Here is a 115,343-nt window from a genome sequence, read left to right as displayed (position 1 = left end):
ATAGACCAGCATGGCGATTCGCAGCATAGGGCTGCTGACCTGTTTGAAAATACGGCTCACCTCCAGCTTGGGACGTACACGCGTGGGGGTGTCGGGTTTTATCCACAGCTGTGCGAGCAGCAAGGTGATCAATGCCAGCGGCAGGTTGGCATAGAAGATCCAGCGCCAGGAGAGGCTGTCGACAATCAAGCCGCCCAACGCCGGTGACAGTGCGGGAACCAACAGCGCCACCGACATCACCCTGGCCGTGAGTTGGCTGCGCTCTGCGGGAGGAAAATGCCGATAAGCCATCGCCTGTCCCACGGGAATCAACAGGCCGCCGCCCAACCCTTGCAATAAACGCCAACCGATCAGCGCTTCAATCGAACTCGCCTGCCCCACCATTACCGACGCCCCGGCAAACAGCAGCAAGCTGACGACCATCAAGCCGCGCTCACCCATCATGGCTGCCAGCCATACGCTGAACGGGATAATCACGGTGAGGCCGAGCATGTAGGCGTTGCCCACCCACGCCAATTGTGTGACCGAGGCGTGCAATTCGCGGGCGATATCCGGGTAGGCGACCGTGGCGACGAACATGTTCACCAGGTCGAGGGCAAAGCCCAGTAAAAAGATCCAGGTGACTTTCGAGGGGTAGGTCATGGGCGCGATCCTGCAAGAGAGGCCGGCAGGGTAGGCGTCACGGCGGGTTTGGGATACGCCGCTTTGGCTGCTACTTTGTCAAAAATATTTTGACAAAGGAGGGCCCGGCTGATGGTAAGCCTGGACCGATTCGATACGTTCAAGGCCGTGGTCGAGGCCGGCTCGCTCACGGCAGCGGCCGATCTACTGGGCCAGACCCGCGCCGTGGTCAGTTTCAACCTCAAGCGCCTGGAAGCTGAACTCGGCGTCACCTTGCTGACCCGCAACACCCGTCAGCTGGCGCTGACCGATGCCGGCGAACGCTTCTACCTGCGTTGCACACGCGTGCTCGAAGAAGCGCAATTGGCCGTGGAAGAAGCCCGCTCGGAGCATGCCCAGCTCAAGGGCACCCTGCGCATCACCACCACAGTGGAATATGCGCTGGCCGTGGTTGCCCCGGCGGTGGAAGCTTTCCGCAGCCAGCACCCGGACTTGAACATTCACTTATCCACATCCTCCACTCACGCGGATTTGATCTCCGAGCGTTTTGATGTGGCAATAAGATTGGGGCGGCTGCTGGATTCCAATCATCGCGCGGTGCAGTTGTCGACGTTCGAGGTGTTTGCGGTAGCGGCGCCAGCGCTTGCCGGGGCGCAAACGCTGGATGAGCTGGAACACATGCCCAAGCTGGGCCATGGCCGTTTGACGGAACTGAGCGTGACCGACCCTTCGGGTGGCGAGCATCAGTTCCGCACCGGGCCCGCTGCACTGGTGGCCGACAGCGCAGCAGTGCTCCAGGCGTTTGCCGTGCGCGGCCATGGAGTGGCAGTCCTGCCGCAATGGCTGGTACAGGATGACCTGGAGGCTGGGCGATTGATCCGCTTGCTGGCAGACCATCGTTTCGCCCCACAGGGGGTTTATGGGGTGTATCCGGACACGCGGCACTTGCCCCTGAAAGTGCGGGCGTTTATTGATTTTATGAAGGGTTAAAGCTTTCCGGCCAAGCCGAAGCGCTTTTTCAATACGGTCTCAAGCAACCCCTTGGGCAACAACGCCGCCATCAACGGCAACGCCCGGCTGCCGTTGCCCGAGCGCAACAGGCGCGGAGGCTGTGGTTGTTGCACCGCCTTGACCACATCCGCCGCAAACACGCTGGCTGGGGTGGGCTTGTCCTGAGAGGCCTGGCTGCGTGCACGGATACCTTCGCGCAACGGCCACCACGGCGATTTTTCGTTGATCAACAGCTCGGCCTGGGCGCCGGCGTTTTTTGCAAAGCTTGTATCGATGGCGCCGGGTTGCACTTCCATCACTCGGATGCCAAAGGGTGCCAGCTCCATGCGCAAAGCATCGCTCAAGGCATGCACTGCTGCCTTGGAGGCGCAGTAGGCGCCGGCAAACGGGGTGACCAATACGCCGGAAACGCTGCCGATATTTACCACCAGGCCTTTGCTGCGACGCAGTGCGGGAAAGAACGCCTGGGTCACGCCGACGATGGAAAACACATTGGTCTCGAATTGCCGCTGCATCGCTTCTGTGCCGCCATCGAGCAGCGGACCCATGGCGCCATAGCCGGCATTGTTAATCAACACGTCCAACTCCCCCCATTGCTCGGCCAGGTGTTGCAGGGCGGCGCTGTCGTTAACGTCCAGTTGCAGGGCGTTGAAACCGGCGGCGCTAAGGGCGTCGACGTCGTCCTGGCGGCGGGCGCTGGCCCATACGTCGAAGCCAGCAGCCTTGAAGGTATCGGCCAGGGCGCGACCGATGCCGCTGGAACATCCGGTGATGAGTACGTTGGGCATGGTTCAGTCCTTTGTCAGTCCGAGAAGCTGCCTTGCAGGTGCTCGGCACGAAATTCCAGGGTTTGCGGGCGGTAACCGGGGCGCAGCGGTGGGGTGGGAAGACAATCGTCCCACGTCGCGCCGGCCTGCAATTCGCCGGGGCCTCGATAGCGCGGGGCAGCATAGACGTTATCGGCCAGGTTGACCGTGTCGCCCGGCGCATAGGCGGCGACGCGCCAGCGCAGTTCGGTCAGCGGCACGTCGTTGCCGTTGTTCAGGGTCAATTTCAGCGGGCGGTCGGCGGGGCAGTCCTGCGGGGCGTAGGTGATGCGCAGTTCAAGGCGGGCCAGTTGCGAGGCTTCGCGGCTGTCCAGCCACACCACCCAGACGGCCACGAGACCCAAGCCTGCCAAGGCAGCAAGAGAAACCGGAAGGGCCTTGGCCGGGTAGCGCAGCAGCAGGATCAGCCAGGTGATGATCAGGAGAACGCCGAAGAACATGGAGACCACCTCGAATAGAGAACGAGCATCCTAACTTAAGCGTAGGTGGGATTGGCTACCTTGAGTGCTGTGGTGGGCGTGCCGGCCTCATCGGGGGCAAGCCCCCTCCCACATTTATCCGCGTACAGCACTTTGGAGTGCGGTCGAATGTAGGAGGGGCAAGCCCCCTCCCACATTTATCCGCGTACAGCCTTTGGAGTGCGGTCGAAGGTGGGAGGGGCAAGCCCCCGGCCACATTTATCCGCGTACAGCCTTTGGAGTGCGGTCGAAGGTGGGAGGGGCAAGCCCCCGGCCACATTTATCCGCGTACAGCCTTTGGAGTGCGGTCGAATGTAGGAGGTGCAAGCCCCCGGCCACATTTATCCGCGTACAGCCTTTGGAATGCGGTCGAAGGTGGGAGGGGGCTTGCCCCCGATGAGGCCCTCACAGCCAGCGCAAATCCCAAACAAAAAGCCCCCACCCAACCCACTGCGGATAGGGGACGCAATGGGCTGGGTGAGGGCTTCTTGTACGACTGTTTTACTGCGCGATAGTTTTCACCGACACGCCACGTTCAACCGGCGTCGAGCGTCCGTAGATATCTTCAAAACGCTCGATATCGTCTTCGCCCAGGTAGCTGCCCGATTGCACTTCGATGATCTCCAACGGGATCTTGCCCGGGTTGCGCAGGCGGTGCACCGAGGCGATCGGGATGTAGGTGGACTGGTTCTCGCAGAGCAGGAACACGTTCTCGTCACAGGTGACTTCGGCAGTGCCGCTCACCACGATCCAGTGTTCGGCGCGGTGGTGGTGCATCTGCAGCGACAGGCACGCGCCCGGCTTGACCGAGATGTGCTTGACCTGGAAGCGACCGCCCATGTCCACCGAGTCGTAGGAGCCCCACGGACGATAGACTTCGCAGTGGTTCTGGGTTTCGCTGCGGCCCTGTTCGTTGAGGGTGTTGACCATCTGCTTGACGCCCTGGACCTTGTCCTTGTGGGCAATCATCATCGCGTCCTTGGTTTCCACCACGACGATGTTTTCCAGGCCGATCACCGACACCAGTTTGCCGTTGCCGTGGATCATGCAGTTCTTGCTGTCCTGGATTACCACGTCGCCCTTGGTGACGTTACCGTTGGCGTCTTTATCGTTGACCGCCCACAGCGAAGCCCAGCAACCCACGTCGCTCCAACCGGCGCTCAGCGGTACGACGCAGGCGCGTTGGGTTTTTTCCATCACGGCGTAGTCGATGGAGTTGTCCGGGCAGCAGGCGAAGGTGGCTTCGTCGAAGGACACGGTGTCGGCGTCTTGCTGGCTGCGTTCCAGGGTCAGCACGCAGGTGTCGTAGATGTCCGGGTCGTGCTTTTTCAGCTCTTCCAGGAAGCGGCTGGCGCGGAACAGGAACATGCCGCTGTTCCAGAAATAACCGCCGCTTTTGACGAACTCGACGGCGCGTTTTTCATCGGGTTTTTCCACGAACTGCTGCACGCGGCTAACGCCTTCGGGCAGCAGCGAATCGTTGGTGGACTTGATGTAGCCGTAGCCGGTTTCCGGACGGGTCGCCGGTACACCGAAGAGCACCATCTCGCCACGTTCGGCAGCCACGGTGGCCAGGGCCAGGGCGCGTTGCAGGGCTTTCTGGTCGTCGATCACGTGGTCGGCAGGCAACACCAGCATCAGCTCGTCACGGCCTTCGTTGACCAGCATCATCGCGGTCAGGGCCACGGCCGGCGCGGTGTTGCGACCGAACGGTTCCATCAGGATGCGTTGGCATTCCAGTTTACGGTTGGCCAGTTGCTCGTTGACGATGAAGCGATGGTCCTTGTTGCAGACCACGATCGGGGAGTCCATGCCTTCGAACACCAGGCGTTCCAGGGTTTGCTGGAACAGCGTGTGCTCACCGGTCAGGGCCAGGAATTGTTTTGGGAACTGTTTGCGGGAAAGCGGCCAAAGACGTGAGCCGCTACCACCGGAAAGGATTACTGGGATCATGTGTTTCTCCTTGAATCAATTGGGTCAGAGCCTGTGGGAGGGGGCTTGCTCCCGATGGCGGTGATTCAGTCAGCACATCTGTTACTGAACCACCGTATTCGCTAGCAAGCCCGCTCCCACAAGGGGGAGCGTCAATTTCAAAAGCTAATCAGCGGGTCGACACCGGGCGCTTGACCCAAACTGGCGACAAGCTCGAACCCGAGCCGGTGACATACAGCACCGCCGCTTCACCACGTTCCAACGCAACCGGCTTCACATCGCCGACTTTCTTGTCACCGTCATACAACGCCAGGCTCACCTTCACCGGGTTGATTTCGCGCTCGCCACGGCCTTTGGCAGCCACCGACTTGACCACATCAGTCTTGCCATCGGCGGTCTTCAGGGTCAGGGCCTTGTCGCTGAGGTTCTGCACGCGCACCAGAGACTTTTGCTTGTTCTTGAACGGCGGTTCCTCGATCAGTTGAGGTTGGCCGCTGCCGCTGTTGACCAAGGTGTAGTAGTGATCGGCGGCGAGTTTGACCGGCAGGCTCTGGCTGCCAACCTTGGCGCTGTAGTCACCGCCCGGCATGAAGCTGAAGTCGCTGCTGGCCAGTGGCGCAACCTCGTTGAGATTGGTGTTGCCGACGGTGGCGCTGACTTCCTGGTTGCTGGCGTTATAGATACGTACGAAGCTCGAACCTTTTGGCGCGGTAGGGCCGTAGAGCGCGGCATCACCACCGGCGAAGGCGGACAGGGATACGAAGCTCAGACCGGCAGCAATAGCCAGGGTTTTAGCGAGACGACGAGGAGTTGTAGTGAAAGTCATGTGAGTTACCTCTCTTTCAGTTTTGCGCCCGGTCGGGCGTCTCGGATTTCTGATTTTTAATAGCTGGGGTGTTCAGTGCCATGTTCTGTTGGCGCGAACCGGCTTGTTTAAGTTGCGCAACCCACGCGGGGTCGGCATCACCGATTTCGTTGTTTACGGGCAGATAACGTTCAGGAAACTCCCAGATCAGCACCTGTGGCGGGCTGTTCTTGAAGTCATCACTTTTCAGGTAGCTGAGCATCGGCAGGATCGGGCCGTGGCCGTCTTCGGAGTAGTTGATGACGTCGCTGCCCAAGGCTTGCTTGAGCGCACCGACAAAGTTCCAGTTCGGGTTGGCGCTGTAGCTGGTGCCCACGAGTGCCACCGGGGTTTCGCTGTCGGCAAACAGCGCGTCGTCGCCTTTGGTTTCGGCCAGGTGCGTGACGCGTTTTTCCAGCGGTTCTTTGGGCGGCATCAGGTTTTCGAACAGCGGGTCCAGGGGCAGGAACAGACGCAGGTCGCCTTTGTGTGGCTCGGTCTTTTCAGCCTCGGTGACAAAGCGCTGTGGCTCGCCGTGGAGCGGTGTCTTGTCGGCAATCGTCTTGGCCAATTGCTTGGCGGCAACTTCGGCACCGTCCGGTGTCCAGTGGGTGTCGGTGCGCAGGAACACTTGCTTACCGCTCAACTTGGCCTGTTGCAACGGGCCGAGCAGGTCGGGAGCAGGGATGTTGTCTGCGGCAACACGGGCATGGAAGTCCTGGTACAGATTGGCGTGGATGCTCGCCGGTTTTACTTCACCCAGGTGTTCCGGGTACAGGCGCACCTTGGCCGGCACGATCGCCATCACCAGTTGGATGCCTTGGGCTTTAAGCTTCTGGCGTACGCCTTCGACCAGCGCGTAGTTGCCTTGCAGGTTCTGGTCTTCGTTGACGGCGGGGTTGAACTCCTCGTCGCTGTACAACCAGTGATCGCGGCCCAGCACCACGCCAGGGCGGCCTTCATTGAACAGCTTGTAATCCAGCGCCGCCCAGAGGTTGGTGCCGAGGCGCTTGATCGGGAACTCGTCGTCGTAGTGAGTCTCGACGGCCTTGGTCCAGCGGCCGTTGAGCACCGTGGCCTCGGCGTTGGTGCTGAAGCCAAAGAAGCTACGCAGCGACCAGGCGCCCAGGGCCAACAGCAGCACCATGAACAGGCTGATATAGAGGACGCGTAATGAACGGGTCATGGTCGGCTCCCTCAGAATTGGAAGTAAAGGAACGGCGAGAAACTCTGCGCCGACAGTTTGAGAATCGACGCCACGAACAGCAGCAGCACCGCAGCGCGCATGGCGTAGCGTGGCCAGTCAGCGGTCCAGTAGGCCGGTTGCACGGCGGCGTCCTGGCCAACGGTGAAACCTGGCTGGTGGATGCTGCCGGGGTTGTCGCCGGGTACCGCCTTGATCAGGCTTGGGTCGACAGGCTTGGCTTTTTCAGCAGGACGATTGGTGTAGAAATCGCGCAGGCCGAAGAACGCCAAGGTTGCGTACGCCACCACCAGGGTTGCCACTTGCAGGCCAGTGAGGTTGGCGCGGTTGAGTTCCGACAGCGACCACTCACCAAAGCTGAACATCGCACCGTACATACGGCCGGCGACGTGCAGGTTTTCGGAGCGGAAGATCACCCAGCCCATTACCACCAGCAGGAAAGTGAAGGCCCAGCGGAGGACGTTGAAACTGCGCGGCGCGGTATTGAGGCCAATGGCTTTTTCAATCGCCAGCCACATGCCGTGCCAGGCACCCCACACGATGTAAGTGATGTTTGCACCGTGCCACAGGCCACCGAGCAGCATGGTCAGGAACAGGTTGCGGTAGGTGGTCAGCGTGCCTTTACGGTTGCCGCCCAGAGTGATGTACAGGTAGTCACGCAGCCAGGTAGAGAGGCTGATGTGCCAGCGGCGCCAGAACTCGGTGATCGACTGGCTGATGTACGGCTGCTTGAAGTTTTCCATGAAGCGGAAACCCATCATCAAGCCCAGGCCGATGGCCATGTCGCTGTAGCCGGAGAAGTCGAAGTACAGCTGCGCGGTGTAGGCCAGCGCGCCGAGCCAGGCATCGCCCGTGGTCGGGTTTTGCAGGGCGAAGCAATGGTCGGCCACCACCGCGAGGGTGTCGGCGATAAAGACCTTCTTGATGAAACCCTGCATGAACCGCGTGCAGCCCTCGGAGAACTTGTCGAGGGTGTGGGTGCGGTTGTTGAACTGGTCAGCCAGGTCGCGAAAACGCAATACCGGGCCGGCGATCAAGTGCGGGAAGATCGCCACGAATGCCGCAAAGTCGATCAGGTTGCGCGTCGCCGGAGTGTCGCCACGGTACACGTCGATGATGTAGCTGATGGACTCGAAAATGTAGAACGAGATCCCGATCGGCAACAGCACGTGGGTCAGGATGAACGGCTCCAGGCCGGCTGACTTCATCATCACGTTGATGCTGTCGACGCCGAAGTTGGCGTACTTGAAGTAGCCGAGGATGCACAGGTCGACCACCACGCCCAGCAGCAGCCAGCGTTGGGCCGGCTTGGTGCGCACGCCGGCTGCACCGACCTTGAGGCCGATCCAGTAGTTCCACAGCGTCACCGCCGCGAACAGCGCCAGGAAGTCCACTCGCCACCAGGCGTAGAACACGTAGCTGGCAATCAGCAGCAGCAGGTTGCGATAGCGTTGCCCGCTCAAGTAGTACAAGCCGAGAAAGATCGGCAAGAACAGAAACAGGAACACATTGGACGAGAAAACCATCCCGATCTCTCCATGTTTAACCAACAGTCAAGGGCCGCAGCCCCCCCAAACCCCCCCACGAAAATACGGGGGGCGGTACAACAATTTCACTGGCAAGCGCGGTTCAAGTGTGGGAGGGGGCTTGCCCCCGATAGCGGTGTGTCATTCAACACAGAGGGCGACTGTTACACCGCCATCGGGAGCAAGCCCCCTCCCACATTTCTAACCGTGTTCCATCAGCTGCCTTTGTTGCCTTTTTCGTGCGACGGGTCGTAGACCTTGGTCAGGTCACCCCCGAGGCGGAAGGTCTTGAACGGCTGCATCCCGTGCTTGCGCTCCACCACATCCGGCGCGCAGGTGTAGAGGGTGCAGAAGGGTTCGAGCCAGGCGAATTTCATGTCCTGCTTCAAGTCCTTCATGTCCTGCTCTTTACCGTTTTTCTGTTCGAAGATCTCCGGATCCTTGACCCCGGCCAGCACTTTGTCGCCCAGGCGTTTGAGCGCGCTGTTGTTTTCCTGGCGCAGATCAACACCGTTGACCAAGGCAAAACTGGCGATCATCGACAGCGGCGGCAGGGCGTAGTTGTGGTACGACAGGGCGCGTTGCTGACGCTTCAATTCGTTGGGCAAGAAGCCTTGGTCGTCGACCTGATTCACGCCGACCTTGTATTCCTTGACCGCCCAATCAAACAGGTCGCGACGGTTGGTCGCGATGGACGTAGCCATCACCGACCAGGCGGCCCAGTAAGAGTGGTTGTTGGTTTTTTCCAGGGGCAGATTGTCCCAATCGCTTACCACTTGGTCGGCCAGTTTGTTGAACCAGGCTTCGATCAGCTGCGATTCCTGCTGGTGATTGGCCAGCGGGTGCGAGTCGGAGAACTTCAACCGCACATAGGCCGAAGCCATGCTGCCCAGTGCCCATTTGCGCATGGACTTGCCGGTGTGGTTGAAGTCCTTGGACATCAACGCATCGGCCTTGGCCCACGACACCAGCCAGTTCAAGGTGCATTCAAGCTGCTCTGGGCGACCGTCACGCATGAACTGCATCACGCGTTTGCTGGTGTCTTTTTCCAGCTTAGTGATGTCGGCCGTGCTGTCACGAAAGGCTTTTTCCGACTGCACGTTCAGCGTGGAGCGGGCCTTGTCGGAGCCTTCGTACTTGCTGCGAAACTGCAGAGGCCCGGTGTAGGGCGTCGGCATGGTGTCGCAGTTTTCCTTGAAGTCGCCCGTCTTGAACGCTTCGATTGGTGCGAAGTAGCCCTGGGGCGGACGCAGTGGGGCGGCGGCGTTGACCGAGCCGGCGAAGATCGCCAGGCCCAGCAACGATGGAATCCATAACTTCTGCATAAGTAACCTCATTGCCCGAGTGAGGCAGTCTTCTGACCGCCGCTTGGGAATACGTTGCGTGTGCAAATTTTCGCTTCGACCTTCTGCGCGGCAGCGCCCGCTTCGGGGCCCTGCACTTCCACGGCCAGCAAGTTCTGCGAGGCCCAGTCTTCATCGGTGCGCAGTTCAAAGGCGAAACGCCCGTCTGTATCGGATGTTTCGGGTTTCTCGATCTTGATGTCCTCGTGGCGCCCGTTCATGTACCAGAGGGTGGCTTGCAAGGTTTTCACCGATGGATCGGCGAAGCGGATATCAACCTGATGGTTGGCGTTGCGCAGGTCTTTGTTCGAACTGTTAACCATCAATTCGTTCTTGCCGGGTTTCAATGTAGTGCTCGCGGTCATCTGCGCGGTCTTGCCTTCGCAGCCGTTGTCGAGCAGCGACATCATCTGGCGGTAGATGGTCTCCTGGTCCAGGCGATACAGCGGCGAGAACTCCCAGATAAGGATTTTCGGCGGGGTCTTCTGGAATTCTTCGCTGCCCAGGTACTGGATCATCGAACCTTCCAGGCCACCGCCGGGGAAGGCCACGTTGAGAATGTCGGCACCGATTTCCTGCTCCAGGAAGCCGGCGAAGTTGTAGTTCTTGCCGCTGTGGCTGGTGCCCACGAGGGTGATCTGCGGGTTGCCCGAGTCGCCGAACAGGTCGCCGTCACCGGCTTCGCCCTTGGGCTCGGTGGTGAACTGGTCCATGTACTGGATCGCGTAGCTGGTGCCGCACAATTGCCCGGCCATGTTGTGCAGGGTGCCGGTCTTGCCCATGCGCCCGGAGCGCTTGGTCTCGAATTCACGCTTCGGAATATCGGCAAACTCAGGCATCGCACGCACTTTGGCGCCGACGATTTTCGCAGTGCGCTGGGCGCCGTATGGGGTCCAGTGCTGGTCGCCACGGAAGTAGAAATCGTGGGCCGGCAGTTCATCCGGCAGTTGCTCATTGGTGAGCGGCGACAGGTCCGGCACCACGTAGCCCATCTTGGCGAAACGGCCGAGCATGGTTTTGTAGTTGCCCAGGGCCTTGTCGAAGTCGAACTTGGCTTTCTCTTCAGGGTTGAGCTTGTTGCGGTTCACCAGGCCACGGGTCGGCTGGTAGACCACCACCAGTTCCACGCCCTTGGCCTTGAACGCATCGTGCAGTTGTTGCATGCGTTTGTAGCCGGCGGGGCTGGTGTCGAATTCGGTGCGCAAGTCTTCCTGGGTACGGAACAGCCAGTCGCCCTGGGCTTCTACCAGGGTGGTGAAGTTCTGCTGGTAGCGCGTTGTGTAGTTCTTCGCGTCATGGGCGGCCGGGCACAGGCTGCAGCACGGTTCGGCGGTGAAGGTCGGTGCCTTCAGTTCGTCGGCGCGTACGCCCTGGCTGGCCGCGAGCAGGCCGAGGGTCAGACCCGAGAGGCTCAGCAGTTTGATCATGTGTGGGTGCATAAGGGTCATCCTCAGTCCTGCATTTCGGTCTGGCGTTCGACAGGGTCGATCAGCACGGCTTTCTGCTGGCGTACCAGCAGGTCGAGAATTTCTTCCTGGCGTTCGCCTAGGACGCCGGAGAAGCTGATGCCACTGGATTTGGTCGGCGCCAGCATCGACACGCGATACAGCTCAATGCTCAGCGGCGAGTCGATGGACAGCGGCCCGCTGCCGTTCCCTGCCAGCTCACCGCCGACCACGATCAGCGAGACCTTGGCGTCGAAGGGGTCGAGGGCGATGTCGCGGTCGGTGTCGGTCAAATCCTTGATGTGGCCGTACACGCCGGTCAGGCCGTTGGCCATCGAGGTGTTTTCGTACAGCTTGATGTTCACGCTGTTACGCACCCGAATGCCGTGGCGACGGTTGCTGATCACCTTGTTGCCCCACAACAGGTTGTCGCCGCTCTCATAGAGGGTGATGCCGTCAGTGTGGTTGCGGTAGATCTCGTTGTCGGCGATCAGGTTGTTGACGCTATTACGGTCGATCACCAGGCCCGAAAGCTTGTTGTCGTAGCTGCGGTTGTTGAAGATGAAGCTGTCGTTCACTTCACGGGAAATGATGATGCCGTGCTTCTTCTTTGTGCCGTAGACGGTGTTGTCCGCGATGATCAGGCCGTGGGAACGGTCGTGGGGGTCAATGCCGTAGACGATGTTGTCTTTGTAGGTATTGCCCTTGATCACGAAGCCCGTGGTCTCATAGCAGTAGAAGCCGTACCACATGTCCGAGAACTCGGAGTCGATGATCCAGCCGGTCGGTTCAGGGCGCTTGAGCACCTTGGCCATGTTCGGCGTGTACTGGGAAATACTCACCCCGTACGACTTACTGTTGGCGTAGCCGAAACTGGCCATCTTGGTCTTGGAGATGTACGTCTCGGTGCCGCCCCAGGCCAGCAGGAACGGGCGGAATTCCTTCGGCGACTTGAACAGCGCCGGGCCGTTGGCCTTTTCGTCCCAACCGGTGATTTTGGTGTCACGCACAAACAACTGGCCGTCGTTGATCAGGAACGAACCGGCCTGTTGGGACAGGCGCAGCTCCTGGGTCTTGTTATCGATGTCCAGGATGCCTTTGCGCCCGACCACGATCGGCAACTTGGCCAGGAACACACCCGGCGAGGTTTCGCTGAAGTACTGCTTGGGCACTTTACCCAGCAAGTCCTTGAGGTTCATGTAGCCGTCGTCGACAAAGATCGCCTGTGGAATGCCGTGTTGGCGCACCACCCATTCGGCCATCTTGTTGTCGCCGCCGATAAAGTCCTTGAGGGCGTCTTCCTGCATCATGCGGCGGATGCTGATTTTGCCGGGCTTGCTGCGCACGATCTTCTTTTCCATCGCGGCGGCGGTGTAGCCCGACAGGTCCGGCAGGGTCGGCTTGGCCATTTCCAGCGGCGCCGTAGGCGGGCTGGAAATGGTGTAGGTCTTGGCCTGTTGCAGTTCCTTGGCGATGGTCGGCGCCTTGGCCGCCGTATCGGCGAACGCTGTGGCGCTGGCCATCAGCATTGCCGCGACGAGTAGGCTTTGAGCATTCATTGCGCAGGCTCCCATCAGAATTTCCAGACCACGTCGACAAAGGCGCGGTGCATGTAGGAGTCGACTTTGCTGCCATAAGCGTCGCCCGGTTTGAACACACCGGCACGGAAACGCACCAGGGCCGAGGGTTCGTCAACCGACTGGCTGAGCGCGGCCGGCAGAAGGCCTTTCTTGAAGTACTTGGTGACGACCAGGTCCATCTCCTGACCGAGGTCTTTCTTGCCGTCGGCCAGTGGCAAGGAGGTGCTGGCGACGATGTCACCGGCGGCGTCGGTGGTGTTATCCAGCGCGGCAATGCCGTTGCTGCTCACCGGCTTGTTGCCATCCACGCGCCAGAACTTGTGGTACACCAGGCTGGCGTCGTAGTCCTCGCGCAACTGCCAGGACCCGAACAGGCTCATGGACTGCATGTTGTTCATCTCGCCGCGAAACGCTTCGCCGAAGCGGTGCACGCGGGACTGAGTACCGGTCCAGTTCGAACGGTTGCTTTGCAGGCCGTTCTGCTCGTAATCGGCGCTGGCGCGGGAGTAAGCCGCACCCACTTGCCACTGCGGGTCGAGGCGCAGGCGCACGCCGATATCGGTGGCCCAGCCACTGAGATTGTCACTGCGCTTGGCCTGATCGGGGCTCGAACCGTCAGACTTCAACGCGTTGACCTTGTCGCGGTCGCCACGCATGCCTGTCACGCTTGCCCAGTAGTTGACGGTGTTGGTGTTGCGCCAGTTGTAGGCGTCGCTGTTGGCTTCGATGCCGAGCCAGGTCAGGTCGCCGTTTTCGCGCTTGTCCAACGAGTCGGTGGGTTGACCCGGTTCCGGGTAGTCGAGCTTGCCGTTGTCATGGGTGTGATGACCGCGCAAGCCGATCCACTGGCCTGGCGTCCACTGGTAAGCGGCGTCGGCGTAGAGGTGCTGGCGGTCCTTGTCGACAGGCGACAGTTCCTTGAGGTCGGTGCGGTATTCGCTGAAGCGTTCGGCGACGCCCACGTTGGCTTTGAGCAAGGTGGTGTCGAAGGTCCAGTTCAGCGCTTCGATGTTGGTGTCGCGCCATTGGCCGTCGTCATTGCGCAGGCGTTGGCGACCGAGCTTGAGGATCTCGCCAGGGTAGGGTGTGAAGCCGCTGTAGCCGACCCAGAATTCGCGCATCGCCAAGTAGTTCTTCTTGGTCTTGCGGTCGTTGTTGGTGGTTTGCTGGTTTTCGTCGTCGGCCGACTGTTGCAGGGTGTCGGTCTCGATGATGTCGCTCGATGCAACCGCCTGGCCCATGGCGTAGGCGCTCCAGTTGCCGCTTTCACCGTAGATCCAAGGGCGCAGGTCGATACCGACGCCGTTGACGTCGCCGCCTTTTTGCGTGCCCAGGTCGCGGTCATCTTCGGACTGGCCGGTGATTTTCACTTCCAGGCCGAAGTTCTTGGCTTCAGTCAGCGCGGCCAGGGTCGGGCACGACCACAGCAGGGCGAAGGTCAGGCCAATACCGGCCTTGACGAATGGGTTGAGCTTCATAGGGATTCCTCGCCGTCGTCTTCTTCATCCAGGGCGTGCAGTTGCAACGTGCTCTGGGCCAGGGTGCCGCGGGCGGCCAGTTCCTGTTGCACCAGGCGTTGGCCCTGGGCGCGTTGTTCCGGCGTCAGCGGTGCTTCGAGCTGGGTGGCCAGCTCAACGGCTTGCGGGGTGTCCTGGGCTTTGGCCAATTGGCTGAAGACATAGGCGTTCAATGGGTCGGGCTTGGTGCCCTTGCCTTGGGAAAACAGTTGGGCGATGGCGAAGTCGGCGCTGTTCTGGCCGTTTCGCGCCGCGGTCAGCAAGTGGTCCAGGGCCTTTTGCGGGTAGACCTTGCCGAGGTAGCCACGGCGGTAGATCTGGCCGAGGTAGTAATCGGCAGCGACTTCCTTGCCCACGGCTTTTTCGAAGTGCGCTTCGGCGGCCTTGGCATCGGCCGGTACCCACTTGCCTTCGTAGTAGAGCTTGCCCAGGAGCAGTTCGGCGCGAGGCTGGTCGGCCGCGCGGCCGTTGTCGAGGTACTTCATCATTTGGTCGACGTCGCCCAGTTCCGGGAAGTCGTAGAGCAGTTGCGCGAGGCTGACCCAGGACGCCGGGTAGCCAGGGGCGATTTTTTCCAGCAGGGCCTGGGCGGTTTTTTCGTCCGGCGTGCCAAGGGTGGCATCGCCGAGCACACGGGCGACGCTGTCGACGCGCTGGGCGGTGACGGTGCCACGGCTGTAACCGGCTTCCATCTGCTTGAGCAATTCGGCCTGTTTTTCCGGCGCGGCTTGTTTCTGATAGACCGTGGCCAGCTCGACGTAGCAGATATCGGTGGTGTTCAGCGCGGCTTTGCAGATGCGCTCCACATCATCCAGGTGCTGGTCGTAGGTGCCTTGGGTGCGATACAGCAGCACTTGGGCAAGGCCGGCTTCCGGGTAACCGTCGGCCTGCCATTTGCTGATTTGCTGCTGGGCGTTCACATTCGGGAAGCTGTGCGGGTATTGCAGGTACAGCATCGCCAGTGGAATCAGGGTGTTGCCTTCACCATTGGCAAAGGCTTTTTTCAGCAGGCCTTCAGCTTCATGGTGCTCGGCTTCGGTGGAGCCAGGCTTGGCCACCAGCAGGCGCCCCAGGCGAGCCTGGGCGCGCGGCGAAGTGTCTGCCGCTGCACGGTAAGTGGCTTCGGCCTGTTTGATTTGCGCCGGATCGCGGGTGCCTACCTGGATATCGGCCAGGCCCACTTGGGCCTCGCTGTAACCCAGGTCTGCCAGTTGCTGGTAATTCTGCTGCGCGGTGACGGTGTCGCCACGCTTAAGCGCTTCATTGGCCAGGCGTTGGTCGGGCAGGCCGGCGCAACCGGCGAGGCTCACCGCAATAGCCAGCAACGCCACCGAACCCATGTGGGAGGGGGCTTGCTCCCGATACAGGCGACCCGGTCCGTCAGGCAAACCGCGCTGATCCCATCGCGAGCAAGCCCGCTCCCACAGGGATTGCGGTGTTTTTAGGCGCGTCATCACAGGCATCTCCTCGCTTACAGTCCGGCAGCCATGGCTTTATCGATCAGCCAGTTCAGCGATGGGCCACGGTCGCTGGTGACTTCCACCGGGCGGCCGGCGAATGCGCTGTCCAGCGGTGCATCAGGCTTGATCTGTACGCGGATGTCGGAGGACAGGTCGGCGCTGTTCAGGCTGGTGCTGCTGACGATGGTGCCGGTACGCACTTGGTCTTCGTCGGCAACCTGGAAGCTCACTGGCGTACCTGGGCGCACGTCGCCGAACTGGCGATAGGTGAAACGCGCTTCCACATTGGCCGGAGCGCCGCGTGGCACCAGTTGGAAGATCACATCGCCTTTGCTGGCGTACTGACCGTCGGCGACCATTTGCTGGGCAACCACGCAATCACACGGCGAGGTCAGGGTGCCGGTCATTTGCTTGCCGAACAGTTCTTCAACCTTGGCCGGTTGTAGCTGGTCTTCGTCCAAATGGCCCTTGAGCACATCCAGCATGCTGGTGCTGAAGGTCGCCAGCGGCGCGCCTTTGGCGGCGATCGCGTCACCTTTGAGCAGGCTTTGCACGGTGCCGTCGCGCGGCATCGTCACGTTCATACCCGGCACGCTGACCAGACCGGCCTGGGCGTGGCTGACGAAGTACATGCCGTACACCGACTTGAAGACAAACCCGAACGCCGCCAGGCCCACGATGAAGATCCCCGCGCTGAACGTCACTGCACGCAGGCGACCGAGTGCGGTCATGCCGCTGCCGCTGTCCTTGACCTTGCGCGCCTTGGTGAAGTTGTCGCGTTGCAGGGTCGCCAGCACGTCACCCATGGACACGATGTCGCCGGACAAGTGCGAGGTGATCAGGTGGCGCAGGGTGGAAATATCCTGCTGTTCCAGGTTCTGGAACTGGCAACCGGTACGGCCGCTCTGGCGGTCGTAAGAGCGGATCTGCAATTCGACGTCCATCGCCAGACCGAGGTTATCGATCACGAACTGCAGGCGACCCTTGTGCACTTCGCCGACGTTGAGCGGTTGGGTTGCAGTGAATGCCAGGCCACCGGCGGACAGGTCCAGAACCCGCGCTTCGGTGGGTTTGCCGTCATTGCCGAAGAAGCGCAATTTGGCCGGGATTTTTACCCGTGCGTGTTGGCGTTGGGCTTCGGATTCGTGGACAACATTGACGTTTGCTTGGCTGTTCATAATTTTCGATTTCCTAGTTAATTCAGGCTTGGCAGGGTCAGACCATCATCAGCAACACGGCGACGAAAATGCTGCCGGCGGAGAAGGTCATGGTCCGAGACGACCAGGTGTTGAACCAACGTTGAAAGCTGGCCAAATCGCGGGTCAGTTTGGTGTCCTGGCGAGTCCAGGACTGTTGATCAAGGCGGAAGAACACGTAGATCTTCACCAGCGCGCCCATGATCTGGTTGTAATAGAGAATCGCCGGGTAAGCCGGGCCGATCTTGTGGCCGGAACACGACAGCAACAGCGTGAGGATCAGGCGGGTAATACCGATCCACAGCAGGTACGCGAGGATGAACGCGCCGCCGTATTTGAAGGTGGCGATAATCGCCACGGTCAGGCCGAGCAGGGAGGTCCACATCGACACGCGCTGGTCGAACAGCACCACGCTGGTGAACAGACCGAGGCGGCGTACGCCCAGGCCGAGGGCGCGGGAGTTCTGGCGCAGGTTGTTGCCGTACCAGCGGAACATCAGCTTGCGGCTGGCCTTGATAAAGCTCTTTTCCGGCGGGTGTTCCACGGTGTTGATCGCGGCGTCCGGCACGTAGAAGGTGTCGTAGCCCAAGCGCATCAGGCTGAACCAGCTGGACTTATCGTCGCCGGTGAGGAACTTGAAGCGGCCCAGGCGCCAGTGTTGCAGCGAGTCGCTTTCCACGTCGGCGATAAAGCCCGGGTCGGTGACCACGCTGGCGCGGAACACCGACATGCGACCGGTCATGGTCAGCACGCGCTTGGACAGGGCCATGGAGCACATGTTGATGTGGCGCTGGGCGAAGCGCAGTTTGTGCCACTCGCTCATGATGTAGCCGCCGCGTACTTCGCAGAACTCGTTGGTGGTCAGGCCGCCGACATTGCCGAACAGCTGGAACCACGGCACGGTTTTGCGCACTACGCCTTCGGCAAGCACGGTGTCGCCATCGATCACCGCCACCACGGCGCGGTCGTCCGGCAAGTGGCGGGAGATGGCGCGGAAACCGAAGGCCAGGCCGTCGCGCTTGCCGGTGCCGGCGATGCGCACGAAGTCGAGCTTCACGTGCTCTGGAGGGTTCATCTTCTCCCAGAGGCTCTTGACCAGCAGCTCATCGGACATTTCCACCAGCGAGCAGACCACGGTGGTGGGGAAGCCGCATTCGATGGCCTCGCGGATCACGGAGCTGTAGACCTGCGCGGTGGTCAGCGCATCGATCCTGAAGCTTGTAACCATCAGGAACACATGGGACGGGTCGGCGGCCTTGCCCAGCTTGCGCACTTTACGACGCAGGTGCGGGTAGACCACGTACAAGAACAGCATGCCGCGAAAGAAATGCGTAGCACCCATCGAATAGCGCCAGATACCGACGGCGCCAATCAGGAAAATAAAATTCTTCGACTCGGAGTCGAACGTACTCGCCGGCAACAGCAGGGCGAGACCCATCAGCAGGCTGAGGAAGAACAGCCAGCCGGCGGATTGCAGTAGTACGTGTTTTAACTTGGACATAAGCATCTTCCGAAGGTGAAGGAGGTTTCAGGCGGCGAGCGCTGGGGATGGAAACGCGCGCCGCCTGAAACTTGCCGTTGCTGTTACCAGCAGATGCCTTCGGTGCGACCGGTCGCGCAGGTGGCTTTGGACATGAAGCCCACCAGGTCGATCACTTGCTTGCCGTGCGGTGCGTTCTGCGCCAGGGCGCGGAATTTCTCGTCACGGTTACCGAGGATGATCACGTCGGAGTTGTTGATCACGTCGTCGAAGTCCGAGTTGAGCAGGGACGACACGTGCGGGATCTTGCCTTCGATGTAATCTTTGTTCGCACCGTGGACACGGGCGTACTCGACGTTGCTGTCGTAGATGCTCAGGTCGAAACCTTTGCCGATCAGCATTTCTGCCAGCTCTACCAGCGGGCTTTCACGCAGGTCGTCGGTACCGGCCTTGAAGCTCAGGCCCAGCAGGGCGACTTTGCGTTTGTCGTGGCCGGCAACGATGTCGAAGGCGTTCTGCACCTGGGACTCGTTGCTGCGCATCAGCGAGTTGAGCAGCGGCGCTTCCACGTCCAGGGTGCTGGCGCGGTAGGTCAGGGCGCGCACGTCTTTTGGCAGGCACGAGCCGCCGAACGCAAAGCCTGGGCGCATGTAGTACTGGGACAGGTTGAGGGTCTTGTCTTGGCAGACCACTTCCATCACTTCACGACCATCGACGCCGACGGCCTTGGCGATGTTGCCGATCTCGTTGGCGAAGGTCACCTTGGTGGCGTGCCACACGTTGCAGGTGTACTTGATCATCTCGGCAACGGCGATGTCCTTGCGGATGATCGGTGCGTCGAGTTCTTCGTACAGGGATTGCAGGACATCGCCGGAAGCTTTGTCGAACTCGCCGATGACGGTCATCGGTGGCAAGTCGTAGTCGGCGATGGCGGTGGATTCACGCAGGAATTCCGGGTTGACCGCGACACCGAAGTCGACGCCGGCTTTCTTGCCGGAGCAGTCTTCGAGGATCGGGATTACCACGTTGGCCACGGTGCCTGGCAGTACGGTGCTACGCACGACGACGGTGTGGCGGGTGGCTTTGTCACGCAGGACAAAACCGATCTCGCGGCACACGGCTTCGATGTAGTCGAGTTCCAGATCGCCGTTTTTCTTGCTCGGCGTACCGACGCAAATCATCGACAGGTCGGTATCACGGATGGCGTCGGCGAAGTTGGTGGTGCCGCGCAGTCGACCGGTTTCGATACCCTGGCTCAACAGCTCGCCCAGACCCGGTTCAACGATTGGCGATTTGCCAGCGTTGATCAGGTCGATCTTATCCTTGGAGATGTCTACGCCTACCACTTCGTGGCCACGGGCAGACAAGCAACCGGCACACACTGCGCCAACGTAACCTAGACCAAATATGCTGATGCGCATCGCATTTACCTCTGTGTTAATCATGCCAATTAATGGCCGGAGTTCATGTTTGCAAGCGTCACAAATGCCACGAAAGTTAGGCGAATAGACGCCGACTTACCGCGTACAGGCATGTTGAATAATGAGTGACTAACGATTGCACTCAAGTTGTGCGCAACTTGGCCTTATTGTTGGGACCTGCCCTCAAATGCAGCCGGCCTTCCTGGGAGAAGGGCCTGGCGCCAGTGCCGCAGGGCTTTGATAGAGGCGGCAAGCCTTTAAATATCAATGCCTTGGGTTGTGTCACTGACCATTAGGGGAGGCTTAGCCCTGGCCTTATAGGGAGAAGCAAATCATCCTTGTCGCCGCTCTTAATTAATCGGTTGGCAATATGACCAATGAGTCAAAGTTTAATATGACAACTTCGCTACTTCCGTTGGTCGCCATGTAAGTCATCTCCTACAGAGACAGAGAATTTCGTTACCGGTGGTATGAGCCGTGCTTTGGGACGAAGTTCCAGACCGCCTATCTAGAGCGCTGAAATTTCTTGAAATATTAGGAGGGATGGCACTAGTACTATATTGATAGCACTTGCTATTTGGGCCAGTAGTTATAGGGAGTTGGCTTGGAGAGATAGTTTTGTGCCACTAGTGTTTTAAAAAAGTGGTGCCACTACGAAAAAAATTTAGAAATGTCGAGTGAAAGAAACGTTAGGAATGCGACAGGGTATTTTTTGACGTCAAAACGTTGGCGTTTGTCGGATTCAACGCAGATAAAAATGTGGGAGGGGGCTTGCTCCCGATAGCGGTGTATCAGTCACCCAATCAGTGACTGACACTCTGTTATCGGGAGCAAGCCCCCTCCCACATTTGAAAATCGGAGCTGTTGAGAGCTTTATTCCGGTGCGTGATCGCGCAAAAACACCAGGTTGTCCGGTTTGGACTGCTCCGCATTGAAGCGATAACCCTGCACATCGAACTGCTTGAGCTTGGCGGGATCGTTGATGCGTTCTTCAATCACAAAGCGGCTCATCATGCCCCGGGCCTTTTTGGCGTAGAAGCTGATGATCTTGTATTGGCCGTTCTTCAGGTCTTTGAACTCGGTGTTGATGATCCGCGCGTTCAGGGCTGTGCGCTTGACCGCCGAGAAGTACTCGTTGGACGCCAGGTTGAGCAGCACGTCATCGCCTTGCTCGGCCAGGGCTTCGTTCAGCCATTCGCTGATGCGCGTGCCCCAGAAGGCGTACAGGTCCTTGCCACGTGCGTTGGCCAGTTTGGTGCCCATCTCCAGGCGATACGGCATCATCAGGTCCAGAGGGCGCAGCAGGCCGTAGAGGCCCGAGAGCATGCGCAGATGGTCCTGTGCGTAGCTGAAGTCGGCATCGGTGAAGGTGTCGGCGTTGAGGCCGGTGTACACGTCGCCCTTGAATGCCAGCAAGGCTTGTTTGGCGTTTTCGGGGGTGAAAGCCGGGGTCCAGCTGCCGAAACGTGCGGCGTTGAGGCCGCCGATTTTGTCGGAGACGTGCATGAGTGCGCTGATTTGCGCTGGGCTGAACTCACGCAGTTGCTCGATCAATTCCTGGGAATGGTCCAGGAACTGCGGCTGGGTGAAGCGTGGGGTCGCCGGTTTTGATTCGAAATCGAGGGTTTTGGCGGGGGAAATCACCGTCAGCATGAAGTCGTCTCCTGTAATCGTGGGGGGATTCTAGGGGCTCGGGCGTTTTGACTCCACCTATGATGGCGATAGGCGCGATCCGCTATGATGGCCGGTGACTCTGGAGAGGGAGACCCTGCGTGCGAATAGCGCTTTTGTTGTCGGCTTGCCTGCTGTGCCTGAATGCCCAGGCGGCACCGGTGGATGTAGCCAGCCTGGACCGTGGCACCTGGCCTGAAAAACTCAGCAGCCCTGCGCTGTTCGACGTAGCCTCGCGCGCGGAAATCCTGATGTTCGCCCGCAGCCTGCTGGCCAGTGAGTCCCTGGATGACGCGGCGCTCAAGCAGCGCCTGGGCCTGAGGATCATCAACCAGGCCGCCATCGACGACCTGCGCCGCCAGCTCTGGCAACGCCTGCTGGAAAACTACACCGTTGCCCAGCAGAGCTGCGAGGTGGATGCCTCGTTCTGCTACCTGGTGGAAAACATGGACGATCTGCGCGAACAGGCCGGCAAGTTCGAAGTCAGCCAAGACTCCTTCTATATAGGTTGGGCCGCCCCCAGCCATACCTTCCATGAACGTTACCTGGACGAACTGCTGAGAAAGGCCGCGCTTTTCCCGCAGATCAGCAGCGAAGTTGCCCGGTTTGGCGACCATGAGCGCAATGGCGACGAATTCAACGACCGCCTGTTCCTGCTGACGTTCGACGGCGGCCCTGCACCGGTCAGCGGCAATACCGACTGGCTCGCCGACTACCTGCGCAAGCAGAAGATGAACGCAACGTTCTTTGCCCTCGGCAGCAGCTTGCAAACCCGTGTCGAGCGCAGTTCCGCCGCGCAAGTGGAGGCGTTGTACCAAGGCCAATGCGTCGGCACCCAGGGTTGGCAGTACCGCTCCCACAGCCATTGGGTGGACTGGCAAAGCTCCGTCACCCGCAGTGCGTCGTTGGTACAGAACCTGATGCCGGAAAACTACGTGCCGCTGTTCCGCCCACCGTACGGCCAGCGCCGCGCGGACAGTCAGGGCTTCTTTCAATCCCAGGGTTTGCAGGTGGCGTTGTGGGACATCGATTCCCAGGATGATCCAGGCAAGCTCAAGGCCGAGGAGTCGATGCAGCGCGTGCTCACACTGATGTTGCTATGGCGCAAAGGGGTGATTGTGTTTCACGACACTCAAGACAAGGCGCGGGTGGCATTGCCGCTGTTGCTACAGGCAACGGCGCAGAGTGGCTTGGGTTGGCAGGACTGCCGGGAAGCATTTCGTTAAAAAGATGAAGTGCCCGGCCCTGTTGGGTATGAGGCGTTTTCGGGGTGATTTTTTGCGACATTTCGATGCAGGCGGACTTCCGACTTTAACGGGGTGCATGGCACTCGGCTAGTGCTATTCGTCATCCTGAAAAATAAACTTCAAAAAAGCGTCAAAGTGCTTTTTCCTGTCATGGGTTTTGCGGTATTACGAAGTCAGATCGCCGAAACCTGCAACACAGGTGGCGTCTTCCAAGACTCCTCATGTGGGCACTGCGCTTGACGTCACTCAGGTGCAGTCGGTGGTCGAATCAAGGCGCAGCACTGTCGTGGTATTGCGTCGACTGGCTCCCACAAAGGTGACCGAGTATGGATGATCATGGACGCACCCCTTCTTCCGACCAGCCAATCCTTTATGTGCTTGATACCAACGTATTGATCCACGATCCAAACGCACTGCTCAATTTCGAAGAGCACCACGTCGCCATCCCGATGATCGTGCTTGAGGAACTCGACAAACTCAAAAGTGGGCACCACAGCGTCGCCGCCGAATGCCGCCAGGCCATCCGCCTGATCGACAAGACCCTGGGCGAAGCGTCACCCGAGGACGTTGAAGTCGGCGTGCCGATCCAGCGTGGCAAGAGCGGGCCCAAGGGCTTGCTGTCGATTCTGATGAGCAAGCGCAGCGAGCCCAACAGCCTGCTGCCGGAAAACCTCAACGACAACAAAATCATTAACCAATTGATCGACCTGCACGCGCGTGACAAGGACTTGCGCCTGGTGTTGGTGACCAAAGACATCAATATGCGCCTCAAGGCCCGAGCGTGTGGGATCGCGGCCGAGGACTACAGCACCGACCAACTGGTCGATGACGTTTCAATGCTGTCCCGTGGTTATCACACGGTGACCGGTTCCTTCTGGGACCTCGTGAGCAAGGTCGAAACCCGTCAGGACCATGGCCGCACCTGGCACCAGGTACAACTGATCGACAACCTGCCGGCCGTGCACATCAATGAATTCATCATCGACGAACAGGGCTTCGTGGGCTGGATCAAAGAGATCCAGGTCGACAAGCTGCTGATCCTCGACCTGCATCAGGAACCCCTGTTGCACCAGGAAGCCTGGGGCCTGAAACCGCGCGACATCTACCAGAGCCTGGCGCTGTATGCGCTGCTCGATCCGGACATCCACCTGGTCAACCTGACCGGCGCTGCGGGTTCCGGTAAAACCATCCTCGCCCTGGCTGCCGCCATCGAGCAGACCATGGTGACCAAGCGCTATCGCCGCATCATCGCCACCCGCTCCGTGCAGGGTCTGGACCAGGAAATTGGCTTCCTGCCCGGCACCGAAGCGGAAAAAATGGAGCCGTGGCTGGGGGCGATCACCGACAACCTCGAAGCCTTGCACATGGATGACGAAAACACCCATGGCAGCGTCGACTACATCCTCAGCAAAGTGCCGTTGCAGTTCAAATCCCTCAACTACATCCGAGGTCGCAGCTTCCAGCAGAGCCTGATTTTGATCGATGAATGCCAGAACCTCACGCCGCACCAGATGAAAACCATCATCACCCGTGCCGGCGCCGGTTCCAAAGTGGTGTGCCTGGGCAACCTGGCACAGATCGACACCCCTTACCTGTCCGCGACCAGCTCCGGGCTGACCTACCTGACTGAACGCTTCAAAGACTTCCCGAACGGCGTGCACATTGCGCTGCAGGGTGTTCCACGTTCGATCCTGGCTGAATACGCAGAGTCTCATTTGTAAATGCGGTCAGTGTGGGAGGGGGCTTGCTCCCTCCCACATTTTGTTGTGTGTTGGGTTTACAATCGCGGCTCCTGATCAGGAGTATCGCTGTGCTGACTCATCTCGATTCCCAAGGTCGCGCCCATATGGTCGACGTCACCGACAAGTCCGTGACGTTCCGTGAGGCGGTGGCTGAAGCGCGGGTGCGCATGTTGCCAAGCACCCTGCAAATGATTGTCGACGGCGCCCATCCCAAGGGCGACGTGTTTGCCGTGGCCCGCATCGCCGGGATCCAGGCAGCAAAAAAAACCAGTGATCTGATCCCCCTGTGCCATCCGCTGATGCTCACCGGCGTCAAGGTCGAACTGAGTGCCGATGGCGAAGACGCGGTGCATATCGTGGCGCGCTGCAAGCTGTCCGGGAAGACCGGCGTGGAGATGGAAGCATTGACGGCAGCCAGCGTCGCTGCGCTGACCCTCTACGACATGTGCAAGGCCGTGGATCGCGGCATGACCATCGAAAGTATTCGCCTGCTGGAAAAGCTGGGCGGCAAGAGCGGGCATTTCAAGGCGGATCAAGTATGAGTATTAACGTCCTGTTTTTTGCGCGCTACGCCGAATCGGTGGGCTTCGATTCGCTGGAGATGGAAGGTGAGTTTGCCACCGTGGATGCCGTGCGCCTGGCGCTGGCCAGTGACCCGGAGTTTGCAGTCCTCAACGAGCCAAGTCTGATGTGCGCCCGCAATGAGGAGTTGTGCAGTCTCGACGAACCGGTACACGCCGGAGACGAAGTTGCCTTCTTCCCACCCGTGACCGGAGGCTGAACATGGCCATCCGTGTGCAGGTTGAGGCGTTTGATCCCGGTGCTGAAGTTAACGCAATGCACGCGGCCAACGTGGGCGTGGGCGCGGTGGTGAGTTTTGTCGGTTATGTACGCGACTTCAATGATGGTCGCGACGTATCGGGGATGTTCTTGGAGCATTACCCCGGTATGACCGAAAAGGCCCTGGCCAAGATCGCCGTGGAAGCAGAGCAGCGTTGGCCGTTGCTCAAGCTGGACGTACTGCACCGCGTCGGCGCGTTGGAGCCGGGTGAGCCGATTGTGTTTGTCGCGGCAGCCAGTGCCCATCGCCAGGCTGCGTTTGATGCCTGTGCGTTTGTGATGGACTACTTGAAGACGCGAGCGCCGTTCTGGAAGAAAGAGAACACCCCAGAAGGTTCGCGCTGGGTGGACGGGCGGGACAGCGACCACGCTGCAGCGGCTCGCTGGAAGTAGCCAGCCGAACACAGAACCAAATGTGGGAGGGGGCTTGCCCCCGATAGCGGTGTGTCAGTCAATTTATGTATCGACTGATCCACTGCTATCGGGGTGCAAGCCCCCTCCCACAGTTTTGACCGGGTTTCAGCTTACGGGCGTTTGCGTTCTACAGCCCGCAGCAAGTGCGTCGGCGGCGTCTCACAGCTGATCTTGCGCCCCAGCAACGTCTCGATCGACGGCAACTGATACGAGTCATCTTCCCCGGCAAAGCTGATCGACACACCCGCTGCGCCCGCACGGCCAGTACGGCCAATCCGGTGCACATAGTCGTCCGGCACTTCCGGCAGGGTGAAGTTGATCACGTGGCTGATGCCATCGATGTGAATCCCACGGCCCGCCACGTCAGTGGCCACCAGCACGCGGATCTTGCCTTCGCGGAAGCCTTCCAGTGTCTTGATGCGCTTGTGTTGCGGCACATCGCCGGACAGTTGCGCGGCGTTGACGCCATCACGTACCAGACGCTCTTCGATGCGGCGTACTTCGTCTTTGCGGTTGGCGAACACCATCACGCGCTCCCAACCGTTGTCGTTGATCAGGTTGTAGAGCAGTTTGTACTTGTCGGCACCGGCCACCGCGTAGATGTGCTGTTCGACGTTTTCGCTGGCGACGTTCAGCGCTTCAATCTCGACGATGGACGGGTCGGTGGTCCACTGCTTGGCGAGGTTCATCACGTCTTCGGTGAAGGTCGCGGAGAACAGCAGGGTCTGACGCTCGTTTTTCGGCGGGGTCTGACGAATGATCTGGCGCACTTGCGGGATGAAACCCATGTCGAGCATGCGGTCGGCTTCGTCCAGCACCATCACTTCGACCATGTCCAGGTGCACGTCGCCGCGCTGGTTGAAGTCCAGCAGGCGGCCAGGGGTCGCTACCAGAATGTCGCAGTGGCGGGCTTCGAGGTGTTTGAGCTGCTTGTCGAAGTCCATGCCACCGACGAAGGTCATCACGTTAAGGCCGGTGTATTTGGTCAGGTCGGCGGCGTCCTTGGCGATCTGCACCACCAGCTCCCGGGTCGGGGCGATGATCAGCGCGCGCGGTTCACCCATGTAGCGCTCTTTCGGCGGCGGCGTTTGCAGCAGCTGGGTGATGATCGAGATCAGGAACGCGGCGGTCTTGCCAGTGCCGGTCTGGGCACGGCCGATGGCGTCTTTGCCGGCAAGGGTGAAGCCCAATACCTGCGCCTGGATCGGCGTGCAGTACGGGAAGCCCAGGTCCTGGATGGCGTGCATCAGTTCCGGGGCCAGTTTGAAGTCGTGGAAACGGGTTTTACCTTCCTGGGGCTCGACGACAAAGTCTTCGAGTTTCCATGGGATCACCGGCGGTTTAGGGGCGCGTTCCCGGCGAGGCTTGGGGGCGGGCGCGGCTTCAGCCTGAGGGGTTGCCTGTTCGGGCGATGTCACCGGCGGCGTCTTCGGCTGCGCGATAGGAGCGGTCCGGTCGGGCTGTTGGCCGTCATTGCGGCTGCCGGAGGCGGGGACAGGAGCACTGGGGACAGGCGCGAGCGGCTCAGCCTCGCTTTTGCCGAACATCTTCTTAAGTGCTTTGAGCACGGTGATCTCATTAATTGGTTAAGGAATGTACGCCGGGCAGTGTAATGCAAGAATCGGGCGCGGCGTAGTGTGTCTGTCATACGGCTACATAAATGCGGAGTATCAGCCCAGGCGAGCGCTCAACCAGGCGCCAATATCGTGTATCTCCTGAGGTAACACTTCGTGGCCCATTGGGTATTCCTGCCATGTCACGGTGACACCACGGCTCTTCAGGTGTTCGTAAGCCGTACGGCCCATCGCGTTCTGCACCACCTCGTCGTGCTGGCCGTGCAGGCACAGAGCGGGAATGCGCTGCTGGCTGGCGGACAATTCCAGCTCATCGCTGAAGGTAGGCGCGTAGGTGGAGAGGGCGATGACGCCACCCAAGGCACCCTGCCATTTGGTAAACGCTGTGTGGAAAACCACCGCGCCACCTTGGGAAAAACCGGCGAGGAAAATTCGCGAGGCGTCTATTCCGCTGCTTTTTTCAGTTTTGATCAAATCGGTGACCATTCTGGAAGACTCATCCAGTTCTTCCAGGCTGATCGAACGGGCCGGGCTCATGGCCTTGATGTCGTACCAACTCGGCATTTCGTAGCCGCCATTAATAGTCACCGCGCGGGTGGGCGCTTGGGGTAATACAAAGCGCGTCGTCAGCAAGCTTTCCTGCAGCGCTTCGGCCACCGGCAAAAAGTCGTAGCGATCGGCACCCAGGCCATGCAACCAGATTACGCAGGCGTCTGCGGGCTTGGCGGGCTGAAGAATCAAGGGTTCGGTCATGTCTGCTCCATAAATGTGCGTGCGCTCCGATTAAGTGCGACGGAACGGTGCGTCATAGGTTGATCTGTTAAGAGAATGTCGCAAGGTTGAATCTTTTCCTATTGACCATGGGCTGAAACGACTCAGCCACCACTCTGGTACGGCGCTTGCTATGTGTAGGTCGATGTCAGAACTATCCCGGGACGGTAACACTATCAGTGACTGCCGTTTATGGGATAGCCGCTGGAATTACTGCGACAGCCTCATGCCGCTTGACCCTAAAAAAAACCAACACGGGTCAATATCGCCTCATAAGGGTGCGCTGAGGTTCGAGCTCCGACACAACAAGAGCGTATTTGGAGGTTTGAATGAAGGTATTGAAATCCACCCTGGCCATCGTTTCCGCGGCCGCTGTACTGGGTGTCAGTGGTTTCGCCCAAGCTGGCGCCACTCTGGACGCCGTGCAGAAGAAAGGCTTCGTGCAATGCGGCGTGAGTGACGGCTTGCCGGGTTTCTCGGTACCGGATGCCAGCGGCAAGATCCTCGGGATCGACGCTGACGTTTGCCGCGCTGTCGCTGCTGCTGTGTTCGGCGACGCGACCAAGGTCAAGTTCAGCCAGTTGAACGCCAAGGAGCGTTTCACCGCGCTTCAGTCTGGCGAAGTCGACATTCTGTCCCGTAACACCACCATGACCAGCTCTCGCGACGCCGGCATGGGCCTGAAATTCCCAGGCTTCATCACCTACTACGACGGCATCGGCTTCCTGGTTAACAATAAGCTGGGCGTAAAAAGCGCCAAGGAACTGGACGGTGCAACCATCTGCATCCAGGCCGGTACCACCACCGAGCTGAACGTTTCCGACTACTTCCGTGGCAACAACCTCAAATACACCCCGATCACCTTCGACACCTCCGACGAAAGCGCCAAGTCGCTGGAATCCGGTCGTTGCGACGTCCTGACTTCCGACAAGTCCCAACTGTTCGCCCAGCGCAGCAAGCTGGCCGCGCCGAAGGACTACGTGGTTCTGCCGGAAACCATCTCCAAAGAACCGCTGGGCCCAGTCGTGCGTAACGGCGACGACGAGTGGCTGGCCATCGTGCGCTGGGTTGGCTACGCCATGCTCAACGCTGAAGAAGCCGGCATTACTTCCAAAAACGTTGAAGCTGAAGCCAAATCCACCAAGAACCCGGACGTTGCACGTCTGCTCGGTGCTGACGGCGAATACGGCAAAGACCTGAAAGTGAAGAAAGACTGGGTCGTACAGATCGTCAAGCAAGTCGGTAACTACGGCGAAGTGTTCGAGCGCAACCTCGGCAAGAGCACCCCGCTGGAAATCGACCGTGGCCTGAACGCACTGTGGAACAACGGCGGCATTCAATACGCACCCCCTGTGCGCTGATCGCTGATGGTTCTGTCACCCGGTGGGCCAACCGCCGGGTGATGTTCTGTTCCATTCTTTCCGGGGCACTTCATGCAAAATCAAATCGGCGCACCAAAGCAGAAGCTCAGCTTCAGCGATCCCAAAGTGCGTGCGTGGCTCTTCCAGATCATCACGATTGTGGCGGTGATCTCGCTGGGCTGGTACCTCTTCGACAATACCCAGACCAACCTTCAGCACCGAGGCATTACCTCGGGTTTCGACTTTCTTGAGCGCAGTGCCGGGTTCGGCATCGCGCAGCATTTGATCGACTACACCGAATCGGACAGCTATGCCCGCGTCTTTGTAATCGGCTTGCTCAATACCTTGCTGGTGACCGTGATCGGCGTGGTCCTGGCGACCTTGCTCGGTTTCATCATTGGCGTGGCGCGTCTGTCGCCGAACTGGATGATCAACAAGCTGGCGACCGTGTATGTGGAAGTGTTCCGCAACATTCCGCCGCTGCTGCAAATCCTGTTCTGGTACTTCGCGGTGTTCCTGACCATGCCGGGGCCGCGTAACAGCCATAACTTCGGCGACACCTTCTTTGTCAGCAGCCGTGGCCTGAATATGCCGGCAGCGCTTGCCGCTGATGGGTTCTGGCCGTTTGTGGTCAGTGTGGTGGTGGCGATCGTGGCAATCGTGGCGATGGCGCGTTGGGCCAACAAACGCTTTGAAGCCACCGGCGTTCCGTTCCACAAATTCTGGGCGGGCCTGGCGCTGTTTTTCGTGATCCCGGCGTTGTGCGCCCTGATCTTCGGTGCACCGCTGCACTGGGAAATGCCCACGCTGCAAGGTTTCAACTTTGTCGGCGGCTGGGTGCTGATCCCTGAACTGCTGGCGCTGACCCTGGCGCTTACCGTGTACACGGCAGCGTTTATCGCCGAGATCGTGCGTTCGGGCATCAAGTCCGTCAGCCACGGCCAGACCGAAGCTGCGCGCTCCCTGGGCCTGCGCCCTGGGCCGACGCTGCGCAAGGTCATCATCCCGCAAGCCCTGCGAGTGATCATTCCGCCGCTGACCAGCCAATACCTGAACCTGGCGAAAAACTCGTCGTTGGCCGCCGGTATCGGTTACCCGGAAATGGTTTCGCTGTTTGCCGGCACGGTGCTCAACCAGACCGGCCAGGCCATCGAAGTCATTGCCATCACCATGAGCGTGTACCTGGCGATCAGCATCAGCATTTCCCTGCTGATGAACTGGTACAACAAGCGCATTGCGCTGATCGAGCGGTGAGGAAACGCCCATGAGTACGCATACTTTCAAACCTGATATGCCGCCGCCGAGCAAAGTCTTCGGGCCGGTGGCATGGATGCGCGCCAACTTGTTTTCCAGTTGGCTCAACACCCTGCTGACGCTGTTGGCGTTCTACCTGATCTACCTGGTGGTGCCGCCGATCCTGCACTGGGCCATCCTCGACGCCAACTGGGTTGGGACGACCCGCGCCGATTGCACGAAAGAAGGCGCCTGCTGGGTGTTCATCCAACAGCGCTTTGGGCAGTTCATGTACGGCTACTACCCCGGCGACCTGCGCTGGCGTGTAGACCTGACCGTGTGGCTGGCCATCGTTGGCGTGGCACCGTTGTTCATCTCGCGTTTCCAACGCAAGGCGATCTACGGCCTGAGCTTTCTGGTGCTGTACCCGATCATTGCGTTCTTCCTGTTGCACGGCGGGATCTTCGGCCTGACCAACGTGGCGACCAGCCAATGGGGCGGCCTGATGCTGACCCTGGTGATCGCCACCGTCGGTATCGCCGGCGCCTTGCCTCTGGGCATCGTGCTGGCGCTGGGACGGCGTTCGAACATGCCGGCAATTCGTGTGATCTGCGTGACGTTCATCGAGTTCTGGCGCGGCGTGCCGTTGATCACCGTGCTGTTCATGTCCTCGGTGATGCTGCCGCTGTTCCTGCCTGAAGGGATGGGCATCGACAAGCTGCTGCGGGCGTTGATCGGCGTGATCCTGTTCCAGTCGGCCTATGTGGCCGAAGTGGTGCGTGGTGGTTTGCAGGCGATTCCTAAAGGTCAGTACGAAGCGGCTGCCGCGATGGGCCTGGGTTACTGGCGCAGCATGGGCCTGGTGATTCTGCCGCAAGCCTTGAAGCTGGTGATCCCCGGTATCGTCAACACGTTTATCGCGTTGTTCAAGGACACCAGCCTTGTGATCATCATCGGCCTGTTCGACCTGCTCAACAGCGTCAAGCAAGCCGCCGCCGACCCGAAATGGTTGGGCATGGCCACTGAAGGCTACGTGTTCGCCGCCCTGGTGTTCTGGATTTTCTGTTTTGGTATGTCGCGCTATTCCATTCATTTGGAACACAAGCTCGACACAGGCCACAAGCGTTAGGAGTTGTTGTTATGAGCGAAGCAATCAAACAGCCTGTGAGCCCTGAAGGCATTATCCAGATGCAGGGCGTCAACAAGTGGTACGGCCAGTTCCACGTGTTGAAAGACATCAACCTCAACGTCAAGCAGGGCGAGCGTATCGTGCTGTGCGGCCCGTCGGGTTCGGGCAAGTCCACCACCATCCGCTGCCTCAACCGTCTGGAAGAGCACCAGCAAGGCCGCATCGTGGTCGATGGCGTGGAACTGACCAACGACCTCAAGCAGATCGAAGCGATCCGCCGTGAAGTCGGCATGGTGTTCCAGCACTTCAACCTGTTCCCGCACCTGACCATCCTGCAGAACTGCACGCTGGCGCCGATGTGGGTGCGCAAGATGCCTAAGCGCAAGGCCGAAGAAATCGCCATGCACTACTTGGAGCGCGTGCGCATTCCGGAGCAGGCCCACAAGTTTCCGGGGCAACTGTCCGGCGGCCAGCAACAGCGTGTGGCGATTGCCCGTGCGCTGTGCATGAAGCCGAAAATCATGCTGTTCGACGAACCGACCTCGGCCCTCGACCCTGAAATGGTGAAGGAAGTACTCGACACCATGATCGGCCTGGCTGAAGACGGCATGACCATGTTGTGCGTAACCCACGAAATGGGCTTCGCCCGCACCGTGGCCAATCGCGTGATCTTCATGGACAAAGGCGAAATCGTTGAGCAAGCGGCGCCGAATGACTTCTTCGACAACCCGCAGAACGATCGGACCAAGTTGTTCTTGAGCCAGATTCTGCATTGATCGACAGGTGACGCTTAACCATAAACCCGGCCTGGCGCCGGGTTTATTTTTGCCTGTTCAAAAAAACCGTTGCCTTGCCCTCGTAGGAAACTCCGAATAGCCTGTGGGCAAATTCATCCAATGATTGGACGAAGCGCGCAACCCCGCCTTGAGCGAGTTGTACCACTCCTTCTACGCCATCCTCGGCGCCCAGTTGATCCATGAACCTTGAAGCCAAACGCACGACTGAACTTGAAGAACTGTTGATCGACGCCGAAGCAGACGACGACATCGTGCAGCAGGCGCCCGCGCCGCTGAACCGCCCTTGGTTGTTGCTGCTAGGCCTGGTCCTGGTGGCGTTGAACCTGCGTCCGGCGCTGTCGAGCATGGCGCCGGTGCTCGGTGAAGTGTCCAGCAGCCTGGGCTTGTCAGCCGCCAGGGCCGGTCTGCTGACCACCTTGCCAGTGTTGTGCCTGGGGCTCTTCGCGCCCCTGGCGCCGATCCTGGCGCGGCGTTTTGGCGCCGAGCGCGTGGTGCTGGGAATTCTGTTGACCCTGGCGGCGGGCATCCTGCTACGCAGTTCGTTCGGTGAAGTGGGCCTGTTCGCCGGCAGCCTGATTGCCGGCGCAAGCATTGGGATTATCGGCGTGTTGTTGCCGGGCATCGTCAAGCGTGATTTCGCTCGACAGGCCGGCGCCATGACCGGCGTGTACACCATGGCGCTGTGCCTGGGCGCGGCGCTGGCGGCAGGCGCAACGGTGCCGTTGAGTCATTACTTCGGCGACAGTTGGCCGATAGGCCTGGGCTTCTGGATCTTGCCGGCGCTGATGGCGGCCGTGTTCTGGTTGCCCCAGGTCGGGCATAAACAGGGCGCGCATCAGGTGGCTTACCGGGTCAAGGGCTTGCTGCGTGACCCACTGGCCTGGCAGGTGACCTTGTACATGGGCCTGCAATCGTCCCTGGCGTACATCGTGTTTGGCTGGCTGCCGTCGATCCTGATCGGTCGTGGCCTGAGCGCCACCGAGGCCGGGTTGGCGCTGTCTGGCTCGATCATTGTGCAATTGGTCAGTTCGCTGGCCGCGCCGTGGCTGGCCACCCGGGGCAAGGACCAGCGCCTGGCGATTGTGGTGGTGATGCTGCTGACCCTCGGCGGGCTGTTCGGTTGCCTCTATGCACCGCTCGATGGCTTGTGGGGCTGGGCGATTTTGCTTGGGCTGGGGCAGGGCGGCACGTTCAGCCTGGCGTTGACCCTGATCGTGCTGCGTTCCCCTGATGCCCACGTGGCGGCCAACCTGTCGAGTATGGCCCAGGGCTTCGGTTACACCCTGGCCTCGCTCGGCCCATTGGCCGTGGGCCTGGTGCATGACTGGACCGGCGGCTGGTCGGCCATTGGCTGGATCTTCGCGGTGCTTGGTGTCGGTGCGATCGCCGCGGGCCTTGGCGCCGGGCGGGCGCGGTATGTGCAGGTGACCAGCGAGAAAATCTAGAGGTACACCACCTCCAGCGTGGCGAGGCCGTCGAGCGCGATGTCGCGGCTCAGGTCGAGGTTTTGCGTGGCGTTGATCACGGTCTCGACCTGCACCGTGCTGGTCAATTCTTGAATCGCCGAAGGGCCGGCCGTGCTGCCGGCGATGTCCGTGAACCCAAGGTAGCTCTTGGCGCCGATGTTGATCGGGTTGAGGTTGGCAGTGCGCCAGGCCAGGCCACCGGTGGTGGACTCGGTGCCATACACCAGCGTGCTGCCGTCGACGATGGTCTGGCGCGGGTCGAAGGCCATCGAGTACAGACCGATGCGGTTACCGCTATGGTCCAAGCCCAGGCCGTAGTAAATCTCGCTGTTGACCATCGCCGAACCGTCACGATTGTCCCGCATGCGCAAGGCGAAGCGGTTCGCGCCGTTGCAGGCAATCCTGACTTGCAACGGCTTGATGGGCAGACGCGTGCCCTTGTCCACGTTGAGGTCCTGATGGGAGATCTTGCCGTAGTCGATGACTGCACCGTTGGAAAGCAGCGGCGTACAGGCGGTGGGCGTGAGACGGCCTGTGACCGCCAGATCCACCTGCGAGGCCGCCTGAGCGGCGGTCCCTGCGGCCAGCAGCAGGGAAAGAAGGGCGATGTTGTGCGTTTTCATGAGGCTGATCCCTTGGGTTACAGGTAAATGATTTCGAGGGTGCCGGCGCCGTTGATGTGCACCATGTTTCGCAAGTCCAGCGACTCCATCGGCGCCAGGTAGGCCTTGATGCGCAGCGTGCCGGAGAGGTTCTGGATCGGCACCGGCCCCAACGTGCTGGCGGTGCGGTCGGTAAAGCCCATTAGGCTGTTGGCGGCGATGGGGATTTGGCGCGGGCTGGAGCTGCTCCACGCCGCCCCGCCACTGGTGGAGTCGGTGCGATACAGCGGGCCGAGGGCATCAGCGCTGAACTCGGCCGGGTCGATGTTCACGTAGTAGCGCCCGATCTTGTTGTGGCTGTAGTCCACGTCCAGGCCGTAGGCAGTTTCATCGGTGCCGCCGGTGGCGGAACCGTTGCGGTTGTCATGCATCTTCAGGGCGAAGGGCGTGGCGGCGTCGCAGCTCACGGAAAACTGCAAGGTCCGCGTGGGCAGCGGCGTTTCACTGGTGGCGCTCAAGTCCTTGGCCAGCAGCCTGCCATAATTCACCAGCCCGCCATTGGACAATAGCGGCACGCACGCCACAGGGGCGAAGTGCGCTTGCAGGGTCAGCTCTCGCTCGCTTTGCGGGTGGGAGACGCGGCCGGTCACTTCCCAAGTGGTCGCGTCCCGCACGCGTGTGGCGGCAGCATCGGCCCAGGCGCTCACGCTCAGTTGCAGCGTGAAATGCTTGCCGGTCAGCGGTGTGCCGTTGAGCATCGGGGCGATCCCGTGCCCCGGCCGCCAGCCGAGTGCGGCGCCGGTGGCCACGGGCGGCTGACCGTTGGCGGGCAGCAACCCTAGGTTGACCGCCTGGCCATCCAGCATTCCGTCGCTGACCTGTATGGCGTAGCTGCCGTGCTCGGTGAATTGCAGGCGCTCGGCACTTGCGGCGACAGCGCGATAGAACAGGCTCATGTCGCCGGGTTGCGCGCAGTTGAGTGTCAGGCTCAGACGGCGCTCGCCGAGTAGACGCTGGGGGGCGCTGTCGTGCTGCGCGGCGCGGTTCATCGAGCCGAAATCCAGGCGCGCCTCGCTGAGGTTTAACTGGCATTCATCCGCGGCCAAGGCGCAGTTGGACACTATCAGCAGCAGGCAGGCAACTCTCAGGATGGGCATCGGTCATTCTCCAGGGGTATGGCAGCGGGCGTCGGCGGTTTCGAAATACACCGTGGGGTCGGGCTTGGTCGGCAGGTCGAAGCGCAGTTCACAGCGCCCGATGTCGGCGTTGCTGACCCACAGCGTGGTGTGCTCCAGCACGTTGGGCAGGAACACCTGGCTTCCATCCTGGACCAGGGTGATGAACTCGCCCTCGGCCGTGCTTACCACCGCGCCGCGCGGCAGCGGTTGGCCCTGATCAGTGCGTGCGGTGAGCAGCAACCGACGGGTGAGCGCCACGCCGAACTCGACGCGATCCACCGCACCGCGCCCGGCCGAAATCATCGCCAGGCCGTTGTTGATGTCGGCATTGCGCGGTAGCGAACGGGTCTGCACTTCGACCGGACTGCGGCCATAGGCGTTGACCTGGGACACCACCGCTTGCCCCTGCCAGTCGGTCCAGACCGGGCCGCTGGGGGTGCTGAGTTTGATGCCGCTCATGTCGCCCACAGACACCAGTGCGAACGTGTCGCGCACGGGATACGGCGAGAAGGTCAGACCGCTGCCATGGGCCACCACGGCGCCGCGAGCGCCGCCTTGGTAGCTTGAACGTTCACTGTCGCTGCGGCTGTAGCTCAGGTCCAACTGGCTGTAGCGGGGCAGGGTGGACACGCCGACGGTGGTCTCGACCTGGCGGTCGCGGGTGTCGTATTCGGCGCTGACGCGGTAGCTGAGTTGATCGTCGATCTGCTCGTTGAGCCCGACTCCCGAGCGATGCTCGCCTCCCGAATTGCGCACCCACGCGCGGCCCCGGCGACGCTCGCCGAGGGGCAGGCTGAGGTTCAGGTACACCGCGTTGTCCTGCTGTTGGCGACCGCCCATCTGCCATTCGGCGCTGGCGGACAGCGATACGCCGCCCACACTGGTGCCCCACGAGGCCAGGGCACGGCTGCTGGTCTCGTCGTCAAAATTGCTGGAGCGCGACACCCCGGCGCTGAACGCCCCTAGCGATGGGTGCGACCAGCCGAGTGTGACGCTTTGCTGGTCGCGGTAACGTGAGCGGCGATAGTGGTCGGGTTGGGTGTCGTAAGTGGTTTCTTCCAGATCGCGATAGCCCGGCGTGCGCCAGGAGTTGGCCGCGCTGAATGACCATTGCTCACCCAGGCGCTGGGACCATGCGAGGTCGGTCTGCATGCCTTGGGCCTTGTCGTGGGACTGCGCATCGGAGAACTGGCTGGCCAGTTGCACTTGGCTGTCGAGCCCTGGCAGCCAGGCCAGGCTTGCGCCCACGCCGCGATATTCGCTGGCCGCGAGCAGGCCGCCGCCCACCGAGACTTGCGGGTGCACGGCGCCGTTCCAGCCGGCGCTGACAACCCAGGGGTCATCGCCTTTGGCGTCTCCTATATTGCGTACGCGACCTGCGCCCACCGAATAACCGGCTGCCGGCAGGCCCAGGCCAAGCATCGCTGCCGGCACGGTAAAACGGCGCTCCTCGCCGGTGCTTTCCCGAACAGTCACTTCGACGTCCGAGCGGGTGTTCAAGCGCCGCACATCGCGCAAGGCGAACGGGCCGGCGGGGACTACCGTTGAGTGGATTAACGCGCCGTTCTGCCGCACTTCGACCTGCGCCGGGCTGTTGGCGATGCCCTCGATGGTCGCACCTTGCTCCTGGTCCAGCAGTGCCTGCTCGGTGAACACCTGCACGCCATTGATCTGCGCCCCGGACAGCACCGGGTTGTAGAGGCTGATCTGCCCGGCTTGCAGCACCGCCTGATGCTGGGCGAAGGTGCGCTGGGCGTAGGCTTCCAGGTGGGTACTGCGCGACAGGCCGTCCTGCCAGGTCTGCACCTGGCGGCTGCGCACGATCCAGTCGCCGGCGTTGAAGCCAACTTCGGTATTGGCCGAGCCGAAGCGGTTGGTGTCATCGCCCAACTGATTGTAGAAACCGCTCAGGTCATAGTTGAGCAAGGCCGCGATGCCGCCGGCTTGATACCCCGAGACATCCTGTTTCAGCGGTCGCAGGGCCTCGGTCGGCACCACCAGCGACACCGTCAGGGTGGCCGGGTCGGGTTCGATCAGGCTCTGGGGAAATTGGGCGAGAAAGTCGTGGCATTTGCCGCTGTCGTCCGGGATCACCAGGTTGGCGGCGTCCAGTAACGTGCGGTCGAAACACAGGGCACCCTGTTGATCGAAACGGGCTTGCAGACGACCACGGTTTTGGCCGTTGACCCGCAGCGTCACCGCGTGTTTGCCAGCGGTAAAGCGCGGAGCTTCCAGCAGCAGGCTGGCCAGTTGCGGATCAATGCCGCGCTGGCTCAGGGTCTTGGAATCGAAACCGGAATCGGCATCGGCCCAGGTCACTTCAGGGAGCAGGGCGCAAGTTAACAGCCACGCCGGCAGGGCAAGGTGGGTGGGTGCGGCGGGCACGGCTTTGCCGTCACGATCATTCACGACTGTTTTCACCAAAGGCATTAAGTGTTGGACGTCTGTGCGTCGCGGTGACGGTCATTGCGCCGTCACTTCGTATTTACAGGCGCGAGCGTCTGTTTTTTTCGTTAGAGCACGGTGATAGGGGCTTCGTAGGCGGCCACCGCGAAGCCATAGAGGGTGGCCGGTTGCAGCCGGACAGTTTGGGCGCCGGTGCCGGTTACCGGTACACGCAATCGCTCGCCCGGCAACACGTAGGTGCGCGGCAGCATCGCCTTGCCGTTACCCGGAAGCAGGCTCAGTTCCTGGGCCAGTCGCACCACATACGGCGTGTCATTACTGACCTGCAATTGGTTGTTCTCAAGGGCCCAGGTCAAACCGGTCCAGGGCGTGCGATTGGGCGCCAGCCCTTCGGGATGAATGATCACCGGCAGGTTCTGACGCACGGTCACGCCGACGCGGGCATGCCCTGCTTTGGTGGCGGCTCGGCCGGTGGGCATGCCTTCGAAAATCACCCGTTTGAGCCGCTGCGTCATCAGCGGCTGCTGCGCCTGCAAAATGAAACGCACCAGTTGCGATTTGCCGGGGTCGACGCGCGCCAGCGGGGGAGTGACCACCAACAACGGCTCTGTGTCTTCCGGAATGTTTTCGAGGGTGACGTGCAGCAGGGCCAGTTGGCTGTCGGTGTTAGTCACCGAAACACTGGCCTCGCCCTCGCTTTCATGCACGATCACCACGGAGGTGTCGGGGACCATTCCGTCGGCCCGGGCATTCAGGCTGAACAGAAGTGTCAGGGCCGCGATGTTCAAAAGTAACGTCGTCATGACGGGGTTCCATTGGGCAAAAGAAGAATCAGAAGTAGCGCAGATCCAGGACGATCGACCCGTCCAAGGGCACCTCTTGATCCAGGGTCAGGTAGTTTGAAAAGTTGATGGACGTTTCTACGTGCAATTGGGCGTCCAGTTGGCGGATGAAGTCCGGCTGACGGTCACCCGATAGCGCGAAACCGGCATAGGCCTTTGGCTCGGCGTCGGGCCGCGCGGCCCAGGTTTCACCGCCATCGGTGGACACCAGCACCTGCATGGGCTGCCCATCGCCCACCGGGTTGCGATAGAAAAGCGCCACACTGCCCATGCGCTCATCGGGGGCATGAATATTTCGACCCAGGCCGAAAACATCCGGCGTCAGTGCTGATTCCGCGCGATTGTCGATGCCCGCCAGCGCAAACAGCATGGGCCGCGCGCATTGCACGGAGAGTTCCAGTAGCTGGCTTGGCAGCACGGTGAATTCATCGCTGTTGAGGGTATGCGTGGGAATCTTGCCGTGGTCGACAATGCCTTCTTCCGACAGCTCGACGTGGCAGGCGTCCGGGGTGAGCCTGCCGGTCACCGTGACGTCGACTATCGATGCTGCGCTTGTCGGTGCGGCGAAGGTCAGTGTGAGCAGGACGGCAAAAAGATTGGGCTGCAGGTTCATGGGGATCACTGGCTGGAGGACGGTGGCCGTACGTAAAGGCGACCATGCCTGAGCATGGTCGCCCTGGCGTTACAGGTACTTCACTTCCAGGGTGGCCGAACCATCCAGGGTGACCTCGTTGGTCAGGTCCAGGCCGTCGGTGCGGGCGATCGAGGTGTTCACCTGCAGGTCAGCCACCAATTCCGTAGCGGGTACTGGCGTCGAGGTGTCACTTGTGGCTGCCACCGACATGTAGAGGCCTGGGTCCCAGAACCTTTCTTCGTACCACGTCTTGCCGCCATCACCGGAGGCGATGGTTTTCACTGGGGCGCCGTCGGCGATGGCGTTCTGCAAAATCAGCGTGAACCACCCCAGTTTTTGCGTGCCGTTGATCAGGCCCAGGCCGAACAGCGTGCTCATCAGTGCCGATTCTTTCCGGTTATCGATTGAGTTCAGGGCAAACGTGGTCGGACCATCACAATTCACTTCAATAATCAGGGTGTGCGTGCCGATGAGCGTTGGGTTGTTCGGGCGCAGGTCCTTGGCGGAGATTTTGCCGTGATCGATGATGCCGCCGCCGGATAGGGTGGGCGTGCAGGCACTGGGAACGATCAGGCCCTTGACCGCCAGGTCGACGGTGGAGGCTGCGAAGGCGGTCGCGCCGGTCACCAGCATCACGCTGGCTGCGACGGTACTGAGCAGGGTTTTCATGGCGAACTGATTCCTTTCGATAATGGGTAATTACAGGTACTTGAGTTGGATGGTGGCGTGACCGTCGATGGGGACTTCGTCCAACAGGGTCAAGCGCTCCGAAGGGGCAACGTGGGTATACAGACGGATCTCGGCGTCAAACTCCTGGGCGGCGATGGGCGTCTCTTCACCGCTTTTCGCGATCGTGGTCAGCCACAGGTGATTCAACTCATTGGCGGGTCTCCAGGTGACGCCGCCATCCTCTGAATTAATCATGCGTACCGCGACGCCATCCGCAACGGGGGTGTAAAGGTGAAAGCTTGCCCCACCGATTTTTTCGTCATTGGGCGTCATCCCCAAGCCATGCCACCGATCATGGTTGGCCGACGTGCCGGCGCGGTTATCGATGGTGTTGAGGGTGAAAAAAGTGGGGCCTTCACAGCGCACACTTACATGCATGCTTTGGTTGGGCAGGGAGGTGTGCTGGTCGGCATTGAGCGACTTTGCCGACATTTTTCCGAAGTCGACCATGCCGCCATCGGAAATCAGCGGCGCGCAGGCGCTGGGCGTAATCGTGCCGCTCACGCTGAGGTCGGTATTGCTGGAGGCAAACACGACGGGAGTGAACAGCAATAGCAGCGCAGTGCGAGTGGCACATAGGTTCATAGGGCAATCACCATTGAGCGGGGTGGAAGGACGTTGGGTGGGCGTTACAGGTACTTCACTTCAAAGGTCGCCGAACCATCCAACTGCACCTCGTTGGTGAGTGTTAGAGATTTGGCTGGCGCGATGGCGGTGTTGAGCACCACTTCCACACTCATGTCTTGCAGTGGGTGCGGCAGCCAGCCGTTGGTAGCGTCGAAGCTACCCAGTGCGATCAAGGCGTTAGGCACGACCGCATCGTCGTCAAATAGCTCTCCCCAGCGACCTTCGCCGCGCGTACTCAGCAAGGTTGAGGCTACGTCAGCCACTGGGTTGCGCATGGTCAGGAAATACCTGCCCAGTTTCTCGGTGTCGTTGATCAGGCCCAGGCCAAAAGCACTGTTTTGGGTAGAGGAACCGGTGCGGTTGTCGAAGGGCGTGATGGCAAACAGTGTCGAACCCTCGCAACTGACCGACAGTTTTATGGTTTGGTCAGGAAGCCGGGTTTGGGCGTCGGCATTCAGGTCTTTGGCTGAGATCTTTCCGAAATCGACAGCTCCCGGCAGGCTGGGCGTACAGGCGCTGGGCGTGATTACGCCCGTTACTGTCATGTCCACGCTGCTGGCGGCAAACGTCGGCAGCGCATTGGCGAGCAGCAGGACAGAGCTCAACAGGGTCAGGGATTTGTTCATTTCAATACATTCCACTACAGGGCTGGCTGATAAAGGCGCGCACACCGCATCGTCCGATCTTTCAAGGAGGACGGTGATCAGGGCGGCTGGTTGTGTTTGATTGGGCTCGCCGGTGGCAGCAAGTCCATTCCCTCTTTGCGGGGTGACGGCAATTTAGCTGCCGGGTGGGGGCGGGGAAATACAACTTTTACGACAATCCTGGCCGGCGTTATTCCTACCTAAGTGCGTGGGAATTAATGATCAAATTTGTAGGAAAGTTAGTGTTTTTCGTAGTTGTTGTATCGCCAGGTTCATAGGTAAACCGTTATTTGTCGCTGCTTATTAATGGTCATGTGAGTGTCACGCAAGTGTCGCACGTTGTTCTCGGTTGGCTGTTAAAGCCTTTCACCCACTCACGATGTGTGCCGAGAACCCATGGGCTTGAAAATTAATGTAAGCGCATTGAGGTGAGTCTGGTGACAAGGGTATTTTTTAATCCAGTACCTGTCCTGAAGTTGACACCTTTACTCTCGCCACCGTTGATGGAAGGCCCCGCTGATGGTGCGCGCCATACCGCCTGGCCGACACGCAGCAGCCTGATCGAGATTTTCGGCAGTGATGAGGTGGTGAACCGCGTGCTGGTCAGCCTGATCAATGAAGCACGGGAAGATGACGCTTTGCTTGACCAGGCCCGGGCCAGCGCCGATGCGCCATTGGTGGTAGAGCGCCTGCACCGTCTGGTGGGGAGTCTGGCGTTCGTGGGGGGCGCTGACCTGGAATTGAGTGGCGAGCAACTGATCGCGCATGTCAAAGCCCGAGGCGTCTTGGCCAGTACCCCGCATTTGCAAGCGTTTCAGCGCAACTTGCATGTCTACATCCGTTATCTGAGTCGGTTATGAATAGTGCTGCCTGGAAGTTCGCAAGATGCTGTTCGGATGTGTACTAAGTTTTGGATGTAGGTAATTTCTTTTTATCTTGTAGGCATGAAGTTATTGGCTATCAATTGCTGGGCGCGGTCCGAAACGTGTCGCGTCAGGTAGTTGTTGAGCCGCTTGGACAGGGGTATTTTTGCGCGAATTCATTTTGCCATCATTCGTGGGTATTTATGCTTCGTGTAATTGTTGCCGACGATCATCCCATTGTGCGTATCGGCCAACGGGTGGTGATTGAGGCGGGCGGTAAATGCAAAGTGGTTGGCGAGGCCGATGGGCCCGATGAATTGCTCCGGTTATTGGAGACCGTCGCCTGTGATGTGCTGGTGACCGACTTCGCCATGCCGGGCGGTCAGCAGGCGGACGGTTACGGACTGCTGGGCCTGTTGCGCCGCCAGTATCCGGATTTGCCGGTGATCCTGGTCACGATGTTTGCCAATGTCGCGACGCTGCGTGCGTCGTTCGCCCATGGCGCGCGGGCGATCGTCGCCAAGAGCGCGTCGGCCCGGGAGCTGCCGATTGCGATCAGCACCGTGATCAAGGGCCAGACCTTCGCCAGTGAATGCCTGCGCGCGCAGATGGAGGAGGCAGGCACGGGGGATCAGTCGCAACAGCCGCAATTGTCGAGCAAGGAACGCGAAGTGGTGCGCATGCTCGCCAGCGGCATGACCGTCAGCCAGATCGCCGCGCGGGTCAATCGCAGTATTTCCACGATCAGTAAACAGAAAAGCACGGCCATGAGCCGGCTGTGCATTTCCACCGACGTCGACCTGTTCGCCTACGCCCGCAGTTGCGGCATGGTGCCCTAAGGTTTGGGCCGTCATCACCTGTGCAAATGCCGATAGAGTTTTGCCGGTGCGCAGACTATCTTGAGCGGCCTACAACCCCAGGTTTGGAAGCTGCCCATGAGTGATGCCCACAACGCCTTGATTACTGAGTTTTACAGCGCCTTCCAGCGCCTGGACGCCGAGGCCATGGCCGCCTGCTACACCGACGACGTTGTGTTCAGCGACCCGGCCTTCGGCGAATTGCGCGGCCGTGATGCGGGCGACATGTGGCGCATGCTGACCACGCGGGCCAAGGATTTCTCCCTGACGTTCGACCATGTACGCAGCGATGACACCACCGGCAGTGCGCATTGGGTGGCGACTTACCTGTTCAGTGCCACCGGCAACACCGTGGTCAACGATATCGGCGCGCGGTTCGTGTTCCGCGACGGCAAGATCTGTGAGCACCACGACCACTTCGACCTGTGGCGCTGGTCGCGCCAGGCGTTGGGCATCAAGGGCCTGTTGCTGGGCTGGTCGCCGGCCTTGAAAAATGCCGTCCGCGCCCAGGCACGCAAAGGCCTCAAGGCATTTCAGGCCGGGCGTTGATAAGATTGGCGCTCCTCTGGCTTGCCGACATGACCTGTGACTGATCTTCCTCCACCCAAGCCCTGGTTCGTCTACCTGGTGCGCGCCGCCAATGGCTCGCTGTATTGCGGCATCAGCAATGATCCGCTGCGCCGCTTCGCCACGCACCAGAGCGGCAAGGGCGCGCGGTTCTTCCTGTCCAGCCCGGCCGTGGCGCTGGTATACACCGAGCAATGCGCAAGCAAGGGCGAGGCGCTGCGCCAGGAGCGGTTGATCAAGAAGCTGAAGAAGAGTGCCAAGGAGTGTTTGGCGGCGCAGGGCTCATTGATCTGACTGATGGGTTCCCATCACGCCGCCATAGCCCGTTGCGCGCTAAGCTGCGGGTTCATTTTTCCAAGTGGACCCCGGCATGTCTGAACTCATCCTGCACCACTACCCAACCTCCCCATTCGCGGAAAAAGCTCGGCTGCTGCTGGGTTTCAAAGGTTTGTCCTGGCATTCGGTGCATATCTCGCCGGTGATGCCCAAGCCGGACCTGACGGCCCTCACCGGCGGCTATCGCAAAACCCCAGTGCTGCAAGTGGGCGCCGATATCTATTGCGACACCGCCTTGATTGCCCGTCGCCTTGAGCAGGAAAAAGCCGCGCCGGCGCTGTTCCCGCTGGGCCAGGAAATGATCACCCAAACCTTCGCCACTTGGGCCGACAGCGTGGTGTTTGCCCACGCGGTGAGCCTGGTGTTCCAGCCAGAATCGGTGGCGGTGCGTTTTGGCAAGCTGCCACCGGAAGCGATCAAGGCGTTTCTTGCCGACCGCGCCGCGCTGTTCAGTGGCGGCACCGCGAGCAAGCTGCCGACTGAGCTGGCCAAGCACCAATGGCCGGCGATCATGGCGCGGCTGGAGCAGCAACTGCAGCGTGAGTCGGGGGACTTCCTGTTTGGCGAGCCGTCGATTGCCGACTTTGCTATGGCCCATCCGTTGTGGTTCCTCAAGGCCACGCCGGTAACCGCGCCGTTGGTGGACGCGTATCCGGCCGTATCTGCGTGGCTGGGGCGTGTGCTTGGTTTTGGTCACGGCACGTCCAGCCAAATGACTGCCGAGCAGGCGTTGGAGATTGCGCGCGACGCCACACCGGCGCCGCTGCCGGACGAGGTGTTCGAGGACTTGAATGGCTTCAAGGCCGGCCAGCAGGTGACCATCGGCGCCATCGACTACGGCGTCGACCCGGTCGCCGGCGAATTGCTCTTTGCCGGGCGCGAAGAGCTGATCCTGCGCCGCACCGACCCGCGTGGCGGCACCGTGCACGTGCACTTCCCGCGCTTTGGCTTTCGCATTCAGGCGCAATAAGAAAAATATTTGCAAATAAACGTGAGGTAAACCGGTGGCCCATCCGTGTAGTGCTTGAAACTGCGATCTATTCGCATTAACAGCGTTTTCTACACGGGTTCTCACAGCATGAAGTCGACGGCGGGCGGTTTGGTTAAACAGTGGCTGGGAGCCTCGGTATTGGCGGTATCGGGGTTGGCCTTGCTGCCCCTGTGCGTGGCTCAGGCGCAGGAGCAGCAAAGCGCTCAGTTCACGTTTGCCCTGGCTGCCAAACCGCTGCCCCAGGCTCTGAGTGATTTCAGCCGGGTCACCGGAATCAGCGTGATCTACACCGATGAAGCGCCCTACGGCCTCAGCGCCCCGGCCGTGAGCGGACAGATGAGCGCGACCCAGGCCCTGCAACGCTTGCTGGGCAACTCCGGCTTCACCTTCCGCCAGATCGACGCCCGCACGCTGGCGCTTGAGCCGGTGCCGACCGATGGCGCAGTCAACCTTGGCGCTACCACCATCAGTGGCGTCGGCCAAACCCAGGACAGCACCAGCTACCAGCCGCCACCCACCAGTTCGGTGATGCGCTCCCGTGCCCTGCTGCTGGAAACCCCGCAAACCGTCAACGTGGTGCCGGCCCAAGTGCTGCGCGACCAGACCCCACGCAACCTGGATGACGCCCTGGGCAATATCAGCGGCATCACCCAGGCCAACACCTTGGCCAGCACCCAGGACGCCGTGATGCTGCGCGGCTTTGGCGACAACCGTAACGGCTCGATCATGCGTGACGGCATGCCGGTGGTGCAGGGCCGCGCCTTGAATGCCACGGCGGAGCGTGTCGAAGTGCTCAAGGGCCCGTCGTCGCTGCTGTATGGCATCCAGGATCCGGGCGGCGTGGTGAACATCGTCAGCAAAAAGCCCGAACTGACCCAATCCACTGCCCTGACCGTGCGCGGCTCGACCTTCGGCAACGGCAAGAACGGCAGCGGTGGTGGCCTCGACACCACCGGCCCCATCGGTGACTCGGGCCTGGCCTATCGGCTGATCGTCGATCATGAAGACGAAGACTACTGGCGCAATTTCGGCACCCACCGCGAGACCTTGGTCGCGCCGTCCCTGGCCTGGTACGGCGACAGCACCCAGCTCTTGTTCGCCTACGAACACCGCGAGTTTCTCTCGCCGTTCGACCGTGGCACCGCCATCGACAAGTCCAATCATCCGCTGGACATTCCATCCACCCGGCGCCTGGATGAACCGTTCAACAACATGGAAGGCCGCTCCGACCTTTACCGCTTCGAAGCCGACCACGACCTGAACGACGACTGGAAAGCCCACTTCGGCTACAGCTGGAATCGCGAAACCTACGACGCCAGCCAAGTGCGCGTCAGCGCGGTAAACACGGATGGAACCCTGACCCGCAAGATGGACGGCACTCAGGGCGCGATCACCACCGACCGCTTCACCACCGTCAGCCTGGAAGGCAAGGTCAATGTGTTTGGCCTGCAGAATGATCTGGTATTCGGCATGGACGATGAGTACCGCAAGATCTACCGCGCCGACCTGATTCGCCAGGCCTCGCGCACGACGTTCAACTACAACAACCCGGTGTACGGCAACGAAGTCGCGGGCACCACGGTCAGCGCCGCCGACAGCGCCCAGACCGACCTGTTGCGCAGCGACTCGCTGTTCTTCCAGGACGCGATTCATCTCACCGACCAGTGGATTTTTGTCGCGGGCGCGCGCTACCAGATGTACGACCAATACGCCGGCAAAGGCGTGCCGTTCAAGGCCAACACCAATGGCAACGGCCAGGCCTGGGTGCCGCGTGCGGGGCTGGTGTATCGCTACACCGATGAGTTGTCGTTCTACGGCAGCTACACCGAGTCGTTTAAACCCAACTCCACCATCGCCGCCCTGGCCGATGGCAGCACGCTGACCGGTGACCTTACGCCAGAAGAATCCAAGTCGTGGGAGTTGGGCGCCAAGCTCGATATTCCAGGACGCATCACCGCCAGCGCGGCACTGTTCAACATCGACAAGCGCAACGTGCTGGTGTCGGTGGGATCACTCGCGAACACCATCTACAGCATCGCTGGCCAGGTGCGGTCCCGTGGTCTGGAACTGGATGCCAGCGGCCAGTTGACCGACAAGTGGAGCGTGATCGGCAGCTACGCCTACACCGACGCCGAAGACATCAAGGACAAAGACCCGACCCTGCAAGGCAACCGCCTGCAAAACGTGGCCAAGCACACCGGCTCGCTGTCGGTGGCCTATGACTTCGGCAGCATTTTTGGTGGCGATCAACTGCGCGTGGGCACGGGTGCACGCTACGTCGGCGAACGCGCCGGCGACGCCGCCAACGATTTCGATCTGCCGGGTTACACCGTGGCCGACGCGTTTGCCACCTACGACACCAAGATCGAAGGGCAGAAGGTCAAGTTCCAGCTCAACGTGAAGAACATGTTCGACCGCACCTACTACACCTCCGCGGCCAGCCGGTTGTTTGTGTCCATTAGTGATGCGCGGCAGGTGTCGGTGTCCAGTACCCTGGAGTTCTAAAACCTGACGGGCTCCCTATGGCAAGTGTGCTCCTTGTGGTGGGCAGGCTTCCTGTGGTGAGCGGGCTTGCCCCGCGTTGGGCTGCGAAGCAGTCCCAAAACAGACTCTGCGGTGTTCCTGAAAGAACGCGGCGGCATCAGTAAGGGCGGCTTTGCCACCCAGCGCGGGGCAAGCCCGCTCGCCACAAAGGTACGGAGCTGTTAGCGTTGCGGCCATTAATGGCTTTGCGGAACACGGTACTGATGCACTTTGGAAGATGGCTACACCTGCTGTGCCTGAGCGTTTTACTGGGCGGCTGTGCGAGTGTTTCGCCGCCGTCCACGCCTTCAACACTGGATCACCTGCTGGCCGATCCTGTCCTCAACGGCGCCACGGTTTCCGTCATGGTGCGCGACGCCCGCAGTGGCAGCACCCTGTATCAGCACAACCCGCGCACACGCCTGGTTCCCGCGTCCAACCTCAAATTGCTGACCACGGCGGCGGCAATGGATGTGCTGGGGCCCCAGTATCGGTTCTCCACGCAACTGTTGAGCGACGGCCCGCAACAAGGCGAGCGCCTGACCGGTAACCTCTACCTGCGTGGCCTTGGCGACCCGACCACACAGTTTTCCGACTACCAGGCATTGGCCGCCCAACTGGCGAGCCAGGGCGTGCGCCAGGTGCAGGGTGACTTGGTGTTCGACGACACCTGGTTCGACGCCGAGCGCTTGGGCGTTGATTGGGCCCAGGATGACGAAAGCACCTACTACGGTGCGCAGATTTCCGCGCTGACGGTATCGCCCAATACGGATTTTGACGCGGGCACCTTGATCGTCACGGCCAAGGCGTCGGTCATTTCCGGCCAGCCGGTGAATGTTTCTATAAGCCCGCCTACTGATTACGTACAACTCAGTAACCGCGCCATCAGCGGCCCCGGCAACAGCTATGGCATCACTCGTCAGCACGGCACCAACGTGCTGCAACTCACTGGCGCGCTGGCGCCGGGCAAACAAAGCCGGCAGTGGGTCAGTGTGTGGGAGCCGACGCAACTGGTAGCCAATCTGTTCGAGCAGGCATTGGCGCAGCAGGGCATCCAGGTGATGGGGCGCAGGGTGATTGGCGGTGCAAGCCCGGCGACGGCCAGGGTGCTGGCGGAGCATCAGTCGGCACCGTTGCAGGCACTGATCACGCCACTACTCAAACTCTCGAACAACAACATGTCCGAGGCGTTGCTCAAAGCCATGGGGCGCAAGACCGCCAACGCGGGCACAGCGCAGGCGGGTGTGGCAGCGGTAGCGGCGTTTATGAAACGCCAGGGAATGCACCCGTCGACGCTGGTCCAGGTGGACGGCTCGGGCTTGTCGCGGCGTAACCTGGTGTCGTCGCAGAACCTCACGGACCTGCTGCTCGCGACCGCGAAACAACCGTGGTTCGAGGCCTGGTACAACGCCTTGCCGATTGCCGGCAACGCCGACCGTATGACCGGCGGCAGCCTGCGCTATCGCTTGCGCGGCACCGCAGCTGAAAACAACCTGCACGCCAAGACCGGCTCCATGGCCGGCGTGTCATCGTTGAGCGGCTATATCACCGATGCCGAGGGGCGGCGCCTAGTGTTCTCGATGATCAGCAATAACTACGTGAGTGACGCCGCGCCCATTCGCGCGTTGGAGAACCGTGTCGTGCAGGCCCTGACCCAATGGCACGACTAGCTCAGGGTTGATAGCCCATCCGCCAACTCACGGCCTGGGTCGCCGCCAGCAGACGCTGCGCCGCCGGGCCATTTTCGTCGGCGTGGAACAGCGAGGTGGGGCCGACCACGGTCATCACCGCCGCCACGTTCCCGACCGCGTTGAACACCGGCGCTGACAGCGCGTCCACCCCCGGCATCAGCAGGCCATGCACAAAGTGCAGGCCACGGCTGCGGATCTGCTCGCAGGTGGTGGCGTAGGTTTGGTCGTCCGCCAGGGCATGGGCGATACCGGCCTGGATCTCACGCTCGCGCAATTCCACGGTTTCCCGCGTTGGCAGGAACGCGCTGAACACCAGTCCGGTGGACGAACTGAGCAGCGGCAATACCGAGCCCAACTGCGTCACCACCGTAACCGCACGCACCGCCGGTTCGATGTGCACCACGGTCGCGCCCTGGTTGCCCCACACCGCTAAAAAGCAGGTTTCATTCAAGTCGTCGCGCAACTCGGCCAGGGGCATCGCGCCGACTTTCAGCACGTCCATGCTGCCCAGCGCCGCCAAGCCCACCCGCAGCGCTTCGCGGCCCAGGCCATAGTGGTTAGTGGCGGTGTTCTGTTCGGCAAAACCCGACGCGATCAACGCCTGCAGGTAGCGGTGAACTTTGCTTGCCGGCATTTGCACATGTTCGGCCAGGCGCGACAGCGACGTGGCGGGCGACAACTCGGCCAGGGCCTTGAGGATATCGGTGCCCACTTCGGCCGAGCGGACTTTTTGTTTACCGGTGTCGCGAGGCTTTTCCATGGAAGGGCGAGGATCCGAGAGATGAATGGGCGTCTTTATAGCTTGACGGTCGATAGTGATCAAATTACGTTATGCGTAACTCGATTACGATAAAAACAACTTCCGTACAGAGGATGCTCCATGAACCTCGAATACCTTTCGGGCTTCGGCAATGAATTCGCCAGCGAAGCACTTCCCGGCGCATTGCCGGTCGGCCAGAACGCCCCGCAAAAAGCGCCCTACGGGCTGTATACCGAACTGTTCTCCGGCACTGCCTTCACCATGGTGCGCAGCGAAGCCCGCCGCACTTGGCTGTACCGCATCCAGCCGTCGGCCAATCACCCGGCGTTCGTCAAATTGGAACGGCAACTGGCCGGTGGCCCATTGGGCGCGGTCACGCCCAATCGTCTGCGCTGGAACCCGCTGGATATTCCGAGTGAGTCGACGGACTTCATCGACGGCCTTGTTGGGATGGTGGCTAACTCCGGGTCAGAAAAGCCTTCAGGCATCAGCATCTACACCTACCGTGCCAATCGCTCGATGGAACGCGTGTTCTTCAATGCTGATGGCGAACTGTTGATCGTCCCCGAGCAGGGCCGCTTGCGTGTCGCCACCGAACTCGGTGTGCTGGATGTTGAGCCGCTGGAAATCGTGGTGTTGCCGCGCGGTCTTAAATTCCGCGTCGAACTGCTGGATGCGCACGCACGCGGTTATGTGGCGGAAAACCACGGCGCGCCGCTGCGTCTGCCGGACCTTGGCCCAATTGGCAGCAACGGTCTGGCCAACCCACGCGACTTCCTCACTCCGGTTGCCCACTACGAAGACCTGAAGCAGCCTACAACCCTGGTTCAGAAATTCCTCGGTGAACTCTGGGCCTGTGAACTCAACCATTCACCGCTGAACGTGGTCGCCTGGCACGGCAACAACGTGCCGTACAAATACGACCTGCGCCGCTTTAATACCATCGGCACCGTGAGTTTCGATCACCCGGACCCGTCGATCTTTACCGTGTTGACCTCGCCTACCAGCGTGCACGGCCTGGCCAACCTCGACTTCGTGATCTTCCCGCCACGCTGGATGGTGGCCGAAAACACCTTCCGTCCGCCGTGGTTCCACCGCAACCTGATGAACGAATACATGGGCCTGATCCAGGGCGCCTACGACGCCAAGGCCGAAGGCTTCCTGCCGGGCGGGGCGTCACTGCACAGTTGCATGAGCGCTCACGGTCCGGACGGCGAGACCTGCACCAAGGCCATCAACGTCGAGTTGGCGCCGCACAAGATCGATAACACCATGGCCTTCATGTTCGAGACCAGCCAAGTGCTGCGTCCCACTCAGTTCGCCCTGGACTGCCCGCAACTACAACCTGCTTACGACGCGTGCTGGGCCTCGCTGCCCAACACCTTCAACCCGAACCGGAGATAACCCATGACTCAGCCCACTTCTACCCGCAGCTGGGTGGCCTGCGCCAACGGTCACCGCGACTTTCCACTGCAGAACCTGCCACTGGGCGTGTTCAGCATCAACGGTTCGGCCCCCCGCAGTGGCGTGGCGATTGGCAACTATATTTTCGACCTGCAGGCCGCTTTGGATGCATTTGAAGGTGAAGCACGCCGAGCGGTTGAAGCGACAGCGGGCGGGCAGTTGAACGCGTTTTTCGAACTGGGCCGTGGCCCGCGTGTTGCCCTGCGGGAACGCCTGTTGGAGTTGCTCGGTGAAGGCAGCCCGCTGCAAGCGCGTGAGGCGCAGGTGCTGCACCGTGCCGCCGATTGCCAGATGCATGTGCCGGCCCGGATCAACGACTACACCGACTTTTATGTAGGCATCGAGCACGCGCAGAACGTCGGCAAGCTGTTCCGCCCCGACAACCCTTTGCTGCCCAACTACAAGTACGTGCCGATCGGTTATCACGGCCGCGCTTCGACCATTCGCGCTTCCGGCGCCGATGTGCGCCGTCCCAAGGGCCAGACCCTGCCCGCTGGCCAGACCGAGCCGACCTTCGGCCCTTGTGCACGGTTGGACTACGAGCTGGAGCTGGGCATCTGGATCGGCCAGGGCAACGCCATGGGCGACTCGATTGCCATCGGCGATGCCGCCGAGCACATCGCCGGCTTCTGCCTGCTCAACGACTGGTCCGCGCGGGACATTCAGGCCTGGGAATACCAGCCGCTGGGGCCGTTCCTGTCGAAAAGCTTCATCACCACGATTTCGCCCTGGGTCGTCACGGCCGAAGCGCTGGAGCCGTTCCGCAAGGCGCAACCCGCTCGTCCCGAGGGCGACCCTCAACCACTGCCGTACTTGCTGGATAAACGTGATCAGGCCGCCGGTGCGCTGGATATCGAACTGGAAGTGCTGCTGACCACCGCTGCCATGCGCGAACAGAAATTGCCGGCCCATCGCCTGGCCCTGAGCAACAGCCTGCATATGTACTGGACCGTCGCGCAGTTGGTGGCACACCACAGCGTCAACGGCTGTCAGTTGCAGGCGGGTGATCTGTTCGGTTCCGGCACTTTGTCCGGCCCTGAGGCCGGGCAGTTCGGCAGCCTCCTGGAGATGACCGAAGGCGGCAAGAAGGTCATCGAATTGCCGTCGGGCGAAGTGCGCAGGTTCCTGGAGGATGGTGATGAAGTCATCCTGCGTGCCCGTTGCACCCGCGAAGGGTTCGCCTCCATCGGCTTCGGCGAATGCCGTGGCACTGTGGTCGCCGCACGTTAAGAGGGCAGGGTGATGGAACTCTATACCTACTATCGTTCCACTTCGTCGTACCGGGTGCGTATCGCTTTGGCCCTCAAGGGCCTGGATTTCACGGCGATACCGGTGAACCTGTTGGCCCCGGCAGGCGGTGCCAATCGTCAGCCGGAGTACCTGGCTATCAACCCGCAAGGCCGTGTGCCGGCCTTGCGCACCGATGACGGCGAGCTGTTGATTCAGTCGCCGGCGATCATCGAGTACCTGGACGAACGTTATCCACAGGCGCCGCTGCTCTCCAAAGACCTGGCCACCCGCGCACACGAGCGCGCGGTGGCGTCGATCATCGGCTGTGATATCCACCCGCTGCACAACTCCAGCACCCAGAACCTACTGCGCCAATGGGGGCACGATGAGGCCAAGGTGTTGGAGTGGATCGGCCACTGGATCAGCCAGGGGCTGGGCGCGGTGGAACAGTTGATTGGCGATACCGGGTTTTGCTTTGGCGAACAGCCTGGGATGGCGGATGCGTTTCTGATTCCCCAGCTCTATGCGGCGGAGCGCTTCAAGGTGCCGTTGGCGGCTTATCCGCGCATTGGGCGGGTGGCCGGGTTGGCGGCGCAGCATCCGGCGTTTATTCAGGCCCATCCCGCGAATCAACCTGATACCCCGTGATGTTCAGGTTTGCACAGAACCCAATGTGAGAGGGAGCAAGCCCCCTTCCACATTGGATTTGTGTCACTTCAAATAAAAATAAACAGGTACCTTGCGATGCACAATCAGATTGCCAGCTTTCGCGCGGCACTCGACGCCCGTCCGGTGTCGCGCTATCAGTGGTTGATCCTCCTGTTGCTGGCTCTGCTACTGGTCACCGATGGCTACGATGCCCAGGTGCTAGGTTACGTGGTGCCGGCCCTGGCGTCGGATTGGGGATTGGAAAAAGCCGCGTTCGGCCCCGTGTTCAGCGCCAACCTGTTGGGGCTCACATTGGGCTCGCTGCTGGTAACGCCTCTGGCTGACCGATTTGGCGTGCGGCGCATCCTGCTGGGCTGCGTGTTGATCTATGCCTGCCTGACCCTGCTGATGGTGTTCGCCAACTCACTGACCTCCCTCATGGCTGCGCGGTTTATCTGCGGTATCGGCATGGGCGGTGCGATGCCCAGCGCCATGGCGTTGATGTCGGAGTATTCCCCGCCGCGCCTGCGCACCTTGATGGTGACCTTGGCGGCGTGCGGTTTCTCGTTCGGCGGTGCGGCCGGTGGGTTCGTGGCGGCGGGGTTTATCGACAACTTCGGCTGGCAGGCGGTGTTCCTGGCCGGTGGCGTCACACCGTTGCTGCTGTTTCCGTTTCTGGTGTGGCTGTTGCCTGAGTCCTTGCCGCGCTTGCTGCGGGATGCTCCACCGTACGTGCGATTGCGCAAAGTGACCGGGCGTATGCTGCCCGACTGGCAGCCGCCGCTGGCGAGCGCGGCAGAAAACCTGCAAGAACAGGGAAGCAAACTGACGGTGGTGGAGCTGTTTCGCAACGGCTATGCGCGTCCGACCGTGCTGATTTGGTCGACCTTTTTTGTCAGCCTGATCCTGCTGTATTTCATGATCAGTTGGTTACCGTCGCTGCTGTTGGAGAGCGGCCTGGCGTTGAAGGAAGCCAATCTGGTGACGTCGATGTTTCTGTTCGCCGGCACCTTGGGCGCTATCGGCATGGCCTGGTTTGCCGACCGGCTCAAAAGCAAGGTGCGCCTGCTGTCTGGCGTATTGGCGGCAGCGGCGGTGTGTACCATTCTGCTGGGGCTGAACCACGACAACCCGCGCTACCTGGTGGCCTGCGTGTTTGCGGCCGGGTTCTGCATCATCGGTGGGCAACTGACCCTCAATGCCTTCGCTAGCAATTTCTACCCCGCACACGTGCGCGCCACCGGTACGGGCTGGGCGTTGGGCGTGGGGCGTTTCGGCTCGATCCTGGGGCCGCTGTTTGGCAGCATGTTGCTGGCGATGCATATTCCGGTGCAGCAGATTTTCTTCTTTTGCGCGATTCCGGCTGTGATGGCGGCATTGTTGATTATTCAGGTGCGTTCGCCAGGGCGCGATGCGCCTGTAAGCCCCCTGCCTGGCGATATTCTGAAAGCGCCGGCGAATCACTGAGGATTCTCCCGATGGTCACGCTATTCAATGCACCACTGAGTTGGGCGGCAGGTGCCCCAGGCGCTCGGTCAGGCGCAGGCGTTGGATCGGGTCTTCGCTGAGCATCAGGGCGTGTTCCAAGTCAAAGCGCTCGGCGTTGGGGCAGTCCAGGCGTTGATACAGACTGGCCCTCGCAAGGTAGTCGGCAGCGTTGGCGCTGCCCAGTTCCAGCACGCGCTCGGCGTCTACCAGGGCGGCCAGCGGGTTGTCGTTGGAGAGATGCAATTGGCGCAGGTTGCGCGAAAGCCTTTGCAGGATCGAACGCGGATCGGCGGTGTGCAGGTGGTCGGCCTGCAACGTGAGGTTGGGGCCATATTGGCGTTGCAGCAGCTCTCGGCAATCGTTGGGGTACAGGCGTCGGCCGCCGCACGGGTCCAGCAGGTGATCGGCACCGGGCACTCGCAGCAGGAAGTGCCCAGGGAAATTGACGCCAACCATCGGAATATCCAGGCGTCGTGCCAACTCCATGGCAATCAACCCCATGGCCAAGGGCTGCCCGCGTTTGCGCTGTAGCACCTTGTCCAGCAGGGCGGCGGCGGGGCGCAGCGGTGTGAAGTCATCCTGGGCGAACCCCAGGTCATTCATGCACCGCAGCAGCGGTTGACCCAGTTCATCCGCTGGCAACATGGGCATGCTCAGGCTGATCTGTTGTTGCAGTGAGGTCAGGTTCTGCAGGATCTCCAGCGGCTTCACCAAAGGATCGTGCTCGGCGGCGATCCATAACGCCGCTTCGAACAGCGCCGGCGGCGAACGTTGCAGGCAGGCGAAAAAGGCTTGGCGGGGCTTCATTGCTTTCTCCGGCGGATGCCCTCGTTTTAGCCTTGCTGGGAATATTCGTCCAGTGCCTTAAGAAATTTCCCGCGCGCTTATGTCGCAAGCCCTGCAAAACCGGGCGGCTTATTCCAGTGCACTTCGGCAGTTTTCTACCGCAAGCCTATACTTGGCGACACCAGAAGTGATTCGGGAGCTTGACGATGTTTGCTCTCATGCACAGCACCCGCCTTGAATCGCTGCACCTGAGCGTCGACCCGGTTACGGGGCTCAAGGCGGTCATCGCCATTCACAACAGCCGCCTGGGGCCTGCCTTGGGCGGCTGTCGCTATATCGCCTACCCCGACGACGAAAGCGCCGTGGCCGATGCTGCGCGGCTGGCCCAGGGCATGAGCTACAAGGCCGCCCTGGCCGGGTTGCCGGTGGGTGGCGGCACCGCGGTCATCCTGCGCCCCGCCCATGTGGAAAACCGTGCGGCGCTGTTTGAAGCCTTTGGGCGTTGCGTGGAACAACTCGACGGCCGCTACATCACCGCTGTCGACAGTGGCACCTCGGTGGCCGACATGGATTGCATCGCCCAGCACACTCGCTTCGTTACCAGCACCACCGCCGCAGGCGATCCATCGCCCCATGCGGCCATGGGCGTGTTCGCCGGTATTCGCACCACAGCCATGGCCCGCTTGGGCAGCGACAACCTTGAAGGCCTGCGCGTGGCAATCCAGGGCCTGGGCAACGTCGGTTACGCACTGGCTGAACAACTTCACGCCGCCGGCGCTGAATTGCTGGTCAGCGACATCGACCACGGCAAAGTGCAACTGGCCATGGAACAACTGGGCGCGCACCCCATCGCCAACGACGCCTTGCTCAGCACGCCCTGTGACATCCTCGCACCCTGTGGCCTTGGGGCAGTGTTCAACCGCACCAGCGTCGGGCAACTGCGCTGCGCCGCCGTGGCCGGGTCCGCCAGCGCGCAACTGACCAACCTGCAAGTGGCCGACCAACTGGAAGGGCGCGGCATCCTCTACGCCCCGGATTACGTGATCAACTCAGGCGGCTTGATCTACGTCGCCCTCAAGCACAGCGGGGCCGAACTGCCGACCATCACCGCGCACCTGTCCAACATCGGCAAACGCCTGACCGAAATCTACGCCCACGCCCAGGCGGAAAAACGCTCCCCAGCACGTGTGGCTGATGAACTCGCCGAGCGCCTGCTTTACGGATGATCAGGCATTAAAAAGGCCCTGAATCATTGATTCAGGGCCTGTTCAATTCGGACTTTATTCCGCCGCTGCGTTGAGCAACTCGGACAACGCATCCGGTTGGCTCTTGAACGCCTTGGCAAATACATCGCGATTCTTAGCCATGTAGATCCCGGCTTCTTCCACCTGCTGCTCGCTCAGGGACGGCACGGCTTTTTGCAACACTTCTGCCAGCAACTCAGCGAGTTCAAGCATTTTGTCATGACGGTCAGCTTCGGCTTTATCCATGATTTACCTTAATGCCGCGTGCCTAGATACGTGTAGTCTGAGGAACGTCCAGCGCCGTCGTCGCTAAGCTGTGATGCAGGGGTTGATTATTACGATAGGCAGGTCTACTTTGAAAAACAGTGCCAATGCAGCACCTCGGGTTTTTGGATAGCAGGTAGGCGTCGGAATTATCCGCGGCCCGGCATCTGTACCCCCATGACAGAGCTTTCGTCGGGGTATGAGCTATGCGTCTAACTATTTCCATCCCTATTCCTTCTTTTTGTGAGGCATCAACATTTAGCGCCTCACAGCCACGTCTTCGATCGCGTGAAAATTTCCTCTGTCAAGAAAAGTCAAAAGCTGCGAATGATTATTCTTTCGGTAAATTTATTTTACGGGAAGTAGACGTTTATCAGGCTGTTGAACTTGTGAACTTAGCTGGCGTGGGCGAGAGGAGCGCTCATGATTAACTTAGCGAATCGTAGTGCCTCTACGAAACGGGTATATCTAGAGTACAAAGTTATAAAGTTTGCTCGTGGTCAACTAGCAAGGTATATGTTGGTTGCTGAAAAAACATTCATACCTGTCGTGAGTGCAAGTGTGTACGAAGTGTCGTATTCATTAGGTAGTCGTAGATTTAAATCCAGCATAAGAACAATATTTTATCATTTGGCATTCCTTTTTACATGGGCGGGAAAGAATGGTGTTGATATAGAGGTAATGCTGCTAGAAGGGCGTGGTATTGATTTCAAGAATGTCAGGAGCTTCGCGCGCTGGCTCGAAACCGTAATATTGCCATCCCAAGGTGGTGATCAAATAAGCCGATATGTTACCAAGGTGCTTCACAGCTGTAGTGCATTCGCGCTGTGGTTTGTGGAGAACTTCACTCCGTTAGTAAGTTATCAAGTGGACAGCAATGTTAATTACGTTAAGCTTATTGAGAGCCATAAACAGGTTTGGTCCGAAGTCATGGCTGGCGGTAACGCTGACGCTATCGCGCAGGATTTAACTGATGACGAACTGCAATTGATCGAGAAATTATTGAAAGCTAGGTTGGACAACGCCACACGAAAGCGTGGTCTGCAGTTGCGTAATTATATTTTATGGCGATTGATGCTGAGGTTTGGTCTTAGAATTGGTGAAGCGCTCGCCCTTCGATTGGAAGATATAAATCTTACAGGTGATTATCCTTCGCTTGAAATCGTTCGTATAGAAGAGAGAGGAGCAAACTACGTAGATCCACGGACGCCAAATAATCCTCTTGTTAAAACCTATGGACGATTGCTTTACTTTGGTCCGGGAGACGAAGATGTTATCGGGTACATTGAAGAGTATGTATCCACGTATAGAGTAAAGGCAAATGGAAAAAGACTTGGCTTCACAGTATTCTTGGATCATGACTTCCTGTTTGTGTCGCATGGATCGTCTAATATGGGTCGTCCCCTATCTTGCTCTTCAGCTAACAAGATTTCAAAAGATATACGTTTGGAATGTGTTGATAAGTTTCATTGGCACGTGGTTAGGCATGCGGTCTTTAATCGACTCTATGAGGCAGCAAGCTCGCTAGAGAATAATGCCACAGAAATTGATCACATAGTTTACATGGGTGGGTGGCGCAGCCCCAACTCACTGCGGTGTTATGCCAAACGAGCGATCAGGGATTTGACTAGGAATAGGCTAATTCAGATGAACAAGGAAGGAATCATAGATGAATATTGAATTAAATCATCTCGAAGAGTTTCGTGATGAACAGGGTAGGCTTTATGTTGAATGTCGGGCTGATGCACTGAACCCTTTCTTTATCGATATTACAACTTGCAGGATTGAAACTGAGTGGCAGAGGCGGCGGTATTCAATATGTTTGGATGAATACAAGCTTCCTAAAATAGTCATTAATGCTGCGCATGAGTATTTGAAATTTAAGCTTAAAAAGGTTTGTCCTCGTATTCTGCCTAGCTTTCGTTCAGCATTATTGTGTCTTGAGTCAAAATGGAATACTTCGTGGACTGATTTTTCCGATCTTTCGTTGGGGGATCTGTTTGATATCACATTGGCTGAGTCACAGGCAGGCGGGCAATTTCGAATGTTTTATAGATATTCAGCGCAGAACTGTTTGGCCGGCGCCGATGAAGTTTATGCGTTAGAGCTGGATGCAATAAAGTTTAAACCAGGTGAGTCAAAGAATATAATACTCCAATGGCATGAAACCAGAGGGGCATTGACCAGTTCGGAAATAGAAGTTGTAAGAAGAGCTATGGTGGCCAAGGCACCCGATGAATCAACCTGGGACACGTCTGTCCGGTTATTCGCATGGATTGCGTTTGAAACGCTAAAACGCCCCATTCAGCTACATGAAATGTTAGACAGCGCACTATGGATGCCCGACCCCACAGCATCTGACCAGCAGTTTTTTTTGAGGATTCCTAAGGCGAAGAAACAAAGAGGTCAGGAGGCAGAGCTATGGCCCATAACCGGAGAGCTGGCGGTTGCTATACGAGATTATTCCGCACTACCCCATGTGAGAGTTTTGCAGAAATCGCGAAAAACCTTATTAGTTAGTATGTCGGGTGGGAAAAGACCAGACTTTGGTCGTGGATTAACACTTTGGAGCCAAAAAATAGGCCTCGTCAGCCCGAGGACGAAAGAGCTATTGGTGTTAACTCCGTATCGAATACGCCATAGTGGGGCTACACAAATGGCTGTTCAAGGGGCGTCAAGAGATGAAATTCAATATGTATTAGAACATAGTTCCATCACCGCAGCAGATTGGTACATAGATTGTTTGGCATCGGAGTTTTGCCCGCTGCTAGAACGAGCCAACAAGAGGCTTGGAGGTTTGTTTTCAGATCTTAATGGTCTCTTTTTTAACGGACGTGTTGGTCCTCGGGGTGCTGGTTCGCCGATACTGATTCCCGTCGTAAAAACGCCCGCTCTTGTGGGAGAGTGCGGCAAAGAAGGAGTGTGCGGGCAGCACCCTTTCTTTAGTTGTTATAATGGGTGTAGGTATTTTATTGCTTGGCGCGATGCAGATCATAAAAAGTCTTTGCAGTACTTGGAGACCGAACTTTCGAGGTGGGATAAGGCTGAAGGTGGCAAAGAACGTAGTAAGGTTCTTAAGGATCTAGAAAGGGTCTACCAATCCGTTAAAGATGTTGTAACGAGAATAGAAAATGGTGAGTAACTTCCTATGAGCGAGAGTTTATTAATGTTGGAAGTGCCTATCGCACTACACGAGCTTACGACTTCCGTCTCGAAAGTATTGAGCCCCGAAATTAATGTTTTTAGCGATGATTGGGATATTTTGGATTGGGTTAAAAGGCCCGGAAATTTAACTGTTTTAACTCTTCGTTTTGGCCGCCTTAAAAACAATGCTTTGAGGATGGTGGCGAAAATTTACATTGCAGCTAAGCGAGTTCAAGTGGGAATTGCTGATGGCGGAGCTTTCGCGATTATCGAGGCATTGGTAAGGCTTGATTCGGTGATTGGTGATAAAACGATTGCCCAGATTAACCTTCTCGATTTTATCGCAGTTGAGAATACTTATATCGAGCGCGGAATAGTAGGAAAAGTATCAAGCCTATCCAATCTCCAAGCCTTCTCTAAATGGCTACAAATGAGGCTTGGATTAAGGATTTTATATACAGCACCAAAGAGCCGTCTTGAGTATGGAAGGCATGGGTCTGAAAGTGGAAGGCAGAAAAAATTGCTGCCGACGGAGGTTCTTCGAGATATTGTCGCATTGGTTAATCACCCGGAATTGGAGCTTCGTGACAAGTTTTTCATTAATGCATTATTGATAAATATTGCATTGGGATGCAGAATTAATGAATTAGCGTGCCTTCCGTTGGAATGCTTGATAAAACTTCAAGGGAGATGGGCTTTTAAAGTTTTTCCTGAGAAGGGTGGTACGCTTTTGTATAGACCTTTCCCTCAGGAAATGTATCCTGCGGTCAAAGCAGCAGTGACTTTCATCGCTAAGACGACAATGGAAGGGCGACATATAGTTAAACAGCTACGATCGGCTCCGCGCCTAGATTGGAAGAAAATACTGAGTTCGGACCAATCGCTAAGGTACTTTTCGAAAAAATTTGCATCCGAATGGACAAAAGAACATAGGCTGTTCACGCCAAAAGGAAGCTATTATTTTTCAACCGGACAGTTCGTTGACGCTATAGGATTACTAGAGCGATTCAAGAAGCCATCGAAGGCAGCGGCGTACCTCTGCACTACAACTCGCGTTTTTAACCGTTTGTTAAATAACCAGATAGCGATGTCACAAAAGGTTTATCTGTATGAGAAAAGTTGGGATGAACTTGCTCCAGTGACCTGTGAAGTTGAAAACTGGCAGAGGAAACTGCGGATGCACCCTCATTCGATAACCGCGAAGTGTATGGAAAAAAATTGCGGGGTGACTGTCTCTGCGAGAAGTTGGATGCGGGAAGTAGTGAGAGGGGTATTTGATGATGCATTATTATGTCAGCTCCAAGATAAAGTATACCCGTTTGAACGCGACTTTAAATATGAGGAGGAGTTCTATTGCTCGATCTCGCCGACAATTCGTGCGAACTCGAAAACGTTATTAGAGCCTGAGGACTCGTTGTTCGTTATTTCGCGTAATCTTTTGACCTATTCAAAATCCGTAAGGTCGAACGAGTTTAGAAAAGTTAGTGACGGGATGTTCATAAGTTGGTTGGGCGGTACGTCAGCACAGGGTGGCTCACTATTTAGAAAATTTGATATCCTTGATCCGCGAACAGGCACTGTTGCAGAGTTTACTTGGCATGATATCCGTCATTGGCTCAATACTGTATATAAGCAGGGCGGGCTTTCGGACGCTCAGGTGAATATTATTTTAGGACGAGCGGATTATGCTCAAGCTCAAATATACGACCACACCTCGGCATTAAGTAGATCACTTATACTTCAAGATATGATGCAGCGCGTTAGGGAGGACAAGGCGGTGGGATTGATACAGACTACGTTCAATAATCTTAAGATAGCAGATCGTAAGGCGGCCGAAGATTATCTTACGGCTGCTATTCGTGTTATCAACCCAATGCCTCATGGCGGGTGCGCTCATAATCTTGCACTCAAGCCTTGTCAAAATCATCTTTCCTGTTTGGCAAAGGGAGGTGATGGCAAGCCCTGCGAGGTGCTTATTGTAGACTCGCAAAATGAAAAGCAAAGGTCTGAAATTCAGCGAATAGCTCATGATGCGAGTTTGATCAGAGTTCATATAGTCAACGCCGGCGGTGAGTCAAGTCCCCAATATAAGCATTTTGAAAGCGTGGAGCAGTCAGCTAACTTTCTGCTGACAGAGATTTTTAAAAAGAGTAATCATTGAGGAGGTTGTATGAATTACAGGGGGGAAAGGCTCAAGGAGTATCTAAGAAGTAAGCTGTTGGAGTTAATTGTTTTTTATCGCGATCGCTCTGTGCAGTATACATACAGCCAAAAAGAATTCTCCATTTACGCAGGAGTATCAAGGGAGACAATCAGGAAATATCAATTTGAGATTGATGTCGTATTGCAATCTTCACTTATCTCTAAATGGGCATTTGATAAAGATGCCAAGTGTAGGAATTTGCAGGAGAAGATTTCAATACTTCAATGTGAGTTAAATAAGGTTGATAAAATGTATGTGGCGATGCGAACTCAGTATATCGGTATTTTAGAAGCGTTGTTAATGCACTCTATAGATATTCGTGCTTTAGTCGTCCGGTCTCCTGATACGCTGAAGGTGGAACACGCGTATAACGAATGCGTTCTATGTAACTCCGTTGTCTGTGATGAATTGCCGCTCGGTTAGGACCGTATCCGAAACTTCACGACACTGACGTGTTGTGATTCAAAGTACTGATTCTTCTGAATCCTATGTTGCCATCAATAGTATTCGCATGCAATTGAGTGTCGAAAACTTGTGGGTTTATTCAAAGATATAATTCGCTTCCGTATTGCTAAAAATATATTCGCGCCATGATTGCCACAATATTCATCATCCTGGGTATTTTGGCTGAGCGTATTGGGCGTCAGTCAAGAGGCGGACTTAGCTAGTAGGAAAATCTGAGAAATCATGTCAGCAACCGAATGAAAAAATTTCTATGCCCAGTGACCCCATTGCTCCACAAATCACCACCGCAAGACCAGTGCATCGGATGGCGTAACAAATGTGCCCAGCACCCAGACTGACGTCCGGTCTCGGCGCACCGCCTATTTAATCTGAGCGGTGGTGATTACACGAACTGCCTCCAAGTAGTCCAAGATTTCTTCCGCATCCACCGGGTCAGTTTTTAATCAGCGCCAACAGTGCAGTTGTACAGCCGTTCCTGCCATGTGGTACATAATAAGTACGCGCGAGCTGCAATCGGCTTGGAGTCGCGGAAACATATCGTGTGTCCGCGTTTTGGCTGATCACCATGAGGGCCTCAATAGCTTGGGCCACTTGCGCTTCTACTGGTTCAAAATTTGAGAACGGTACGGGGTGAGCTTCAGTTACCCTGCAGCTTCATACGCTGAAATAGAATGTCTGTGGACGACTTACTTGATATCGGTGCAAAATTGCCAAGGAAATGTTGTGGTCGGTGCCCATTCTGAACTGGACTCGACTCAAAAATGACAATGCTATTTGTTCTTCTTCGGCGGACCCCGCTTAGTTTTGCCTCACCACTACCGTCCCTAATTACTTTACGAGCGCAGGAACCGCATGCAAGCGGTCCAGTTTAAACCTGAAAACCAAATTGTGGATGGGAGCTTGTCTTGTGATGACGCTCTCCTGAAGGAGCGCGCTGAATTGCCTTGACGCTACCGCAGCACTCGTTATGTTTTGGTTGACCATCGGATGCTGTCAGTTCCCGTCATAGGGTTTGACTGTCAGTGCACATCTACAAGTGAGATTAAAACATGATTTGGTTTCTCGAAGGGCAGTCTAGCCAGCGCGACATTATTCAAGGCGCTCGTGATGCGTTGCCGCCTGACGTGAAGATATTTGCCTCGCATCGAGACGATCGTCCTGAAATCACGGCCGGTGCCGATATCAGCTTCACCGAGCCTCGTGGTGATGAAGAGCGGATATCGTGGGTGATTTCAACTGCACGCACCTATGGCATCAAAGTAATCCTGGCAGGTCGACTGGGTGGCGTCTTTGAGCAGGCCCGAACACGCTTCGAGCAAGCTGGGTTGGTTCTGGTAACCGGCGGGATGTCGATGCGAACTTTCGATCTTGTCGACGACAAGAGCAAATTCACCGTTGAAGCTGAGCGCGCGGGTTTGGCCTGCGTGCCAGCGATTACTGCTACGAATGCTGATGAAATGTTTGCTGCATACAAAACCCTCGCCGCGTCGGGTGAGGTATGCGTGAAACCCGCAGTCGGCATTTATGGCCAAGGCTTTTGGCGTTTCAAGGAAGGCGCCGATCCCTTCCGTTGTTTTGCAGATCCCGATGCGCGAGTTGCGAATTTCGAAACCTACATGCATGCGTACTGTGATGGAGGGTCGCCGCCGGCGATGCTTGTCATGCCTTACATGGCTGGGAGCGAGTGTTCGGTCGACATGGTCTGCGAGGCTGGACGAGCGGTGTCGTTCGTAGCCAGAAGAAAGACTGGTGTTCATCAGATCTTTGAGAAGGAAGGTCGGGCGGTCGAGCTCGCACTCAAAGCGGCCGAGCATTTCCAATGTGACGGCATCGTGAATGTTCAGACGAAGGATGATGTGCACGGTCATCCCCACTTGTTGGAAATCAACCCGCGCTACTCTGGTGGCGTTGGTTATACCCGGGAGGCTGGCGTCAATTTGGCGGGTATATTTGCTACGCGCCGCCTGAATCTCCCTGAGCCAGCTACCGTTTGGCGGCCAGACGTACGTGTGAAAGGGGTCACCGTTGCAGCTGTAGTGCCAAAATGACATCCTGAGGCATTGAGAAACCTGAAGTTTGGTACCATTGCAGCGCGGTGGTTTTAGCACTTAAGGAGTAATCAAGGAATGATGGTGCTAGCGCCAGGCGCAAACACTGCGGTATCAAGTGCACGGAGTGAATGGACTCTGGAATGCGGGAACTCCTCGGCTTTCGGGGAGTACGCTGCGATTGCCATACTGCCGGTAAATGACAAACGCCAACCCACTGGTGAGGCTGCCCTATTTCAGACGTCACAGTCTTGGATGGAGTGGAGCGGCGACCAAGCAAAGGTTGGTTGTAAATTGAACTTGTCAGCCCTCCCGTCCGGTAGCGATCGGCTACTTCTCATCGCATACACTTTTTCTGCAGCAGGACCGGTAAGCGATCTTCGTTCGTTGCACCTACTTGTTGACGAACAGATTGAATATAGGTTGGACCTTCGCGATAACGGTGAAGCGGCGATCATTATCGGCGAATTCTACATCCGCAATCAGCAATGGAAGTTTCGCGCACTGGCTGAGGGTTCGGCTTATGGTTTAGCCGCTCTAGGCCGCCGCATCGGGATCGATATTAATGACGCTCATCCAAAAGGGCGCAGTAGCTCTGCGGAGGCTGACCGCGCACGAACGGGCGCAACCGGCACTGGTTTCGCCGTTTCCCAGCACCATGTGCTCACCTGTGCTCATGTAATCGAGGGCATGAGTGACATATTCATTTCCTCCTTTGAAGGTCGTTATCGTGCAGAGCCGGTCGTCGTTGATCAGCGTAATGACATCGCTCTCCTCAGGGTGATGGAGTCCCCTGTCCTCAGATCTGTCTCTTTTAAGGACGGCTCCGGCTGCGACTTGGGCGAATCTGTAGTCGCGCTGGGTTTCCCTATGTCGGGTTTCGCCGGCGGTGGTGTCCACGTGACCCAGGGCGGTGTGTCGGCGTTGTTTGGCCTGCATAACGATTCTAGCCTTCTACAATTTACTGCGGCTATTCAACCTGGCTCTAGCGGATCTCCCTTATTTGATTCGACAGGCGCTGTTATCGGTTTGGTAACTTCTACAATGCCTGATGCTCAAAATATGAACTTTGCCGTTAAAGCGTCTTTGCTCCTCTCCTTTCTGGATGCGTGCCGCATTGATGCAGTTCAAGCATCCAGCAGCAGGACGTTCACAACTGCTGAATTAGCACGTTCGGCCCAAGCATCTATGTGGCGCGTCGAAGCCAAGAATTTTTAGCCCCTATTTTGACTTTAAAGCTGCGGAAGAGACGTTAGGTTATCGACCTCACGCTACCCTAGGAATTTGTTTCATGGAATGTAACGCAGTTAAACAAGCTCTAAGCGCACAACTGATGCGCGGGCGTCTCGATGTCACTGTCGATGCCACACATATCGACCCGGACTCCTTGTTCGGTTTTGCCGAGCGCCGTAATCCAAAGCGTGCGTTTCTTTTCGTGTCCAAAGTACTCGGTCGCCACATACCTGTGCGGCCTTCGATCATGAATTCAAGCTTCAATAGCCTCGCTTCACAAATTCCTGACGACCTGCCTGGGCCCGTACTCGTTATCGGCATGGCTGAAACAGCAGTTGGCCTGGGTGCTGGTGTGCATCGCGCATACAGCGCGACGCGCCCGGACACGGTTTACATGGTCAGCACACGCCACCCTACTGGCAATGACCTGTTCGCCCGTTTTGAAGAAGAACATAGTCACGCCAGTGCGCACCTCATTCATTTGCCGATCGATGCCGACGTTCGGGAAATGATGTTAAATGCCCGTTCGCTAGTGCTGGTCGACGACGAAGCCTCGACGGGCAAAACCTTCATCAATCTTCACCGTGCGCTGGTCGATGCCGGCCTGACTCAGGTAGAGCGCGTGGTGACGTGCGTACTGACGGATTGGTCTGGCGATGCGGTGCGCAAAACCATCGGTGACTCTGCTCATCAGGTTTCGCTGTTGCAGGGGTCGTATACCTTCCACGAGGACGCTGATGCGCCGCTGCCGGAAATGCCGGCCGTGGGCAGCATCGAGCCCGGAGTGTGGCCGTTGTCGACGGAAAGCGATTGGGGGCGCCATGGTATTCGCTGTGTAGAAGACACTTTGGCTCTCGATCTGAAAGTCAAAGCGGGTGAGCGCGTACTCGTGGTTGGTACCAGCGAATTTGTCTGGCGTCCGTTTTTGCTCGCCGAGCGCTTGGAGCGTGCTGGTGCTGATGTGCATTTCAGTTCGACCAGTCGCTCACCAATCGCACTGGGCCATGCCATCGGTCACGCTTTGTCGTTCGCGGACAACTACGGTCTCGGTATCCCCAACTTCCTCTACAATGTCAGCCCAGGGCAATTTGATCGTGTCCTTATTTGCTCGGAAACACCTGAGCAGGCTGTGTCCGCCGCCCTGATAGAATCCCTGAGCGCGGAGGTGATTGTCGATGGTCAATAAGCGCCCCCTCACCCTGGTCGATCTCGACGACACCCTGTTCCAGACTGCTCGCAAAATGCCAGAAGGTTCTCAGCGGATTACTGCGACTCTCGATATCGAGGGACAGCCCAATGGCTACATGAGTACGGTCCAACACTCCCTCGCCCAGTGGCTCCTGTCCACGACCGACGTGGTCCCAGTTACAGCGCGCAGCGTTGAAGCATTCAGTCGTGTGAAACTGCCTTTTATGCACGGTGCCGTCTGCTCGCATGGCGGCGTGATCCTTGGTGCTGATGGAAAGCTTGACGAGGAATGGCAAGCTCGCATGAGCGATGTTCTTGCTGACTATCAGAATCGCTTGCCATGCCTCAGTGAAGCAACCCTTGCCATTGGCAAGGAGCTTGGTATTTCCTTGCGCGGATGGGTTGTCGAGGAAGAAGGCCTACGCCACTACGTGGTGACCAAGCACAACGAATCCAATGATGAAGTCCTGCAAACGGTTCTCGCTGAAGTACAGGCCCGCGGTTTATTGGACGGCATGCACATCCACGGCAATTCCAACAACCTCGCGTTCTTGCCGCAGGGCCTGTCGAAGGAAGTGGCTGTTCAAGAATTGTTGCGCCGTGATCGTAAGGCCCATGGTGAGCGTCCGGTGCTGGGCTTTGGGGACAGCATCACTGACCTCGGTTTCATGCGGGAGTGCCATATGTGGGCGACCCCAGCGCGTAGCCAATTAGCCAAGCTGGTTGGAGGGAAAGTCCATGACTAAGGCTATTGCAGGTCTGGTTACCGTTGGGAGCGGCAGCTATGCAGCAGATGATGTTCAGTTCCTGCTGCAGGCCGTTCAGATGGAGACCACTGATGTCTTGGAGAAGGAGCGGCTGATTCAGTCGAAGCAGAAGCACTACTCCGAAATGATCAGCCTTGAGAGTGCGCCGACTGACGTGCACAAAGCCCTCTACGAGCGCGCACTCGAACAAAACGGTACCCGCATGGCCATGGACGTTCAGTCCCTGGCGCTGGCGCTGAGCGAGGCATGCACGGGCCTTTCTATTGTGCTTGTGTCGTTCGTTCGTGCTGGCTTGCCGCTCGGCGTGTTGTTGCGTCGGGCCCTGCTCGACATGGGTCGAGATGCGCACCACTACGGAATCAGCATTGTCCGAGATCGGGGGATCGACAAAGTCGCCCTCGAGGCCATCATTCAGGCACATGGTTCCGAGAACATCGTCTTCGTCGATGGCTGGACAGGGAAGGGCGCAATCTCTGGCGAGATTCAGCGCAGCCTCAATCGCGACTCGCGCTTCCCTGAGGAACCCCGGCTTGTAGTGCTGGCAGATCCCTGCGGCCGGGCGTGGTTGTCCGCGTCGGCTGATGACTGGGTTATGCCCTCCGGCATCCTTGGTGCGACGGTTTCTGGTCTGGTTTCGCGCTCCATATGGCCCGCAGATGGAGGCCTGCATGGTTGTGTGGTTTATGACCATCTGCGTGAGCACGATGTAACCCGCGAGTTCATCGAGCAGATCGAGGAGAAGCGAAAGGCACTGGGGACGGTTCCTCAAGCCTCTCCATGGGCCGATACCCAGCGTTTTGAACTGCAGGGTGCAGCTTCGCACGTAGTCAAGTCTCTGGCCTCCCAGTTCGGCATTACCAATCTCAATCGAGTAAAGCCTGGTATTGCCGAAGCAACACGCGCGGTACTGCGTCGCGTACCTGATCACGTCTTGGTGCGCAGCCGTAGCGACAGTGATGTTCAGCTGCTCATGCACCTGACTGAGGGCGCTGGGGTCGCTGTGGAAGAGGTGGGTGCTGCATTAGGCCCTTACCGGGCGGTAACCATCATTCGGAGTGTGAGCTGATGAAAGTCCTTTCTCCTTACGCCCTGGGGGCAACGCTTTACATGCCGGCCACACGTGCGGATCTGCTTGATGTGGTTTTCCGCACAAAACTTCCAGAACTACGTTCTTTGGTCGTGTGTCTGGAGGATGCGATCGCGGAAATTGACGTCGACACGGCGTTGAGAAACCTGAATGGCCTGCTGACCGCGATCAACGAGCGCGGTGGGCGTCCGTCCGATGGTCCGCTGCTGTTTGTTCGTCCCCGAGACTCGGTGATGGCTGCTGTGCTTAATGATTGGCCTTTGATGGCCCACATTGATGGGTTCGTAGTGCCGAAATTGACCCTGCGCAACCTAGGGGAATGGGAGCAGGCCGTTACGAACCCGGCGTTGTACCTCATGCCGACGCTGGAAACTACAGACGTGTTCAACCCTGTGGCAATGGTCGAGTTGGGCCAGGCGCTGAAGGCGAGCCTGAATAAGCGGATTATCGCCCTACGTATCGGTGGGAACGACCTGATGGGAAGTCTTGGACTTCGAAGGAATCCTGCAACAACGCTCTATAGCACCCCTATGGGCTACGTGATCCCAATGTTGGCAGGCGTCATGGGATCCCAAGGTTTCGCACTCACGGCACCGGTGTTCGAGCAACTCGCGACACCGCATTTGCTGATGGAGGAGCTGGAACTCGACATCGCCCATGGCTTGGTAGGCAAGACGGCGATTCATCCATCGCAGATCAGCACGATCCAGGACACGTTGCGCGTAAGCCTCGAAGACCTCAACTGCGCGAAGATGATTGTCAGTGACGTTGCTCCTGCAGTGTTCAAGCACAACGATGCCATGTGCGAGCCTGCGACCCATTACAAGTGGGCGGTCAACATCCTTGAGCGAGCGGAATGGCACGGAGTTCGTCAGCCGGATGTAGGTCCTGTCGAGGCGCCTATCCGCTTGGCTGAGGCCCTGCGATGACATTGAAAGCTGACAAAGCAGCCACGCAGCGAACACAGGTGGTGCCGGTCTTAGACTTCGACGGCACACTGACTCGGCGCGATAGCTTCGTTCCTTTCCTGAAGTTCGCTTTCGGAAGCATCGGATTTAAACGAGGCATTTTGCGGCTTGCGCTGCCAAGCGTCCGATTCCTGACTCGGGATTTGAAACGTGAAGAGTTGAAGGCACAGCTGATCAGTACGTTTCTTACTGGCGAGGATGTGAAGTGCTTTCAAAAGCGAACCGTGAAATTCTGAGGGTTGTATTGGGTACAGCTCATGCGGCCTTCAGGTTTAGAATCTGTCGCAGTTGAGCTAGAGGCTGGTGCTGTCGTTGCTCTCTGCATCCCCAGCGTTGATTGTCCAGCCTTTTGCAGATCGCCTTGGCATCAAGGTGATCGGTACCGGGCTTGAAGTGGAAGACGGTCTGTTGAACGGGCGTATGACTGGCAACAACTGTAGATGCGAGAACAAAGTGCTCAGACTTGACGCTGTGTATGGGTCACTTGGCAATTACCGGTTTAAAGCATGGGGCGACACCCGCGGCGATTTCGAGTTGTTGGCTGCGGCGCAAGAAGCATACTGGCGAAACTTTCATCCCGCATGGTGTCGACTTCGACTGCGGGCAGATAGCAGCGGGAATGGGGCGTGAGCAATGTCGCGCACGCCAACCTGCAAGTGACGGTCAACGCTGACCGGCACATGAACACAGACGACCAACAAGGAGCGTAACCATGGCACTCACCCTGCAAAAAAAACAATCCATCTCCCTGGCTAAAACGGCCGGCAGTTCGCTTACTAGCATTAGCCTAGGTTTGGGTTGGGACCCGGTAAAGCCGGCAGGCTTCCTTGGCAAGATGTTTGGTGGCAGTACAGAGATCGACCTCGACGCTTCCTGCATTCTGCTCAACAGCGACTTTCAGAAAATCGACCTGGTCTGGTTCCGCCAATTGAAGTCCCTGGACGGATCGATCCAGCACTCCGGTGACAACCGTACAGGCGATGGCGATGGGGATGATGAGACGATCCATGTTGACCTGCAACGTCTGCCTTCAACCGTTAAGTACCTTATCTTTACTGTGAATTCCTTCACCGGCCAGTCATTTGAGAAGGTCGAAAAGGCCTACTGCCGTATCGTGAATGGCAGCAACAACAATGAGCTAGCACGCTTCAACCTATCGGAAAAAGGTGGGCACACCGGAATCGTCATGGCGAGCCTGACCCGCGAGAATGGTGACTGGGAATTCAAGGCAATCGGTACGACCACGAATGGTCGAACTGCCGACGACCTGATCACTCTGGCCGTTCAGGCGCTGCGCTAATGGCGAATCTCGTACCTGGTGGTAATGCGCCGGTTGCCAGCGGCCAGCTTCGCGTTGATATCAATTACTCGCCAATCCCAGGGGCCGACATTGACGTCTCGGCCTTCGCACTGGGCGCCTCGGCCAAAGTCCGAGGCGATGGCGACATGTGTTTCTATGGCCAGCCTCAAATTCTGGGTGGCGCCGTTCAGCTGACCGAGTCCTCGGCCGGGCGCGCAGTGTTCTCCCTCGATACGAGTCGTCTTGAGTCTGCAGTTGAGAAAGTGGCCCTTACCGCCACTATCTACGAGAACAAGGCGAGCTTTGAGCGCGTGTCACAACTTTCGGTTGTGGTGACGGGTGGCATTGAAGCCCAAATCCCTACTGGCGGCATGAAGGAAACAGCACTCATCCTCGGCGAATTTTATCGCCGAAATGGTGACTGGAAATTCCGCTGTGTGGCCCAGGGCTTCAATGGCGGCCTTGAGCCGTTGGCCAAGCACTTTGGTGTAGAGGTCGCCGCACCAGCGCCGGCCCCAGCACCTGCCCCCGCTCCTGTGGTACAAACGCCACCGCCTGCTCCGGCCGCTGCACCTAAATCTACGATCAGTCTGAGCAAGGTCACCCTCGATAAAACACGATCGTCTATCAGTCTTGAAAAGACTGCAGCCGGTTTCGGCGAAATCAAGGTGAACTTGAACTGGAACAAAGGCAGCTCGGGCGGGTTCTTCAAGCGAAGCCAATCCGTCGACCTGGACGTTGGTTGCCTGTACGAACTGCAGGACGGCGAGAAGGGAGTTGTTCAAGCCCTCGGAAAATCGTTCGGTAGTCTTACACGTGAGCCTTTCATTCAGTTGATGGGTGACGACCGTACTGGCTCTGTCGCTGATGGTGAGTGGATGCACATCAACGGGACCAAGTGGAGTGAAATCCGCCGGATCTTGGTCTTCGCCTTCATCTACGAGGGTGCTCCGAACTGGAGAGAAACCGATGGTGTTGTGACCATTTTCATCCCAGGCCAACCTGAAATTGAGGTGCGTCTCAATGAAGAAGGCGGCCGTGAACCAATGTGTGCCATTGCGATGCTTGAAAATGTGAACGGCGCCGTTAAGGTCTCTCGGCGTGTGGACTTCCATCGAGGTCACGCAGTTATGGACAAAGCTTACGGCTGGGGCATGAACTGGCGCGCAGGCTCCAAATAGAAAATCTGGCAGGGTCTGTCGACCCCGCCCTTGGAGGAAAACAACATGTTTGCATGGCTTAAACAAAACGTAGTTGCAGCGCGTGAAGCACTGACTACTGAAGTTTCGAAGTTCAAGAACCAGAAATTTCTTGATGCGATGACTGCGAATTGCGCGCTCATCTCGGCGGCGTCAGGTGGTATATCTTCTGAAGAAAAACAGAAGATGACCGGCTTCATTCAAAACTCGCCTGAGTTGAAAGTGTTCGACATGGGCGATGTGATCAAGGCGTTCAACGCACACTGCGAAAAGTTCGAGTTCGATTTTCAGCTTGGCCAGGCCGAAGCACTGAAGGTTATCGGCAAGATCAAGAACGATGCTGGCGCTGCACGCCTCTTGGTTCGCGTCGGCTGCGCCATTGGTGCGTCTGACGGCGACTTCGATGACAAAGAAAAAGCAGCGTGCCGCTTGGTCTGCCTTGAGCTGGGCCTTAACCCAGCTGATTTTGAACTTTAAGGAGCGGTACTTTGGACACTCACATCGGTTTCCCTCCGCTTACCATGGCGGTATTCGTCGGGATCGCACTCAGCGCGCTTCTCCTCGACATGGTCACTCACCGCGGTGACAAGCCAATTTCCCTGGCTAAGGCTTCGATTTGGTCGATCTTCTGGATCGCTATCTCGTTAGCGTTCGCCGGCTTCCTATACGTACAGCACGGCCCGGAAGTCGCCAGCCTGTTTGTAACTGGCTACGCATTGGAAAAGGTTCTGAGCGTCGACAACCTGTTCGTGTTCATGGCGATTTTCGCCTGGTTCAAAGTGCCGGACGGCATGCGTCACCGAGTCCTGTATTGGGGCATCATCGGCGCCATCGTGTTCCGCGGCATCTTCGTAGCCATTGGTACCGGACTGTTGGCTTTCGGTCCGTGGGTCGAAATCGTCTTCGCAGTAATCGTGGCATGGACCGCAGTTATGATGCTGCGCGCCGGCGGTGATGATGACGAGGAAGAGGACTACTCCAAGCACATGGCTTACCGCTTCGCACAGAAGCTGTTCCCTGTGTGGCCGAAACTCTATGGCCATAACTTCTTCGTCAGCCGTAAACAGCTTCAGGTTGAGTTGAAGAAGCCTGAAAACAAAGGCATGACCCTGGCAGCAAAAGGAACAATTTTTGCTACCCCGCTATTCCTTTGCCTTGTTGTGGCTGAAGTGTCTGACGTCCTGTTCGCATTCGACTCTGTGCCGGCGGTAATCGCGGTTAGTCGTGAACCGCTGATCGTCTACTCAGCCATGCTGTTTGCGATCCTGGGTCTGCGTACCATGTACTTCGTGCTCGAAGCGCTGAAACGCTACCTGGTCCACCTGGAAAAATCTGTAGTCGCGCTGCTGTTCTTCATCGCCATTAAACTCGGCCTGAACGCAACCGACCACATGTTCCACCATGGCTACACAATCGATGCAAACACCAGCCTGCTGATCGTTATGGTTGTACTGGCGATCGGTGTGGTTGCAAGCCTTGTCTTCCCAGGCAAGGAAGAAGCTCAACCTGAAACCGCTGAAAAATAGCCCATACCACAAGGAGTAATACCCATGGCGTTGACCCTACAGAAAGGTGGCAATCTCTCGTTGACCAAAACTGACCCGAGCCTGACCAAAATATTGGTAGGCCTGGGCTGGGACCCGCGTGCTACTGATGGTGCTGAGTTCGATCTGGACGCCAGTGCGCTACTGCTGGGCGCAAATGGCAAAGTACGCGGGGAAGCCGACTTCATTTTCTACAACCAGCTGAAAAGCGTTGACGGTTCGGTTGAGCACACAGGCGACAACCGCACTGGTGCGGGCGACGGCGACGACGAAGTAATCAAGGTAGACCTGAGCCGCATCCCGGCCGACGTGGACAAAGTGGTCTTCATCGTTACCATCCACGATGCAGAAGTACGCAAGCAAAGCTTCGGTCAGGTCGGCGGCTCCTTCATTCGCATCGTTAACGATACGACCAATGCGGAAGTCGTTCGTTACGACCTGGCAGAAGACGCATCGACTGAAACTGCGATGGTGTTCGCTGAGTTGTACCGCAACGGCGGCGAGTGGAAATTCCGGGCTGTTGGCCAGGGTTATGCCGGCGGCCTGAAAGCTCTGGCCAATAACTATGGCATGAATTTTTAACGCCTAAGCCGTTAATCTAATTATCTTTTTTTACCTGGCCTTGATCTAAAGGCCTTGTCTACCTTACTAAAAGGAATCGAAAATGGCCGTATCTCTGCAGAAAGGCGGGAACGTTAGTTTGTCTAAAGAGGCTCCAGGCCTGACCGAAGTCACTGTAGGTCTGGGTTGGGACGCACGAGTTACCGATGGTTCGAAATTCGACCTCGACGCGTCGATCTTCATCCTGGGTGAAAGCGGCCAAGTCCTCGACGACGCCAGCTTCATTTTCTACAACAACAAGAAATCGGTTGATGGTTCTGTTGAACACATGGGCGACAACCAGTCCGGCGAAGGCGAAGGTGATGACGAGCAAGCCACCGTCAAGTTGAACGGTCTGGCTGCCGCTGTGAAGAAGCTGGTTTTCGCAGTGACCATTCACGACGCTGAAGCGCGCAAGCAGAGCTTCGGCCAGGTTGCCAATGCTTACATCCGTGTAGTGAACAAGGCTGACGGCAAAGAACTGGCGCGCTACGACCTGAGTGAAGACGCTTCGACCGAAACCGCCATGATCTTCGGCGAGCTGTATCGCAATGGCGACGAATTCAAGTTCAAGGCGATCGGCCAAGGGTTTGCTGGTGGCCTGGCGCCTCTGGCTAAATCGATGGGCGTGAACATCGGCTAACCCGCAAGGGTTGAGAAAGCCCCCGCGAAACGGGGGCTTTTTCTTGCCTACAGAAAGACCACGGAATTGGTCCTGTAGGCGGTTTCGACTACTTCATCACTAGGAGCGACTGCTGGCGATCGCCACGGTAGTCTACCGGTTCTCGGGTTTAAAAGGATATTTGGATGGGCATGTTTCGTGAGGTTGTAGCTGCAGGTGTTTTGGTGTCTATGTCAGGCTGCGGAGCCTACAACGATTTCCAGGCAAACAATGCAGTTCAAGAATACAGGCAGGCATGCCTTGGAAATTATACGAACGAGTGCGAAAGCAAACTGGTCGACACGAACATTGTCATGCTCGAGCTCGCGCGAAGCAACATCGAGCGGGAGAAGGATTCGATCGTGCAAGTCGTCGGCAAAGATGGATTTGATCGTTTCTCAAAAACTGCCAATGAGCTAATTGACCACTTGGTCGATCAACAGGAAAACAAGCGTCCAGGTTTTTTTGCACGATGGTTCCTGGGTGAAGGTCAACCGTTCGGCAACACACGCAACCAACTTTTTGACATTGCAGACATGCAAGAATTACGTGCTGCAGTGCTTCAAAAGATCAGCTCCGGTGTTCACGCGAGCAAAGCACCTGCTAAGCCTAATGAACCAATGACTGAGACTGAGGCAATCTTGTTAGGCAAGGTACCTCAGGCACCGATTCAGGCTCAGGTCACCCTGACTGCCCGGCCGGCGGAACCAGCAGCACAGGCCGTCGAATCGACTGTTCAGGCATTAGTGCCATCCGACCTTGCTGCATCTGCAGATCGGATGATCGCGAGTGAAATCGCCCGGGATGGCGGGGATGAATACAAAGAGGGCCGTCAGGTTAAGTTTGCTGACCTAAATAACGACGGCATCAAGGATGCCGTGGTGCTTTACACGATCGAAGGTCAAGGTGGCGGCAATGGCTACTTCCAAACCCTTGCCGCGTTCATTGGCGACTCGGCAGGATGGGAATTCCGTGGAAAAGCTGTAGTCGGCAATGGTGTCCAGGACATTCAGGTAGTTGATCCCCAAACCGTCAGACTGACTGTTCTCTCCGTCGGTCCTGAAGATGCGGATTGTTGCCCGAGTGTTCAGAGCATCGAAAACTACAAGTGGGACGGTACAACATTTCTTCAAGCCCCAACGCCGTAAGTAAGAGCCAGGCTTCAGGCACCTAGCCGTGTGCATACGAGCGCGGTTAGGTAGGGCTCTGGCGAAACGCTGGAGTAAACAAAATGAAGGAAAAATCGAATATGTCGCGATTCAACATCGGCTCTGGCCTTTTCGTCATGTTGCTCACCCTGGTATCAGCCCACTCCAATGCCACCAGCTTTGATTGCACCGAAGCTGCAAGCTTTGCTGAGAAATCGATTTGCACAGATTCTGCACTCAGTCGTCTGGATGAGCAGATGAACTCCGAATATGTCCGCGCTCTAGACGCAGCGCCGAACAAGGCCCAGGTCCGTCAAGATCAACGAGACTGGTTGCGTCTGCGCGACAACTGCAAGACCGCCAGTTGCTTAACCGCTTCGATGACTGATCGGCTCAGTGTTCTATTACGCACCAAGGTGGATCAGCCATCTAAAGCGCCAACCTCCGTTGCCGCTACCCGGGTTGATCAATCTGAAACGAATATGATTTCAAAGGCCGCTACTTCTCCAATGGTCCCCGCCGTGGTGAAGCCGGCAGCCCCGCGAAATGCAACGGATGATCATCAAGCGATCCTGAACTTGAAGATTGGCTTGTTCGTGATGGCAATGTTGCTGCTGGTCTGCATCTACCTGCATCGTCGGGGGACCATTACGATCTATCAGGACTACACCGACGCGCTTTGGACAACCTTGACTCCGATCTTGGGGATTAGTGCGTATTTCGTCGCGAGCTCCTGGCTCGAGGTGCCACGCAACTACTCCATCATTGCTGGTTGTGTCCTTGGTGGTCTTATGTCATTGCAGGTGCTTATCCAAACGTACAGAAGTAACAGCATCTGGTTTTTCCTTTTATCCCTCTTCGCAAAGGTCATTCTGCTGACTCTCTACCTCCTGATGATGGCCCTCCTGCTGTGCGGCGGTTCGCGAACCAAAAGTGAGGCCCGGCGGCGGCGCGGCTGGGCAGTGCTTGCCACGACTGTATTCGTATTCCTCTCAGGCTGGATGTGCCGGCATCGGCAATTCAGTTCGATCGACGATTACATAGCCGGACGGGCATAAGTGACATATCTGAGGTCGCGCTATTGCCACGTGCGCGGCCACCGATGCAAATTGACGTCGGGCCAGTCTAAACGGCTCGACCGCAGCCGGCATTTCAAACAACAAAGAATCCAAGAAGAAGGATCAAGGAGTAGTCATGGGATTTCGTTTCAGCAAGCGAATCACGATTGTGCCTGGCGTACGCCTTAACATTAGCGGCAAAGGGGTAAGTACTTCGATAGGGCCTCGTGGTCTGAGTATGACGATGGGTCGCAATGGCACCTATCTCAATGCGGGATTACCTGGTACTGGTCTTTCATATCGTGAAAGGATCGACCGGCCCAGTAGATCGAGCAGCTCCCAACTAGGACCTGCCGGAAGCGAATACTCTGGCCAGGTAAAGGTGAAAGTAAACGACGATGGCACGTTGTTGATTACGGATATGGATGACATCGAGTTGCCGGCTGCTGTCATCAAACGCGTCAAATCCGAGATGGCCGATTCCATTCAGGACTTGCTGACGAAAGCAGCTGATAAGGTCAATCAGGATCTCGAATCCTGCCTTGGTGTGCACCTACTGACGCCGCGGCCGGGGGCCATGCCGTTGATCCCAGCTCCATTCGCCATTGAAGAACCCACGAGGCCCACTCAGCAGACGCCAGGTTTGATGGATCGAATGCTGCTGCGCAGCGCTAAGAGTGAGCGTGAGGCTGAGTCGGCGGAAGAGCAGTATCGACAAGACCTCGCGAACTGGCATGCAACCCGGGACGCCCATGAATTTGAACGCACCGAAATCGAGAAAGCATTCCGGCTGGCGGCAAAGGGCTTCAGTGCTCAGATGGAACGTGCCCTGGACTATGTGTTGAGCGGCATTGCCTGGCCAAAAGAAACCCAGGTGGACTATGAGTTCTCACAAGACGTTACCGGCGTCGCGCTCGATGTTGATTTACCTGATGAGGGCGATATCCCGCAGCGCAGCGCTGAAGCCCGTGGCAACGGCAAACTAACCTTCAAAAACCGTTCGGATGCCCAGGTACGTAGAGACTTTGTCGCGCTGTGCTATGGATCTCTGTTTCGAGTTGTAGGGGAGGTGTTCGCTCTACTGCCGGCAATCCAGAAGATTCTGGTATCGGGTTATATCCAGCGTGACAACCCCGCTACCGGGACAGTGGATGATCAATACGTGCTCTCGGTCTTGGTAGCTCGAGATCAGTGGGATGCGATTGATTTTAATCGTCTGGATGCGATCGATCCTGCAGCGACCCTGAACGCGTGTGGCGCAGTGGTAAAGCTGGACCGCTCTGCGCGTTTTGTTGAGGTGACACCGATGGATATGTCGGTGATGAACTGAAGACAACCGCGGCGGCTTGAGCCGCCGCGGTGTTGGGCAGGGCAGGGCACGAGAGGATTAGCGAATGATTCCTTCGCGCTTTGCCTCCAAGATCCACATCGGGAATTCCTGCATCAACCGGTCGTACAACTGCTCTTCCGTCATGTCGTGCAGGTCATCCAGGGCAAAGAACCCGCAGTTGTCCACGACTCTCCCGGGCATTGTGTCCAGTTTCTCCAGAATGCCGTAATTCCGGCCTGCTAAACCTACGTATTGCCAGAAAATTCCCAGCTTCGCTGCATCCACCATTAGTTGCGTGATCTTGCGGTTTTCAGACACGCCACCGTCGCTAATGAAAACGACAAACATTGGGGTTTTGTCATTAGACGCTTCGAAGGACTCGATCACTTTTTGGATCGCTCTCGGCTCATCATTGTAGCGTCGACCCACGTCCCACTTGGTCCAGCCATTGTTGTCGGCCGCGACAAAGTTCTGGTAGTTGTTCAGTGTCACTGGTGAGAGTCGCAATGGCCGTTCGGCAAATGTCCAACACTCAAGTTCGGCGTCTGTATCTAGGGCGACGGCGATTGGCACAAGTCGATTGAGTACTTCCTGCACCCGGCCGGTTTTGTATTGATTTCTCATCGAGTCGGTGACGTCGAGCACGAGCAAAACGCGAGCTTTCATTCCAACCAGGCAGGCTTTCTCGAGGCTAACCTGTGCCTTCTTGGCCAGACTGACCAGTTCCGGCGCGACAGCAGCTACACGCTTCTCCAGAGAGATTGTGGAGGGAGATGGAGCCGGTGCAGCCTCTTCAGCAACTTCGCCGCCAAAATGCCTCACGAGAGCGTCCAAGCCCTCTGCAAACCCCTGAAGGTTTGAGGCCAACCGCCACTCCCCATTCTTACGGTAAAGCTCAACGATCATTACCGCTTTCTCGGTTGTGAATATGAGCCCTGAGAATGCGCAGGTCGCTCCTATCTCACCAGATGGGCCGATTACTTTGAAGTTGCCATTCTGGATGTCACTCATCGCCCCGGCACCATCGATGGAGGCTGTAAAGACCAAGCGATCGATAGAGGCGGGCAGGGTGGCTAGATTAATTTCAAACTGGCCACCGGGGGCGATAACCAAACTGCGGCAAGGCGTGAAAGGCTGATTGAAGAAGATCATGTAGCGATCATCAGAAAGTTTGCCATGTTCGTCGACACCGAAACAGACGAAGTCGATTGCGCTGGGGCTTTCGATGTTGACCGAGAGAGTGAGTGAGAGACCGGGAAGAATATTTGCCAGAGGCATACGCTGGCCTTGGGTGATCTGCATGCATAGTTCCTTGTGACGATTAGAGCGCCTGATTAAGAAACGGCAAAGGTGATACAGCCGTTTTCATAGGAGTGGCTGGTATATCCGTAGGATTAAACCTAACAGCGCTCGATGTTTCTGCAAGTCTTATAAGGCCAATGAGGTCGCCGCGGGAAATTCCTATGGGAAGAACTGTTCATTCTCTCGAGGACACGGGGCAATTCATAATGGGTTGACGAGGCCGATCATGCTTGCATACAACCAAAATAGAAATCCCACGGCGGCCGTGTGCCGTCGCGGGAGTACTTGTCAAGCATGAGTCTGCTGAAAGCGACTGCTAGCACGAAAGCTTAGACATACTGTTTTTTGCCGCTCCTTTCGATTGGGTGGCCTTTGAATACGTGTGGGCCGTCCATGGTCAGCTCAATTTTGTCTCCCTTTCGAGTCAGCCACGGGGTGGCTTCGCTGCCGGCTTTGGAGGTGACTCCAGACGGGCTAAGCAGGACAAAGTCCTGGGAAATTTCGATCTGCCCGATTACATAGGTGTACACCATTGAGCTAAAAAAACCGGACTTGAACTCAAATGCGCATTCCACGACCTGATCGCCATACTCCATCCGCATCTTAGGTTTCAGCGATGCCACCGAAACCGCACCGTTATCTACTGCTGAATAAACGCTGCAGACAAGCGCTACTTTGCCGCCCATGAGCTGCGAGATTGCTGGGTTAATTTCGACGGTTTCTATACCAGGAGCGGAGGCGCTGGCACTGACTACGTCACCGGTATGGAAAACGAAGGGATCGATGTCAAAAGCCCCACGCTTGTCAGGTGCCTGGATGATGGACATTCGTCCATCAGGACGAAGGATGCCGATTCGCAGATCGAGGTCGTCGTTGTCAGATCCGTCGCCGTTATCAACCCACGTAGCGCTGACGCGAATTACCTTTGGAGCTGACGGCCCTTTTTCGAGGGACACCTTGTGGCTGCTGCCAGGTTTGTCCAGTTTTACCACGGTCTTAGCGATGTTGACGGGCTTCGGAGGCGGTTCAGGTGTTACCGCCCGCCCGGAGGATGCATCGCCTTCAACTTCGATGCCATAAAACCCGCAAAGTCCGGCAAGACCTGAGGCGAAACCTTGCCATACAGAGCGCGCTTTGAGCTGGCCGTTCCGGACGTACAACTCAAGCACGATGATGCCCGTCTCTTGTGAGAAGGGCTCAGGTGCCAGTTCCAGGGTTTGGTCCCCGGCAATGACGATAGCGCGTAGGTCTTTGACTGCTTCGAAGCCGCCGGCGCTGCCGTCTTGCGTCAAAGTAATAGCGATCTTCGTTATGTTGGTTGGGAGTCGAGACGAGTTGAAACTGATGCTGTGACTCACCGTGTCGCCACGAGCGACCGGGGGCGCGAATGTCGCCGCGCCTGAAGAGTGCTCGGGTGCATTGAAGAAAACCATGCCGCTGTCATCCACTACCTTGCCAGTGTCGGTGACCAAAAACGCAGTAAGGTTTACGTCCAGGTTGTTACCTGCCGCATGGGTAACTTCCACCCGCCCTTGGGAGGAAGAGATCGTTGTGTTCTCGCCGGGTTTGAGTGACTGATTCAATTCATGCCGCCTATTCCATGGGGTTTCGTGACGCATTGTTCATGCGCTGCGCTTTTGTTGTTTGAGCGCGAAGGCCGGCCAATGGGAAAAATCCCCTCATTGGTACTGATCGCATTGATGCAGTTTAACGGCTTGGCCGCCGGCGACCGCCGAGACATCCATTCACCATTTACACACCGTCTGAAACCCAAGATTGGAACGTACGAGAGGGAATGTTGTGCGCGACATTGAAAGTCCTCTCAGTCCCGTTAAGTTCTGATCGTAGGAAACAAAAACATCTGCCCGGCGTGCTGCACCGGAATTCGACAAGGCATTTTGAGTGGTGCGGTCTCCTGCTAGATGGCAATATGCTACATCTATTTGCGCTCCCCCTCATCATCCAGGGTCTGGCGTTTAATTTCTGACAAGGACACGTTGGATGCTAATCGCACTTGTGGTTTTGAACACCCTTTATTTGATCTGCAGTCTGCTGTTCAACGCCGAGCTGCTCAACATGGCTGGCGCTGATATCCCCCTCCGAAAACTCGAAGTCCTTGAGACCTATAGCCAGATCCTGGCGGCGACGAGTATGTGCTTGCTGGTATGGCGAATCTGTTATCGACGATACCAAGGCAAGGGGAGGGTGCTGTGGGTTTGGCTCGGAGCATCGACACTTGTCGTTACGCCGTTGACGTGGTGGTTTCAGGGTGCGGCACCGGATTGGGTCGCAGAGCAGTTCCCCGGCTCGCTACGGGTCAGTAGCCTCTACGCATACGTCACCAAAAAGGGATTGCTCTATGACTCCCTGACTATTCCGCAGATCCCCTATAAGGCTTACAAGGATCAGGGAGAGGGGAAGGCTTTTATAGCAAACCTCGGCGTTCTGATGAGTGTTCAAGGCTCCTACGTCGAGCGCATCGACAGGAACTTCCAAGGCTTTTCAGCTGCAGTTTTTCGTGGCTACACCGTCCGTAATGGAGACGCGTTATACGAGCGCTTGCAAGAAACTGTCGTGCCCTCCATCAGTGACATCAGCAGGGCGTATGCACAGATTGAAGGTTTTCGTGCGGGAGGCATCTCGGGGAGTGAGTGGCGACCGATCAAATGGCCGAATGCAGGGGACGATCTGGGATACCAGCCGACCATTGACGAGTACGCCCGGTCAATCAATCCCGGTGTGCGGACACGGGATGCTCTGGCCAACACCACCGAGGTTCGCCACATGGCGAAGACCAAGCTCGGTCCTCTCTATGTGAAGGGCATGAACCTTCTAGCTACGCGAGAGCAGTACCAGGCTTATCTGCCTGGCATTGCCGACAACATGGCCTATGACGTCGCTCACACCGACATCCACGGCGCTGAAGGTTTGAACGTTCTCAAGAATATGTGGTTTATCCCCTTCTCCCTTCTTAGCGGGTTGTTCTTCGGCGGCATCAGTCTTGTGGTCTTGATCATCTCGGGTGTTGAGGCGCTTCGAAGCCTCCCCGGGCGAATTCGCTTCGTTCGACCGGTCGCCGTGATTTCGATCGTTATGCTGCCTCTCGTTGTTGGCAACGCAATTGTCGATAGCCCCGGTTATAGAGATGCGTTCAGGAGCTTGGGCAAACAGCCAGTTGTGCTTGCCACCGTTTTCCATTGGGCCATGTCCTCAGAAGCAATGCTTTACAACATTACAAGGCCTCTGCTGAAAGCAGAGTGACTTACACAAAGGGAGAGTCACCGTGCGTAAAAATTTTCTCGTTTCAGTACTGGCATTGACCATCGCAGCATCAACCTCTGGCTGCGCTGAGTTGGGTATCAACAAGCAACAGGCTGGTACCGCAGTGGGTGTCGTCGCTGGCGCTGTCATCGGGCAGTTCATCGGGAAAGGCAACGGACGGATCGTGGCAACCCTGGTCGGCGGTGCACTGGGCGGTTACATCGGTAACAAAATCGGTGCAAAACTCGATGAGCAGGATCAGCAGGCCCTAGCACAACGCACGCAAGATGCATTGAACGCCTCGCCGAGCGGGTCCAGTCTGCCCGTGTCCTGGACATCGGCCCATTCTGGCGCGTCGGCGGAGATCGTTCAGGGCAAAGAGTTCACCCAAACCAAAACGGTTGAAGTGAAACGTGCTCCGAAGATCGTCGCCGTCCCTTCGATGAAGCTCATCAACGAACAGTACGTCACCAAAAGTAGTTCGAATGTGCGCGCCGCGCCTGAAAAAGGCGCAGACAAAGTGGGTGGTTTGAAACCTGGCACCGAGTTCACTGCCGTTGGTTCGACAGGCGACTGGATTCTTGTCGGCCGCAAGGGTGTAACTGTCGGCTACGTCCACAAAGATTTGGTTGAACCAAAATCAGTAGCCGTTGCGAAGCGTGTGAAGTCCGCGGCCAACCTGGACGAGATGAACGTCGCTGCCGACAAGGAAACAAGGGCCTTCGATCTGGATTCGATCCCGACGTTGCCAACTCAGCAGGTCGCTGCTGAAACGTCTTGCCGGCCGGTGACCGTGAGCCTCAAAGCGGCCGACGGAAACACTGTGCAGGAGAAGAACACCTTCTGCAAACAAGCCAATGGCACCTGGGAACTCATCTAAGGGATCTTCATGAAAAACCGCGCACTCGCTCTCGTTGTAGTGGGTGCTTGCGGCATCGCGCCGCAAGCCTGGGCTCACCAGCTCGCCTACTCGAAGACAGAACAGATCCAAGTGAACGTTGATGGTGAGGCGACCACCTGGTGCAAACCTGAAGTGGCCATCACCATGCAGCGCCCAACGTGGGATGACCAGAAGCCGCTGAACACGCTTCTATCGAAGCTCCCGTATATTCTCGGCCAGGAATGCCCGACGGCCAAGGTCACCTGGAAAGCAGTCGACGCAAAGGGGGCGGTTTACGCCACCGGCGCGGGGTATGCGACCAATCTGGGCCTGGCCACGCTGACTTCACCGCCTGCCGCTCCGGCCGCTGCCGCGCCCGCTGTTTCGGTAGCCCCCGTGGCTTCTCCTCCTACGCCACCAGCAGCTGTGGCGGCTGCATCTGTACTACCAGCCGCCGCTGCGCCTACTGAGCCTGCCGCCGCAGCGCCTGTGGTTGCTGCACCGGCCCCAGCGCCTGTAACGGCACCTGTGATACCACAACCAGCACCAGAGGCTTCACCCGCGCCAGTGCAACCGATGCCGGTGGCTCAAGTACCTGTGACGGTTGCCCCTGTTGCACCTGTAGCTGCCGTGGCCACAGTACCTGTGGAGGCAGCTCCAGCCGCCACCCCTAACCCTGCCGCTCCAGCTGAAGCGCCGGCCGCTGTTGCCGCAGTTCCTACCGGTGACTTCGGCCGCTCATTGGTGCTGGCCAACCAGAATCTGATGGGGATTACCGACGGAAGCGGATGCAAATGGGTTATCAGTAAGTCGGTAACTGATGAGTCCGATCCAAGTCTGTCCTTTCAGTCGACACCCGCCATGCCTTGCTCTGCATCAGGCTATGCCGAGGGGTACTATGACAAATTGCGCTGGGCGGTACCGAACACCTATCGCGGTGATACCTGGTCAAAAACAACCGTGCACCCGAGCGGTCTGATGTTCAACCAGGCACTGGTCCCAGCGGTGAAAGGCAAGGCGCTTTCTTTCCTGAATAGCCGGGCAGACCAAGCACTCTTTCAGGTGGGTGAACTGCCTGCGCGTAACATGAAGGTGTATTTGGCCTTTGAGCGCCCCAACTACCGTGTCCTGTCGCCGTTCTCCAGTGATCCGTATTATGTAGTGATCACTGCAGATGAGGCATTTGCGCTTGATGCGGTTGAGTTGAAGCGCGCTGTGGTTGAGGTCTACCAATTGGTGAAGGCAACGTCGCCAACGACCGTCGGCCTGTCGAACCTCTTCTTCGCCAAGAACTTCGAAGCCCTTTACCCCGAGGGATACGCGTCGGAAACCAAAGACAGCATTCTCAAAACGCGTATGGGCGAGAACCGTGGTGAGTTTTACTTCGATGCTCGCCAAGGCAATAACTTCGCCCTGCGTCGCGAGGAGATCCGCCTGAGAGAAGTACGTCGTCTGCAGCAGCAAATGGCTGAGCTGCACACACGCGTCTTGGCGCGTTACGAACAACTCAAATCCGGGATGAAGGAATTCGAAGGTCGGGAGGCTGAGGCGCTGGCGCAGATGGCCGGCATCAAAGTCACCTTCCCATCGCCGATCGCAATGCAGGACCCGAACTCTTCAAAGTCCGCTGTGCCGATGATGATTCACGTCACTGGAAAGAGAGGCGACTACTACGAGGTCGATTTCCCACGTAAGGGGCGTGTACAGACTGATGCTGAACTGGAGAGCCAGTGGTACGTGCTGCCGGCGGCAAACATGACACCCTTCCTGCCGCTCGAAGACGGTCGCGCCGTTCCTACGTATCGCGTGTATACCGCTGGCGCGGCTGAGGCCTGCAAGCAAGACCACTGTGCTGACAGAGTGTCATTTGGTGCCGTACTGGCCAAGGAGTTTCCTGGCGCCGGGATCGACTTCAACTGGACGCCTGCAGTCTCTCAGCAGCACGTGATTGATTGGCAGCAAGCATCCGCTCAAATTCAGTAAGGCAACCGACTATGAAAACGATGAACAAGAAGCACATCCTCATCGCCGCTGCGGTCGCCGGTATTGCGATTCTTGCAGCTGGTGTGGGGTTATCGAATTCCGGCAAGAAGCAAGCGCTGCGTCAGTACGATGAGATGAAGGAACAGTACTTCCTAGAAAACGTCCTGAGCGAGGGAGATATTTCCTATTCCTTCTGGTCGGGAAACGTCACCGTTGAAACACCAGAAATCCGCCTGGTTGCAGCAGAGACCAACGGCGCAGATAAATTCCTGAAAGGGATTATGGGGCTGCTCGGTGGAATGGACTCCGGGGCAAAAGAGTCTGCCCTGGTCGAATGGTCACGGTATCTGCTTTCGTCCAGTACTGGTGGCGGTCGTGCCGGTGGCGTTTACTTGAAGGCCGACGCCCTCAAGGTTAGCCGCGAAGGTGATAACAAGAAGGGCGAGATTCATCTCCAATTGTTGGGCATGGACATGAGTTCTCCTTACCTGTCGCACAAAGGCGCGGATGTGGTCCTGCCCTCGGAAGTAGCGGATGAGATCCAGCCGCGCGCGGAGATGGATCAGTACGGAGGCGTGGTCAAGTCGCCCTACTCGTGGGGTAGCAATATCGTCCAACGTCTGCCGTTCATTGGTGCATTTATCACCGGCGCTACAGGGGAGTTCGGCACCAAAGTTGACTTGGACTTCAAGCTCACGCGCTCTAGCGACGGCGAAGGCTCGGTCGAGTTTGTAGTGGTGCATCGTAATGACGGCAGTGAAGTTGGCCGGATTGTGCGCGAGGCTAAATTTGCGTCCATCCCAGAGCTTGACGATGTCCAGGCGCAACTCAAGAGCGCGCTAAGTGGCTTCATCATGGGGGCTTACAGTACATCCATGGGCCAGGCCGTAATTGCCGAAGCCGCAGGTGACTTTGCTCGTAAGAGCAAGGTGTCCAGCTACTCTCTGACCTACAAAGGCTTCGACCAGTTAAAGGAGTCGTTCGACGAATTCAAGGCCGCTACCAAGCGTGAGGAGTTCACCGGCTTTTGCAATGAAACAGGCCTATCAGGTTATCAGAGTGACTTTGGAGTCAGGGCCAAGGATCACAGCGATTCGGAGTGCGCGATCGCTCAAAAGCTGGCCACCGATGCTAAGTTTCAAGAGTCCTACATTTTCAAGGAGGACAAGTCGTTATTTTCCGGCCTTTTCGTGAGCAAAAGCTTCACGCTTGAGACGAACTGATCATCACTTTTCCTAGAAGCTGGAGTGCGGTCCGCCGTACTCCACGGTCACCAAAGAAGTCTCAAGACAAAGGCAGGCATTTCATGACGAACGTTTCCAAATGGGCAATAACTGCGTTCTGCTCCGTGCTGCTGGCCGGTTGTGGTTCAAGCCAGGACAAAGCTGAAGAACTGGTCAAGTTGATGGGCATGGACGTCCAATACAAGATGGTAGTGCAAGTCGCAACGTCGGGTTATGCATCCAAATATCGCGAAGTCGCGCCAGAAAAAATCAAGGCCGTGATCGAGGACAACATTTCCCAGGACCTCTTGAAAGATACCTTGGTCCAGGTATACGCAGATCACTTTGATGCCGACGAGCTCGAACTGATGATCGAGGCCAACAAGCATCCTGATCAGGCGATGAAAATTATTATGGGCTCTAAGGACGGCATGAAGCTGGCAAAAAAATCCATGGACGCCCAGGTGGATCTGCAGCGTGACATGGCCAAGGCGTTCGAGGAGCGCGATGAGGACATTGTCGACGAACTGGACGACCTCCGAAAGGGTGCCCGCGGCTGATCCTTCATTTGCTCCGAACTACGGTAATCGACGCGGCTACTACGAACAGTTCGAGGTAGCGTTTGGCAATTCATGGAGGGTGGGATGAGGTTTATTTTGGTAATGCTGCTGGTGCTCAGCGGCTTCGCTCACGCCGGTTGCGGCAGCATCAACAACGACGATCAACGCGCCTACTGCTACGTCAAAGAGGGGAATGGGAGCTGCGCGAGCATTAAGGACGACGATCTGCGCGCTACCTGCTATGTGGAGGCCGGCAATGGCAGTTGTGCGAGTATCCGTGATGATGACAAACGCAAATACTGCTACGTGAAAGTGGGCAACGGAAGCTGTGCAAGCATCAACAATGACGACTTGCGTAACGCCTGCTACGTCGAAACAGGCAACGGGAGTTGCGCGAGTATCCGTGACGACGATCAGCGATACTTGTGCTACGCCAAGACTGGCAATGGCAGTTGCGGGAGCATCAAAAACGATGACTTGCGACGTCAGTGTGAAATGGTAAAGCGCTGAGAGCCTTGCTTGAGCCGGGCCGGATTATCGATAGCGCGACTGTATTTGTGAAGCAACCTGAGCTTTGCCATAACCTCCAAATTCCTGTACAGGATGGCCACTGTCGAGTTGTGGGCCGAGTGGAGGGAAATATAGATGGGACCTGGACTGTTACACCAAAACCAGAGTTGCCAGTGACCTTCGAGCTACCTGCAGGTGAATGACCCCTGATGTATAAATCGGATGATTGGCACATGGTTGGAGGAACCCCTGCAGTAGCAGGATTAGCCGCGGTGACAATTTTCTTGGCCGGTATTGGTGTCTGGGGGAGCTTTTGGGTGAAGCGGTGGCAGGTTCGGCGGAGTAATATTGGTGGGCTGCAGGAAGGGGTATAGGGGGGCCTATATTCGTCTGGAAGATAACTGATCTCAAATCGTAAAATTATCTGGTCGTTTACTTAGCCTCACGGACCTGAGAATGACCACAAATCAAGGAATTAAAAATGACGACGTCACCGGATCCTTCTGATCAAAAAAAACTGCCGGATGCTAAACAGCTATTCGTATGGTTTGCTGCGTTTATTGTTTTCATCATCGTGTCAGTGTTGGCGTTTTTTATCGGAGTACAGTGGAACTGGACGTTCGCCGCGGTACTGGCGTGCACCTGCGGAGGGCTACTGGTTATTGCACTCCCGATAGAAGATTGGAAAAAATCGGCTATCGGCGTTGTTCTTGCAACTGCAGGCTATCTAGTCGGTCTTCCTGGAATGCTAAACCCAGTGGATGATGTGCAGATCACACCCTTTGCGGTTGGCGTTGGTGGTAAGGAAATTACTGTCACGGTTGGAAAGGGTGACTGCAGATTTCAAGCGAAGGGAAACATCCTCACTTGTAACGCTCAGGTCCGTCCTGCCGAGTAAACGCCAGCCTTCACCTGGTGCAACTCGCCAAAAGGAAATCATGCCTCTCAAAGCGTTGCTGGCTGTGTAGCCAATTGCATGGACTTGACCACCCATTTGCATCGGATTTGACCGGCGCACTGGGTGGCCTTGACCGGCAAAAAACGGCTAAAAGTGTACCGTCATCTAGAATCGGGGATTGGCTTTAAACGGAACGGCTGGTCAGTTGAGCAGACCACTTCACACTGTGTGATCATTGACGCGACACGGGGTATTTTCAACGTCGCTTTCATGTACCTCTCTGGATACGCGACACTGTCGGTAAATCCCGCCTGTATTTAAGGCCGTACGATGAACGATATTGAGTTTGCGCACAGCGTCAGCCCTCAGTTGGCTAACCTGTACGAACAGGCAAAGAACCTAGGTGCTTCGACGCCGGGTTATGCAGTTACTTTCTTGAGAAGCTTCGCCGAAGCGTTCTGCGAAACGCTAGTTCCGACTATGGATCGGGATCTGAATCTTGATCGCAAGATCGCGTACCTACGAGATAGGCGTTTGGTAGACCACAGGGTGCTGAACCCGTTACGTATCCTACAAAAAAATGGGAATGTTGCGGCTCACCCGAAGGCGTTTAGCTATACGTCCCACGACTCAACTGAAATGCTTAGCCAGGCGCTGCCCGCCGCCCTCGGATTGCTTGAGTATCTGCATTCCCTGAACCCTGTGCTCGGAGAGTGCCCTGAATACACGGTCACACCATTCACACAGCACAACCTTCGAGAATTGAGCTACATCGCTATTTTTGAGGAAGACGCTGAGGCGCGCTACACGCTCGGAGTCCATTTCAAAGAAAAAGCTAATGTCCTAAAAACCTCGGAGGTAATGTTCAGAGCTGATGACGGTTACGGCCTTGAATCCCGAAAGTCTATTGATCAAGCCAATATTTGGTTCAAACTCGCCGCAGACGGTTCACATGTCGAAGCGATGTATGAATACGGCGTCTACCATGCGCGCCTCCAAGGCGATGAATTTCAAGAACAACGCCAAAAAGGTGAACACTGGGTTTGGCGGGCTAGTGATAAAGGCTGTGCTAGTGCGTTAGCTTTTATCGGCGATTGCCACTTTTGGGGATCGGCTCGATACGAGCAAGATTTCGAGTACGCAAGAGAGCTGTATCAACAGGCTGCCGCCCAGTCTCATCCAGGAGCACTTGCTCAATTGGGGGAAATGCATGAACGTGGAATCGGCGGCCCGAGAGACCTCAACGCTTCATTCGAATGCTCTTTACAGTCTGCCGAGGCTGGATTTCCGCAGGCACAATTTCACTTGTACACGCTGCATCAGCAAGGCCACGCTTTCGCCGATGACCGCCTGAAAGCTATCGCCTGGCTAATCGAAGCAGCGGAACAAAAGTATCCAGAAGCGATGCTTGAGCTCGGCAGACTTATCAGTCAGAAGCTCATTCCGGGCCGACGCGAAATTGATGCTCAAGCTCTTTATGAACAATGCATCAACAGCGAAAAAACTCGAATAAAAGCCAGGTATGCACTGGCTCACAGCTTGGTAAAGCAACTGGACAATCTAGACGCATTGCAATCAGCGCTGACGCACATTACTAACTGCCAGGATGAAATCACTGCTACGTCACACCATAAGGATCTGCTTCCTGCGTGCCGAAGGCTTGCCGCATATATCTGGGAGAAGATACAGAAAGCTATGGCTAGCGCACACCCTCACCTTACGTTTCAAATAACTGCCCCGCCCCTCATCGCAGACGAACCGCCCCAACGGGTCTACGTTGGCTCGCCGGTAGGCCGGAACGATAAATGTCCCTGCGGCTCAGAGAAAAAGTACAAGCACTGCTGCCGTTGACGGCAACATGGGGCTCGTTCACTCTGCACCTGGCTCGACCCTGAAAACACTGTCCATACCTGCGTATCCTTCTATTCATTGGTCTGAAAGCTTCGTATCTGACGATTATCAGTCAATGACATCATCTTGGAGGCAGGCCGTGAAACCCGCAGAACTGATAAGCGGAGCGGAGAGAGTGATTGAAGCTATTGTGTTGGGGCTGATTGAAAACTGACCCAGCCTCTAGTGGGTCAGTTTTCGGTCAGCGGCAACAGATTGCTGCCCTTCGTGAACTTCGGCTTCAGATCGTTAGCTGTCTTCCGCGAAGGGCCGCTATGGGTTGAAACCGTCCTTCACGACTGGCTACTTCCAACCCTGGCAGATGCTCCCATCTGACCTATGCAAAACTGGGCTGCTTGGATACCTCAATCAATGATCTCAAGATCTGTGGCTTCCCGGGGTATTTATCTGGGTGCTGGGTCAGTTATTTGAAGTGCTGTTGAAACGGCTAGCTCTTTTGAATCGCGGAGAGTTGAGAATGTATCGCCTTGCCTGGTCTTGCTGGTTTTCGTGGGAAAATACGCAGAAAATAAATACCTGTCGACTCAGACAGGAATTACGAATTGCGTATCACCCTTGATACAGTTTCCGACGAGTGGTGACTTGACCCCCTTATTCCCTCTCTCTACTCTCCCGCCACTTTATGGATACTGCTGAATTTCGAGGGATCGAAAATGTCATTACTCGTCTTCCGGGCGAGGTTGTGTATTGCGTTGCTATGCCTTTCTCCGCTGAATGCCGCTTTCGCTGCCCCCACCCCAGGTGACACGGACCTTATCCGTGACCGACAAGACCGCCTGCTTGAAGAGCAGCGCCGTCGCCTCGACGAACTCAAAGAGTTGCCCGGTAAAGTCGCCGCTCCGGCAGCGCCAGTGGCACCAGCGGACAGTCGCTGTTTTCCAATCAAGACCATCGAGCTGCAGGGTGCCAATGCCTTGTCCGATGGCGAGCGCGCCAAGCTGCTTAAACCCTATACCGAGCAGTGCCTCGGCGTCAGTCAGCTCAATGCCTTGCTCAAGGCCATTACCGATTACTACCTGGAAAAAGGCCTGGTCACCAGTCGGGCCTATCTGCCGCAGCAGGATCTATCCAACGGCAATCTTAAGGTGCTGGTGGTCGAGGGCCGGTTGGAAAGCCTGAAAGGCGCCGAAGGCAGCGGACTGTCAGACCGTGAACTGACGATGAGCTTCCCCGGCAAACCGGGTGATTTGCTCAACCTGCGGGAGATCGAGCAGATGGTTGACCAGCTCAACCGCCTGCCTTCAAACCGCGCGCAGATGGAACTGGCCCCCGGCCAAGCCGTTGGCAGCAGCCAGGTACTGGTGAAGAACACCCCACAGAAACCCTGGCGCGTTGGCCTGTCACGGCATAACGACGGCCAAAAGAGTACCGGCGAACAGCAGTGGGGCAGCTCCTTTGATTGGGACAGCCCACTAGGGTTGGGTGACCAGCTTGCTCTGCGTGGTGGCCATGACGCGGTCAGCGATCACCAGAAAACCTCGCGCAACGCCATGCTCTATTACAACCTGCCATTCGGTTGGTGGAACCTCAGCTACACCTATAGCCAGACTGAGTACCGTACGCAGGTCGAGGCCTTGGGCTTCAATTACAAATACAGCGGCGACAGTCAGAACCACCAACTGCGTCTTGAGCGTGTCATTCACCGTGATGCCCTGAGCAAGACGTCGATCAGCGCCGGGCTGGCGCACGTGCGCACCAATAATTACATTGAAGACGCCAAACTTTCCGGTAGTAGCAATCGCATCAGCGAAGCTCAGTTTGGCATCAACCACGGTCGACGAATTGGCAGCGCCTTCGTCAACGTGGACCTTGGCATGCAGAACGGCATCGGCGCCCTCGATGCACAGAGCAATCGCACCATTACGGGCGACAAGCCCAGCCCCAGCGACCCGAATTCCCGCTACCGCAAATACACCGCCACCCTCAGCTACTTGCAGCCGTTCACCCTTTGGGGCGAGTCGTTCAGCTTCAGCAGCCTGATGACCGGCCAACGCAGCGAAGACGTGCTCTACAGCTCTCAGCGCACTAGCCTGGGCGGGCAGTCTTCGATTCGCGGTTACAAGGACCAGACCCTGTCCGGTGACAGCGGCGGTTACTGGCGCAACGATCTGCGCTGGAGCCGTCCGGTGACCTTCGACTGGCTGCGCCCGGTGTTTGCCGAATATGGCACCAGCCTCGGTTACGACCAGGGCGTGATCAGCCATGGCCGCTACAACAGCGAGACCCACGGGCGCATGTCCAGCAACTCGCTGGAACTCTTTGCGCGCGGCCAGCATGTGGCCGCGACCGTGACCTTTGCCCATTCGCTGGAGCGACCGGCAGTCATCACAGAGCGCGAAGCGCCGATCTACTTCCGCATGGATGTGTTCTTTTAATTTTTTGCTGCACCTGCCTTGAGAGATTGACATGGACGTTCGCCACCTGGCCTTTCTGGCCCGCCAGCCTTCTGCTGCCTTGAAAACTCGTGCGCGTTTCCTCGGCATGCCCAAACGCGGCCTGGCCATCATCCTGGCCAACGCTATGTTTTGGCAGACTTCCCTAGTGCAGGCCGACGGCATCGTAGTCAATGGTCCGGGCACTACGGTTGGCCAGGCTGGCAATGGCGTGCCGGTGATCAATATCGCCGCGCCCAACGGCAGTGGTCTCTCCCACAACCAGTTCCATGATTACAACGTCGGCAGCCAGGGCGTCATCCTCAACAACTCGACGCAGAACCTGCAAAGCACCCAGTTGGGCGGCTATATCGTCGGCAACAGCGGCCTCAACGGCCAGGCCGCGAAGATCATTCTCAACGAGGTCAACGGCGGCAGCCCCAGCCAACTGCGGGGCTACACCGAAGTGGCCGGACAATCGGCCCATGTCATCGTTGCCAACCCATACGGCATCAGTTGTAACGGCTGCGGCTTTATCAACACGCCGCAAGCGACCCTAACCACCGGTAAACCGGTGATCGAAAACGGCCAACTGACCCGCTACCAAGTGGACGGTGGCAGCGTCGCCATCGAGGGTGCGGGCCTTAACGCCACTAATATCGACCGCTTCGAAATCATCACCCGTTCAGCAAAGATCAATGCCGAGATTCAGGCGAAAAACCTGACCATCGTTGCCGGTGCCAACGACGTTGATGCAACAACCCTCAAGGCCACCGCTCGCGCTGCCAACCCGGCCGATGCACCACAGCTGGCCATCGACTCCTCTGCCTTGGGCGGCATGTACGTCGGGACCATCAAGCTGGTGGGAACCGAAGCCGGTGTCGGGGTAAAACTCGATGGCGAGATGATAGCCAGCGGCGGTGATATTCAACTCGATGCCAATGGTCAACTGACTCTAGCCGCTGTTTCTACCACGGGTGATGTGAACCTCAAGGCGCAAAATATCGCACTGACCGACACCACCTACGCGGGCAAAGACGTCAAGGTCGCAGCCGCCAACACCCTGGATATTCAAAAGAGCCTGACCGCGGCGGGCAACCTAGAGGTCGAGGGTCAGCAGATCACCAACACCGGCAACCTCAATGCCGGGCTCAGGGATGATGGCAGCGCCAACCAGGCCAGCCACCTGAAGATCAACGGCGGAAAACTGAGCAACAGCGGTAATATCGTAGCCCAGGGCAGCTTGGGTACCGACCTGCAACAACTTGATAACCGTGGGGCAGTCATCGCCAGCCAAGGCGCCGCAACACTCAAGGTCAGTGACACCCTGGACAACAGCAATCAGGGCTTGATCCTCAGCAAGACCGGCGGCCTGACCGTCACCGTCAAGCAAATGGATAACCGCAAGGGCACGCTGCAAGCCACCACCGGTGCGCTCAACGCCACTGGCAGCGATTTGCTGGACAACCGCGAAGGCAAGATTCTCACTGGCGCGGGCGCCATGACCCTGAGCGCCGACACCCTACGCAACAATCAGGGCAACCTAAATGCCGTCGGCGGCAAGTTCACCGCGACCACGGCAACGTTCGACAACAGCCAGGGCGATACCCGCGCCGAAAGCGTCGAACTTACCAGCACTGCAAAACTCACTAACGACCGTGGCCGTATCGTTGCTTCTGCTGGCCAGCTGCAACTCAACGGTGGCGAGTTGCGCAACGATAACGGTGAGCTGACAGCGCTGCAGCAGCTGAGTGTCGACGCATCAAGCCTCAAAAATGCTAAGGGCATTCTGAGCGCCAACAACATCAATCTTAGACTGGCGAACACTCTCAACAACGATCAAGGCTTGATTGAAACCGGTCAAACCTTGGGAGTTCTTGCCGGGAGCGTCAGCAACAGCAGCGGTAAACTGCGAGCCTTGGGGACCCTGGGCAAAAGCCAGTTCCAGGTAGGCGGTCTGTTCAGTAACGATAACGGCCTGATCGAAATCGGCAACGAACAGTTTGCCTTGAGCAGCACTGGCTTGAGTAACCAGGCCGGTACAGTGCGCCACCTCGGGCAGACCTTCGACTTGGCCCTGACCGACGCAGGCAGCGCAGGCGGCAGTTTCATCACCAACGGCGCCCTTAACCTCGATCTGGCCGACTGGACCAACACCAGCCTGATTCAGGCGCAGAAAATTGGCATCAAGGTCGGCACCTTCAGCCAGTCCGCCAGCGGCAAGCTGATCTCGGTCGAAAACCTGGTGGCCAGTGGCGACAACTGGCAAAACGACGGTAGCCTGGAAACCGAAGGTAGCCTGACTCTGGACCTGACCGGCAGCTATAAAGGCGCTGGTGCCCTCAAAAGCCTGGGCAAACTGTCGTTCAATGCGCTGAGCGCCGAGCTTGGTCAGGGCGCGCAAGTGCGCAGTGGCGGGGGCGTGGACTTCAGCGTGGGCAGCCATCTGCTCAATACCGGTGTTCTTACAGCTACGGGTGACTTGCTGCTCAAGGTCGCCAGCCTGACCAACCAAGGCACGCTGGGTGCTGCCAGGGCACTCACCATTGAGTCGCCAACCGTGCTCAACGAAGGTGGCCTGATCTTCAGCGGCGCCGACATTGTCGTGCGCGCTGGCTCCTTTACCAACAACAAAGGTGACGTTTACAGCCTAGGTAAATTGGATATCACGGCAGCCAACGGCGCGTCTGCCAACCTGATCGAAAACATCTCCGGCACCATTGAGAGTGCAGGTGACATGAACCTGCTCGCCACGCGCTTGATCAACCGCAAGGACGTCTTTGCCTTTGCGCCATCCTTGACCAGCGGCTACATCACCCTCTACGGCACCGACAACTGCAAGGGCAAACACTGCGAAGCCTATTACGGAGTCACCGAAAATTACGGCGCTAAGATCACCCAGGATTCTGCTCGCGGCGCCCTTATGGCTGGCGGCAAGCTGAACTTCAAGGGCGACCGGGTCGACAACGAATTCAGCACCATCGCCTCCGGTGGGCCGATGTTGCTCGACACCCAGGTGCTGAAAAACACCGGCGCCGGTGGAGGTGAACAGCACAACTCTTCTTACACCATCTACACCAAGAGCGAGAGCGCCTACTACACCTTCATCAATAACATGGGCGCTTACAACGCCTATAACAACCCGGACTCCGCCAGTTACAACCCTGCGGCGATGCCCTTTGGCGCAATCGCATTGGGCGAGCGCACCGGTTACAGCGTGATCCAGACCAGCGGTGCGCCGATTGAGAGTGCCACCGCCATTATCCAGAGCGCCGGGACGGTGGACATCACTGGTAGTCAGCAAATAGAGAACGGCTTTATTCGCCCAGGAACTGTCTATGCGGGCGGCGCTGATCGTGTCGACTCCACGGCAGTGACCAGCAACACCCAGGCGTTACCGCAGTTCAATGCCCAGTCGGCGCCTGACCTCACCCAGAAAGCCGTTGACCCCTTGGCGCTGCCAGGTTTTAGCCTACCCACGGGTCAGAACGGCCTTTTCCACCTAAGCACCAACCCGCAACACAAGTACCTGGTGGAAACCAACCCGGCGTTTGCCAACCTGTCGAACTTTGTCAGCTCCGATTACTTGCTGAGCCGCCTGGGGTTTGACCCGGATCAGGCGCAACGGCGCTTGGGTGATGGACTGTATGAGCAACGTTTGATTCGTGAGGCTGTCATTGCCCGTACCGGTGCACGCTTCATTGCGGGCCTGGACAGCGACGACGCGATGTTCCGCTACCTGATGGACAACGCCATCGCGAGCAAGAGCCAACTCAACCTGGCTCCCGGCATCTCACTGACCTCTGCTCAGGTCGCTGCGCTGACCCACGATATTGTGTGGATGGAAGAGCAGGTTGTCAGCGGTCATAAGGTCTTGGTGCCGGTGCTGTACATGGCGCAGGCGAATAACCGCCTGGCGTCGAGCGGGGCCTTGATTCAGGGCACGGATGTTGCGCTGATCTCAGGCGGTGACCTCAAGAACCAGGGCATGCTGCGGGCAACCAACACCCTGCAGGTCAGCGGGGAAAATATCAGTAACCAGGGCTTGATGGAAGCCAACGAACGCTTGTCGATGCTGGCCACTGACAGCATCCGCAATGCCCAGGGCGGGATTTTCAAAGGTAAGAATGTCAGTGTTACTGCGACTCAGGGCGATGTGGTCAATGAGCGTTCGCGGGTCAGTCAGGACACCCAGTATGGCGGCAGTGTTCAGCACCATGACTACGTCGACAATGCCGCGCGGATCGAAGCCGCGAATACCCTGAGTGTGGCGGCTGGTCGAGATATCCAGAACAGCGGCAGTGTCTTGCAGGTCGGTGGTGACGCCAAGCTGATGGCCGGTCGTGACCTCAACTTGGTCGCCACCGAGCAGGTCGACAGCAGCAGCGGACGGACGAGAAAAACCAGTTGGAGCCAGAGCCAGACCACTCAGCACGGTAGCACCGTGGCCGTCGGTGGAGCATTGACGGCAACTGCCGCGCAAGACATCAAGGTTGTGGCTAGCCACATCAGTGCGCAGAACGCCCTGGACCTGACTGCCGGACGTGATGTGGTCGTCGCGTCTGCCGCCAATGAAAGTCATCGTGCATCGCAGAGCAAGAAAGTCAAAAGCAGTAATGACCAGATTCGCCAGCAGTCCTCAACCCTCCAGACGGGTGGGGATTTGTCCATCAAGGCAGGCCAGGACCTGACCCTTGTCGCCAGCCAGATGAAAAGTGCCAAGGACGTCGCGCTGGATGCCAACCGCGATATCAACCTGCTCTCGGCCACCGACGAAACCGCTTCGTTCTATTCCAAGAAGAGCAAAGGCTCGTTCGGCCGCAGCAAAAGCGAACAGCGTGAAAGTTACGACAGCACCAACATCGCCTCGGTGGTGGAAGCGGGCAACCACCTCACAATCAACACCAGCAAGGCTGCTGACGGCAGCATGAACCTGGGCGGTGGCCGTGACGTTACTGTCATCGGCAGCAAGCTCAAAGCCCAAGGCGACCTGATGGTCGGCGCCACCGGGGATATTGCCGTTCTGTCGGGTGTTGAGGAGCACGGCTCCTACAGCAAAAAGACCAAGTCCGGATTCCTTGGCTTGTCTAAGAGCGGTGCGAGCCAGCTGAAAACTAGTGCTACGCAAGTCAGCAGTGAACTGGCGGCCGGCAATGACCTGGTGATTGCCGCCGGTAACGACGTGCGTCTGCGGGCCAGTGAGGCGACCGCGAAAAATGATGTGGAGCTGCGTGCCGGGCTGATCAACAAGGACGGCGATATCAACCTAGTGTCGGCCAATGACACTGCGTATAGCCAAAGTGAGCAATATAAGAAAAAAGTCGGGCCTTCGGTGTCTGGTGGATTTCTGTCCTTTGCGTCTGCCAAGGAAGCAGGGCGGACAGCACAATCGAGCACCAGCGTTGGCAGCCAGGTGAATGCCGAGCGTGACGCGAGTCTGCAGGCCGAACGAGATATCAATGTAGTCGGTAGCGGTATTTCGGCCGGGCGCTATGTCAGTTTGGATGCAGGCCGTGACGTCAACGTTGTCGCTGCGCAGAATAGCAGCAGTGAGCAGGAGTCGAGCAAGACCAAGCAGGTCGGCATCGGTGTTTCGGGTGATGACAATGGTGTAAGCCTGTTTATCGGCGCCGATCGAACCAAGCAGAAAGATCGCATTGAGCAACAAACGGCGGCTGCCAGCAAAATCGTCGCTGGTGAAGACCTGGAGATTGTTTCTGGGCGCGATATCAACCAGGTTGGCTCTGACCTCAAAGCGTCGAACGATATTGATCTCAGGGCTGGTCGTAACGTCAATATCGACGCGGCAAAAGAAACGATGTTGCTTGAGCAGCAACGTGAGGCTGAGCGCAACGGCCTTACCGCTACGATGAATCATAACTTTGGAAACACCAAGAAGGCTGTCAACGGCGCGGGTGATGGGGAGGACAATGTTAGTAAGGCCTCTAGTATCCTAAAAGCGATTGACTCGGTGAGTCAATTTCTCGCGGGTCCGACTGTGGATGCCAAGTTCGGGAACAGCAAAAATAGCAGTACGCAGCAGATTATCGAGCAGACCAGCCGCTCTTCGACCTTGAGCGCCGGCAATGATCTGAGTGTATCGGCCAACAACGACGTGCTGGTTCGTGGCGGACTGCTGGATGCTGGTCGTGACATCAATATCAAGGGGCGGGATGTCACGCTAGATGTTGCCAAAGGTAGTTACAGCGAAGAGACCCGCGAGGAGCAAAGCTGGGGCGGAATTCATGGTGGTACCAGTGGCGGCTTCAAGGTCGGTGTGGGTGGTAGCCACGGCGTGTCGAGCGCAGATGGGATACAAGGGAGCTCCAGTCCAACTCAATTAAACGCTGGCCGAGACGTCAGTCTGCAAGCTACTAACGATTTGGGTCTGATAGGGGCGCAAGTCGGAGCCAGCCGAGATATATCGCTGACGGCGGGCAATGAGCTGAATATACGTTCAGCTCAGAATGAAAGCTCCAATGAAAATAATAGAGCCAGTGGTGGAGGCGAAGTCGGCTTTACCTTTGGTTCAGAAGGTGTGGGGGTCTATGCCAGCGTCAGCTTAGGGAAGGGCAACCTTGAGCGTGAGGCTGAGCGGCAGCAGGAGGCTTATCTGTACGCGGGTGACCGGCTCAGTTTCAACAGTGGTAAGGACACCAATATTTCTGGGGCCACCTTACGGGGTAATGAGGTCGTCGGCCGAGTCGGGGGCAATCTCAACGTTTCCTCGGCAACCGATACCGGGAAGGTCAAAGGTAAAGAGTTCGACATCAATGTGACCGTTACAGTTGGACCGGGCGCCGGTGTTAGCGGCTCTGTCGGCTACGGGGCTACTACGGGTAAAACCAATTGGGTGGGCCAGCAAACCTCAATTACTGGTGTTCAAGCCGTAGATATTCGCACCGAAAATCACACGCAGATTGATGGTGCATTGATCGCTGCGGATAACGGCAACCTCAAACTGGATACGGGCACGCTTGGGTTTAGCGATATTGCCGGTAAAGACAAAGAGCACGGTTACTACTTGAATGTAGGGGGTACCTACAATGCTGGTAGTAGTGGCGGGACAGCTCAGGACGCCAGTCAGACAGGTAAAGGCAAGGAAGGCGAGAGTGGCTGGAGCGTCAATGGCTGGAATTACGAGAAAGACCGTGAGCAGGTCGTCAGGGCTACCGTAGGTTCTGGCGAAATTATTGTCCGCGATGATAAAAATACGGGTGGAGATTCTACGCTAGGGCTTAATCGCGATACGAACAAAGCCTACGAGATTACCCAGGACGAAGAAAGTCGAACTGATCTGTACGCGACAGGAACGTCAGTCGGTGCCGTGCTTGATCCCGGCAAAACCTATGATCAGTGGAAGAAGAATGTTTCCCTATATGGGGAAAACAGTGCGGCAGCTTTTGCGAACCTCCAAGAAATTTTGATGACAATGGAGCTTCTCGCAGAGAATGTCACCGATCTTGATATGGCTACTCGCGTCGCTAATAATGAATTGAATACCAGGCGCAATGTTAGATACTTGACCAGTAAAGATCAGTCTCGTCGACAAGAGGGTTTTCGGTACTTTCTAACAGGTTCGAAAGATGACGAGTTAAGTACCAAACAGCAGGTGCTAGTTTCTGGCATGGCGGATATTGCGGCGCAAGATCCTGAGAAAGCCATTACTCTTATGTTACAAGTTTTAGGCTTGCAGAAGTCTGAAAATCCAGGCCAGAAAAATTTGGCGCCTGTTGCTGTTGGTGGTGCTGCAGTGGCAGCAGCGATCGCCGTCACGCTAATCGTCGCGGGTCCCGCCACGCCAGAAAACCAGGCGCGAATGAGAGAGGCGGTTAACGGCATTATTAAAGATGCCTCAAGCTCTACAATTATGGCCGACCTCCAAATGAAGTTGGCTGTAGAAATTATCAAAACCTATTACGGTACGAGTTTCCCCATTGAACTTTTGGACGATAAGAACCGGGCGCTAGTATTCCCTATTCTTGATATCGGCCCGAACCCTTCCTCTGGCGGTTATGCAGGTGGCGGACTCCCCACAACCAATCCTAATAGTGGGGGAAGTCAGATTGTCGATCCCTCAAGTGGAAGTTATACTACCCCGGTAGTGGGGAATCCGTCGCTTGGTCTTGTTTATAACCTTCCAGGCGGTCAGTCGGCTTCTGATTTCGAGAAAGGGTTGGTTAGCTTGCCTCCTGGGGAGCGAGTGGCGACTGTAAAGACCACGGCCAAGGAAGTTGCTGATTCGCTTGGGTGGAAGAAAGATAGCCGTCTCAGTAGGATGAATTCGCGAGACGTTTATGTCGGTGGTGATGGTTTTATTTACTCGGTTGATACCCAGCATGGTAGATTCGAGCAGTTAAATGGTAGGAGCGGAGCGCATATGGGAGAGGTTAAGTTCGACCTTAGTCCTGTAGATAACTCAAAAGACTCTTCTGGTGGTCATGATCTGAGGGTTAAGTAATGGCATGTGTTAAGCTGGTTGAATATGCAGGTGAGCTGATTTCGCGCGGCTATATATTTAGACTGCCAGCAAGTTGGCCGTATGAAAGTGTTGTGGATTTCATGGTTGTTGATCTCCCGGATGAGAAATTTGGGCACTCTTTGGTCGTTGCGTCTGGAAATAAGTCAGGGTTGATGCTCATTCAGCTCCCTATCGAAAGTCGTGCTCCTGGTCACGGGATTTCGACGAGGTGGCTGATTGATAACTGGAGTAAATGGGTGTACCCGGAGTGTGATGTGAACGATGTTTTCTTATATGAGAGGTCGGCTGCTCCTAGTTGGGTAAGCACCGCTTGAAAGCAGTGCTTGTATGTGTGTGGACGGCTTTTGTTTTCGTTTTGCTACGGTGGAGGGCTTGGGGGTAAATGTTTTCGAATGGTGCTTCACCCCCACCAATCCTTTCCTTACGCCCAAAGCTTGACTCGCTGAATCAACTCTCCAGCTCAACCGTAAGCTCGGTGACCTCGCCCAGCTCCTGCTGAAGAGGATCCAAACGATTTGCCTGTTCGCGAGCCCAGGCAATCCACGCCTTGGCTTGATCAGGGCTCGGCATCGCTTCCTGCCGCAGCTCCACAGCCTTGATAAAACGTCGCAACCGCTCGGCCCGCTCCCACTGTTCGGTGTGGGTCACCAGGCTTTGGCGAAGCCGGCGCTGGATCTCGTCTTCCCGTACTGTCTGGGTACGTTCACGGTCTTCTTCCGCCCATTTTTGCCGACGGGCCTCGTCTTTTTCGCGAACCACCTTGGCAGAGGCTGCCGCAATGACCAGGTTGTAGAGGATCTCGGGAGCTTGTCTTCAAGGCGCTTGGCCTGGCTATCCTTCCAGTTTCTGCGCAGGCCCTTGTCCATTCGCGCATCAATCTGGAAGGTCAAGGTGCCAGTCGATGTCCGCTCGTACTGCGGCTTCCGAAACCCTGGCCCGGTAAAGTTGGGTTACCGGATCGAACTGAAGGGCGAATCGATGCGCAGACGTGCAACGAATTGACGACGGCAGGGACTTCAGACTAACAATGCAAACCTGCGTCGCTGCGCTCCGACTGCCTGTCCAAGTGGATGTGGATCAGGTGTCAAAGTGAGCATAGAACGAGTGTCCAAATGATCGTGGGCTGAGTGTCCAAGTGTCGTGGAATCCGCAGGCCGGATAAAGGAACCTCACCTACAAAAATGCCAGTCAGGTAACTGACTGACATTTTTCATTCTGCGGCTAACGAATCTTCCAAGCTGAAAAGGCGAGTTGTTCAACCGCTCAACCCAATACTTCGCCCCTGGTCTTGCGCTTGAAACGCCGGCGCAGGAAAAAAAACATATACAAAATCAGCAACGTGCCTACGGTGAGGAAAATCGTGTTGAACCAAGGAAACGGCTCTTCGTGACTATTCGTGGCTTCGATGTCTGTGATGTTTGGGAACACGGACAAGATTTGAATGCGCCAGCCGTAATAACGGATGAGAGCCAGCTGCTGGGCATCTCGTGAGTAACCCTGGGCCCTTGCCTGAACGTCGGCCGAGTCAAACTTGAAGTACCACGGAAAACTCCACCCGGTATCTTCATTGCGATAGACCATTACCTTTTTAGATGTTGGGTGTTCAGTGTTAATGAAATACACATCCCGGGTTGGGCCTTCCGCTGGGTTTTCAGCATTGATGACGCCGTCATCGTCCACACGTTTTACCTCAACGCCGGTGATGGCCACCACGTCGTATTGCGGCAAAACATAAAACAGACCCAGTCCCGCGCCAGTGATTACGAGCAAGATTGCGCCGATAACCACCCCTTTGATCCACATCATATTTGTGCTCCATTTTGATCGTCGAATTCTGCCCCAAATCGATCTTGGGTTTTCACCTTTGACCGCTGGGGTGCTACTAAACATGGTTAGCAAATGTGTAGGTGCTGCAGTGATAGTAACGACGGCTCAAAAAAGCCCAGGAATTCTCCCGGGCTACTTATCTGCTGAAGCACGCGATCGCCCTGGCTTATGCAGGTGCTGTATCAAATTCCAGGCATACGGAAAGTGAGGTGAACTCAGGTCGCCGGCAGACCCAGGCAGTAAAAGCGGTGTAAGCCACCGACAAGCCTGTGATCAGAGCCATGGTTTGCTTCTTCTCTCGACTGTTTCTCGCAGCAGCACGCGCTTGAGATTCACCTTTGCGTCGAGCACTGTTCGAAAAGAGAGACGCGATCAGCATTCCAATCACCGCATAGAACACTGTGATGAGAGTGAGCTTGGCAACAATAACTAGGCTGATACTCAGAACTCCCTGGTTAGTCCGGAAGGTCGCGAATACGGCGTATGCAATGGCCAAGATAATCCCGGTACCCAACGCTATCCCTGAGACCAAGCCAGGCATTTCAAGCCAGCGAAGGATCAGAGCCGAAACGGCACCGATCGCGGGCAGCGCATTCGTGATCGCAGCATCGGTGTAGTCGGTGTAGATCGTGGCAGCTTCTGTATGGTGTCTCCAGATAGCCAGGCAAGTGATCAAAGAACCTATCAAGAGCGTGTATTTCCATGCCGGGCCTGCCCAGAAGGCCTGCCACATGCGTAGCACTGCTGGTTTCTCAGCTACAGGTTGAGCAGGGCGCATTTGCTGTGCCGAAACCACATAGGCTGGGCTCTGAGAGGAGGGCGCCGGTTGCACACTTTGAGACGGTGTCTGAGCCACCTGATGCTGCTGAGGAGATTGTTGTCTTTGTTGACGGGGTTGTTCCTGAGCGATCCGGTACTGCTCATCTCTTTGGGAGCTGACAAGTTCCTCTGCCTGGCGCTGAGCTTCATACTCATCCTTGCGCAGCTTCTCTTCTGCTGCGTATGCCTTACTTTTTTCAACGCGGGAGTAATTATCCAGAAAGGTGACACGAGCTCCCATGGTTTGATCGAGACACTTCTGGGTGGCGCACTGATCTCGTACGGACAGCCATTCGCGTTGTGACTGGCGCAGACCATCCGGGTGCTCTGTTTCAGCGAGGGCTTTTTGATAGGCTCGACCGAGAATGCTGTCGACGCCACTCAGATAGCCGTCCTTACAGATGCTGGATTCCGCAAAATTTGCGGCCTTGGAACAATCAAAGCTTGCTGCTATTGAGTTACAGGCCACTAATGCCAGCGTAAATGCGAGAGCGTTGCGAAACATCATCCGGTTCATCCCTAATTCCGTTATCCAGTACCCAGAAGGGTATAGTAGTTATCGGCCGGGCATGTGAATACGTGAGGAGGTTCTGCATGCTCGTGTGGACGCGTCAGTTGTCGTGGATTAGACGGGCCATTCATAAAAAAACCTGGGATACCTCCCTAGCTTTTGGTGTTATGGTAAAACTTATTGAACAGTAGCCCAACCTTCGACTACGTAACCGCCCCACTTGGCTTTCTACTCTTTCAAAGTTTTGTGGTTTCCACCTTTTGTTTCGATGACTTCGCCGTTGTGCGGGTTGTTGTATTGTTTGACTTTGCGAGCGGCACGTTCAGTGCTTTTTTCGTTTGAGCGCTGACTGGCCGACCAGCGCGTTTAGGGTCGAGGAGTGCGATCACATCACGCAGGCTCTTGCTGTACTCGCCCATCAGATTTTTCAGCTTTGTTTCGAACTCAAGTTTTTTTGCAAGCCGTTATTGGACTTCGAAGAATTCAAACGAGCTTTAAGCTCTTTGATAGCTTCTTCGGTGGAGCGGGATTCGTTGATCAAACTCATTTCAGCAAATCTCCTTTAGGTGGTCTTCCATCTTGGGAATTCAACCTCAGTGCCGTTTGGCGATTGCCTCGTTCATGTGGTTACAGTTCTCTTTTATGTGATTGTGAAACTAAGCCTAATGCTTAGGAAGCAGTCGTCGGTCTTATTGTTGATCAGATGACGCGGGATTAAGTAGCGACCGTTGCAAGAGAATACCATGGTTCAAGTATGCCGCCGTAAGAAAGTGAGACGAACTTTTCCTTTGTTGGCGACTGGTAACTCAGACTCCCGTACGCTGATTGGATCAGCGGTCTTGCGTACGGTAGAAAAGCTAAGTTGTGGAGGAATTCCAGACGCGGTTCTAGTTGTGAGCGACTTATCTCACTCGGGGGTCGAGACTCCCTCGATGCTTTCCATCTCGGAGTCAGAAGGGGTACTTAGAATGTAAGTGCGCATGGACCAGATTTTTGCGTCGGGCCAAGACTTGAGGGCCGCGTCTTCATCCATGGCGTATTTTGTTTTATCATCTTGGCGTGGGATTCGTTCAGCTGGAACTTGACTTCGACCTCCGAGTCGGTTGGGCTTATGGGGAGGCTCATACGGAAACGCTCAATAACGGTCATAATGATCTCCAATCTTGCTGCGCGCCAGACCTCCGCCAGTCCTCGACGAAAATGCTATTGAGCAAGCAGTCGCCCGCTGAGTGATCATTGAGAATATAAACTATGCGCGTTGGGCAGCAAATCAGTCCCGATAGAGGGCGTATGAATTTTGGTGTATATCCGAATATATCCTGCTGACTATAATTTATAATCAGCAGGATATATTCGGATATTTTCCGCCGGTAGCTATGCATCACCACAGCAGCGCTACCCTTGCGTTCATTGCCGACACAAGAGCGGTTGAGATGATGTTGATTCAAGTGGCTGAACCGTTTGCCTTGTGAACCACCATGCTGCAGCGTTTGGTGATACTTTCACCCCAAAGCGCTCCAAACGATTAGACCTAATGAGATTGATCATGAAAGGCAAACGTAAGGCCAAAACAATCAAGTGGCTCATGAAAGATCAATTCGAGAGGGAGGCTAGGCTGATGCTGCGAAAACGATCCCGTGATGCTTCGAACCATTTCCTTGATGCTGCAGCTATTTTTGGAGTCGGGCATGAACCGGTAGGCTTGCTAAGCGGAAATTGCGGTGAGTGATATTCTCAAAGTTCGCCTCCTAATGTTGTAAACCCTACGGATAATTGATTGCCGCGGTTTTTTTAGGGGTATAGGTTGACTGCTACTGGCCGATTGCCGCCTGGCGCGAGGGGCAGCAATCGACCCATTACAATCGCTCATCAACGCAGAAACCGGCCAAAAGCAGCCCGTCAAAGAATCTAAGAAACTCAGGGCGATTCACCTGGGTGGTAAAGAAAGTTCAGTCGCCTGGGCTCTTCCGGCTTGGCAATCCTTCTCCCCCGCCAGCCTTGGTTTGTTGCCTTGTCCAAACGCGACGTGTCGGTTGTTTCGCCAGTCATAACCCGTTACTTTTATGCCGTTTTGCCTCCGCCCCTGCAGTTGTAAGGCGCTGCGGCTCCGCGTGACTGTACTGAGTATCATTTTTCCCGACGAACTCACCCCTAGTTATCGCGGTTCCTGCAGCAGGGCCGCCCGCGGCGCAGGCCGCCTTCCATCTACAAGGTTATGTAATGGTAATGCACGATGTTTGACGAAAAGGATTTTGCCGTCGCCCAGTTCTGGAAGATGTTGAAGAAACGTATCGCTTCACGCGAGCGAAGCGACGATCGCCAGGTGGATAAGGCTCTGCTGCAGATGCTATTTATCGTAGCACTCGATCGGGGGCTGTTATCGATTTCTGCTAAGAAGCCTATCCACTTCAGGCATCTTTTGCGCGAGCAGCACGATCAGGAATTCAACCGGCAGTGGAGGGGCATCTGTGATGAATTGATCGGCATTCTGGACTTGCCACCGCAGGCTGAATTTTTTGGATCAATTATCGACAGATCCTTCTTCACAGAAGCTTTCGAAGCCATTGACGGTGAGCTACCCCGTTCACCGGACGAGGTGTTGAGACTGTTCGATTATCTGTTTTTCGCCAGCTCTGCCGCTGATCTTGGGGCCAGTTCACGCTACCTGAGCATGGTCGCCAGGTTCTCAAGCATGTTGGCTCGAAGAGCTTTCAGACGAGTCGAGGCATTCGCATTGACAGGTGAGTTCCTGTCATTGAGTCACTCCGGAACGCCTGCTATTCCACCTGGATGGGACCCTGTCATTGTGCGCTTCATCAAGGGATGGGAGTTTGAGTTGCGACTTCGCATGGCTTTTCTTCAAGCCGCTACAAAACAACTCGATGAGAAGGCCTTTGGCGACCTCAAGCTCCTGTCTGGGGATTTTTTCCTGATTGACGCTCCTCGGAAGCTGTCAAATCGTGTTTCAGGCGCTTTTCAGCAGCCGCGATCAGTATCCGCTGCCGACAGTTCTGTGCAGATGCTGGACGCGCTGCTAAGCCACAATCATTTTCTCGAAGGCGTGGTGATGGTTCGCGGTTCAGAACGGATCGCTATCAAACACGAGATTCAAAGAGTGCGAGAGTGGTTGGTGGAGTCGGGGATGCTGGTCGCAGTGATCGATTTTCCCTCGGGCAGCCGCAATACGACTATTTCCCATAGTGCGTGGGTGCTTCGTGCCCATTCGAGCCCTCCGAGTAAGGCGGTGCTGATGGCGGACATGCGAGCACTGTTACCTGCCAATCATCGTGATGGTTGGACTGCTTTGGCCGAGTTTGCGGCTCGTCTGGTCCTTGCGTGGGAAGGGGATTTACATCATGCCGACTGGTCGCTGCCGGATAGGACCAACAGCAGCGACAAACGCCTGCACAATATCTACCTGAGAGAATTCGGTGATGGCTATCGTGACGTGGCTGGTGTGTGCGCGCGCGTGTCAAGGCAACAGCTGTTGGCGAATAATTCTCGTCTACAAGCCCGTGACTACCTGGCTTCTCAGAAGCCCCGCATCTGGGCTTCCGGACTGGATAGTGCCGCTATCGCGCAACTGCTAACAGCAAAGCGAGAGCCCCGTGAGCCAATCTATGTGATTGGGAACAATGGTGAGGGTAAGAGCCTGCTACTGCGTGAAATTGCAGAACAGTCTGTAGACCAAGGGCGCGTCACGATTGGGGTAGCTTTTGGCTTCAGTGATCGGTTTGCCCATCGCGTCCAGAAGAATAAAGAGGACGTTTTTTTCCGTTATGAGGGTACTCGCAACGCCAATTCGACAGCGTCAGGCAAGAAGGTCGCCTTGGACATGGGTAAGAAGATGTTTGACATTCATTGCGATCCCCATCGACTGGCGGCGTTCAGTATGGGATTGGAACTGTTGGATTTCAGGGCGCGGCGGTATTTGGTGCCTTTTACATCTGAATGGAGCGGCCAGGATACCGATTTGCTGGTCAGCTCGACAGTTCTGCTGAGTGATCTTGCCAAGGATAATATAGATTTAGTTGAGCCGAGCGCGTTGGCGAGTATGCAGCCTGCGCTGGGGCGCATGAGCGCGCGCAGTGAGGTCACGCCGTTCTCCGAGCTGAGTTCGGGAGAACAGCAAATGCTGGCTTTACTGGTGAAACTGGTAGTTTCGGCGACGCCAAGCGCCCTCATATTGATTGATGAGCCCGAGATTAGCCTGCATGTGAGTTGGCAGCGCTTGCTGCCCGTCATGCTGAGTAGGATGTGTGAGCACTTCGAGTGCGACATGGTGGTAGCGACACACTCTCCTCTACTGGTAACGAGTGCATTGACCGCCAGTAATCGTTGCTTTGTTGCCCGAGATCAGCAGTTGATCCCTCTGCGAGTCCATGATCGCGGCTCTGTTGAGCGGGTGCTGTTCACTGGCTTCGGCACCCATACTGAAAATAACAGACAAGTACACGAACGTTGTGCCGCGATTGTCTCGGAGGCCATTAAAGCCGTGAACGCGGAGCATCAAAATCTACAGGTCGTCACCCGGTTAGAGGAGGAGCTGGTTGCGATGCGCCGCACCGTCCACTCGGCAACTGGACAATTGCGCAGTTCATCCCTTGATAGCGAACTGCTGCTGATCGAAAAAACTCTCGAGGCGTTGGTTCAGTTGCAAACCTGGGCTCAGGAGACTGGGGAGGGTGGGCGGTGAGTCTGTTACCCGCAGGTCGTGACCGGCTAGCAGAAGAAGCAGCGTATCTGGCGAAGAGCCATCGGAGGGTGAAGCGTCGCCCCCATGCGGCGGATATCATGAAGGGCGAGAGTTTCTTTGATGCTGAACGTAGGGAAAGCCGTGATGTATGGGGTGAATTCTACAAGACGGAGTGGCAGACACCCGAAGGTCTAATAACGGGAGCGGAGCTGATGTCTGCTCTACGCGATCATTTGGCTGAGTTGCAAGAAGAGCAGTGTTGTTATTGTCGGCAGCCGCTTCTTAAAGGCGGCTTCGCACGCCCGATTGAACACGTCCTTTCCCGGTCCGAGCATCCAAGATTCACCTTGCACTTCTGGAATCTCGCGGTCAGTTGCGAACGCTGCAACCGGCTCAAGGGAAATACACAATCGGAGACTTTTGCGCGCTCTCTCTCCAGTTATCCCGGCCACGTGGATTTCATATCTCAGTATCATCCAAGGTTGCATGCGTTTGATGCGCACATCAAATATGCGGCCATTATCCAGAATGGGGTCAATATTCCGTTGTATGCCGGGCGGACCGTCCATGGTCGAAACCTTTGTTCGCAATTCCTTCACGCGGCCGCGCTCGAGATGACCCTTTTATCGCCCAAGTCGAAGCTTTATGGGGACGTGACCACCATTCAGAACTTTATCGTCAGTCATGACGAGGCTGCCATTGACAGGGTTCAGGCGGTTCAGATTGCATTGATCGAGGCCATGGTCAACGCCGCCACTGGTTGAGTATGACGCGAGCAAAGTGGCGAGACTGACCCGACCACAGGTCGGTACTTGCAGCGGAGATGATCGAACGGTGTGCGTCGCATTACCTCAACTCACTCATTGATCCTTTTCCAGGGTTTGTACCCTTCCCACTCGATCTACAGCTGAACGACCGCACTTGGCCGATTCTGTTGAAAAGTAGCTCCCCTGTTTGACCTGCGGCAAAATTGCTTCATTGGCCGGCGGGGGATCACAGAGCATGATGGGTGTTGGCGCCGATGCCGAGTTGAACCAGTTGCCGAGATTTCACTGACCCAGTCTGACTCCTCGTGAATTATTGTCTGTGCTCGATTGTTGCAGTTTTAGAGATGGGACAGTCTTGCGTCGGCAATTGGGTCAATCCGGAGTCAGCATCAACACTTACGTCTAGTCTATGCAGTTACGCACCTTGCTGGGCACCAGTGCGCACTGGCGCGTAACGACCTCAGTCGCTTTGACATCAGCATCAATTCATTCTAAGCGCCGGTGCTGACATCAGTATTGATGTGAATCACAGCCGCGGATGTAACAATCCCAGCTGTACCAACGGAGACTTAAGCGAACTTGGGACTTTTCGTCGACTTGCGCCTCAGGTAGAGGGGAGCGTACATCTGGTGACTGGCTGATCTGGGAACCGGCACTGAAATCCGAGGCAGGTGATTTTCCAAGCGCTTTTTCGAGAACCACACCTGCGATGTCTTTTTTTTGCGAAGGTCCAGCTCTCCCATTTTGTAAACACCGTGAGAGGTGCGATATACAACGGCACTTTCTTGAGTTGCTATGCCTTGGAAGCAAATAATTTGGTCCAGATCTTCCAAACTCCATCTGTCGGAGCGGGTCAGGGCTGGTGGGCATAGCATCTGCACATGACTGATCACAACGTCAGGAGCAGCATTCAGATAGTACTGAAGTTCATACGCACAGCTGACCATCGCGGCGCGATCACTCATCCCTGTCTGGGCTGAGGTAATGGTGATAAGAAAGCCCACCCCCTCTAGCTCACAGTGTGTCCTAGTGAAAACTTTACGTTCTGCAGGGTCAAGTATATATATCAATTGCCAACCCATTCCCAATTCAGTCCGTGCCGCTCGTACACCCACAGTGAAAAAACATTCGGTATCGCAGTACGCATCTCGACTGCGTTGTGAGTGTTTGAGGATTTGTAGAACGTTCCTGGAAGGATGAGGATTCCAAGCTTTCGCGCTATATATGCATGGTATACCCCCACGATGTGATGCGTCAAAGCGTGGCTTTATTCTCTCTTTTGTGAGTACACGGAAGAGAGATGGATTATTTGGAGGCTTTAGGGCAGGTCATAAGGGAAGTCCGGGTTGCTGCTGGACTCAGTCGAGAGGGCTGTGCACAAGTCCTAAATCGAGATCATCTTGCCAAGGTCGAACAAGGGCGTCAGGCCATTTCCGTTCTCAAATTCTATTCTTTATGCGAGTGCCTGGGCATCTCCCAAAGCCTTTTGCTTATGGCTGTGGAGGCGCGCATGGTTGGGGTCGAATTGGAAGCCTATCGGCATCAGCAAGAATGTGATTTAAACCGACTGCTCGGAGCTGGCCTGCTGAGTAGTGTTATCAATCATGGCGCGAGCCGCGGGGTACGTGGAAAGCGGGCAGAAGATAATCGTTTGGCCATCCAGACTTTGCAAACCGAAGGATTAGCAAAAATGGAGATCGTGCGTAGACTGGGTGTCAGTCGCGCCACAGTCGACCGTTATTGGCTTAAGCGATGAGCTACCAAACACTCCCGAGGGGGTTGTAATCTTAGAAATATTCCAAACAGTCCGATTACGCTGGAGCTTAGTTTGCATAAGCTCCAAGCGCTTACTAAACGGTCAATCACGCCCGCTCGAAGGCCCAGACCTATTTCATCCTTCAGTCCCAGCGGCTTCAGTAAGCTCGCTCAAAGCGCCCACATTGTTTTTGAAAGCTGCTGCAAACACTGAGCGATTTTTAGCCATGTAGATGCTCACATCTTCTGCGTGTTTCTCAGATATCCCCGGTACATGCTTCATCAGTGTGTCCGTGAGCAGCTCCGCCAGCTCAAGCATTTGATCATGCGCATCAGCGAGTTTGCGGTCCACAAAAGTAGTCTCCAGGTCTCGGGTACTGCGATAAAGAGTCTCAACTGCCATTTTTGGCCTCGTCGTCTGTCTGTTTGTCCAGTGTGTATGAGGAAGCATTTGTTCAAAGCAAATGCTGGCCGATGAATCTTGCGAACTGTTTCACTAAAGTCCTACGAGCTAACTAGGCAGGGTGGCAAAAGCGAAAACTAGGCAGGGTAATTGGTTTCGAAGGAAAATCTCTCTCCATTTGGATGCGTAGGCTACTGATATCACCGCAGTTTTAGAGGCACCCATCCCCGACCAATGGCTATCTAGGCAGTCCACTAGTCCGCAAAACTATCAACAAACGCTCCAGATCTCGGCTGCTGCGGTATACCACTTCGACGGCCATTCACCACCTCACATGCCTTCACGATAGTTGTCTTTTGCGACTACTGTATTTATATACAGCTAAAAGGGTAAGCCAAACCGTGGGGTTTGGGTAGCAGTTTTTTAATGTAGCCCGTAAATACAGGTTTGGCGTGTCTCATGTCACCCCGCCATCATCTTATCCCTGCCTCTGGCCTTTTTTCTGCATGCAGAACAACCGTCACGTCCAACCCGCATTATCCGGTCGAATCGACCTAAGGAAGTACCCTCGTGAAAATCAACTGGGCCGAAAAGCTGCGCCAGCAAGTCCATGGGCTGGCTGAATCGCTGGGCAATCTGTTTGTGGAGTCGTTCCACTACCTGGCGCTGTTCGCCATTGGTGCGGTGACCGCCTGGGCGGCGGTGATGGAATTTCTGGGGATGCTGGAGAACGGACACATCAAGATCGATGACATCTTGCTGCTGTTCATCTATCTGGAATTGGGCGCCATGGTCGGGATTTATTTCAAGACCAACCACATGCCAGTGCGCTTCCTGATCTACGTGGCAATCACTGCGCTGACGCGTCTGCTGATCTCCAACGTGTCCCACCACAACCCGCCAGACGTGGGCATCATCTACCTGTGCGGTGGGATTTTGCTGTTGGCATTCGCGATTCTGGTGGTGCGTTACGCCTCGTCGGCATTCCCGTCGGTGAAGGTCGAAGGCCCGCGTCGCAAGGGCGAGGCGAGCCTGGAAACCGAGAAGGGCGAGCTTTAAAGCCCGACGCTGAAGGGCAGGGGGCGGGTGGGCGGTCGCTGCAATAATTTGTGATCGCCATCCGTCATCACCGCCAGGATCTCCATGGCGCTGTGGCCTTGCTCGATGGCAATGCCGAACTGGATGCTCTGCACCAGGCGTTTGAGCCGTTGCGGGTCGTTGCGTTGTGCGGCGCTGATCATGCGCTTGGCCACCACGCCATCCTCATTCGAGAGGGTGAGCATGATGCTGCCGTCGAGCCGTTGAATACTCAGGTTGACGCGGTATTTTGGGGTGAAGGTGTCGGTGATGATCTGAAAAGGATTGTCCATGGTGCGTTACCGCCTGATAAGAACATGCAGTCATTGACGACCGGTGTCGTGATTAGTTCGCGTCTCCTGACCACCGGCCACTCCGTCGCTGAGGTTGTACAAATTCCGTTTACCTCATCAGCTGTACAGCAAGGGGCGTGCCGTACAGCGGCTTTCCAGGCACCGGGATCCCAATGTGGGAGGGGGCTTGCTCCCGATAGCGGTCCTTCAGTCGAGCATTTATTGGCTGAAGGACCGCTATCGGGAGCAAGCCCCCTCCTACAATTGTTTTGGGTTGTTCTTGAAATCGGTGACCTGTTTCAGGGCAGTACAGAGAAAACGATCGCAGACAGCGCAATCAAGCCGATCACCACCACAAATACATTCGACACCTGGCCCGAATACTG

The 115,343-nt window shown here is 57.0% G+C and carries 96 protein-coding genes and 3 pseudogenes (2 of these 99 cut by a window edge); 59 read left to right on the top strand and 40 right to left on the bottom strand.

All coding sequences use genetic code 11. The annotated features are described in order from the left end of the window. Nucleotides 1–642 carry the 5' portion of an MFS transporter gene (locus G9Q84_RS02000; RefSeq protein ID WP_122755612.1) on the bottom strand. It extends 540 nt beyond the left edge of the window, so only the first 642 of its 1,182 coding nucleotides appear in the window; the start codon lies at nucleotides 640–642; its stop codon lies beyond the left edge, outside the window. Between the two features lie 111 nt (nucleotides 643–753). On the opposite strand from G9Q84_RS02000, the gene G9Q84_RS01995 reads away from it, so the two are divergent. Beyond that, nucleotides 754–1,611 carry a LysR family transcriptional regulator gene (locus G9Q84_RS01995; RefSeq protein ID WP_032886347.1) on the top strand — a complete coding sequence of 286 codons (858 nt, stop codon included), beginning with the start codon at nucleotides 754–756 and terminating at the stop codon, nucleotides 1,609–1,611. On the opposite strand, the gene G9Q84_RS01990 is transcribed toward G9Q84_RS01995, so the two are convergent. The 15 genes from G9Q84_RS01990 to yaaA form a co-directional block, all read right to left on the bottom strand. Next, nucleotides 1,608–2,420: an SDR family oxidoreductase gene (locus tag G9Q84_RS01990; protein ID WP_181642820.1), complete on the bottom strand. Its 813-nt coding sequence runs from the start codon at nucleotides 2,418–2,420 to the stop codon at nucleotides 1,608–1,610. The genes G9Q84_RS01995 and G9Q84_RS01990 overlap by 4 nt on opposite strands. Before the next feature lie 14 nt (nucleotides 2,421–2,434). Next, nucleotides 2,435–2,899, bottom strand: coding sequence for a multidrug transporter (locus G9Q84_RS01985; protein ID WP_095183880.1), 465 nt, complete (start codon nucleotides 2,897–2,899; stop codon nucleotides 2,435–2,437). 519 nt (nucleotides 2,900–3,418) lie between these two features. Beyond that, nucleotides 3,419–4,870, bottom strand: a complete 1,452-nt coding sequence (locus G9Q84_RS01980) for a mannose-1-phosphate guanylyltransferase/mannose-6-phosphate isomerase (RefSeq protein ID WP_032886351.1) — start codon at nucleotides 4,868–4,870, stop codon at nucleotides 3,419–3,421. 148 nt (nucleotides 4,871–5,018) lie between these two features. Then, nucleotides 5,019–5,675, bottom strand: a complete 657-nt coding sequence (locus tag G9Q84_RS01975) for an alginate O-acetyltransferase AlgF (protein ID WP_032886353.1) — start codon at nucleotides 5,673–5,675, stop codon at nucleotides 5,019–5,021. A 16-nt stretch (nucleotides 5,676–5,691) separates the two neighbouring features. Next, a complete protein-coding gene (locus G9Q84_RS01970) occupies nucleotides 5,692–6,879 on the bottom strand; it encodes an alginate O-acetyltransferase (protein ID WP_122755614.1) in 1,188 nt (395 codons plus the stop codon). An 11-nt stretch (nucleotides 6,880–6,890) separates the two neighbouring features. Next, a complete protein-coding gene (locus tag G9Q84_RS01965) occupies nucleotides 6,891–8,423 on the bottom strand; it encodes an MBOAT family O-acyltransferase (protein WP_181642819.1) in 1,533 nt (510 codons plus the stop codon). A gap of 215 nt (nucleotides 8,424–8,638) precedes the next feature. After that, nucleotides 8,639–9,748 carry a mannuronate-specific alginate lyase gene (locus G9Q84_RS01960; protein ID WP_081797682.1) on the bottom strand — a complete coding sequence of 370 codons (1,110 nt, stop codon included), beginning with the start codon at nucleotides 9,746–9,748 and terminating at the stop codon, nucleotides 8,639–8,641. 8 nt (nucleotides 9,749–9,756) lie between these two features. Beyond that, complete coding sequence (locus tag G9Q84_RS01955; RefSeq protein ID WP_032886487.1) at nucleotides 9,757–11,205, bottom strand: alginate O-acetyltransferase; 1,449 nt, start codon at nucleotides 11,203–11,205, stop codon at nucleotides 9,757–9,759. Nucleotides 11,206–11,216: 11 nt separating this feature from the next. Beyond that, the gene (algG, locus tag G9Q84_RS01950) at nucleotides 11,217–12,785 is read right to left on the bottom strand and encodes a mannuronan 5-epimerase AlgG (RefSeq protein ID WP_032886358.1); all 1,569 of its coding nucleotides are present in this window, start codon (nucleotides 12,783–12,785) and stop codon (nucleotides 11,217–11,219) included. Continuing rightward, on the bottom strand, nucleotides 12,785–14,269 hold the full coding sequence (locus G9Q84_RS01945; protein ID WP_032886361.1) for an alginate export family protein: 1,485 nt from the start codon (nucleotides 14,267–14,269) through the stop codon (nucleotides 12,785–12,787). Before G9Q84_RS01945 ends, algG begins: the two co-directional genes overlap by 1 nt. Next, nucleotides 14,266–15,648 (bottom strand): alginate biosynthesis TPR repeat lipoprotein AlgK, encoded by a 1,383-nt coding sequence (gene algK / locus G9Q84_RS01940; RefSeq protein ID WP_032886363.1) that lies wholly within the window; start codon nucleotides 15,646–15,648, stop codon nucleotides 14,266–14,268. The genes G9Q84_RS01945 and algK overlap by 4 nt, the downstream gene beginning before the upstream one ends. A 131-nt stretch (nucleotides 15,649–15,779) precedes the next feature. Further along, nucleotides 15,780–16,946, bottom strand: a complete 1,167-nt coding sequence (locus G9Q84_RS01935; protein WP_032886365.1) for an alginate biosynthesis protein Alg44 — start codon at nucleotides 16,944–16,946, stop codon at nucleotides 15,780–15,782. A gap of 37 nt (nucleotides 16,947–16,983) precedes the next feature. Next, the gene (alg8, locus tag G9Q84_RS01930; RefSeq protein ID WP_122755618.1) at nucleotides 16,984–18,465 is read right to left on the bottom strand and encodes a mannuronan synthase; all 1,482 of its coding nucleotides are present in this window, start codon (nucleotides 18,463–18,465) and stop codon (nucleotides 16,984–16,986) included. A gap of 83 nt (nucleotides 18,466–18,548) precedes the next feature. Next, nucleotides 18,549–19,865: a nucleotide sugar dehydrogenase gene (locus G9Q84_RS01925; protein WP_095183884.1), complete on the bottom strand. Its 1,317-nt coding sequence runs from the start codon at nucleotides 19,863–19,865 to the stop codon at nucleotides 18,549–18,551. 873 nt (nucleotides 19,866–20,738) lie between these two features. After that, the gene (gene yaaA / locus G9Q84_RS01920; protein ID WP_181642818.1) at nucleotides 20,739–21,518 is read right to left on the bottom strand and encodes a peroxide stress protein YaaA; all 780 of its coding nucleotides are present in this window, start codon (nucleotides 21,516–21,518) and stop codon (nucleotides 20,739–20,741) included. A 119-nt stretch (nucleotides 21,519–21,637) separates the two neighbouring features. On the opposite strand from yaaA, the gene G9Q84_RS01915 reads away from it, so the two are divergent. From G9Q84_RS01915 to moaE, 5 genes are all read left to right on the top strand, one after another. Next, nucleotides 21,638–22,762: a polysaccharide deacetylase family protein gene (locus G9Q84_RS01915; RefSeq protein ID WP_122752431.1), complete on the top strand. Its 1,125-nt coding sequence runs from the start codon at nucleotides 21,638–21,640 to the stop codon at nucleotides 22,760–22,762. Between the two features lie 347 nt (nucleotides 22,763–23,109). Further along, complete coding sequence (locus G9Q84_RS01910) at nucleotides 23,110–24,504, top strand: PhoH family protein (RefSeq protein ID WP_032886372.1); 1,395 nt, start codon at nucleotides 23,110–23,112, stop codon at nucleotides 24,502–24,504. Between the two features lie 89 nt (nucleotides 24,505–24,593). After that, nucleotides 24,594–25,067, top strand: coding sequence for a cyclic pyranopterin monophosphate synthase MoaC (gene moaC / locus G9Q84_RS01905; protein ID WP_181642817.1), 474 nt, complete (start codon nucleotides 24,594–24,596; stop codon nucleotides 25,065–25,067). Continuing rightward, nucleotides 25,064–25,306 (top strand): molybdopterin converting factor subunit 1, encoded by a 243-nt coding sequence (gene moaD, locus G9Q84_RS01900; RefSeq protein ID WP_032886374.1) that lies wholly within the window; start codon nucleotides 25,064–25,066, stop codon nucleotides 25,304–25,306. Before moaC ends, moaD begins: the two co-directional genes overlap by 4 nt. 2 nt (nucleotides 25,307–25,308) lie before the next feature. Then, nucleotides 25,309–25,758 (top strand): molybdopterin synthase catalytic subunit MoaE, encoded by a 450-nt coding sequence (gene moaE / locus G9Q84_RS01895; protein WP_181642816.1) that lies wholly within the window; start codon nucleotides 25,309–25,311, stop codon nucleotides 25,756–25,758. A 131-nt stretch (nucleotides 25,759–25,889) separates the two neighbouring features. Here moaE and rhlB read toward each other — a convergent pair whose 3' ends face one another. Together rhlB and G9Q84_RS01885 are read right to left on the bottom strand one after the other, a co-directional pair. After that, nucleotides 25,890–27,353, bottom strand: coding sequence for an ATP-dependent RNA helicase RhlB (gene rhlB / locus G9Q84_RS01890; protein WP_177326431.1), 1,464 nt, complete (start codon nucleotides 27,351–27,353; stop codon nucleotides 25,890–25,892). Nucleotides 27,354–27,449: 96 nt separating this feature from the next. Next, entirely contained in the window at nucleotides 27,450–28,106 is a 657-nt protein-coding gene (locus G9Q84_RS01885) for an alpha/beta hydrolase (protein ID WP_122752433.1), read from the bottom strand. Nucleotides 28,107–28,453: 347 nt separating this feature from the next. Here G9Q84_RS01885 and G9Q84_RS01880 point away from each other — a divergent pair, with 347 nt between their 5' ends. The 5 genes from G9Q84_RS01880 (at nucleotide 28,454) to G9Q84_RS01860 (ending at nucleotide 34,089) form a co-directional block, all read left to right on the top strand. Then, entirely contained in the window at nucleotides 28,454–29,485 is a 1,032-nt protein-coding gene (locus G9Q84_RS01880; RefSeq protein WP_010212954.1) for an amino acid ABC transporter substrate-binding protein, read from the top strand. Nucleotides 29,486–29,557: 72 nt separating this feature from the next. Beyond that, a complete protein-coding gene (locus tag G9Q84_RS01875; RefSeq protein ID WP_181642815.1) occupies nucleotides 29,558–30,739 on the top strand; it encodes an amino acid ABC transporter permease in 1,182 nt (393 codons plus the stop codon). A 10-nt stretch (nucleotides 30,740–30,749) separates the two neighbouring features. Continuing rightward, nucleotides 30,750–31,847, top strand: coding sequence for an amino acid ABC transporter permease (locus tag G9Q84_RS01870; protein WP_032886381.1), 1,098 nt, complete (start codon nucleotides 30,750–30,752; stop codon nucleotides 31,845–31,847). 11 nt (nucleotides 31,848–31,858) lie between these two features. Then, nucleotides 31,859–32,623: an amino acid ABC transporter ATP-binding protein gene (locus tag G9Q84_RS01865; RefSeq protein WP_003171943.1), complete on the top strand. Its 765-nt coding sequence runs from the start codon at nucleotides 31,859–31,861 to the stop codon at nucleotides 32,621–32,623. Between the two features lie 200 nt (nucleotides 32,624–32,823). Continuing rightward, nucleotides 32,824–34,089 carry a CynX/NimT family MFS transporter gene (locus G9Q84_RS01860; RefSeq protein WP_122680334.1) on the top strand — a complete coding sequence of 422 codons (1,266 nt, stop codon included), beginning with the start codon at nucleotides 32,824–32,826 and terminating at the stop codon, nucleotides 34,087–34,089. On the opposite strand, the gene G9Q84_RS01855 is transcribed toward G9Q84_RS01860, so the two are convergent. The 8 genes from G9Q84_RS01855 to G9Q84_RS01820 form a co-directional block, all read right to left on the bottom strand. Beyond that, the gene (locus tag G9Q84_RS01855) at nucleotides 34,086–34,733 is read right to left on the bottom strand and encodes a DUF1120 domain-containing protein (protein ID WP_122764764.1); all 648 of its coding nucleotides are present in this window, start codon (nucleotides 34,731–34,733) and stop codon (nucleotides 34,086–34,088) included. The genes G9Q84_RS01860 and G9Q84_RS01855 overlap by 4 nt on opposite strands. A 17-nt stretch (nucleotides 34,734–34,750) precedes the next feature. Next, a complete protein-coding gene (locus G9Q84_RS01850; protein ID WP_032886385.1) occupies nucleotides 34,751–35,869 on the bottom strand; it encodes a DUF1120 domain-containing protein in 1,119 nt (372 codons plus the stop codon). A 3-nt stretch (nucleotides 35,870–35,872) separates the two neighbouring features. After that, on the bottom strand, nucleotides 35,873–38,320 hold the full coding sequence (locus G9Q84_RS01845; RefSeq protein ID WP_185159948.1) for a fimbria/pilus outer membrane usher protein: 2,448 nt from the start codon (nucleotides 38,318–38,320) through the stop codon (nucleotides 35,873–35,875). 83 nt (nucleotides 38,321–38,403) lie between these two features. Then, nucleotides 38,404–39,099 (bottom strand): fimbria/pilus chaperone family protein, encoded by a 696-nt coding sequence (locus G9Q84_RS01840; RefSeq protein WP_032886386.1) that lies wholly within the window; start codon nucleotides 39,097–39,099, stop codon nucleotides 38,404–38,406. A 28-nt stretch (nucleotides 39,100–39,127) separates the two neighbouring features. Further along, nucleotides 39,128–39,751, bottom strand: a complete 624-nt coding sequence (locus G9Q84_RS01835; protein ID WP_181642813.1) for a DUF1120 domain-containing protein — start codon at nucleotides 39,749–39,751, stop codon at nucleotides 39,128–39,130. Between the two features lie 69 nt (nucleotides 39,752–39,820). Continuing rightward, entirely contained in the window at nucleotides 39,821–40,441 is a 621-nt protein-coding gene (locus G9Q84_RS01830) for a DUF1120 domain-containing protein (RefSeq protein ID WP_181642812.1), read from the bottom strand. 30 nt (nucleotides 40,442–40,471) lie between these two features. Beyond that, entirely contained in the window at nucleotides 40,472–41,086 is a 615-nt protein-coding gene (locus G9Q84_RS01825) for a DUF1120 domain-containing protein (RefSeq protein ID WP_095183894.1), read from the bottom strand. 44 nt (nucleotides 41,087–41,130) lie between these two features. Next, complete coding sequence (locus G9Q84_RS01820) at nucleotides 41,131–41,754, bottom strand: DUF1120 domain-containing protein (RefSeq protein WP_181642811.1); 624 nt, start codon at nucleotides 41,752–41,754, stop codon at nucleotides 41,131–41,133. A gap of 521 nt (nucleotides 41,755–42,275) precedes the next feature. Here G9Q84_RS01820 and G9Q84_RS01815 point away from each other — a divergent pair. From G9Q84_RS01815 to dacB, 7 genes are all read left to right on the top strand, one after another. Next, complete coding sequence (locus G9Q84_RS01815) at nucleotides 42,276–42,632, top strand: hypothetical protein (RefSeq protein WP_050442825.1); 357 nt, start codon at nucleotides 42,276–42,278, stop codon at nucleotides 42,630–42,632. 206 nt (nucleotides 42,633–42,838) lie between these two features. Further along, a complete protein-coding gene (locus G9Q84_RS01810; RefSeq protein ID WP_122680329.1) occupies nucleotides 42,839–43,474 on the top strand; it encodes a response regulator in 636 nt (211 codons plus the stop codon). Nucleotides 43,475–43,570: 96 nt separating this feature from the next. Next, complete coding sequence (locus G9Q84_RS01805) at nucleotides 43,571–44,041, top strand: nuclear transport factor 2 family protein (RefSeq protein ID WP_032886392.1); 471 nt, start codon at nucleotides 43,571–43,573, stop codon at nucleotides 44,039–44,041. 36 nt (nucleotides 44,042–44,077) lie between these two features. Then, complete coding sequence (locus G9Q84_RS01800; protein ID WP_032886393.1) at nucleotides 44,078–44,353, top strand: GIY-YIG nuclease family protein; 276 nt, start codon at nucleotides 44,078–44,080, stop codon at nucleotides 44,351–44,353. 76 nt (nucleotides 44,354–44,429) lie between these two features. Then, the gene (locus G9Q84_RS01795) at nucleotides 44,430–45,365 is read left to right on the top strand and encodes a glutathione S-transferase family protein (protein WP_032886394.1); all 936 of its coding nucleotides are present in this window, start codon (nucleotides 44,430–44,432) and stop codon (nucleotides 45,363–45,365) included. 108 nt (nucleotides 45,366–45,473) lie between these two features. Next, a complete protein-coding gene (locus G9Q84_RS01790; protein WP_181642810.1) occupies nucleotides 45,474–47,891 on the top strand; it encodes a TonB-dependent siderophore receptor in 2,418 nt (805 codons plus the stop codon). A gap of 242 nt (nucleotides 47,892–48,133) precedes the next feature. After that, nucleotides 48,134–49,579, top strand: coding sequence for a D-alanyl-D-alanine carboxypeptidase/D-alanyl-D-alanine endopeptidase (dacB, locus tag G9Q84_RS01785; protein ID WP_122680437.1), 1,446 nt, complete (start codon nucleotides 48,134–48,136; stop codon nucleotides 49,577–49,579). A 1-nt stretch (nucleotide 49,580) separates the two neighbouring features. On the opposite strand, the gene G9Q84_RS01780 is transcribed toward dacB, so the two are convergent. Beyond that, nucleotides 49,581–50,360, bottom strand: a complete 780-nt coding sequence (locus G9Q84_RS01780; RefSeq protein ID WP_181642809.1) for an IclR family transcriptional regulator — start codon at nucleotides 50,358–50,360, stop codon at nucleotides 49,581–49,583. Nucleotides 50,361–50,480: 120 nt separating this feature from the next. Here G9Q84_RS01780 and hmgA point away from each other — a divergent pair, with 120 nt between their 5' ends. From hmgA to G9Q84_RS01760, 4 genes are all read left to right on the top strand, one after another. After that, nucleotides 50,481–51,764, top strand: coding sequence for a homogentisate 1,2-dioxygenase (gene hmgA / locus G9Q84_RS01775; RefSeq protein WP_099601173.1), 1,284 nt, complete (start codon nucleotides 50,481–50,483; stop codon nucleotides 51,762–51,764). 3 nt (nucleotides 51,765–51,767) lie between these two features. Then, nucleotides 51,768–53,054: a fumarylacetoacetase gene (fahA, locus tag G9Q84_RS01770; RefSeq protein WP_181642808.1), complete on the top strand. Its 1,287-nt coding sequence runs from the start codon at nucleotides 51,768–51,770 to the stop codon at nucleotides 53,052–53,054. 12 nt (nucleotides 53,055–53,066) lie between these two features. Beyond that, on the top strand, nucleotides 53,067–53,702 hold the full coding sequence (gene maiA / locus G9Q84_RS01765) for a maleylacetoacetate isomerase (RefSeq protein ID WP_095183901.1): 636 nt from the start codon (nucleotides 53,067–53,069) through the stop codon (nucleotides 53,700–53,702). A 96-nt stretch (nucleotides 53,703–53,798) separates the two neighbouring features. Beyond that, nucleotides 53,799–55,169: an MFS transporter gene (locus G9Q84_RS01760; RefSeq protein ID WP_032886402.1), complete on the top strand. Its 1,371-nt coding sequence runs from the start codon at nucleotides 53,799–53,801 to the stop codon at nucleotides 55,167–55,169. 24 nt (nucleotides 55,170–55,193) lie between these two features. Here G9Q84_RS01760 and G9Q84_RS01755 read toward each other — a convergent pair whose 3' ends face one another. Next, nucleotides 55,194–55,997 carry a SirB1 family protein gene (locus tag G9Q84_RS01755; protein WP_032886404.1) on the bottom strand — a complete coding sequence of 268 codons (804 nt, stop codon included), beginning with the start codon at nucleotides 55,995–55,997 and terminating at the stop codon, nucleotides 55,194–55,196. Nucleotides 55,998–56,182: 185 nt separating this feature from the next. Here G9Q84_RS01755 and G9Q84_RS01750 point away from each other — a divergent pair, with 185 nt between their 5' ends. Next, nucleotides 56,183–57,202, top strand: coding sequence for a Glu/Leu/Phe/Val dehydrogenase family protein (locus tag G9Q84_RS01750; protein WP_032886406.1), 1,020 nt, complete (start codon nucleotides 56,183–56,185; stop codon nucleotides 57,200–57,202). Between the two features lie 54 nt (nucleotides 57,203–57,256). Here G9Q84_RS01750 and G9Q84_RS01745 read toward each other — a convergent pair whose 3' ends face one another. Continuing rightward, nucleotides 57,257–57,466 carry a YebG family protein gene (locus G9Q84_RS01745; protein ID WP_015371240.1) on the bottom strand — a complete coding sequence of 70 codons (210 nt, stop codon included), beginning with the start codon at nucleotides 57,464–57,466 and terminating at the stop codon, nucleotides 57,257–57,259. Between the two features lie 441 nt (nucleotides 57,467–57,907). Between G9Q84_RS01745 and G9Q84_RS01740 the strand changes: the two genes are divergently transcribed. From G9Q84_RS01740 to G9Q84_RS01725, 4 genes are read left to right on the top strand one after another with little or no spacing between them, the layout of a single operon-like run. Then, nucleotides 57,908–59,164: a site-specific integrase gene (locus G9Q84_RS01740; RefSeq protein WP_181642807.1), complete on the top strand. Its 1,257-nt coding sequence runs from the start codon at nucleotides 57,908–57,910 to the stop codon at nucleotides 59,162–59,164. Further along, nucleotides 59,154–60,626 carry a site-specific integrase gene (locus tag G9Q84_RS01735; protein ID WP_181642806.1) on the top strand — a complete coding sequence of 491 codons (1,473 nt, stop codon included), beginning with the start codon at nucleotides 59,154–59,156 and terminating at the stop codon, nucleotides 60,624–60,626. Before G9Q84_RS01740 ends, G9Q84_RS01735 begins: the two co-directional genes overlap by 11 nt. A 6-nt stretch (nucleotides 60,627–60,632) precedes the next feature. Beyond that, nucleotides 60,633–62,789, top strand: a complete 2,157-nt coding sequence (locus G9Q84_RS01730; protein WP_170058556.1) for a hypothetical protein — start codon at nucleotides 60,633–60,635, stop codon at nucleotides 62,787–62,789. A gap of 9 nt (nucleotides 62,790–62,798) precedes the next feature. Further along, nucleotides 62,799–63,254 carry a hypothetical protein gene (locus tag G9Q84_RS01725; RefSeq protein ID WP_170058555.1) on the top strand — a complete coding sequence of 152 codons (456 nt, stop codon included), beginning with the start codon at nucleotides 62,799–62,801 and terminating at the stop codon, nucleotides 63,252–63,254. A 497-nt stretch (nucleotides 63,255–63,751) separates the two neighbouring features. On the opposite strand, the pseudogene G9Q84_RS29105 reads toward G9Q84_RS01725, so the two are convergent. Then, nucleotides 63,752–63,896, bottom strand: a pseudogene (locus G9Q84_RS29105) (transcriptional regulator); the annotation flags it as partial. Between the two features lie 449 nt (nucleotides 63,897–64,345). On the opposite strand from G9Q84_RS29105, the gene G9Q84_RS01720 reads away from it, so the two are divergent. From G9Q84_RS01720 to G9Q84_RS01645, 16 genes and pseudogenes are all read left to right on the top strand, one after another. Further along, nucleotides 64,346–65,344: an ATP-grasp domain-containing protein gene (locus G9Q84_RS01720; RefSeq protein ID WP_046071036.1), complete on the top strand. Its 999-nt coding sequence runs from the start codon at nucleotides 64,346–64,348 to the stop codon at nucleotides 65,342–65,344. Between the two features lie 78 nt (nucleotides 65,345–65,422). Further along, nucleotides 65,423–66,562 (top strand): trypsin-like peptidase domain-containing protein, encoded by a 1,140-nt coding sequence (locus tag G9Q84_RS01715; protein ID WP_181642805.1) that lies wholly within the window; start codon nucleotides 65,423–65,425, stop codon nucleotides 66,560–66,562. Between the two features lie 73 nt (nucleotides 66,563–66,635). Then, nucleotides 66,636–67,763 carry a phosphoribosyltransferase domain-containing protein gene (locus G9Q84_RS01710; protein ID WP_170058553.1) on the top strand — a complete coding sequence of 376 codons (1,128 nt, stop codon included), beginning with the start codon at nucleotides 66,636–66,638 and terminating at the stop codon, nucleotides 67,761–67,763. Beyond that, nucleotides 67,753–68,511, top strand: a complete 759-nt coding sequence (locus G9Q84_RS01705) for an HAD family hydrolase (RefSeq protein ID WP_181642804.1) — start codon at nucleotides 67,753–67,755, stop codon at nucleotides 68,509–68,511. Before G9Q84_RS01710 ends, G9Q84_RS01705 begins: the two co-directional genes overlap by 11 nt. Further along, a complete protein-coding gene (locus tag G9Q84_RS01700) occupies nucleotides 68,504–69,598 on the top strand; it encodes a cysteine protease StiP family protein (RefSeq protein ID WP_181642803.1) in 1,095 nt (364 codons plus the stop codon). Before G9Q84_RS01705 ends, G9Q84_RS01700 begins: the two co-directional genes overlap by 8 nt. Further along, entirely contained in the window at nucleotides 69,598–70,548 is a 951-nt protein-coding gene (locus tag G9Q84_RS01695; protein WP_169865920.1) for an HpcH/HpaI aldolase/citrate lyase family protein, read from the top strand. The genes G9Q84_RS01700 and G9Q84_RS01695 overlap by 1 nt, the downstream gene beginning before the upstream one ends. Beyond that, nucleotides 70,545–71,217, top strand: a pseudogene (locus G9Q84_RS01690) (HAD-IB family phosphatase). Before G9Q84_RS01695 ends, G9Q84_RS01690 begins: the two are co-directional and overlap by 4 nt. 82 nt (nucleotides 71,218–71,299) lie before the next feature. Further along, nucleotides 71,300–71,887, top strand: a complete 588-nt coding sequence (locus tag G9Q84_RS01685; protein ID WP_046071042.1) for a TerD family protein — start codon at nucleotides 71,300–71,302, stop codon at nucleotides 71,885–71,887. Beyond that, nucleotides 71,887–73,068, top strand: a complete 1,182-nt coding sequence (locus G9Q84_RS01680; RefSeq protein ID WP_181642802.1) for a TerD family protein — start codon at nucleotides 71,887–71,889, stop codon at nucleotides 73,066–73,068. Before G9Q84_RS01685 ends, G9Q84_RS01680 begins: the two co-directional genes overlap by 1 nt. Before the next feature lie 45 nt (nucleotides 73,069–73,113). Next, complete coding sequence (locus tag G9Q84_RS01675) at nucleotides 73,114–73,563, top strand: tellurite resistance TerB family protein (RefSeq protein WP_069553158.1); 450 nt, start codon at nucleotides 73,114–73,116, stop codon at nucleotides 73,561–73,563. A gap of 44 nt (nucleotides 73,564–73,607) precedes the next feature. Beyond that, a complete protein-coding gene (locus G9Q84_RS01670) occupies nucleotides 73,608–74,612 on the top strand; it encodes a TerC/Alx family metal homeostasis membrane protein (protein ID WP_122562042.1) in 1,005 nt (334 codons plus the stop codon). 24 nt (nucleotides 74,613–74,636) lie between these two features. Then, the gene (locus tag G9Q84_RS01665; protein WP_046071045.1) at nucleotides 74,637–75,212 is read left to right on the top strand and encodes a TerD family protein; all 576 of its coding nucleotides are present in this window, start codon (nucleotides 74,637–74,639) and stop codon (nucleotides 75,210–75,212) included. Between the two features lie 82 nt (nucleotides 75,213–75,294). After that, nucleotides 75,295–75,873: a TerD family protein gene (locus G9Q84_RS01660; RefSeq protein ID WP_046071046.1), complete on the top strand. Its 579-nt coding sequence runs from the start codon at nucleotides 75,295–75,297 to the stop codon at nucleotides 75,871–75,873. 164 nt (nucleotides 75,874–76,037) lie between these two features. Beyond that, complete coding sequence (locus G9Q84_RS01655) at nucleotides 76,038–77,039, top strand: hypothetical protein (RefSeq protein ID WP_181642801.1); 1,002 nt, start codon at nucleotides 76,038–76,040, stop codon at nucleotides 77,037–77,039. Nucleotides 77,040–77,122: 83 nt separating this feature from the next. After that, a complete protein-coding gene (locus G9Q84_RS01650) occupies nucleotides 77,123–78,097 on the top strand; it encodes a lysozyme inhibitor LprI family protein (RefSeq protein WP_181642800.1) in 975 nt (324 codons plus the stop codon). Between the two features lie 136 nt (nucleotides 78,098–78,233). After that, nucleotides 78,234–79,427 carry a DUF4236 domain-containing protein gene (locus G9Q84_RS01645; protein ID WP_181642799.1) on the top strand — a complete coding sequence of 398 codons (1,194 nt, stop codon included), beginning with the start codon at nucleotides 78,234–78,236 and terminating at the stop codon, nucleotides 79,425–79,427. A 57-nt stretch (nucleotides 79,428–79,484) separates the two neighbouring features. Here the strand turns inward: G9Q84_RS01645 and G9Q84_RS01640 are convergent, their stop codons facing one another. After that, complete coding sequence (locus G9Q84_RS01640; protein ID WP_170058249.1) at nucleotides 79,485–80,729, bottom strand: VWA domain-containing protein; 1,245 nt, start codon at nucleotides 80,727–80,729, stop codon at nucleotides 79,485–79,487. 329 nt (nucleotides 80,730–81,058) lie between these two features. After that, entirely contained in the window at nucleotides 81,059–82,312 is a 1,254-nt protein-coding gene (locus G9Q84_RS01635) for a TerD family protein (RefSeq protein WP_181642798.1), read from the bottom strand. A gap of 418 nt (nucleotides 82,313–82,730) precedes the next feature. Here G9Q84_RS01635 and G9Q84_RS01630 point away from each other — a divergent pair, with 418 nt between their 5' ends. The 11 genes from G9Q84_RS01630 (at nucleotide 82,731) to imm45 (ending at nucleotide 103,123) form a co-directional block, all read left to right on the top strand. After that, nucleotides 82,731–83,990, top strand: a complete 1,260-nt coding sequence (locus tag G9Q84_RS01630; protein WP_046071052.1) for a hypothetical protein — start codon at nucleotides 82,731–82,733, stop codon at nucleotides 83,988–83,990. Nucleotides 83,991–84,012: 22 nt separating this feature from the next. After that, a complete protein-coding gene (locus tag G9Q84_RS01625; RefSeq protein WP_181642797.1) occupies nucleotides 84,013–84,870 on the top strand; it encodes an SH3 domain-containing protein in 858 nt (285 codons plus the stop codon). A 9-nt stretch (nucleotides 84,871–84,879) separates the two neighbouring features. Next, the gene (locus tag G9Q84_RS01620) at nucleotides 84,880–86,853 is read left to right on the top strand and encodes a hypothetical protein (RefSeq protein ID WP_181642796.1); all 1,974 of its coding nucleotides are present in this window, start codon (nucleotides 84,880–84,882) and stop codon (nucleotides 86,851–86,853) included. 11 nt (nucleotides 86,854–86,864) lie between these two features. Then, nucleotides 86,865–88,076 (top strand): hypothetical protein, encoded by a 1,212-nt coding sequence (locus G9Q84_RS01615; RefSeq protein ID WP_181642795.1) that lies wholly within the window; start codon nucleotides 86,865–86,867, stop codon nucleotides 88,074–88,076. 83 nt (nucleotides 88,077–88,159) lie between these two features. Continuing rightward, nucleotides 88,160–88,636, top strand: coding sequence for a DUF2059 domain-containing protein (locus tag G9Q84_RS01610; protein ID WP_181642794.1), 477 nt, complete (start codon nucleotides 88,160–88,162; stop codon nucleotides 88,634–88,636). A gap of 84 nt (nucleotides 88,637–88,720) precedes the next feature. After that, nucleotides 88,721–89,146: a hypothetical protein gene (locus G9Q84_RS01605; protein WP_181642793.1), complete on the top strand. Its 426-nt coding sequence runs from the start codon at nucleotides 88,721–88,723 to the stop codon at nucleotides 89,144–89,146. Between the two features lie 481 nt (nucleotides 89,147–89,627). Beyond that, entirely contained in the window at nucleotides 89,628–90,044 is a 417-nt protein-coding gene (locus tag G9Q84_RS01600; protein ID WP_181642792.1) for a hypothetical protein, read from the top strand. 330 nt (nucleotides 90,045–90,374) lie between these two features. After that, nucleotides 90,375–91,895: a tetratricopeptide repeat protein gene (locus G9Q84_RS01595; RefSeq protein WP_181642791.1), complete on the top strand. Its 1,521-nt coding sequence runs from the start codon at nucleotides 90,375–90,377 to the stop codon at nucleotides 91,893–91,895. A 713-nt stretch (nucleotides 91,896–92,608) separates the two neighbouring features. After that, nucleotides 92,609–94,330, top strand: a complete 1,722-nt coding sequence (locus G9Q84_RS01590; protein ID WP_181642790.1) for a ShlB/FhaC/HecB family hemolysin secretion/activation protein — start codon at nucleotides 92,609–92,611, stop codon at nucleotides 94,328–94,330. A 31-nt stretch (nucleotides 94,331–94,361) separates the two neighbouring features. Beyond that, nucleotides 94,362–102,788, top strand: coding sequence for a hemagglutinin repeat-containing protein (locus G9Q84_RS01585; protein WP_181642789.1), 8,427 nt, complete (start codon nucleotides 94,362–94,364; stop codon nucleotides 102,786–102,788). Next, nucleotides 102,788–103,123: an Imm45 family immunity protein gene (gene imm45 / locus G9Q84_RS29685; protein ID WP_081744377.1), complete on the top strand. Its 336-nt coding sequence runs from the start codon at nucleotides 102,788–102,790 to the stop codon at nucleotides 103,121–103,123. Before G9Q84_RS01585 ends, imm45 begins: the two co-directional genes overlap by 1 nt. Nucleotides 103,124–103,256: 133 nt before the next feature. Here imm45 and G9Q84_RS01575 read toward each other — a convergent pair whose 3' ends face one another. The 4 genes and pseudogenes from G9Q84_RS01575 to G9Q84_RS01560 all read right to left on the bottom strand — a co-directional run bounded on the left by G9Q84_RS01575 (nucleotide 103,257) and on the right by G9Q84_RS01560 (nucleotide 106,513). Next, on the bottom strand, nucleotides 103,257–103,568 hold the full coding sequence (locus G9Q84_RS01575; protein ID WP_181642788.1) for a hypothetical protein: 312 nt from the start codon (nucleotides 103,566–103,568) through the stop codon (nucleotides 103,257–103,259). 504 nt (nucleotides 103,569–104,072) lie between these two features. Beyond that, nucleotides 104,073–104,615: a DUF1523 family protein gene (locus tag G9Q84_RS01570; RefSeq protein ID WP_181642787.1), complete on the bottom strand. Its 543-nt coding sequence runs from the start codon at nucleotides 104,613–104,615 to the stop codon at nucleotides 104,073–104,075. A 187-nt stretch (nucleotides 104,616–104,802) separates the two neighbouring features. Next, the gene (locus tag G9Q84_RS01565; protein ID WP_181642786.1) at nucleotides 104,803–105,963 is read right to left on the bottom strand and encodes a lysozyme inhibitor LprI family protein; all 1,161 of its coding nucleotides are present in this window, start codon (nucleotides 105,961–105,963) and stop codon (nucleotides 104,803–104,805) included. A gap of 231 nt (nucleotides 105,964–106,194) precedes the next feature. Next, nucleotides 106,195–106,513 (bottom strand): annotated as a pseudogene (locus tag G9Q84_RS01560) (histone-like nucleoid-structuring protein, MvaT/MvaU family). A gap of 999 nt (nucleotides 106,514–107,512) precedes the next feature. On the opposite strand from G9Q84_RS01560, the gene G9Q84_RS01555 reads away from it, so the two are divergent. The 3 genes from G9Q84_RS01555 (at nucleotide 107,513) to G9Q84_RS01545 (ending at nucleotide 111,426) form a co-directional block, all read left to right on the top strand. Then, on the top strand, nucleotides 107,513–107,695 hold the full coding sequence (locus G9Q84_RS01555) for a hypothetical protein (RefSeq protein ID WP_181642785.1): 183 nt from the start codon (nucleotides 107,513–107,515) through the stop codon (nucleotides 107,693–107,695). Nucleotides 107,696–108,199: 504 nt separating this feature from the next. Continuing rightward, nucleotides 108,200–110,662 (top strand): AAA family ATPase, encoded by a 2,463-nt coding sequence (locus tag G9Q84_RS01550; RefSeq protein ID WP_181642784.1) that lies wholly within the window; start codon nucleotides 108,200–108,202, stop codon nucleotides 110,660–110,662. Beyond that, nucleotides 110,659–111,426: an HNH endonuclease gene (locus G9Q84_RS01545; protein ID WP_181642783.1), complete on the top strand. Its 768-nt coding sequence runs from the start codon at nucleotides 110,659–110,661 to the stop codon at nucleotides 111,424–111,426. Before G9Q84_RS01550 ends, G9Q84_RS01545 begins: the two co-directional genes overlap by 4 nt. A gap of 572 nt (nucleotides 111,427–111,998) precedes the next feature. Here the strand turns inward: G9Q84_RS01545 and G9Q84_RS29100 are convergent. Beyond that, complete coding sequence (locus tag G9Q84_RS29100) at nucleotides 111,999–112,433, bottom strand: hypothetical protein (RefSeq protein WP_046072656.1); 435 nt, start codon at nucleotides 112,431–112,433, stop codon at nucleotides 111,999–112,001. A gap of 296 nt (nucleotides 112,434–112,729) precedes the next feature. Here G9Q84_RS29100 and G9Q84_RS01540 point away from each other — a divergent pair, with 296 nt between their 5' ends. Continuing rightward, nucleotides 112,730–113,185 (top strand): helix-turn-helix domain-containing protein, encoded by a 456-nt coding sequence (locus G9Q84_RS01540; RefSeq protein ID WP_181642782.1) that lies wholly within the window; start codon nucleotides 112,730–112,732, stop codon nucleotides 113,183–113,185. Between the two features lie 135 nt (nucleotides 113,186–113,320). Here G9Q84_RS01540 and G9Q84_RS01535 read toward each other — a convergent pair whose 3' ends face one another. After that, on the bottom strand, nucleotides 113,321–113,587 hold the full coding sequence (locus G9Q84_RS01535) for a YebG family protein (RefSeq protein ID WP_015371285.1): 267 nt from the start codon (nucleotides 113,585–113,587) through the stop codon (nucleotides 113,321–113,323). Between the two features lie 570 nt (nucleotides 113,588–114,157). Here G9Q84_RS01535 and G9Q84_RS01530 point away from each other — a divergent pair. Further along, nucleotides 114,158–114,646, top strand: a complete 489-nt coding sequence (locus G9Q84_RS01530) for a phosphate-starvation-inducible protein PsiE (protein WP_057724703.1) — start codon at nucleotides 114,158–114,160, stop codon at nucleotides 114,644–114,646. Here G9Q84_RS01530 and G9Q84_RS01525 read toward each other — a convergent pair. Continuing rightward, complete coding sequence (locus tag G9Q84_RS01525; RefSeq protein ID WP_032886408.1) at nucleotides 114,643–114,957, bottom strand: DUF3509 domain-containing protein; 315 nt, start codon at nucleotides 114,955–114,957, stop codon at nucleotides 114,643–114,645. The two genes, G9Q84_RS01530 and G9Q84_RS01525, sit on opposite strands and share 4 nt — an antisense overlap. Nucleotides 114,958–115,256: 299 nt before the next feature. Continuing rightward, nucleotides 115,257–115,343: the end of a serine/threonine transporter gene (locus G9Q84_RS01520; RefSeq protein WP_181642781.1), read on the bottom strand. The gene runs 1,203 nt beyond the window's last position; only the last 87 of its 1,290 coding nucleotides appear in the window; its start codon lies beyond the right edge, outside the window; the stop codon is at nucleotides 115,257–115,259.

The sequence above is a fragment of the Pseudomonas sivasensis genome (assembly GCF_013778505.1).
Classification (GTDB): Bacteria; Pseudomonadota; Gammaproteobacteria; order Pseudomonadales; family Pseudomonadaceae; genus Aquipseudomonas; species Aquipseudomonas sivasensis.
The sequence above is the reverse complement of the archived record's forward strand: the minus strand, read 5'-3'. Positions and strand labels throughout refer to the sequence as shown.

Coding starts and splice junctions, on each gene's coding strand:
- G9Q84_RS01725 (WP_170058555.1), top strand. CDS start 62,799: ATGAATTACAGGGGGGAAAGGCTCAAGGAGTATCTAAGAAGTAAGCTG.
- G9Q84_RS01720 (WP_046071036.1), top strand. CDS start 64,346: ATGATTTGGTTTCTCGAAGGGCAGTCTAGCCAGCGCGACATTATTCAA.
- G9Q84_RS01975 (WP_032886353.1), bottom strand. CDS start 5,675: ATGACTTTCACTACAACTCCTCGTCGTCTCGCTAAAACCCTGGCTATT.
- G9Q84_RS01985 (WP_095183880.1), bottom strand. CDS start 2,899: ATGTTCTTCGGCGTTCTCCTGATCATCACCTGGCTGATCCTGCTGCTG.
- fahA (WP_181642808.1), top strand. CDS start 51,768: ATGACTCAGCCCACTTCTACCCGCAGCTGGGTGGCCTGCGCCAACGGT.
- G9Q84_RS01650 (WP_181642800.1), top strand. CDS start 77,123: ATGAAGGAAAAATCGAATATGTCGCGATTCAACATCGGCTCTGGCCTT.
- G9Q84_RS01830 (WP_181642812.1), bottom strand. CDS start 40,441: ATGAAAACCCTGCTCAGTACCGTCGCAGCCAGCGTGATGCTGGTGACC.
- G9Q84_RS01865 (WP_003171943.1), top strand. CDS start 31,859: ATGAGCGAAGCAATCAAACAGCCTGTGAGCCCTGAAGGCATTATCCAG.
- G9Q84_RS01870 (WP_032886381.1), top strand. CDS start 30,750: ATGAGTACGCATACTTTCAAACCTGATATGCCGCCGCCGAGCAAAGTC.
- G9Q84_RS01935 (WP_032886365.1), bottom strand. CDS start 16,946: ATGAACAGCCAAGCAAACGTCAATGTTGTCCACGAATCCGAAGCCCAA.
- G9Q84_RS01645 (WP_181642799.1), top strand. CDS start 78,234: ATGGGATTTCGTTTCAGCAAGCGAATCACGATTGTGCCTGGCGTACGC.
- G9Q84_RS01815 (WP_050442825.1), top strand. CDS start 42,276: ATGGAAGGCCCCGCTGATGGTGCGCGCCATACCGCCTGGCCGACACGC.
- G9Q84_RS01780 (WP_181642809.1), bottom strand. CDS start 50,360: ATGGAAAAGCCTCGCGACACCGGTAAACAAAAAGTCCGCTCGGCCGAA.
- G9Q84_RS01945 (WP_032886361.1), bottom strand. CDS start 14,269: ATGAAGCTCAACCCATTCGTCAAGGCCGGTATTGGCCTGACCTTCGCC.
- G9Q84_RS01605 (WP_181642793.1), top strand. CDS start 88,721: ATGAGGTTTATTTTGGTAATGCTGCTGGTGCTCAGCGGCTTCGCTCAC.
- G9Q84_RS01680 (WP_181642802.1), top strand. CDS start 71,887: ATGGCGAATCTCGTACCTGGTGGTAATGCGCCGGTTGCCAGCGGCCAG.
- G9Q84_RS01695 (WP_169865920.1), top strand. CDS start 69,598: ATGAAAGTCCTTTCTCCTTACGCCCTGGGGGCAACGCTTTACATGCCG.
- G9Q84_RS01855 (WP_122764764.1), bottom strand. CDS start 34,733: ATGAAAACGCACAACATCGCCCTTCTTTCCCTGCTGCTGGCCGCAGGG.
- algK (WP_032886363.1), bottom strand. CDS start 15,648: ATGGGTTCGGTGGCGTTGCTGGCTATTGCGGTGAGCCTCGCCGGTTGC.
- yaaA (WP_181642818.1), bottom strand. CDS start 21,518: ATGCTGACGGTGATTTCCCCCGCCAAAACCCTCGATTTCGAATCAAAA.
- G9Q84_RS01840 (WP_032886386.1), bottom strand. CDS start 39,099: ATGACGACGTTACTTTTGAACATCGCGGCCCTGACACTTCTGTTCAGC.
- G9Q84_RS01820 (WP_181642811.1), bottom strand. CDS start 41,754: ATGAACAAATCCCTGACCCTGTTGAGCTCTGTCCTGCTGCTCGCCAAT.
- G9Q84_RS01615 (WP_181642795.1), top strand. CDS start 86,865: ATGAAAACGATGAACAAGAAGCACATCCTCATCGCCGCTGCGGTCGCC.
- G9Q84_RS01955 (WP_032886487.1), bottom strand. CDS start 11,205: ATGCACCCACACATGATCAAACTGCTGAGCCTCTCGGGTCTGACCCTC.
- G9Q84_RS01810 (WP_122680329.1), top strand. CDS start 42,839: ATGCTTCGTGTAATTGTTGCCGACGATCATCCCATTGTGCGTATCGGC.
- imm45 (WP_081744377.1), top strand. CDS start 102,788: ATGGCATGTGTTAAGCTGGTTGAATATGCAGGTGAGCTGATTTCGCGC.
- alg8 (WP_122755618.1), bottom strand. CDS start 18,465: ATGTCCAAGTTAAAACACGTACTACTGCAATCCGCCGGCTGGCTGTTC.
- G9Q84_RS01675 (WP_069553158.1), top strand. CDS start 73,114: ATGTTTGCATGGCTTAAACAAAACGTAGTTGCAGCGCGTGAAGCACTG.
- G9Q84_RS01525 (WP_032886408.1), bottom strand. CDS start 114,957: ATGGACAATCCTTTTCAGATCATCACCGACACCTTCACCCCAAAATAC.
- G9Q84_RS01970 (WP_122755614.1), bottom strand. CDS start 6,879: ATGACCCGTTCATTACGCGTCCTCTATATCAGCCTGTTCATGGTGCTG.
- G9Q84_RS01880 (WP_010212954.1), top strand. CDS start 28,454: ATGAAGGTATTGAAATCCACCCTGGCCATCGTTTCCGCGGCCGCTGTA.
- G9Q84_RS01565 (WP_181642786.1), bottom strand. CDS start 105,963: ATGATGTTTCGCAACGCTCTCGCATTTACGCTGGCATTAGTGGCCTGT.
- G9Q84_RS01990 (WP_181642820.1), bottom strand. CDS start 2,420: ATGCCCAACGTACTCATCACCGGATGTTCCAGCGGCATCGGTCGCGCC.
- G9Q84_RS01655 (WP_181642801.1), top strand. CDS start 76,038: ATGGGCATGTTTCGTGAGGTTGTAGCTGCAGGTGTTTTGGTGTCTATG.
- G9Q84_RS01540 (WP_181642782.1), top strand. CDS start 112,730: ATGGATTATTTGGAGGCTTTAGGGCAGGTCATAAGGGAAGTCCGGGTT.
- G9Q84_RS01670 (WP_122562042.1), top strand. CDS start 73,608: ATGGCGGTATTCGTCGGGATCGCACTCAGCGCGCTTCTCCTCGACATG.
- G9Q84_RS01705 (WP_181642804.1), top strand. CDS start 67,753: ATGGTCAATAAGCGCCCCCTCACCCTGGTCGATCTCGACGACACCCTG.
- G9Q84_RS01995 (WP_032886347.1), top strand. CDS start 754: ATGGTAAGCCTGGACCGATTCGATACGTTCAAGGCCGTGGTCGAGGCC.
- moaD (WP_032886374.1), top strand. CDS start 25,064: ATGAGTATTAACGTCCTGTTTTTTGCGCGCTACGCCGAATCGGTGGGC.
- G9Q84_RS01740 (WP_181642807.1), top strand. CDS start 57,908: ATGATTAACTTAGCGAATCGTAGTGCCTCTACGAAACGGGTATATCTA.
- G9Q84_RS01555 (WP_181642785.1), top strand. CDS start 107,513: ATGAAAGGCAAACGTAAGGCCAAAACAATCAAGTGGCTCATGAAAGAT.
- dacB (WP_122680437.1), top strand. CDS start 48,134: ATGCACTTTGGAAGATGGCTACACCTGCTGTGCCTGAGCGTTTTACTG.
- G9Q84_RS01730 (WP_170058556.1), top strand. CDS start 60,633: ATGAGCGAGAGTTTATTAATGTTGGAAGTGCCTATCGCACTACACGAG.
- G9Q84_RS01805 (WP_032886392.1), top strand. CDS start 43,571: ATGAGTGATGCCCACAACGCCTTGATTACTGAGTTTTACAGCGCCTTC.
- G9Q84_RS01595 (WP_181642791.1), top strand. CDS start 90,375: ATGAACGATATTGAGTTTGCGCACAGCGTCAGCCCTCAGTTGGCTAAC.
- G9Q84_RS01735 (WP_181642806.1), top strand. CDS start 59,154: ATGAATATTGAATTAAATCATCTCGAAGAGTTTCGTGATGAACAGGGT.
- G9Q84_RS01665 (WP_046071045.1), top strand. CDS start 74,637: ATGGCGTTGACCCTACAGAAAGGTGGCAATCTCTCGTTGACCAAAACT.
- G9Q84_RS01860 (WP_122680334.1), top strand. CDS start 32,824: ATGAACCTTGAAGCCAAACGCACGACTGAACTTGAAGAACTGTTGATC.
- G9Q84_RS01640 (WP_170058249.1), bottom strand. CDS start 80,729: ATGCAGATCACCCAAGGCCAGCGTATGCCTCTGGCAAATATTCTTCCC.
- G9Q84_RS01885 (WP_122752433.1), bottom strand. CDS start 28,106: ATGACCGAACCCTTGATTCTTCAGCCCGCCAAGCCCGCAGACGCCTGC.
- G9Q84_RS01620 (WP_181642796.1), top strand. CDS start 84,880: ATGAAAAACCGCGCACTCGCTCTCGTTGTAGTGGGTGCTTGCGGCATC.
- G9Q84_RS01660 (WP_046071046.1), top strand. CDS start 75,295: ATGGCCGTATCTCTGCAGAAAGGCGGGAACGTTAGTTTGTCTAAAGAG.
- G9Q84_RS01685 (WP_046071042.1), top strand. CDS start 71,300: ATGGCACTCACCCTGCAAAAAAAACAATCCATCTCCCTGGCTAAAACG.
- G9Q84_RS01825 (WP_095183894.1), bottom strand. CDS start 41,086: ATGAACCTATGTGCCACTCGCACTGCGCTGCTATTGCTGTTCACTCCC.
- G9Q84_RS01585 (WP_181642789.1), top strand. CDS start 94,362: ATGGACGTTCGCCACCTGGCCTTTCTGGCCCGCCAGCCTTCTGCTGCC.
- G9Q84_RS01715 (WP_181642805.1), top strand. CDS start 65,423: ATGATGGTGCTAGCGCCAGGCGCAAACACTGCGGTATCAAGTGCACGG.
- algG (WP_032886358.1), bottom strand. CDS start 12,785: ATGGGAGCCTGCGCAATGAATGCTCAAAGCCTACTCGTCGCGGCAATG.
- G9Q84_RS01835 (WP_181642813.1), bottom strand. CDS start 39,751: ATGAACCTGCAGCCCAATCTTTTTGCCGTCCTGCTCACACTGACCTTC.
- G9Q84_RS01755 (WP_032886404.1), bottom strand. CDS start 55,997: ATGAAGCCCCGCCAAGCCTTTTTCGCCTGCCTGCAACGTTCGCCGCCG.
- G9Q84_RS01710 (WP_170058553.1), top strand. CDS start 66,636: ATGGAATGTAACGCAGTTAAACAAGCTCTAAGCGCACAACTGATGCGC.
- moaE (WP_181642816.1), top strand. CDS start 25,309: ATGGCCATCCGTGTGCAGGTTGAGGCGTTTGATCCCGGTGCTGAAGTT.
- G9Q84_RS01700 (WP_181642803.1), top strand. CDS start 68,504: ATGACTAAGGCTATTGCAGGTCTGGTTACCGTTGGGAGCGGCAGCTAT.
- G9Q84_RS01550 (WP_181642784.1), top strand. CDS start 108,200: ATGTTTGACGAAAAGGATTTTGCCGTCGCCCAGTTCTGGAAGATGTTG.
- G9Q84_RS01745 (WP_015371240.1), bottom strand. CDS start 57,466: ATGGATAAAGCCGAAGCTGACCGTCATGACAAAATGCTTGAACTCGCT.
- G9Q84_RS01980 (WP_032886351.1), bottom strand. CDS start 4,870: ATGATCCCAGTAATCCTTTCCGGTGGTAGCGGCTCACGTCTTTGGCCG.
- G9Q84_RS01535 (WP_015371285.1), bottom strand. CDS start 113,587: ATGGCAGTTGAGACTCTTTATCGCAGTACCCGAGACCTGGAGACTACT.
- G9Q84_RS01965 (WP_181642819.1), bottom strand. CDS start 8,423: ATGGTTTTCTCGTCCAATGTGTTCCTGTTTCTGTTCTTGCCGATCTTT.
- G9Q84_RS01845 (WP_185159948.1), bottom strand. CDS start 38,320: ATGCCTTTGGTGAAAACAGTCGTGAATGATCGTGACGGCAAAGCCGTG.
- G9Q84_RS01960 (WP_081797682.1), bottom strand. CDS start 9,748: ATGCAGAAGTTATGGATTCCATCGTTGCTGGGCCTGGCGATCTTCGCC.
- G9Q84_RS01910 (WP_032886372.1), top strand. CDS start 23,110: ATGGATGATCATGGACGCACCCCTTCTTCCGACCAGCCAATCCTTTAT.
- G9Q84_RS01925 (WP_095183884.1), bottom strand. CDS start 19,865: ATGCGCATCAGCATATTTGGTCTAGGTTACGTTGGCGCAGTGTGTGCC.
- G9Q84_RS01630 (WP_046071052.1), top strand. CDS start 82,731: ATGCTAATCGCACTTGTGGTTTTGAACACCCTTTATTTGATCTGCAGT.
- G9Q84_RS01790 (WP_181642810.1), top strand. CDS start 45,474: ATGAAGTCGACGGCGGGCGGTTTGGTTAAACAGTGGCTGGGAGCCTCG.
- G9Q84_RS01590 (WP_181642790.1), top strand. CDS start 92,609: ATGTCATTACTCGTCTTCCGGGCGAGGTTGTGTATTGCGTTGCTATGC.
- maiA (WP_095183901.1), top strand. CDS start 53,067: ATGGAACTCTATACCTACTATCGTTCCACTTCGTCGTACCGGGTGCGT.
- G9Q84_RS01610 (WP_181642794.1), top strand. CDS start 88,160: ATGACGAACGTTTCCAAATGGGCAATAACTGCGTTCTGCTCCGTGCTG.
- G9Q84_RS01760 (WP_032886402.1), top strand. CDS start 53,799: ATGCACAATCAGATTGCCAGCTTTCGCGCGGCACTCGACGCCCGTCCG.
- hmgA (WP_099601173.1), top strand. CDS start 50,481: ATGAACCTCGAATACCTTTCGGGCTTCGGCAATGAATTCGCCAGCGAA.
- G9Q84_RS01875 (WP_181642815.1), top strand. CDS start 29,558: ATGCAAAATCAAATCGGCGCACCAAAGCAGAAGCTCAGCTTCAGCGAT.
- G9Q84_RS01750 (WP_032886406.1), top strand. CDS start 56,183: ATGTTTGCTCTCATGCACAGCACCCGCCTTGAATCGCTGCACCTGAGC.
- G9Q84_RS01600 (WP_181642792.1), top strand. CDS start 89,628: ATGACGACGTCACCGGATCCTTCTGATCAAAAAAAACTGCCGGATGCT.
- G9Q84_RS01570 (WP_181642787.1), bottom strand. CDS start 104,615: ATGATGTGGATCAAAGGGGTGGTTATCGGCGCAATCTTGCTCGTAATC.
- G9Q84_RS01795 (WP_032886394.1), top strand. CDS start 44,430: ATGTCTGAACTCATCCTGCACCACTACCCAACCTCCCCATTCGCGGAA.
- G9Q84_RS01850 (WP_032886385.1), bottom strand. CDS start 35,869: ATGCCCATCCTGAGAGTTGCCTGCCTGCTGCTGATAGTGTCCAACTGC.